This window comes from Streptomyces sp. PsTaAH-124, assembly GCF_000373685.1.
GTDB lineage: Bacteria > Actinomycetota > Actinomycetes > Streptomycetales > Streptomycetaceae > Streptomyces > Streptomyces andamanensis.
Genome location: NZ_KB892191.1, coordinates 343,645 through 424,434 on the forward strand (window position 1 = coordinate 343,645; position 80,790 = coordinate 424,434).

Sequence of the window (80,790 nt, forward strand, 5' to 3'; positions counted from 1 at the left end):
AGGAAGGTGCGCACCCCGTCGGCGCGGGGCCGTCCGTCGACGTACTCGTCGTAGTCGGCGGCCGCGTCGAAGGGCCGCTGGTCACCGCCCCGCTCGCGCAGGAACGCGTCGAACGCCTCCTTCCAGGCGGCCGCGTGCACCACGGCCGTCCTGGTGACGACCCCGTCGAGGTCGAAGAGGCAGGCCAGGATCTCATCGGGCAGTCCGAGCTGTGTCATACAGGCACCCTTCCCCGCGACGCGGTGTCGACGGAGTGTCGCATGCCACATCCGGCGGACTTCATCCCTGCCCCGGGGTCACTTTCCGGCCTTCGGGCGCCCGCCGCCCGCCGGGGAGCGCGTCCGGCCGGGTGACACACTGGCGGATGTGCCGCTCGCCTTCGACGACCTCCTGGCCCGTGCCCGCGCCCTGCCCCGCCCCGGCCACCGCGCGATCCTCGGCATCGCGGGCAGCCCCGGCGCGGGCAAGTCGACCCTGGCCGAGCGGCTGGTACGGGCCCTGAACGGCACGGCCGAGCCCTGGGTGGCGCATGTCCCGATGGACGGCTTCCACCTGGCCGACGCCGAACTCGACCGGCTCGGGCGCCGGGACCGCAAGGGCGCACCGGACACCTTCGACGCGGCGGGGTACGCGGCGCTGCTGCGGCGGCTGCGCGAGGAGTACCCGGGCAGCGTGGCGGGCGGGAGCGAGACGGACGGCGAGACCGTCTACGCGCCCGGATTCGAACGCGTCCTCGAACAGCCGCTCGCGGGCGCGGTCCCGGTGCCGCCGTCCGCCCGGCTGGTCGTGACGGAGGGCAACTACCTGCTGCTGGACTCCGGCCCCTGGAGGCGGGTGCGGGCCCGGCTGGACGAGGTGTGGTTCTGCGAGCTGGACGAGGCCGAGCGGGTGCGGCGCCTGGTGGCCCGGCACGAGCGGTTCGGCAAGGGGCACGCGGAGGCCGTGGCCTGGGTGCGCCGGAGCGACGCGCGCAACGCCGAGCTGGTGGCCGCGACCCGCGTCCGCGCGGATCTCCTCGTCCCGGCGACCGCCCTGCCAGTGTGGCCCTGACCCGTACGGATCCGCCCGCGCGACCACCGGTCATGACGGTGAGTGAGCTATGTTGAAGCGCTGTGGGAGACAAAGGAGGCGCCTCGGTGCCATCGCCGCAGCAGGCCCGCGCCCAGGCGTCCGCGATCACCTCGGGCAAGTCGGTCCCGCGGACGCAGGCCGCACCGGCCTCGCAGCTCAGGGCGCTCTTCGACGGCCCCCAGCTGTCCCCCGGGCAGCGCCGCATCGCCCAGTACCTGATCGAGAACCTCGCCGAGGCGGCCTTCCTGTCGGTCACCGAACTGGCGGACCGGGTGGGGGTCAGCCAGCCCTCGGTGACGCGGTTCGCGGGGGCGGTCGGCTTCAGCGGCTACCCGGCGCTGCGCGAGCGGCTCCAGTCCCTCGCGCTGGCCGGGCTCGCCGGCGGTCCCGGACCGGTCGAGGAGGACCGGGGCAACGAACTCCAGGCGGCCGTCGACGCCGAGATCGAGAACCTGGAGAACCTGCGCCGCGACCTGGCCGACCCCGAGCGGGTGATCAGCGTGGGCCGCGCGCTGTCCCGGTCGGCGCCGCTGACCGTGCTGGGGCTGCGCATCTCGGTCTCGCTCGCCGAGTACTTCGCCTACGCGGCCCGGCGCATCCACCCGGACGTGCGGCTGGTGACCCACGGCGGCAGCGTCGCCTACGACGCGCTGCTCCAGTCCCGGGAGGCCGGCGGGACCTGGGTGCTGGCGTTCTCCATGCCCCGGCACGCCCAGGAGACGCTGACCGCGGTCCGGGTCGCGCGCGGCGCCGGGCTCAAGGTGGCCCTGGTGACGGATCTGGCGCTGGGGCCGGTGGCGGACGAGGCCGACGTGACCTTCGCGACCGGCACCGGTTCCCGGCTGGTCTTCGACTCCTACGCGGCGCCCGGCATCGTCTGCGCCGCCCTGCTCCAGGCCATGACGGACGCCGACCCCGAGCGGACCCAGGCCCGGCTGGAGGAGTACGAGCAGGTCGCCGACCAGCACCAGTTCTTCCTGAAGGACTGACCGGCCCCGGTCCTCGGGCCGGTCCGGCGCCGCGGTGGCCGCAACACAGGCGCGCCGCGGTGGTCGGAACGTACGCGGACCAGCCCCCGTAAACCCGGCATGAATGTTTTCATACGCCTTGCAAAGCGGATGGCATATATAAATACTGCTCACGGATCGCGGCCCGGCTCCCTGCGTCGGCCCCCTCCACGACGCACGCCGCACACCCGGAAGCGATGACCATGCCTGTGACCACCACGCGTGTCAGCCCGGACTGGCCCTGCCAGGTCAAGCCGCCCGGCAGCTACGACTGGGAGCGCTCGGCGGTCAGATGGCTGCGGGACCTGGTCCCCGCCCGCTACGGCAGCTACCCCGCGCTGCTGCGCCATCCCGTACTCCTCGCACGGCATGCGCAGATCCAGGTGCAGCAGGAGGTCAGGGTGGCCCGCACCGCTTTGCAGACCGCGCGCGCCGACCTGCCCCGGCTGGGTCTGCCCGAGTCGGTGATCGAGCACACGATCAAGCTGTACGCCGGGGAGCTGCTCCAGCTCCAGCACATCGCGCGCAGCGTCCGGGCGGTCACCGAGGCCCTGATGCGGCACGGCGGCGCGAGCCGCTGAGGCGCGGCCGCCGGGGCCCGCCGCACCCCCTCTCCCCCGCCGACCTCCGGCCGGAACGCACCTGGAACGCAGCCAGAACTCAGCCGCAACGCACCCGGCAACACAGCCGGAACACAGCCGGAACGCCCGCTCGCACAAGTATCCGATCGGGCCGTGATCGGATCAGGTCATCTGTGCGATGCTCGTCCCGTGACCGGCGAATCCGTGTTCCCCGGGGAGTCCGGCGGCGCGCCCGGCCCGGCCGCGCCGACCGGTACGGCTGCCGTGGTCGAGCGGGCCAAGGGCGCGCTGATGGCGCTCACCGGCTGCTCCCCCGAGGCCGCGCACGAGGATCTTCTGCGGCGGGCCAAGGCCGCGCACCGCACCCTGACCGAGGAGTGCTGGATCGCCCTGGGCACGCTGGTCCCGCCGCTGAGCCATGCCGCCGGGGCCGCGACCGCCGACGAGGAGGCCGAGGGCGCCGTCCTGGCCGGGCTCGGGCGGGCGCTGACCCATGTGGAGACCCCGCCGGACCTCGCCCGGTGCCTGCTGGCCCACCTCGCCGGGCCCGTCGGCGCCGACGCCGTGCTGATCCATCGCCGTCCGCCGTCGGGCGAGCCGGTGCCGATCGGGTACGCGGACATCGACGGGACGCGGGCGCGGCGGTGGCGGGACATGCCGCCACCGGCCGGGACCGGCGGCGCCGGGGACCGCACCGGCCACGCCCCGCGCCGGACGGAGAACGCCGTCTGGCTGCCCGTGGGCGGTACGGACGACGCCGAGGTCGTCATCGGTGTGCTGCGGGAGCGGGCGGACCCGTTCACTCCCCGCGCCCGGGAGCTGCTGCGCCACGTCTCCTGGCTGTGCGCGGGGCGGCTGCGCGACCTCGGCGCGGGACAGAGCCGGCCCGGCTCCTCCGGATCGTCGCGGCCGCCGGTTCCCGCGCCCGCGTCCCTGCCGGTGGACGGCCTGTTCGCGGCGCTGCCCGGCGCGGTCCTGCTGCTCTCCCCGCTGCGCTCGCCCTCGGGTGACGTGGCGGACTACCGCGTGGACGCCGCCACCGCGCAGGGCGCCGACGTGCTCGGTCGCGACGCGGGCGACCTCGTCGGGCGGCGGCTCCTGGAGTGCTGGCCGAACGCCGCCGGGGAACCGCTGTGGCAGAGCTGGCTCGCGGTCCTCGACACCGGGGAACCCCGCGAGGGCGAACCGTTCACCCGGCCGGGGCCGGGCACCGACCGGCGGGAGCCGCCGCGGTACGTGGTGCGGGCGGCCCCGCTGGGCGACGCGCTGGTGGTGAGCTGGCTGCGGCACGACGCCTCGGACCGGCAGGCGCAGCGCCTGGCCGAGCTACAGCGTCTCGGCCGTCTGGGCTGGGCCGTCTGGAACCTGGACACGCACGAGGCGGCCTGGTCGGACCAGGTCCACCTGCTGCTCGACCGCGACCCCGCGCTCGGCCCGGTCCCGGTGGAGCACCTGCCGGACCTCGCCGTGCCGGAGGACGGACCGGCGCTCGGCCGGGCCGTACGGGAGCTGCTGCGCGACGGCACACCCTTCGACGTGCCGTTCCGGGTGCGGACGACGGCGGGGCTGCGGCATCTGCGGGCGGTCGCCGAGACCGTCGTGGACAGCGGGGGCCGGCCGGTGGAGGTGCACGGCTTCGTCCAGGATCTCACCGCGCAGCGCAGCGCGGAGCTGGCCCTGGTGGAGAGTGAGCGGACGATGCTCGCCCAGGACGGGGTCCTGCGGGCCGAGCGGATGCTCGCGGGCCGCCTCCAGCACGCGCTGCTGCCGCTCCCCCGCCACGCGGTGCGCCTGGCCGGGCTGCGGGTCGACGTCACCTATCTGCCCGCCGAGTCCGGGATCCACGTCGGCGGCGACTGGTTCAGCGCGGTCGAACTGCCGGACGGGGACGCGCTGTTCGTGGTCGGCGACGTCGCCGGGCACGGGATCGACGCGGTGGCGACGATGGCACAGCTCCGGTTCACCGCCAAGGGCATGATCTTCACCGGCTCGTCGCTCACCGGGGCGCTGGCCCGCCTCAACACACTGCTGCTGCACTCCCGGGACACCAAGGGCACCGCCACCCTCGTCCTGGCGCGCTACGCACCGCGCGAGCGCCGCCTCGTCTGGGCCCAGGCGGGCCACCTGCCGCCGCTGCTGCTGCGCCGGGGCGAACCGCGGTACCTGGAGCGTCCGTCCGGCGTGCTGCTGGGGGCGACCGAGACACCGGTCTACGCGGAGGCCGAGTGCCGCCTCGAACCCGGGGACCGGCTGCTGTTCTACACGGACGGACTGGTCGAACGGCCCGGCGAGAACATCCAGCGGGGTCTGGAGCGGCTCGCCCGGAACGCGGCCGCCCACCACGCGGACGCGCCCGGCTCCCTGGTGCCGCTCCTGGGGTCGATGCTGGAGGGCGAACGGCGCGACGACGTGTGCGTGCTGGACGTACGCGTACCGGGCGGACCCGCGTAGTCGGCGCGGCCTGCGCACCCGGCGCGAACGGCGTACCCGCGCGACGGGCAGGCCGGGGGTGCACCCGGTGCGTCCCGCATGTCCCGCCCCCGCCCCCGCCCCCGCCCCCGCCCCCGCGAGGTGGTACCCAGTACCTTTACGGGGGGCACTGAGTGCCATACTCTGTCGTGTGCACGGCGGCACCGCGAGCCGCCCCCGCCCGTGCACGGGTTCCCCGGCACGCGGGATTCCGGCCCAGCGCAGGGAGTTGACCAGCGTGTACCACCCCTCTGGAAACGAGACCGGTGCGGCGGCCGGCTCCGCGACCGCTCTGCTCGAACCCGCGGCCGGTGACCGGGAGGCGCTGACCTTCCAGCGCTGTACCTGGTGCGGTACGGCGATGTACCACCGGCTGCTGTGTCCGGTGTGCGGGGGCAGCGAACTGCGCACCGAGCGCAGCGCGGGCACCGGCACGGTCCGGCACGCCGCGATCGTGCACCGCAACACCCCCGCCGCGCGCAATGTGTCGATGGTGGAGATGAGCGAGGGCTTCGTCGTGCGGGGCAGGGTCATGGGGCCGCTCATCTCCATCCACGGCGGCGACCGGGTCCGGCTGACCACCGCCAAGGATCCGGTGCGCGGCGAACCGGTCTTCCAGTTGCTGGACGAGCCCTACCGCGCCTGGAGCTGACGGCGGCCCCGTCCGGCCGGAGCGGTGAGCGCCCTGCGGCGGCGTCGCGGTCGTACTCCGGGGACCCGGCGGGTCCCGTGCGCCGGGCGGCGAGGGCGAGCACGAGGAAGGTCAGCAGCGCGCAGCCCGCGTAGACACATCCGGGCCAGGCCAGCGTCCACGGATACGGGTCGGGCCGGGAGAGCCGGTCCTCGGCGCCGATCAGCCGCGGCACCAGCCGGGCCCCGGTGACGGCCGCCCACAGGACGAGCACGGTCCGGGCCGCCGCCCGGGTGCGGTGCGGGCCGTGTGCCAGCCAGATCATGGCGGGCAGGCACCAGATCCAGTGGTGGCTCCAGGAGACCGGGCACACCAGCAGCCCGTACAGCTCCACCGTGACGAGGACGCCCAGCGGGTCGTCACGGCGCAGGGCGGCGCGCAGGGCACCGGCCGCCGCCAGGGTGACCAGGGCGAGCGCGGCCCACCAGAGCGCGGTGCCGCCCGCGTCGTGGCCGAGGAGCCGGGTGAGCGCGCCGCGCAGCGACTGGTTGCGCACCGACCACACCGGGCCGACGCGCCGTGTGTCCGTCACCAGACCCGACCAGTAGCGTTCCGACTCGCCCGGGGCGATCCACCAGGCGAGCCCCACGGCCGCGCCGCCGGTGGCGACCGCCCAGCCGGCCGCCCGCCACTGCCGTGTGGCCAGCAGATACGCGCCCGCGACGGCCGGGGTCAGTTTCAGCGAGGCGGCGAGTGCGACGGACGTGCCCCGGACGGCCGCGCGGTGGCCGAACGCCAGGCCCCCGACGACGGCCGCGCCCAGCAGCAGGTTGATCTGGCCCTGGTCGAGGGTGTGGCGCACGGGTTCGAGCCAGGGCGCGGCGGCGGCCCAGAGCAGGGCGCGGTCCCGGTCGCCGCCAAACCTGTGCGGCAGCAGCCGGAGCGCGCCCGCCGTGACGACGAGCACCGCGGCCAGGGAGGCGGCCCGCCAGAGCACCACCGCCGCCGTCCAGGGCAGGTGTGCCAGCGGCAGCAGCACCAGCGCGGCGAACGGCGGGTAGGTGAAGGGGAGTTCGGGGATGGGCGGCCCGGTGCGCACCACCTGGTCGTAGAGGCCGCCGGTCAGGACGTGCGGCGCGGCCTCGTGGTAGACACGCAGGTCCAGCGGCTCGGCCGGACTCAGGAGCGCGGTCAGCACGTACAGCGCGAGGGATCCGGCCAGACACCACCCGGCCCGGCGCGTCAGCCACCGGCCCGCGCGCCGCCCGTGGACCGCGATCCTCTTCACCGCACCAGCTCCGTCGCCTCCGCGCCACCGGTCGCCCCGGCCGCCCGCCTCGTCCGTGTCCCGCCCCAGGAACGACCGGTGGCCCACCGGCGTCACCGGTGATACGCCGACGGAGTGTGGTGCGGGTGTACTCCGGGCGGCCCGCGGCCGACGACGGGCCGAGGACGCGAACCGCGCGGCGGCCGCGCCGTGTTGACACTGGCGTGATCATGTCGCTGACGTCGCGCCACTCACGCCTCACAGGCAACCCACAGCCCACCTGCCCCGTCCTCCGGGGCATCAGTGGCCCCCGGTACCGACGGGGCGCCGCGTCCGAGCACCGGAGGAAGTCCGTGTTCCGAGGAGTGTTCCGAGGAGGGGACCGTTGATCCGCGTCCGTCGAATAGGGGTCACCGCCGTGGCGTTGCTCGCCATGGCGGGAGCCGCGCCCGCGTCCGCACAGGCGGCGCGGGCGGCGCAGGACCGACTGCCGTCCGCCGCACGGCAGTCGGCGGCGGCCGGTGACAGCGGCACCGGGCTCCCGCCCGGCTGGCGCGTCACCGGGTCGGGCGACGCCCGGCAGTTGGAGTGGCACACGGGCACCCCGGTGCCCATGGGCGACGCGCGCGTCGAGTTCTACGCGGGCGACCGCCTGCTGGGCCGGCCGCGGCCCGGCGGGGACGGCCGTACGTTCCGGCTGGACCTGGGCGCGGCCCGCACGAAGGGCCTCAAGAAGCTGACGGACCTCCAGGTCCGCGCGTCCGGCCGCAGACTGGACGCCGAGGACACGTCCGGGGCCGCGCAGGCGCCGGGCCGCAGCGGCGCCCTGGCGGCGGTTCAGCCGCCCGCCCCGCTCCCGGCGGGCAAGGTCGATCCGGGCAAGCCGGGCACCTACCGCACCACGACCGGCGAGTACCGGCTGGGGTCGGTCCGGCTGCCCGGCTTCCCGGCCCCGGTGGAGATGCAGGCCGTGGTGGTGACGCCGCAGGGCGCCACCGGCCGCCGCCCGCTCGCGCTGTTCCTGCACGGCCGCCACGCCCCCTGCTACACCCCGCACAGCGACGAGGTGTCCGGCGACTGGCCGTGCCCGGCCGGATCGCTGCCGATCCCCAGTCACCGCGGCTACCTCCAGGACCAGAAACTGCTGGCCTCGCAGGGGTATGTGACCGTGTCCATCGCGGCCAACGGCATCAACGGCCAGGACTGGCAGGCCGAGGACGGCGGCGCCCAGGCGCGTTCCTCGCTCGTCCGGCAGCACCTGGCCCGCTGGGCGGACTGGGCCGCGCACCCGGCCACGGCACCCGCCGCCGTACGCCGGGGCCCGGTGGCCGATCTGTCGCGGGTCCTGCTCGTCGGGCACTCGCGCGGCGGCGAGGGCGTCAACCGCGCGGCCATGGACAGCCTGTACCCGCCCGCCGCCGACCAGGACGGCTATCACGGAAAGACCCGCTGGCACATCAGCGGCACCGTGCTGATCGGTCCGACGGTCTTCGGCCAGAATCCGGTCGCCGACGTCCCGTCCGCCACGCTGCTGCCCGGCTGCGACGGTGACGTCTCCGACCTCCAGGGCGAGGTGTACGTGGACGGCACCCGCGGGGTCAGCCGCGGCACCGCCCTGCACAGCGCCGTGTACGTGGTCGGCGCCGACCACAACTTCTTCAACACCGAGTGGACGCCGGGCAAGGCCGTGGCGCCCGCCGACGACGACTTCTACGAGGACCCGGACCAGCGCGACCCGGTCTGCTCCCCCGGGACCGCCACCCGGCTGACCGCGGACCAGCAGCACCGGGCCGGCGCCACCTACATCGCCGCCGCCGCGCGGCTGTTCGTCGCCGGGGACGACCGGGTGCGTCCGCTGCTGGACGGCTCCGGGGTCCGGGCGCCCTCCGCCGACCCGGCGCGGGTGCTGACCCACGCGGTCGGCGCCGGCCGTACCGGCGGTCTGCTGCCCGACGGCCCGCTCACCGTGACCGGCGGCGGTGCCCGGCTGTGCTCGGCGGTGGACCCCGACGCGTCCGTCGCCTGCCTCGACGAGGACACGCCCGGCCGCTCGCCGCACTTCGCACAGTGGGACACCGACCGGGAGGCGGGCCGCCGCGCGATCGCGCTGCGCTGGTCCGCCGCCGGTTCGGCGGTACGGATCCGGCCCGGCTCCCCGGTGTCCTTGAAGGGCGCCGAACAGCTCGCGCTGCGCGTCTTCGTCCCGCCGAACACCACCGGCACCCGGCTCGACGTGGCCGTCACCGACGCCGCCGGACACCGCGCGGCCCTCGGCACGGTCCGTGCCGACGGCCTGCCGGGCACCGAGCGCACCGCCTCCTACTGGGCGCGCGAGGTACGCGTCCCGCTGGCCGCCGCCACCCGCGCCGGGCTCGATCTGCGGCGGATCGCGTCGCTGGAGCTGACCCCGCGCACGCGTTCCGGGCAGGCCTGGCTCATGGACGCCTGGGGCTGGCGTCCGGGCACCCCGGCGGTGCGGGCCGCCGCACTGCCCCGCGTGGACGTCGGCCGGCTCACGGTCAAGGAGGGCGACTCGGGCGAGCGCACCTACCGGGTGCCCGTGCGGGTGTCCGGGCAGGGCAGCGGCCAGGTCCGGGTGTACGTCATCGATCCGGTGACGAACGAGGCGAAGGGCCGGCTGGTGACGGTGCGGCCCGGCGGGCACTCGATCGACGTGCCGGTCCTGGTGCGGGGCAACACCCGCTACGGCGCGGACGTGGCCACCGACATCGTCGTCAAGGCGGTGCACGGCGCGGTGGTCGGCTCCCACCGGGGCGGGGTGACCGCCCTGAACGACGACCCGGCGCCGACGATCACGGTGACACCCGTCGCCGACCGGGTCACCGAGGGCGAGACGCTGAAGTGGCGGGTGAACCTGTCCGCGGCCGCCGACTCGGACATCGTGGCCATCTTCGTCGTGCAGCCCCTCCCGGACGGCCCGGAGCTGTCCACCAAGGACGTCGACCCGCAGTGGCTGTCGGACACCACCGGTGAGTCGCCCGACCCCGAGCGTCCGCTGTCCTCCCTGGACATGTACCTGTGGGCCGACGTGCCGGCGGGCGAGCTGAGCACCGAGCTGAGCGTCCCCACGGTCCGGGACCAGGCGGCGGAGCAGCCCGAGCGGGTCCGCATCGCGCTGACCGGCGACGACGGGCAGGTGCACGAGGGTCTGCCGGTGGTGACGGGCACCGTGCTCGACGCCTCGTAGGCGGCGCCGCACCCCGGGTGGCTCCCGTGCGCGGATCAGCGCGCGGGGGTCACCCGGATCCCCACGGTGCCCCGCTCGCCCCGGCGCAGCCTGCTGCCGAGCAGGGTGAGGCGGCCGATCAGCCCGTACTTGCGGGCGATGAGGCCCCGGTAGCGCGCGGTGGTGTCCCGGTCGCAGATCTCCGCGGTGGCGGGCAACTGGTCGCCGGTCGGGTGCCCGCGCACATCGCACGGGCCGACCAGCACGTCGGGGCGGGCGCGGATCCGCTTGACCTTCCAGGAGTCGGCGGCCGTCCACACGCCGAGCGCGGCGCCGTCGCGCACGACCCAGACGGGCGTCGCCACGGGTGTGCCGTTCTTGCGGTAGCTGGTGATCAGCACATACTTGCCGGCCCCGAGCCGTGCCACCGGATCCACGTCCATGCCTGGCATCCTAGGCTGGTCCTCGGCGCCGGGTCCCGGAACAGGGAACGGCGGGCGCGGTGGCCTCGGCGGCGGCCGCGCGGCGGGTGCGGGGGTGCTGACAGTGCGCCCCGGCCGGAAGGGCCGGGGCGTGCGGGACGGGGGCTGCGGGAGGAGCGGGGAACCGGTGCCCGGCGGCGGCCAGGGGCACCGACCGGGGCGGCGGCGGGTCAGGCCGCCTGGTCCGAGACCGGAGCGGCCGTGGCCCACTCCATCACGAGGCGCTGGTACACCTCGCGCTGCTCGGTGGTCAGTGTCCCGCCGGACCTGCGCCACAAGGCACGGATCTCCTCGTTGACCTCCGCGGCCGATCGCTCGGAGGCGGCTTCAACAGTGGTGGACATGCTGTGAAGCATATGCCGATCGATGTGAAGGCGGAGTGAGTAAGTGCGCTCGAACCGGACATAACGGACCGTGTTGCTGCTCACGTCGATCCGGGGCGCCCCGCCCCTCCCGCGCCCGGTCCCTCAGGTGCCCGGCTTGCGGCCGTAGACGAAGACGTCGTCGCCCTTCTTCAGCAGCGACCAGTACTTCTTGGCGTCCTTGGTGGTCATGTTGACGCAGCCGTGCGAGCCCGGCGGGTTCCACACGCTCACGCCGACCGAGTGGAAGGCCTGGCCGCCGTCGAAGAACTGGCTGTAGGGCATCTTCACGTGGTACAGCGTCGACACGTGGTCGATGTGCCGCCAGTAGATCTTCTTCAGACCGGTGCGGGTCTCGTACTTGTCGCGCCCGGTGCGCACCGGCACGGGACCGTACACCAGCCGCTTGCCGTCCTGGATCCAGCTGAGCTGGAGCGTGAGGTTCACACAGGCTATGCGGCCCTTGTTGGTCGGGCACCTGCCGTCCTTGTTCGGGTTCTTCCCGACGGCCTTCTGCTTGTTCATGAGATCCATCACGCCCCAGGTGACCGGACCCGCGTACCCGATCGTGGGGGTGATGCCGTGCTTGCTCTGGAAGGCCTTGATCGCCTTGCAGTCGGCGGCCGACTGCCGGCCGTCGGCGGGACGGCCGAGGAACTTCTCGACCTTCTTCTGGTACGGCCCGGTCGACGCCGTGCAGCTCGACGCCGCCTGGGCCGGTGCCGTGCCGAGCGCGAGTGCGAGCGGCGTCACCAGTCCGGTGACGCCCAGCACCACGGCGCCTCGTCTGCCCATCTGCCTCATGCTGGGCTTCCCCCTCGGTTCAGTCGTGTGTCCGCGCTTTCCGGACACTTCCGGACAGCTAGACCGCCTCGGGACCGTGCCGGTTGTGGAACGGTCCGCATCGAGACGGAACGGTGACACTCGGCGCCGCGCGGCGGCCTCACCCGGTGCGGCCGGGTGTCCCCACCGCGGTGTGGAAGCCCGTGTTCACGGCGGTCAGGCCGCCGTCCACGGTCAGGGCGGTGCCGGTGATCCAGGCCGCGTCGCGGGAGGCGAGGAAGGCGACGGCGGCGGCGATGTCGTCGGGCTCGCCGATCCGGCCCAGCGGATACAGGGCGCCGAGCCGGTCGAGCGCGGCCTCGCGCCCCTGCCAGGCCGAGGTGCGGACGGTGCCGGGAAGGACGACGTTGACCCGCACCCCGCGCGCGCCCGCGTGCCCGGCGAGGGTGCGGGCGAGCGAGATCAGGCCCGCCTTCGCCGCGCTGTAGGCGTGGTTGCCGAAGTCCTGGAGGCCGTTGACCGAGCCGATGCCGACGATCGCGCCCCGGCCCGAGGCCGCGAGGTGGGGCAGCGCGGCGCGGAAGCAGCGGCGGGCCCCGTGCAGGGTGATGTCGAGGTCGCGGGCCCACGCCTCGTCCGGGTCGTCCTCGAAGAGCGGGGTGTCCGGGGAGCAGTGCGCCGCGGCGGTGACCAGCACGTCGAGCGAGCCGAAGGCGTCCACCGCGTGTGCCACGGCCGCCTCGACCGCGTCCCGGTCCGCCACGTCGCACGGGCGCGCGCGTGCGTCGAGCCCCTTCTCCCGCAGGCCCGCCGCGGTCTCCTCGGCCGCGTCCCCGTCCGCGTCGGTCACCAGGACCCGCGCCCCCTCCTCGGCGAGCCGGCGCGCGGTGGCCGCGCCGATGCCGCGCGCCCCGCCGGTGACGACAACTCCGTACCCCTCGAACCGCCTTGTGTCCGTCATGCCCCGAACCTAGTGCGGCCGCGCCCCTTCCGGGCAGATACGGTGCAGCACATGTCCGCCTTTCTCCAGCAACTCCCCGCGCTCATCGGTGTGGTGATCGGCGCACTCGGCTCGTACCTGGCGGTGGTGCGCAGCGACCGCGCCCGGTTCGAGCGCGAGCGCGCGACCCGCTGGGAGGAACGGCGCCTCGCGGTGTACGCCGACTACGCGCGGGTGCTGAAGAAGGCCGTCACGCTGTCCTACCGGGTCGCCGCCCACCTCGGCGACGACCCGCACCCGCATCCGCTGCCCCTCGCCGAGGCCGAGCCGCTCCTGGCGGAGGCCGCCCTCGCCCGGGACCCGGCGGGCGAGGCACTGATCATGCTGGGCGCGCCCGAGGTCGTGGAGCGGGCCCGGGTGTGGGTCCTGGTGGCGATGGACATGGAGCGGTTCCTGCGCGAGGAGCGGCACGCCCCCGAGGCTTGGCAGGCCCTGCTGACCCGCCAGCGCGAGGCGCGCCAGGGCTACTACGCCGCCGTACGCACCGACCTCGCCCTCCCGCCGGGCCACCCGGCCCGCTGGCAGGTCCCCGGGCCGACACAGCCGCCGGTACCGGGGGCGCGGTGAGCGAGTGGGCCGACGGCCCGGCGGCCGAGCAGGCCGCTGTTCTGTTCCGTGTGTGTGCGTTCAGCGGTAGCCGGTGGTGTCGGCGGGGAGGTTCCTGTCCTGGACCTCGGCGAGGTAGCGCCAGGCGTCGGGGCGGCTGCCGTCCAGGTCGGTGAAGCCGTACTCGCGGGCGAGGGCGCCGCTGGACAGGGACCGGCCGTTCCAGCGGGTCGCGTCCGGGTCGGCGGCGAGCGCGGCGACGGCGCGGCCCACGTAGCGGGGGGTCTCGGAGATCGCGAAGTGCGGGACCTCCGCCAGGGCGTCGCGCCAGTTGTCCTCGCGCACCCCGAAGTGGTCGAGCATCAGTTCCGAGCGGAGCCAGCCGGGGGTGAGCGCGACGGCGGTGGCGCCGCGCGGCCCGAGTTCGTGGCCGAGGGCGAAGGCCATACGCAGCACGGACGCCTTGGCCAGGTCGTAGAAGAGGCTGACCCGGTAGGTGTCCCGGTTGTACTCGGCGGTGCCGTCGGTCATCTCCACGACCAGGCCGCCGGGCCGGCGCAGCAGCAGCGGCAGCGCGTGGTGGCTGGTGACGAGGTGCGTCTCCACGGCGAGGCGGAGCAGCCGCAGCCCGTTGTCCAGGTCGTGCTCCCACACCGGGGTGTCCCACTCGAAGAGGTGCTCGCCGCCCCAGATGTCGTTGACGAGCACGTCGAGGCGGCCCTGTTCGCGGTCGACGCGGTCGACCAGGGCACGGACCCGGCCGGGCTCCAGGTGGTCGACGGGGACGGCGATGCCGCATCCGCCGGCCGCGGTGACCAGGTCGGCGGTGTCCTCGACGGTCTCGGGGCGGTCGTACTCGGAGCGGCGGGCGCGGGTGCTGCGGCCGGTGACGTACACGGTGGCCCCGGCGGCGCCGAGTTCCACCGCGATCCCGCGGCCCGCCCCGCGGGTCGCGCCCGCGACCAGCGCGACCCTGCCCTCCAGTGGACGTGACATGCCCGGCCTCCCCTGTGCTCGCTGGTGCGTGCGGCGCGCGGTGGGTCCGCGCGGTGTGCACGCCGAGCATCGCGGGGAAGCCGGACATCTCCTGTCAGGTATTTCCGGCGGGGGCGGGCCCCGGCGGCGGCTCAGTGGCCGCGGGCGATCCACTCCTGGAGGTGCGGGGCCTCCACGCCGATGGTGGTGGTGTCGCCGTGCCCGGTGAGCACCTTCGTCCCGGGCGGCAGCGTCAGCAGACGGTCGCGGATCGAGTCGATGATGGTCGGGAAGTGGGAGTAGGACCGGCCGGTGGCGCCGGGGCCGCCCTGGAAGAGGGTGTCGCCGGTGAAGACGACGCCGAGCCCGGGGTCGTACAGGCACACCGCGCCCGGCGCGTGACCGGGGGTGTGCAGGACCGTGAGGTCGGCGCCCGCCGCCTCGATCACCTGGCCGTCGACGAGGTGCTCGTCCGGTTCCCGGTCGGGGTGGGTCGCCCGCCACAGCGGCAGGTCGTCGCGGTGCAGCCAGATCACCGCGCCGGTGAGGTCCGCGAGCGCCGGGGCGGCGTCGATGTGGTCGTTGTGGGCGTGGGTGCAGACGATGGCGGTGAGCCGGCGGTCGCCCACGGCGGCGGCGATGGCCTCGGCGTCATGGGCGGCGTCGATGACGATCGCCTCGTGGTCGTCGCCGACGATCCACACATTGTTCTCGACGTCCCAGGTGCCGCCGTCCAGGGTGAACTGCCCGGCGGTGACGAGGCGTTCGATGCGGGCGGCCATCAGAGGACCACCACCGAGCGCAGCACCTCGCCGCGGTGCATCCGCTCGAACGCCTGCTCCACCTCGTCGAGTCGGATGGTCTCGGACACGAACTTGTCGAGCGGCAGCCGTCCTTGCAGATGCAGGTCGACGAGCATCGGGAAGTCGCGCGAGGGCAGGCAGTCGCCGTACCAGCTCGACTTGAGCGCGCCGCCGCGTCCGAAGACGTCCAGCAGCGGCAGTTCGAGCTTCATCTCGGGGGTGGGCACACCGACCAGGACGACGGTCCCGGCCAGGTCGCGGGCGTAGAACGCCTGCTTGTAGGTCTCGGGGCGGCCGACCGCGTCGATGACGACGTCGGCGCCGAAGCCTCCGGTCAGGTCGCGGATCGCGGCGACCGGGTCGTGGTCCTCGGAGTTGACGGTGTGCGTGGCGCCCATGGTGCGGGCGGTCTCCAGCTTGCGGTCGTCGATGTCGACGGCGATGACCTTCGCCGCGCCCGCCAGATGCGCCCCGGCGATCGCCGCGTCGCCGACACCGCCGCAGCCGATGACGGCGACGCTGTCGCCGCGGCCGACGTTCCCGGTGTTGATGGCGGCGCCGATGCCGGCCATCACCCCGCAGCCCAGCAGTCCGGCCACGGCCGGGGAGACGGCCGGGTCGACCTTGGTGCACTGCCCGGCGGCCACGAGCGTCTTCTCCGCGAAGGCGCCGATGCCCAGCGCCGGGGACAGCTCGGTGCCGTCGGTGAGGGTCATCCGCTGCCGCGCGTTGTGGGTGTCGAAGCAGTACCAGGGCCGTCCGCGCAGACAGGCGCGGCACCTGCCGCACACCGCACGCCAGTTGAGGACGACGAAGTCGCCGGGCGCCACCTCGGTGACGCCGTCGCCGACCGACTCCACGATGCCCGCGGCCTCGTGGCCGAGCAGGAACGGGAACTCGTCGTTGATTCCGCCCTGTTTGTAGTGCAGGTCGGTGTGGCACACGCCGCAGGCCTGGACCCGTACGACGGCCTCGCCGGGCCCGGGGTCCGGCACGACGATGGTCTCGACCCGTACGGGTTCGTTCTTCCCGGGTGCGATCACGCCGCGCACTTCCTGCGCCATGGTGGAGTTCCCTTCCGTCGGCCGTTCGTCCGTCCCCGCGACCCTACGCCGTGACCGGCCGGCGGCGGCGCGAACCCCGCGCCGCCACCGGGTGTCCGGCGGGCCCGCTCCGGCTCAGCTCGGGATGGCGGGGACCAGCCCGAACAGGGGGGAGACAAGACCGGCGACCGCGTTCAGCCGGCTCAGCTCGTTCAGGTCCTGGACGTGCTGGAGCGAGGAGAGCTGGTCGGAGACCGGCGGCACCGCGTCCTGCCGGTCGGCGGGCAGCCCGGTGCGGGCCAGCGAGTCGAGCACGCCCACGGGCAGCGCCCGGCCGACCACCGGCACGGACGAACCGGCGGCGCTCGCGGGGAGTGCGGCGAGCCCGGTGAGCGAGGCAGCGAGGGAGGCGACGGCGACGATACGTCGAGTGGAGATCATGTCCTGAGCAACGGCGCCCGGTCCCGCCCGGTCACGGGCGCGCCCGCCCGCTCACCCGTCAGGACGAGTACACAGCGAGCACGGGACGAGTACGGCACGAGTACGGCACGAGTGGGGGCGGGCGGCACAGGACGGGCGCGGGGCGGGTACCGGCGCGTCGCCCCGGCCGCACTTGCCGGTCCCGGCGCCCCGGAGGACGCTCGAAGGAGAGGCCCCGGAAGCGGCTCCTGCTCCGGGGCGCCGGGGCTCGTAGGAGGCCACCATGGCGACCACGGCAGGTCCCGCCTTCGACACCGGCGCGCTGCGCCGGGGCATCGAGGAACACGCGGCGCCCACGCTGCTGTCGCTGTACGCGGACGACGCGGAGATCCGCATCGTGGACCGCGACAGCAGGCCGAGCCACCCCAGGGTCCTGCGGGGCCGGGCGGAGATCGGCGCGATGCTCGACGACGTCTACGGCCGGGACATGACGCACCGGCTGGAGCGGTGCGTCGTCGAGGGCGACCACGCGGCGTACGTGGAGTCCTGCGCGTATCCGGACGGTGTCCGGGTGCTCGCGGAGTCCATGGTCTCGCTGCGCGACGGCAGGATCACCGACCAGATCATGGTCCAGGCATGGGACGAGTGACGAGGAGGACCGCGGGATTCCAGGTCAGCTCCCGGCTGACCTGGTCCTTTTCGGCCCGCGGTGGACTGGGGCGGGCGCGTTCCCCGCTGGCGCGGCGCTCCGGTCCGGCCCGGACGGCCACGGCGGCGGCCCGGTGCCTGTCCACCGCGCTGCTGCGGTCGGTGCTGCGCGCGGCCCGGCCCGGCGCGCGGCCCGCCGCGGCACGGGCCCGGCGGTCACGGCGGGGCAGGCTCCGGTGAGCGGGCCGCACCCCCGGCGAAGGGCTTGCGCGGTCCTCGCCTAAGCTGGGGGCGGGCCGTGACTGGCGCTGAGGTGGAGCACCACCGGGGAGCGGCCCCAGCCGACGTCACAGCCGCGCGCCTGGGCGATCCGCCGCATGCTCAGGAGTGGACATGTCCCAGGCCCGTCTCATGGACGGCACCGCCCTCGCCCGCCGCATCGTCGAGCGCACCGCGCACCGGGCCGCCGACCTCATCTCCCGCACGGGCGTCCGGCCGTGCCTGGCCACGGTGCTGGTCGGCGAGGATCCGGCCTCGGTCACCTACGTCCGGATGAAGCAGAACCGGTGCCGCACCGCGAACATCGCCTCCCGGCACGTGGAGCTGCCCGCCGCGACCACCACCGCGCGGCTCGTGCAGACGCTGCGGGACCTCTCGGCGGACCCGTCGGTCCACGGCATCCTGCTCCAGCACCCGGTCGGCGACCACATCGACGAGCGAGCCGCGTTCGAGGCGATCGCGCCCGAGAAGGACGTCGACGGCGTCACCTTCGCCTCCTTCGCCACGATGAGCTTCGCCCTGCCCGGGTTCGTCTCCTGCACGCCCGGCGGCATCATGCGGCTGCTGGACGCCTATGACGTCGATCCGGCCGGGAAGCGGGCCGTGGTGGTGGGGCGCAGCGCGATCCTCGGCAAGCCGGTCGGCATGCTGCTGCTGGCCCGGGACGCCACGGTGACGTACTGCCACTCCCGGACCCGGGAGCTGTCGTCCGTGGTCCGCGAGGCGGACATCGTGGTGGCGGCCGCGGGCCGGCCGCGGCTGGTGCGCGGCGAGGACGTCAAGCCGGGCGCGGTCGTGATCGACGCGGGCTACAACGCGGGCAATGTCGGGGACGTGGACTTCGAGACCGCGGTGGAGCGCGCCTCGCTGATCACGCCGGTGCCGGGCGGGGTCGGCCCGATGACCATCGCCACGCTGCTGGAGCAGACGGTGGACGCGGCCACCCGGCAGCTCGGGGTATGATCCCGGCCCCCCGGCCGAACGGCCCGAGCGGGTACGGCGTCCGGACGGGTGCGGCCGTTGCGGGCGCGTGGGGGTGGGCGCGCCGACATGGCCGGGTCGTTCGCCGTCGGCGGGGCCGCGCGCGGCCATACTGGCCGACGTGCGCGTAACGATCATGACGGCGGGTTCCCGGGGTGACGTGGCCCCCTTCACCGGGCTGGGGCACGGTCTGGCCCGCGCGGGCCACGCGGTCACCCTGGTCACCCACGGGTGCTTCGAGCCGCTGGTCGCCGGTTCGGGCCTGGACTTCCACGCTCTGCCGGTGGATCCGCGGGCCGAACTGGAGTCCACCCGCGGCCGGGGGCTGCACCGCAGCGCGACGGACACGGGCAAGATGCTGCGCGCCGTCGGTCTGGTGCGCGCGGCGCTCGCCCGGATGACGGACGACCTGGTCGCGGCGGCCGAGAAGAGCGACGTACTGCTGCTGTCCGGGTCGCTGGGACCGGTCGGGCACGCGATCGCCGAGGCGCTGGGCGTGCCCAGCATCGGCACGCATCTGCAACCCCTCTCCCCCACCCGGGAGTTCGCCCCTCCGCTGCTCGGCGGCGGCCACTGGGGCGCGGCGGCGAACCGGCTCGCGGGCCACGGGGTGAACCTCGCCATGGAGCGGGTCTTCTCGGCGGCCGTGCCCACCGTGCGGGCCCGGCTGGGTCTTCCGGCCGCCCGGCGCGGCACCGCCCGCCGCATCCGGGCGGGGCTGCGGCAGCCGGTGTTCCACGGGTTCAGTCCGCTGGTGGTGCCCCGGCCGCGCGACTGGCGGCCCGGCCTGCGGGTGTGCGGCTACTGGTGGCCGTACGACCGTGAGGACGGGCTGCCCGCGTATGTGCGGCGGTTCCTGGACGCGGGGCCCGCGCCGGTCTTCGTCGGCCTCGGCAGTGCGACGGTGCCCGACCCGGCCCGGCTGAGCGGGACCATCGTGCGCGCGCTGCGGCTGGCCGGGCTGCGCGGAGTGGTGCAGCGCGGGTGGGGCGGGCTCGCGGCGACCGGCGAGGACATGCTGACCATCGACGAGGTGCCGCACGCGGCGCTGTTCCCGCGGATGGCGGCCGTGGTGCACCACGCGGGCGCGGGCACCACCGCGGCCGGGCTGCGCGCCGGGGTGCCCGCCGTGCCGCTGCCGGTCCAGTTCGACGAGGGCTTCTGGGCCGAACGCCTGGTGTCCCTCGGGGTGGCCCCTCACGCCGTCCCGCTGCGCGGGCTCACCGCGAACGGCCTCGCCGCGGCCCTCGCGCGGGCCACCCGCAACCCTCTCCACCGGGAGCGCGCCGAGACCCTGGGCGCCCGCATCCGCGAGGAGGACGGCGTCGCGCCGGTGCTGCGGGCGGTCGACCTGCTGGCACGCTGAGGGACGAGGGACCGGGGGTGCCGGGCGCCCCCGGCCGGCCGGATCCCAGTGGCCGGGCGCCCCTGCGGCCACGCGGCCCTTCGGCGTCCCGCACCACGCCGGACGCCATGCGCGGCACCGGCATCGGCACCGCGCCGGGCCCGGACCCGCCCGGTCCGCCGGTCCGCCCGCCTGGTCGCACCGGGCACCCCCCCCCCGCCGCACGGCCGGGGTCGCCCCCTGACGCCCGGCGGTCACCCGCGCGCGGAGCACCGGCCCCTGGCGACGCCGAAGCACTACCGGCCCTCCCGGGCCGCGGTCCGGCCGCCGGTCCGCCTGCCCGGTCGCGCCGGGCACCCCCCGCCGCACGGCCGGGGCCACCCCCCGGCGCCCGGCAGTCACCCGCGCGCGAAGCACCGGGCCGGGGCGACGCCGAAGCACCACCGGCCGCCCGTCCCGCCCGGCCCCGCCGACGGCACGGGCGGAGGCCCGCGCAGGCCGCCCGCCCCGCCCCCGTCGGCCCCCGCCTGCCCCTCAGTTCTTCAGCCGCCCCGCCGTCTCCACTGCCTCCACCACACGTCCCACCCCGTCCTCCTCCGCGAGGCGCCCGGCGACGGTGGCGGCGGACCGGGTGGGGGCCGGGTCCCGTACCGCGCGGTCGAGAGCGTCCGCCAGGCGCTCGGGGGTCAGGCCCGCGAAGGGGATCGCGGCGGGGGCGGCACCGAGAGAGGTGAGGCGGGCGGCCCAGAACGGCTGGTCGGCGGTGACCGGTACGGGGACGGAGGGCACCCCGGCGCGCAGGACCGCCGCCGAGGTGCCCGCGCCCGCGTGGTGCACGACGGCGGCCATGCGCGGGAACAGCAGGGCGTGCGGCACGTCGCCGACCGTGAGGACGTCGTCCCCCTCGGCGGCGAGCCCGGCGGCGCCGGACTGGAGGACGCCGCGCAGCCCGGCCCGGCGCAGCGCCCGTACGACGGTCCCGCTCAGGCGCTCCCCGTGGCCGCCGGCCATGGAGCCGAACCCGATGAACACCGGCGGGGGTCCGGCGGCGAGGAAGTCCGCCAGGTCCGCGGGCAGCCGGGCGTCCGGGTCGGTGTACGGCCACCAGTTGCCGACGACGTCGAGACCGGGGCGCCAGTCGGGCGGGCGGGGCACCACGTGCTCGCTGAAGCCGTGCAGCACGGGCCAGTGCGCGGCCTCCCGGCGGCGCCGCTCGGCGGCCGGGGTACGCGCGGGCAGGCCCAGCTCGCGGCGGAGGGCGGCGACCGCGTCGCCGTAGAGGCGGTCGGCCGTCCGCAGTCCGAGGCGGCCCGCGGCGCGGTTGCCGAGGCGGCCCAGGGAGCGGATGCCGGTGACGACGGGCGGGAAGGCGCCGGTGGGCGCGGTGGGCTGGAGGTAGGCGCCGACGCTCGGCAGGCCGGTGGCCTCGGCGAGGTGCCAGCCGAGCGGGGCGGTGGTGGTGGACAGCACCAGCAGCTCGGTGCCGTCGCCGACCGCTGCGGCGAAGCCTCCCGCGAGCCGGTTCACGAACGCGGCGGCGCCGCGCATCAGGCCCCGCCGGTCCGGGGTGCCGCCCTGGGCCTCGGGTCGGCCGGGCAGTCCGCGGAACTCCAGTCCGGCCCTGCGGACCAGCGGCGCGAAGGTGTCCGGGGCGGCGAGCACGACCTCGTGTCCGGCCCGGCGCAGCCCGGCGCCGAGGCCGGTGTAGGGGTCGACGTCGCCCCGTGATCCGGCGGCGGCGATCAGGATTCTCATCGGTCCCCCTCGGGGTCGGTGCGGCGGGCCGCGTTGGCGTGCACGGCCCTGCCCAGATAGGCGGCGAGGCCGGGGCGCTGCTGGGAGGGCGGTACGACCAGGGCGAAGGCGCGCGGGTCGGCCACGATGTCGTCCGCGATGCGCCGGTGCATGGCGGGCGGGCAGGAGGTGAACCAGCGGGAGATGTGCAGCCGGTGCTCCTCGGCGAGGTCCATGGCGCGTTCACCGTCGGCGCTCTCGCCGTCGTCGAAGGCGGCGAGCAGTTCGGCGCGCCACGCCGCGGCCTCGCGCATCAGCCGCCGCCAGTCGTCCTTGCTGTGCGCGGCGGCCCGTGCCATGGACTCCCGCTGTCCTTCCGAGCCGGCCCATTTGAGCTGGGCCTCGGTGGCGTAGCTGAGGTCGAAGGCGATCTCGCCGAAGACCTCGAAGCGTTCGGCGGGGGTGAGGGTCACTCCGGTCTGCTGGACCTCGATGGCCCGTTCGGCGACCTCGGCGAGCCGCTGGAGCCGGGTGATCTCCTCGCCGAGCCGCCGCTGCCGGGCCCGCAGGTGTGCGAGCGCGTTGGCCTGCGGGTCCTTGAGGATGTCGGCGATCTCGTCGAGGGAGAAGCCGAGTTCGCGGTAGAAGAGGATCTGCTGGAGGCGTGCCAGGTCGGCGTCGTCGTACAGCCGGTACCCGGCGCGGCTGCGGCCGCCCGGCGACAGCAGCCCCGCCCGGTCGTAGTGGTGCAGCGTGCGCACCGTCACTCCGGCAAACGCCGCCACCTGTCCCACGGAGTAGCTCATCCACCTGCCCTTTCGTCGGCTCCGTCGGCGTACAGCGTGCGGCCTGACGCAAGGGCAGGGTCAAACGCCGGACGGGGGTCTACGCCTCACCCTCCAGGGCGCACACGGCGCTCCGGGCGCGGGTGGTGAACCCGGGCAGCAGGCTGGACGTGCTCTCTTGCCGAGCCGACGCCCCCGGCGGTTCGCACCGCACCGCTCGCCGTGCCACAGACCCGGTCATAGAGTGACGTACGTCACGCTGGTCGCTGACATCCCTCGCGTACGCCCGTTCGGCCCCTGGAGGGCACATGACGCACATCTCGGTCACGGTGGACGGCACCGCGTACGAGGACGAGGTGGAGCCCCGGCTGCTGCTGGTGCACTATCTGCGGCTCCTGCATCCCGGGCATGCTCATGGCCGCGCGTGACCTGCTGCGGGAGAACCCGCGGCCGGACGCGGCCGAGGTGCGCCGGGCCCTGGAGGGCAACCTGTGCCGGTGCACCTGGACCCGCGAGGGGAGGCTGCTCGGCCTCCGGGTCCGGCTGCTCGCCGACATGGGCGCCTGTCTGATGCTGGTCACACCGGGCATCTCGATCCTGGGCGCGTTCATGTACCCGGCGATCTGCACGATGGACTCCTACGCGTTCAACTGCACCGGGGTGTTCACCACCCGCACCCCGACGGACGCCTACCGGGGCGCGGGGCGTCGCCTCGCTCGCCGGTTCGGCGGAGGTGCTGCGCAAACGCGACGTGGCCGGGCTCGACCCCGCCGAACGCGCCCAGGTGCGCGGGCTGCCGGCCGCGTTCGCGCGGCGGCGCCCGGTCCGGCGCCGGGACATCGACGCGCGCCGCACCGCAAGGGAGCTGCTACGGCACGGCGGCGAACCTGCGCCGCCCCGGCTCCACGCGCGCACGGAGCGGCCCCGGCGGGTGGTGCTGCTCGTCCTGTCCGACGGGTGGGAGCGCGGCGATCCCCGGTTGTCGGACGGCCAGATGCGCCGGCTGCACCGGGTGGCCCACCGGGTGGTCCGGGCCGACCCGCGCAAGGCGCGCCCGGGTTACGCGCCCCTGGCGGCCGGGATGGCCGCCGCCCTGCCGAGCGTGGACGCCTTCGTCGAGGACCACAGCCTGGCCGCGCCGGAGCGGCTGGCCGCGGTGGTCCGGGGCGCGGACGGCGGCGCCGGGACGGGCGCGGGTGCCGGGGTCGAGGTAGAGGGTGGGGCCGGGGCCGGGGCCGGGGCCGGTGCCGGTGGTGCGAAGGGACGAGAGCGTGCGTGACATCCTTCCGGTGCTCGGGCGCTGGTACGCGGCGCGGCAGCCGTTCGGTCTCGCCACGGTCGTCACGGTCAGCCGCAGCGCGCCGCGCGACCCCGGCGCGGCGATGGCGGTGGGCCCGGACGACGAGGTGGTGGGCAGTGTCTCCGGCGGCTGTGTGGAGGGCGCGGTCTTCGAGCTGGCCAAGGAGGTGGTGGCGGACGGCGAGGCCCGGCTCGCCGTCTTCGGGTACAGCGACGAGGACGCGTTCGCGGTCGGGCTCACCTGCGGGGGCGAGATCGGGGTGCTGGTCAGGCCGGTGACCCCGGAGTCGGACCCGGCCTTCGGCGCGGTCGCCGCGTCGGTCGCCGCCGGGGCGCCGGTGACCCTGGCGACCGTGGCCGACGGTCCCGCGCCGCGCGGGGCGACGCTCGCCGTGTGGCCGGACTCGGTGGCGGGGACGCTGGGCACCCCCGGCCTGGACGCGGCGGTCACCGCGGACGCCCGCGGCGGACTCGCGCTCGGGGCGACGGGGACACGGCACTACGGGGCACACGGCGAGCGGCGCGAGGACGCCGTCTCGGTGTTCCTGCACTCCTTCGCGCCGCCGCCGCGGATGCTGGTGTTCGGCGCCATCGACTACGCCGCCGCGGTGGCCCGGATCGGCGCCTTCCTCGGCTACCGGGTGACGGTGTGCGACGCGCGCCCGGTCTTCGCCACCCCCCGGCGCTTCCCGGACGCGGTAGAGGTGGTCGTGGACTGGCCGCACCGCTATCTGCGCACCACGGACACCGACGAGCGCACGGTGATCTGCGTCCTCACGCACGACCCGAAGTTCGATGTGCCGCTGCTGGAGGAGGCGCTGCGCAGGCCCGCCGCGTACATCGGCGCGATGGGCAGCCGCCGCACCCACCACGACCGGGTGGAACGGCTGCTGGAGGCCGGTGTGACCCCGGCCGAGCTGTCCCGGCTGCGCTCCCCGGTCGGCCTGGACCTCGGTGCCCGTACGCCCGAGGAGGTCGCGGTGTCGGTCGCCGCCGAGATCGTCTCGCTGCGCTGGGGCGGCAGTGGGACGCCCCTGACCGCGACCGCGGGCGCCATCCACGCGCACGGTCCCGCCCGCGCCCGGCCCTGAGCAGGAGGACGGACGAAGCCATGGAACTGCACCACACGTTCACCGTGCCCGTACCCGCCGACGACGCCTGGCGGGCGCTGCTGGACATCGAGGGCGTCGCGCCGTGCCTGCCGGGTGCCGTCCTGGAGTCGTACGACGGCCGGACCGTCACCGGTTCGGTCAAGGTGCGGCTGGGGCCGGTCACCGTGGCGTACAAGGGGACGGGGGTCTTCGAGGAGCAGGACGCGCGAGCCCGGCGGATGGTGCTGGCCGGGGCCGCCGCGGCGGAGGCACCGGCAGGGAGTGCGGCGGAGGCCACGGCGGGAAGCGTGGCGGGCGGCCGGGAGGCCGAGCCGCTGGATCTGCTGCGGGAGGCCGGTGTGCCCCTCGCCCGGCGGGCAGCGGCGGCGGCCGGGGCCGTGGTGGCGGCGGTGCTGCTCTTGGCGGGGGTACGGCGGCTGCGGTCCGCCGGGCGGGGGGCGGGCGCGTGTCGCCGGTGCCGGTGGGGCCGGTGAGTGGGGAGCGCGCTCCTGGGGCGCGCGCACTCCGTCGACGGAGGAAATGAGCCCTTATTCCTGTTCTGAGATGGTTCGGCTTCCCCGGAAGGGGTAGGCGGCAGACAGCGGATGAGGCATGCATCGCCTCCGCGGCACATGTGCGGCACACCTCTCCGGAAGGAGGTCCGTGACAGCGCATACTCACAGCCACCGGGCCGCTTCCGCGCACGGATCGGCCCGGATCTCGCCGAGAATTCGGAAACGAGAAAGGGAAGTGTGACCTCGGGGCGGCCCCTTTCGCCGGGCCGCCCTCTTCTGTGCCCTCTGTGCCCTCTGTGCTCTCTGTGCCTTCTGCGCCCGCGCGCCTCACGTCCCTGTCTCTGTGCCCGCGCACGTCACGTCGTCAGCGGGTCCCGCGCGGCGGCAGCCGGTGGAGTTCGACCTCGGTGAGGGCGCCGCCGGTGACGGTGGCGGTCAGGTAGATGCAGTGGGGCTGGCGGCGGCGGTCGGTGGGGGAACCTGGGTTGAGCAGGCGCAGCCCGGAGGGGGCGGTGGTGTCCCAGGGGATGTGGCTGTGGCCGAAGACCAGCACGTCCAGGTCCGGGAAGCGGGCGGCGCAGCGGGCCTCGCGGCCCTGCGCGGCCCCGGTCTCGTGCACGACGCCGAAGCGCAGCCCGCCCAGTTCCGCGCGGGCCACCTCGGGGAGCCGGGCGCGCAGCTCGGGGCCGTCGTTGTTGCCGTACACCGCGAGGAGCCGGCGGCTGCGCGCCCGGAGCAGGTCGAGGGTCGCGGTGTCGACCCAGTCCCCCGCGTGGACGACGACGTCGGCGCGCGGCAGTTCGGCGAGCAGCGGGGCGGGCAGCTCCCGGGCGCGGCGCGGGAGGTGGGTGTCCGACATGAGGAGCAGACGCACCTGGTCAGCGTACTGCGGACCGGGCCCGGAGACGGGCGGGTGGCGATCGGCAGGCTGATGGACAGATCAGCTGGTGGACAGATCAATGGACAGGTAAATAAACAGCCAAGACTGAACAGTCTTGGCTGGACAGTCTTGGCTGGACAGTTCCGCCTGGCAGATCTACGGTGCTGCCATGGACCACCAGCCCACCGAGGTGCCCGAGGGCATCTCCGCCTCCGCAGCGCGGGCCGCGCGCGATCTGCGCGTGGTGTTCAGCCGGTTGCGGCGCCGGATACGGGAGGTCGCCCGGGACGAGGACCTCACCCCGTCCCAGGTGTCGGCGCTCACCCTGGTCGGCAAGCACGGCGCCGCCACCGCCAGTGCCCTCGCCTCCGCCGAGGGAGTCCGGCCGCAGTCGATGGCCGCCACGCTCGCCGTCCTGGAGCAGCGCGGGCTCATCCGGCGCAGCCCCGACCCCGACGACGGCCGGCGCCAGCTGGTGACCCTGACGGACGGCGGACACGAGCGCATCGAGGGCGACCGGCAGACCCGTGCGGAGTGGCTGACCCGGGCCCTGCACGAGCGGTACACCGAGGACGAACGGCGGACCATCATCGAGGCGTTCGCCCTGCTGGAACGGCTGAGCAGGCCGTGAGGCCCCGGCTCGCCCGGCGGCCGGGCGGCGAGGACGCCGCCGTGCGCCCGGCGCCGGACGCCTTCGACCGCAGGCTGATCGCGCCGATGGTCCTGGGTTCGGTGCTGAACCCGATCAACTCGTCGATGATCGCGGTGGCCCTGGTCCCGATCGGCGCCGCGTTCGGGGCTCCCCCGGCGCAGACCGTCTGGCTGGTCTCGGCGCTCTATCTGGCGACCGCCGTCGGACAGCCCGTCATCGGCCGGCTGACGGACATGTTCGGGCCCCGGCGGCTCTATCTCACGGGGACGGCCCTGGTCGGGGCCGCGGGTCTGCTCGGGGCGCTCGCCCCCTCGCTGGGCGTGCTCATCGGCGCGCGGGTGCTGCTCGGGTTCGGGACCTCCGCCGCGTATCCGGCGGCCATGCAGCTCACCCGGCGCGAGGCCGAGCGGACGGGACAGGACAGTCCGGCGGGCGTCCTCACCGCGCTCGCCGTCGCCAACCAGACGGTGGCCGTGATCGGCCCCGCGCTCGGCGGGCTGCTGATCGGGGTGGGCGGCTGGCGCGCCGTGTTCACGGTGAACGTGCCGCTGTCCGCCGCCTGCCTGGTCCTGGGCGCGCTGCGGCTGCCCCGGGAGCCGCGGCGGGACGCCGGGCACGGGCTGCGCGACGTCGACGTGCCGGGGATGGTGCTGTTCGCCGGGACGCTGGTGTCGCTGATGCTGTTCCTGATGGCGCCGCGCGCCGACCGCTGGTACCTGCCGGTGCTCGCCGCCGCGGTGGGCGCCGCCTTCGCGGTGCGCGAGCTGCGGGTCGCGCAGCCCTTCGTGGACCTGCGGGTGCTCGGCGGCAACGGGCCGCTGATCGGCACCTATGTGCGCCAGTTGCTCGGCGCCCTCACCTCCTACGCCTTCATGTACGGCTACACGCAGTGGCTGGAGGAGGGACGCGGACTCAGCGCGTCCACGGCCGGGCTGACGCTGCTGCCCCTGTCGGGTGCCGCGCTCGTCGTCTCCACGCTGACCGGGCGCCGCGAGGCCGTGCGGGCGAAGCTCGTGGTGGGCGCCGCCACCCAGGTCGCCGCCTGTGCCGTGCTGCTGCTGATCGGCGCCACGAGTCCGCTGCCGCTGCTGCTCGCCGCCGGTCTGGTGATGGGCGTACCCCAGGGGCTGCTCACCCTCGCCAACCAGAACGCGCTGTACCGGCAGGCCGATCCCGCGCGGATCGCCTCGGCCGCCGGGCTGCTGCGCACCTTCATGTACCTCGGCGCGCTGGGCGCCTCGGCGGCCACCGCCGGGTACTTCCCGCACCGCGCCGACACGGGCGGCCTGCACGGCCTGGCCCTGTTCATGACCGCCGGGTCGGTGCTGCTCCTGGTGAGCAGCCTGACCGACCGGTCACTCGTCCGTCTCACCCCCCGCAAGCCCGGAAAGGCCTGACCCCTCATGGCACTCACTGCCCTCGACCCCCGTACCGCCCTCGTGGTGATCGACCTCCAGGCGGGCATCGCCGCCGCGCCGGTCGTGCCCCACTCCGGTGCCGAGGTCGTCGCCCGTTCCGTGCGGCTCGCCGAGGCGTTCCGCGCCCGTGACCTGCCCGTCGTCCTGGTCCGGGTGTCCTTCGCCGACGACCAGGGCGACGTGGTGCCCGGCCGTACGGAGGCGACGCGCGGGGGCGGCGGCGCCCGGCCCGACGGCTGGGACGTGATCGTGCCCGAACTGGCCGGGCACGCAGGCGACATCACCGTCACCAAGCACAACTGGGGCGCCTTCCACGGCACCGACCTCGATGTGCAGCTGCGCCGCCGCGGGGTGACGCAGATCGTGCTGACCGGCATCGCCACCAGCATCGGCGTGGAGTCCACCGCGCGCGCCGCCCACGAGCACGGCTACCACGTCACGCTGGCCACGGACGCGATGGCCGACATGGACGCCGAGGCCCATGAGGGCAGCCTGCGGCGGATCTTCCCGCGCCTCGGCGAGACGGGCACCACCGACGAGGTCCTGGAACTGCTGGCCAAGACCCACGGCTGAACGCGCCCAGAGGGTGGGCCCGGCGCGGTACACGGCGCCGGGCCCACCCTCGGACCTTCTCGGGCCCTCCCGGCCCTTCCCGGACTTTCTCGGACTTTCTCGGACCTCTTGTCCCCTGCCCGTCCCCTGTCTCAGTCCTCGCCGCGGACGATGTTGGCCTCCGCGTCCCCGGCGCGCTCCCGCGCCCGGCCGCGGTCCTCGACGGCGACCGCCGGCAGGCAGGTGCGTACGGTGTCGCGCCTGAGCCGACGGGATCTGGCCCAGCCCGTCTCGGCGGGCTGGGCGGCCGGTTTCTCGGTCATGTGCGCGGCCACGGCTTCTCGACTTCCTTCCGCATGAGCGTGAGGTGTGCGGGAACGGCGCCCCGGGCCGTGCCCGGACCCGCTCGTCCCAGGCCGTCCGGGTCCCCGGGCGCGTCGCGGGCAAACCCGCGGACCGGCAGGTCAGGTGCCGCCCGGCCCGCCGCTGCCGAAGGAACCGCCGGTGCCGCCGGTGCCGCTGTCCCAGCGCGGGCGGGACTGGTCCTCGCTGCGGCGGCTGCCGGGCGAGCCGAGTTCGTGCGGGGTGAGCCGGCGGCCGGTCTCCTCGGCGCGCGGCACCTCGTCGGGTTCACGCCGCTGCCGGGTCTCGTGCACCGGCCCGGAGTCCGGCAGCGTCGGATGCTCGCCGCTCCTGGGCGTGCGCGGCTCGTGCTGTTTGACCCTGATGCCGAACCGGACGGCCCAGATGAGGGCGCCGACGACGACGAGGGCGCCGACGACGATCACGACGGTGCCGAAGACGGAACCGGCGCTCGCGGCTGCTTGCAGGCGGAAGGTGTCCATGGCGCGCGGGTACCCGCACGCGGCCCGCGGATCCGTGCCGTCCGCGCGGATTCAGACGCCGTCCGTCCCGGACACCCCGCCGTCGGCCGGGCCCGAGCGGGCCGCCCGCTCCACCTCGGCCTCGATCTCGGGACGGGGCCTCCCCTCCTCGCTCGCGTACTCGCTCAGCGCGCTCCGGAGATCGCGGGCGAGGTCGCGCCAGGCGCGCAGGGCCGTCTCGTAGGTCCCGCTCTGCGTCCCGGTCCACCGCTCCTGCGCGGGCGGCCCGTAGGTCTCCCGGAGCTGTTCGACCCGGGTGTGCGCCTCGTGGGCGGCGCGCTGTTTCGCCACAAGCTCTTCGAAGGTGTGTGACACAGCCCAGGACCCTAAGCACGGCGGCCCGGTCCGCGGCTGAGACCTGCCGTGCCGGGGGCGCGGCGCACCCGTGTGGCGGGTCGGCGGCCCGGCGGGCGGGTCCGGCGGAACCGTCAGCGGGTCAGGGACAGTCCGCTCCGGACCTGGCCCCGGTGTGCATGGCCCCGGTGTGCACCAGCGCGTCGGTGGTGCCGGCCGGACCACTTCGGAGACGACGAGGAGGGCGGCGCCGGTCTCCTCGCCCACGCCCCGGGGCGCAGTGTGCGCCGGGTGGAGCGGCGGGCGTGCCGGACCGCCTCCGGCACCCGCCGCACCGTCCGGCTCTCCCGCAGCGGACGTACGGCCGTGCCGTCATGGCGGCTCAGCGGCGGCGGGCCGCCGGGGGACCGGCGGCGGGCGTGCCGAGGGCGAGTCCGGCGCGCAGCGTCCTCGATCCGCGTGCCGCGGCCGCCCCGTCACCGGCCACGGCGGCCACGCCTGCGCGTCCGGCCCGGTTGCGCGGGCCCGGTGCCGGTTCCGCCGTGCCCCGGGGCGGGCGGGACCGCGGGCCCGGCGCTGTTCGAACTGTTCTTTACGAACGGGTCTTGACGCGTGCGTTCCGCACGGTGGTCTCGTGACAGACGTGACTGTCGGCGGGCCCCGCCCGGCTGGAAGGCTCGGTGCCGACCAGGGAGGGGACGGACATGGACCAGCGCTACGAGGTGTACGCGCTCGCCGATCCGCACTTCTACGACACGCCCGACCGGCTGTCCGAGGAGGGGCGGGTCGCCGCGCCGCTGTACGAGACGGCCCGGCGCGCGGTGCCGCAGGGGTGGGACGCGACCCGCGTCGGCGACTGGCTGACGCTGACCCCGCTCGGCGACGACGGCCGCGCCGCGCCCGGCCCGGCGCAGGGCTGGAAGATCCACGCCTCGGCCACCCGCGACAACGCCGAGCGGATCGCGGCGATCGTCTGGGACTACTGCGTGCCGCGCCGGATCCCCTTCAAGTTCGTGCCGGGCGCGCATCTGCTGCACCTGCGGAACACCAAGTACGCGGCCCGCGACACGAGCGGCAAGTTCGTCACCGTCTACCCGGACGGCGAGGAGCAATTGCACCAGGTGCTCACCGAGCTGGGCGCCCTCCTCGAAGGCTTCGAGGGGCCGTACATCCTGACCGATCTGCGCTGGGGCGAGGGGCCGCTGTACGTCCGCTACGGCGCCTTCGCGCGGGCCTTCGTCGTCGACGAGCGCGGCTCGCTGGTCCCGGCGGTGCGCGACGGCGAGGGGCGGCTGGTCCCGGACCGGCGCAGCCCGTCGTTCCAGGTGCCGGAGTGGGTGACGCTGCCCTCGTTCCTGGAGCCGCACCTGGCGGCGCGCAACACCACGACGGTCGGCGAACTGCCGTACCGCATCGAGAAGGCGCTGCACTTCTCCAACGGCGGCGGGGTCTACGCGGGCACCGACTCCCGCGACGGCCGGCGGGTCGTCCTGAAGGAGGGCCGGCCGCACGCCGGGCTCGCCGCCGACGGCGCCGACGCCGTGACCCGTCTTGAGCGGGAGAGGGCCGCCCTGGAACAGGTCGCCGGGACCGGGGTCGTGCCGGAGGTGCGGGACTGGTTCACGCTCGGCGACCACCGCTTCCTGGTCATGGACTTCGTCGAGGGCCGGACCCTCAACTCCTACTTCGGCGACCGGCATCCGCTGCTCACCCCCGACCCCGACCCCGAGGCCGTCGCCGCGTACACGGCGTGGGCGCTGCGGGTGCACCGGGCCGTCGAGCGGGCCGTGGCGGCGGTGCACGGACGCGGGATCGTCTTCAACGACCTGCATGTGTTCAACATCGTCGTGGGGCCCGACGACGAGTCGGTGTCCCTGCTGGACTTCGAGGCCGCCGCACCGGCCGAGGAGAACGGCCGCCAGGTCGTGGCCCACCCGGGCTTCTTCGCCCCGCCGGACCGCACCGGACCCGATGTGGACCGCTACGCGCTGGCGTGTCTGCGGCTCGCCCTGTTCCTGCCGGTGACCACGCTGTTCGTGATCGACCGGGGCAAGGCGGCGCATCTGGCCGAGGTGATCGCCGAGCAGTTCCCGGACGTGCCGCGGGAGTTCCTCGACGAGGCCGTCGCGGAGATCACCCGGGACGTCCGCCCGGCGGAGGGTCCCGCGGGCACCGCCGCGCCGGTGTCCGGCGCCACCGCCTACCCCGACCCGGCCGACTGGCCGGCCGCCCGCGACTCGATGGCCAAGGCGCTGCTCGCCTCGGCCACCCCGGAGCGCGAGGACCGGCTCTATCCCGGCGACATCGCGCAGTTCTCCGACGGCGGCGGGCTCGGTCTGGCGCACGGCGCCGCCGGTGTCCTGTACGCGCTGGCCGAGTCGGGCGCCGGGCGCCACGAGGAGGGCGAGCGCTGGCTGCTGGAACGGACCGCGTCCGCGCCGCCGGGCACACCGTTCGGCCTGTACGACGGGCTCGCGGGCGTCGCCCATGTCCTGGACCGGCTCGGCCACCGGCAGCGCGCCCTCGACCTGGCCGAGAGGATCCTCGCCGAACGCTGGCAGAAGCTCTCCTCCGATCTGCGCGGCGGGCTCGCCGGGCTCGGCCTGGTGCTCGGCTCCCTGGCCCGCACGACGGGCGAGGCGGAACTGGGCGAGCGGGCCGCCGAGGCGGCGCGTCTGCTCGCCGCCCGGCTCGCCGAGCCGCTGCCCGACACGCCCCGGCGCCGCGCCGGGCTGCTGCGGGGCGCCAGCGGGCCCGCGCTGTTCCTGCTGCGGCAGTACGAGTGGACCGGCGAGCGCGCCCTGCTGGACGCCGCCGCCACCGCGCTCCGCCGCGACCTGGAGCAGTGCGTCGTCCAGCCCAGCGGCGGCGGCCTGGAGGTCGACGAGGGCTGGCGGACCCTGCCGTACCTCGGCGACGGCAGCGCGGGCATCGGCATGGTCCTGGACGAGTATCTGGCGCACGCGCCCGACGAGGAGTTCTCCCGGGCCCGCGACGCCGTGCTCACCGCCGCCACCTCCCGCTTCTACGCCCAGCCCGGCCTGTTCCAGGGCCGCGCCGGGATGATCCTGCACCTCAGCCGCAGCACGGCGCCCGGGGCGACGCCACAGCGGCTGGCCGAGCAGGTCGGCACGCTCGGCTGGTACGCGATGGCCTACCAGGGCCAACTGGCCTTCCCCGGCCACCAGATGATGCGGCTGTCCATGGACCTCGCCACCGGCACGGCCGGGTGCCTGCTCGCGCTCGCGGCGGCCCTCGACACCGGGACCGGGGCCCAGCTGCCCTTCCTGCCGCCGCCCGCGCGGCCCTCACAGACGCGGCTCCGCGACTGACGGAGTCGTGATTCAACCCCCGTCCCCGATGGGGTATCGACCGGGACCCCGGCACCGCCGGGGCCGACGAAAGGACACGACATGGCCCTGCTCGACCTGCAGACGATGGAGTCCGACGAGAACCACGGCGGTGGCGGCGGCGCCAGCACCGCGAGCCTGCTCTCCTGTGTGAGCGCGGTCAGCGTCCTGCTCTGCCTCTGACGCACACCGTACGACCCATGGCTCCGGGCGGCCCGCTCCCCACACGGGGGCGGGCCCTCCGGAGCCCGTCGCGCGCGAGGAGGCCAGGAGGATGCCGCGGATGCCCGGCAGCAGCCGTACGACGACGCCCGCCCCGGCGGCGGACCCCGCCGACCGCGCCGCGGTCGCGCCCGAGGCGACGCCCGGCGCGGTGCTGCGCGGCGCCGTGCGGCACGGCGCGGTGCGCTGCGCCGCCCTGGTCCTGGTGAGCACGGCGGCGACCGGCGCCGGGCTGCTGCTGCCCGCGGTGCTGGGCCGCACCCTCGATCTGCTGCTGACCCGCGCCCCCGCCGGGCGCTGGGTCGGATACTCCACCGGCCTGCTGGCGCTGCTCACCGCCCTCGACATGGCCGAGACCGTGCTCGACGGCACCACCTCCGCCCGCGCCACCGCGTGGCTGCGGCTGCGGCTGAACCGGCACGTCCTGGCGCTCGGCCCGCGGGCCGGTGCCCGCTTCGGCTCCGGGGAACTCACCGCCCGGCTGGTGGGCAGCGCCGCCCAGGCCGGTACCGCGCCCGCCTCGCTGGCCGCGACGGTCGCGGCGGTGGCCGGACCGGTCGGCGCCGTCGTCGCCCTCGGTCTGCTCGACGTGTGGCTCGCGGTCGCCTTCCTCGCCGGGGCGCCGCTGCTCGCGCTGCTGCTGCGGGCCTTCGCCCGGGACGCGTCGGCGTGCGTGGCCCGCTACCAGGAGATCCAGGGGCGGCTGGCGGGGGCGCTGGCCGAGGCCGTCGGCGGCGCCCGCACCATCCGGGCGGCCGGTACCGCCGACCGGGAGACGGCACGGATCCTGCGCCCGCTGCCCGAACTGTCGCGGGCCGGGCACGCCATGTGGCACGCGCAGGGCCGGGCCGCCGCGCGGGCGGTCGCCGTGGCCCCGCTGCTGCACCTGGGCGTGGTCGCCGTGGCCGGCTGGCTGCTCGCCCGGCACCGGCTGTCCGTGGGCGATGTGCTGGCCGCCTCGCGGTACGCGGTCCTGGCCGGCGGCATCGGTGTGCTGGTCGGACAGCTCTCGGCGCTGGTACGGGCGCGGGCGGCGGCCGGGCGCCTGGCCGAGGTGCTGGCCGAGCCCGCCCCGGCCCACGGCCACCGCGCGCTGCCCGACGGGCCCGGACACCTGGAGCTGCGCGGGGTCACCGCGCGGCGCGGCGGCCGTACCGTCCTGGACGGCGTGGACCTCACGGTGCCCGGCGGCACGACCCTCGCCGTGGTCGGCCGGTCCGGCTCCGGCAAGTCCCTGCTCGCCGCGGTCGCCGGACGCCTGTGCGACCCGGACGCCGGGGACGTGCTGCTGGACGGGGTGCCGCTGCGCGCACTGCGCCACGCCGAGCTGCGCGGCGCCATCGGGCACGCCTTCGAACGGCCCGTGCTGATCGGGACGACCGTCGAGGACGCGATCGGACTCGGTCCCGCCGCGCCCGCCCCCGGCCGGGTCCGGCGGGCGGCCCGCACCGCCTGCGCGGACGACTTCGTGCGCCGCCTGCCCGAGGGATACGCGACCCGGCTCGCCGACGCGCCCCGTTCGGGCGGCGAGTCGCAGCGGCTCGGGCTGGCCCGCGCCTTCGCGCACGGGGGGCGGCTGCTCGTCCTCGACGACGCCCTGTCCAGCCTCGACACCGTCACCGAGCACCGCATCGCCCACGCCCTCACCCGGGGCGGCACCTCCACCACCCGCCTCGTCGTCGCCCACCGCGCCGCGACGGCGGCCCGCGCGGACGCCGTCGCCTGGCTGGACGGCGGCCGCGTACGCGCCGTGGGCCCGCACGCGGAGCTGTGGCGGCACGCGGGCTACCGGCAGGTCTTCGGCGGGGACGGCGCCCCGGACGAGGGGCTTGAGGTGGCCAAGGGGCTTGAGGTGGCCGAAAACGAACGGTCCGTGGCGGAGGCCGGGAGTCCAGCCGGGGAACCCGGGAGTCCGGCCGACGGTGCCGTCGGCACGGCCGGAGGGCGCCGGTCGTGAGCGGCAAGCGCTTCCACGGAGCCGCGTTCCGGCGCGGCGCGCCGGACGGCGCGGACCCCGGCACCGCCGACACGCCGTACGAGCGCCGGGGTGGCCCGGCGGACACGCCCGGCGCGCCGGTACGCGCCGACGCGCCCGTGAAGGCCGCCGCGCGCGTGGGTCTCCGGGCACGGGCCCGGCGGGGGCTCGGGCTGCTGCGCGGGCGGTGGGGGGCGCTGGCCCGGCTGGGCGCGTGGTCGGTGCTGGAGACGGGGCAGACGTTCCTGCTCGGCTTCGCGCTGGCGCGCGCCCTGGACTCGGGGTTCCTGGCCGGCCGGGCCGGGACCGGGCTCGGCTGGCTGGCGGTCGCCGGGGCCGGGGCCGTCCTCGGCGCGTACGGCACCGGGCGGGTCTACCGGTCGGTCGCCGCGCTGGTGGAGCCGCTGCGGGACCACCTGGTGGAGCGGGTCGTCGCCCGCGGGGTGCGCGAGGCGGACGACGGGGCGCTGTCCGGGCTGACCCAGCAGGTGGAGATCGCGCGGGACACCTTCGCCGGTCTTGTGCTGGTCTCCCGGTCGTTCGTGGTCGCCGCCGCCGGTGCGCTCATCGGCCTGTGCTCGCTGGCGCCGCTGCTCGCGCTGGTGGTCGCCCCGCCGCTGGTCGCCGCGATCATGCTGTTCGCGGCGACCCTGCGCCCGCTCGCCCGGCGCCAGGAGGCGTATCTGAAGGCGGACGAGGCCCTGGCGGAGCGGCTGGGCGCGGTGTGCCCGGGGCTGCGCGACGTGACGGCCTTCGGTGCCGAGGCGCCGGTCGCGGCGGCGCTCGCGGAACGCGTCGACGCCGAGCGGCGGGCGGCGGGCGCGCTCGCCCGGTGGGGGGTCGTGCGGGTGGCGGCGCTCGCGGTGGGCGGCCATCTGCCGCTCGTCCTGCTCCTGGTCACCGCCCCCTGGCTGCTGTCCCACGACGTCTCGCCGGGCGCGCTGGTGGGCGCCCTCGCCTATGTCACCCAGTCCTTGCTGCCCGCCCTCCAGAACCTCATCCACGGCCTGGGCGCGGGCGGCGCCCGGCTGACGGTGGTGCTGCGCCGCCTCACCCCGGCCGACGGCACCCGGTGCGGCCCGGACCGCACGGCACACCCCCCGGCGCACGCCCCCGTCCCCGTCCCTCCCGCCGGGGCGCGGCCCGCGCCCGCCCTCGCCCTGGCCGGGGTGACCTTCGCCTACGGCCCGCACAGCGAGCCCGTGGTCCGCGACCTCGACCTCGTCGTCCCGCCAGGCGGTCATCTGGCGGTCGTCGGACCCAGCGGGATCGGCAAGTCGACCCTCACCTCGCTGGTGGCCGGGCTGCTGGCACCGGCCGCCGGGGAGATCAGCGTGTGCGGGCGGCCGGTCGGGCGGCCCGGCGCCGCGGAGTGCCGGGTGCTGATCCCGCAGGAGGCGTACGTGCACAGCGGCACCCTCGCGGAGAACCTCTGCCAGCTGCGCCCCGACCCGGTGCCGGAGGAGGAGCTGCTGGCCGCGGCGGAAGCGGTGGGCCTCGCTCCGCTCCTGCGCCGCCTCGGCGGCCCCGGCGCCCAGGTCGACCCGGCGGCGCTGTCGGCCGGGGAGCGCCAGCTGATCGCGCTGACCCGGGCGTATCTGTCGGCCGCCCCGCTCGCCCTGCTCGACGAGGCGACCTGCCACCTGGACCCGGACGCCGAGGCCCGCGCGGAGCGGGCCTTCGCCGTCCGGGCGGGCGGCACCCTGGTGGTGGTGGCGCACCGGCTCAGCTCGGCGCGCCGCGCGGACCGGGTCCTGGTGATGGACGGCCGGGACACGGCGTACGGGACGCACGAGGAGCTGCTGCGCGGCTCCCGGCTCTACCGCGAACTCACCGGCGGCTGGGCCGTGCCCGCTTCACAGCCAGCCCTCCCCCTGGGAGATGCGGATGGCGTCGATCCGGTTGCGCGCCCCGGTCTTGCGGGTGATGGCCGCCATGTAGTTGCGCACGGTCCCGTGGGACAGGTGCAGGCTGCCGGCGATCTCGGCGACGGAGGCGCCCTCGGCGGCCAGTGACAGCACGCTCAGTTCGCGCTGGGTCAGCGGCATCTCGGCGGCCTTGAGGAAGCCCAGGCCCAGCGACTCGTCGACGAAACGTTCCCCCGCGGCGACCCGCCGGATGCCTCTCACCAGGCGCTCCGGTGAGCCCTTCGTGTCGACGTAGCCGAGCGCGCCCGCCTCGATGGCCTGCCGCAGCAGTCCGGGACGGTCCGCCGTGGTCAGCACCAGTAAGCGGGGCGGGCGGTGGCCCGGCTCGCGCGGACAGAGCTCGCCCAGGGGCACGGGTTCGCGGGCCCTGGTGTGGTCGAGGTCGGCGGCGCACACGTCCGGCCGCACCGACCGCACCAGTCCTGGCGCGCCGCGCCACGGCGTGTCGTACACCCCCAGGCCGGGCTCCCGGCGCAGCCACTCCGCCATGACCGATCGCACCAGACACGCGTCGTGCACCAGAAGTATCCGTATCACTGCCGCCCCCTCGGTTCGCTTTGCGCGGGTTCTGTGATGGTGGTGTGCGCGTGCCCAATTGTTGGGCGGACGGACAGGGCGGAGGTACGGAGAATCGGCCAACGGGAGGCGCGGGGGCGCACGCACGGCGGTCGTCCGCCGCAACGCGCCCGAGCGGGGGTGCATGGACAGCGCCCCATCGGGGTAAGCGCGGCCGCCTCCGCCGCCCGGCCGGGGCCCGCGACCGGTGCCCCGCCGACAGCCGTCCCCCCGTCCCGTGGCGCCCCGCGCCCGCCGACCGCCCCTCCCACCCGGCGACGGCCCGCGCCGCGACCGCGTCCGTCCCGGTGCCGCCTCACCAGCCGCTCCGTTCCGCTCGCCGTGCGGGCCGGGCCGTCAGGAGAGAGTCTGGGGGCCGGAGCCATGGCACGGCCCGCGAGGAGGTGGTCGCCGTGTCGGACGGGCGGACGTCCGGACAGCGCCCGGCCGCCACCGGGCCGCTCGGCCGTCCGCTGCTGTCCCTCGCGCTCGCCGCCCTGCTGGACGAGGTGCACGCGCACTCGGGTGCCGTGTATCTGCTGGCGCCCGACCAGCCGGTGCTGGAGATGGCCGTCATGGCGGGCATGCCCCGGGCCTTCGCCGCGCCCTGGGAGCGGGTCGGGCTGAGCGCGCCGATCCCGGTGGCCCAGGCGGTGCGCGAGCGGCGGCTGATCTGGGTCGGCGGCGAGGAGGAGATGGCCCGCCGCTATCCGCGGATCGCCGTGGTCCTGCCCTACCCCTTCGCGCTGGCCGCGATGCCGCTGGCCGCAGGCGCCACCGCGTACGGGGCCGTCTTCGTGACCTGGCCGGACGCGCATCCGCCGGTGCTGTCCGACTGGGAGCGCGACCATCTGACGGCGGCCTGCGACCGGCTGGCGCTGCGGCTGCAACGGGCGGCGGCGGAACACCGGCCGGTCCTGCCGGAACCCGATCTGCTGGCCGCGCCGCCGACCGGGGGCGTGGCCGGGACGCTCGGCTCGGCGGAGGCGGTCCGTATGGCGGCCCGGCTGCCGTACGGGCTGGTCTCGCTCGATCTGCACGGCCGGCTCTCCTTCGCCAACACGGCCGCGGCCGACCTGCTCGGCCTGCCCGCGGGCGAACTGCTGGGCACCCGGCTGTGGGCGTCGGTGCCGTGGCTGAACGACCCGATGTACGAGGACCGCTACCGGGCCGCCCTGCTCAGCCAGCATGTGACGTCGTTCGTGGCGCTGCGCCCGCCGGGCGACTGGCTGTCGTTCCGGATGTATCCGAGCACCACCGGGCTGACCGTGCGGATCAGCCGGGCCCGGCCGGTCGCGGAGCCGGGCCGCGGCACGCCCCGGCCCGGCGTGGGCGTGCCCGCGGCCGGTCTGGTGACCATCTCCCGGGTGCTGGGCCTGGCCGGGGCGCTGACCGAGGCGGTGGGCGTGGCGGACGTGGTCCGGCTGGTCGCGGACGAGGTCGTGCCGGCCGTGGGCAGCAGGGCGCTGATGATCCTCGGCTCCCAGGCGGGGCGGTTGCATGTGCTCGGACACCGCGGCTACGACAACCTCCGCGCCGTCGAGGACTTCCACGGCACCCCGCTCACCGCGCCGACCCCGAGCGCCCGGGTGCTGTCCACCGGCGCTCCGGCCTTCTTCGAGTCCCGGCAGCAGCTCGAACGGCTGTACCCGGTGCGCCAGGCGGTCCGCGACGGCTTCGCGGCCTGGGCGTATCTGCCGCTGATCGCGTCCGGCCGCCCGGTGGGCACCTGTGTGCTCGCCTACGCCGAACCGCACCCCTTCCCTGCGGACGAGCGGGCCGTCCTGACGAGCCTGGGCAGCCTGATCGCGCAGGCGCTGGAACGGGCCCGGCTGTACGACGCCAAGCACCGGCTGGCGCACGGACTCCAGCAGGCGCTGCTGCCGCACACGCTGCCGCGGCTGCCCGGCTTCGACGCCGCCGCCCGCTATCTGCCGGCCACCCAGGGGATGGAGATCGGCGGCGACTTCTACGACCTGGTGCCCACCCGGCCGGGGGCCGCGGCCGTGATCGGGGACGTGCAGGGGCACAACGTGACCGCCGCCGGGCTGATGGGGCAGTTGCGCACGGCGGTGCGGGCGTACACGACGGTCGGCCAGGACCCGCAGGACGTCATGGCGAGCACCAACCGGCTGCTGATGGACCTCGGCGTCGAACTGTTCGCCAGTTGCCTGTATCTGCGGCTCGACCCGGCCGAACGCTGTGCCGTGATGTCCCGGGCCGGGCATCCCCCGCCGCTGCTGCGCAGGCCGGACGGGCGGGTGCGGGTGCTGGACCTGGCCGGGGGCCCGCTGCTGGGGATCGACCCGGCGGCGGCGTACCCGACGACCCGGGTGGAGCTGCCGCCCGGTTCGGTGCTCGTCCTCTACACCGACGGACTGGTCGAATCGCCCGGCACCGACATCGAGGACGCGCTCGCCGAGCTGGGCCGACGGCTCGGCGAGGCGGGTGACGCGCCGCTGGGCGACCTGGCCGATCTGCTGCTGCGGCACAGCGCGGCGGCGCGGGAACGGGTCGACGACGTGGCGGTGCTCCTGCTGCGCGCCCGCCCGGACGACTGAGCCGCAGCGAAACGTTGCCGTTTCGCTCGCGGTCGTCTAGGCTCGATGTGTACGAAACCGTTTCGTTTACGTTTCCTTTATCCGGTCGGGCGCTGCGACGCCCCGCCCGACCTCACCGGAAATGGGTTCCCGACATGCCCGACAAGACCCTGACCGACGGCACCCCGGCGACCGCCGTCGGCGCCGCGCCCGACACCGTGCCCGGCGCCTCGCCCCGGCGGTGGTGGATCCTCGCCGTCGTCGCCGTCGCCCAGCTGATGGTGGTGCTGGACGCCACCATCGTGAACATCGCCCTGCCCTCCGCCCAGCGTGACCTCGGCTTCTCCGACGGGAACCGGCAGTGGATCGTGACGGCGTACGCGCTCGCCTTCGCCTCCCTGCTGCTGCTCGGCGGGCGCATAGCCGACCTGTTCGGCCGCAGGACCGCCTTCCTCGTGGGCGTCGTCGGCTTCGCCGCGGCCTCCGCGCTGGGCGGCGCCGCGGGCGGCTTCGGCATGCTGGTCACCGCGCGCGCCCTCCAGGGCGTCTTCGGCGCGCTGCTCGCCCCCGCGGCCCTCTCCCTGCTCAACACCACCTTCACCGACCTGCGCGAACGCGCCCGCGCCTTCAGCGTCTACGGCGCCATCGCCGGAGCCGGCGGCGCGGTCGGCCTGCTCCTGGGCGGTCTGCTCACCGACGCCCTGGACTGGCGCTGGACGCTGTACGTCAACGTGGTGATCGCGGTCGTGGCCTTCGCGGGCGGCTGGATCCTGCTCGGCAACCACCGCGACGCCGCCGGCTCCAAGCTCGACGTACCGGGCACCGTCCTGGTCGCCTCCGGTCTTTTCACCCTGGTCTACGGCTTCTCCAACGCCGAGACCCATGCCTGGGGCTCCCCGCTGACCTGGGGCTTCCTGCTGGCGGGCGGGGTGCTGCTGGCGGCGTTCGCCTGGTGGCAGACCCGGGCGGCGCACCCGCTGATGCCGCTGCGCATCCTGCTCGACCGCGACCGCGCCGCCTCGTTCGTCACCGTGCTGATCACCGGCGCCGGCATGTTCGGCGTGTTCCTCTTCCTCACCTACTACCTCCAGCTGAACCTGGGCTTCAGCCCGACCAGGACCGGTGCGGCGTTCCTGCCGATGGTCGGCGCGCTGATGGTGACCGCGCAGCTCGGCACCACCGTCCTGGTGCCCCGGCTCGGCCCGAAGACCGTGCTGCCGCTCGGCTTCGCCGTCGCCACCGCGGGCATGGCCTGGCTGACCGGCATCGGCACCGGTTCGCACTACGTGAGCGCGGTGCTGCCGCAGCTCGTGGTGATCGGAGTCGGCCTCGGTCTGGTCATGCCGCCCGCCATGCAGCTCGCCACCGGCAACGTGGCCGCCGAGGACGCCGGTGTCGCCTCCGCGACGGTCAACGCCATGCAGCAGGTGGGCGGTTCGATCGGTACGGCGCTGCTGAACACGCTGGCCGCGAGCGCCGCCACGGACTATCTCACCGGGCGCGACGCGACCAGCCCGGCCGTCCGGGCCCAGGCCACGATCGAGAGCTACACCACCGCCTTCTGGTGGTCGGCCGGTCTCTTCGCGGCCGGGGCGGTGATCGCCTTCCTGCTCTTCCGTCCCGGCGTGCCGCGCCAGGACACGCACGCGGAGCCGGTCGTGCACATGTGACCCGCCGGAGCCGCGCCCGTGCGCGACCGCGAACCGGGGCCGCCGTCCACGAGACGGCGGCCCTTCGCTTCACCAGGACTCAACCCGGACGAAACCGGCCGTTCTCCCGGTGTTCGTCCGCCGTTCACTCCGGTGGCAGGCGTGGGCGATCACCGGGCTGGGTAGCCACGGGGCCATGCGAATCAGCGTGATGGACGTGGGGTCGAACACCGTCCGGCTGGTGGTCGCGGACGCCGTGGGCGGAGCACCGTTGCCGGTGCACACCGCCAAGTGGCGGCTGCGGCTCTCCGAGCAGGTGCGGCCCGGGGAGGACATCCCGCAGGAGGCGGTGGAACGCCTGGTGAGGGCGGTCGCGGAGGCAGGGCGCACGGCGGCCCGGTGGGGCGCGCCCGGCCCGCCCGCCTTCGCGACCGCCGTGGTGCGCGCCGCGCCCAACCGGCTCCAGGTGCTGCGCGCCGTCCGGTCCCGCACCGGCGTCGCGCTGTGCACCCTGCCCGGTGAGGTCGAGGCCGAGCTGACCTTTCTCGGCGCCCGGCGCTGGATGGGCTGGCGGTGCGGGCCGCTGGCCCTGCTCGACATCGGCGGGGGCGGCTTCGAGGTGGCCTTCGGGCGTGGGCGGCTGCCCGACTTCGCGGCCTCGCTGCCGCTGGGCGCGGGGCTGCTGACCCATGAGTTCCTGGCGGACGCGGACCCGCCGTCCCCGGAGCGGCTCAAGGAGCTGCGGCGCCATGTGCGGCACCAGCTGCGGGACGTGGCCGCCCGGATCCGCTGGGAGGGACCGCGCACCGCCGTGGGCACCTCGCGCACCTTCCAGCAACTGGGCCGGCTGTGCGGGGCCGCGCCCGGACGGCACGGTCCGTTCGTGGAACGGCGGCTGGAGCGGGCGGCGCTGCGCCGCGCGGTCGGCCGGCTGGCCGCCCTGCCCGCCGCCGAACGCTCCGCGCTGCCCGGCATCTCGGCGCCGCGCGCCGCGCAGAGCCTGGCCGGCGCCGTGGTGGGGCACACCGCGATGAAGCTGATGGGCCTGAAGTCGCTCACCCTCTGCCCCTGGGCCATCCGCGAGGGGGTGCTGCTGCGCCAGATCGAGGAGGGCGCGGCCGGGGCGACCTGGTGGGAGCGGGTGTCCCGGCTCGGCGAGGAGTCCGCCGCGCCCCTGGACCCCGTACCCCTGCGGCTGGCCGCGGCGACCGCCACCCGGGCACCGGCGACCACCAGGGGCTGATGTCACCAAAGAGACGAGGGAGAGGCGGGAAGTCCGGGGAAGACGGAGCGGGACGGAAGAGAGAAGAGAGAGCGGGAGCGGAAGGAGCGACGGTCATGCCGGACAAGAACGGCGGACAGCGGCCCGAGACGGCGCTCGGCGAAGTGCTGCGCGAGTTCGAGAAGGCCGAGACGGATGTGGGCGAGCGCCGCGACCGGCGCCACCGGGGCGAGGCCGGGGAGGCGGTCACCCCCAGCACCCGGGCGCAGGAGGAGGCCGCGGACGACGACGGCGCCGGGACGGACTGAGCCAGGACGGCCGGGGAACCGGCCGGGCCGGGGTGGCGGGGCGGTTGCCGGGTACCCGTGCGCCATGGACGACGATCACCGAGGACCCGAGCTGCCGTCCGCCCGCGGCCCGCTGAGCGCGGGCGTGCGGGAGTATCTGCGCGGCACCGGCCCGCTCCCCCGCGCCGAGGACGCCGCCGCCGCGTCGCCGTACGGCGACGATCTGCACCTGGCCCTCTACCTCTGCTACGAGCTGCACTACCGCTCGTTCGCCGGTGTCGCCGCCGAACGTGAGTGGGACCCGGCCCTCCTCACCGTGCGGGCCGCGCTGGAGCGGCGCTTCCTCACCGCGCTGCGCGCCGACGCGACCCGCCACGCCGGTGTCGACGACGCGCTCGACGACCTCCTGGTCGAACCGGTGCACGGCACCGGCGTCTCCCACTATCTGCGGGACGAGGGCGAGCTGTGGCAGCTGCGCGAGTACGCCGCCCTGCGCTCCCTGTACCACCTGAAGGAGGCCGACCCGCACGCCTGGGTGCTGCCCCGGCTGTGGGGCCGGGCCAAGGCGGCGATGGCGGCGGTGGAGTTCGACGAGTACGGGGGCGGCCGGGCCGAACGCGTGCACGCCCGGCTCTTCGCCGGCCTGATGCGGGACCTGGACCTCGACACCTCGTACGGCCGCTATCTGGAAGCGGGCACGGCACAGGTGCTGGCCACGGTGAACCTGATGTCGCTGTTCGGACTGCACCGCGCGCTGCGCGGTGCGCTGGTGGGGCATTTCGCCGCGGTCGAGATCACCTCCTCGCCCGGCTCCCGGCGGCTCGCCGAAGCGCTGCGGCGCACCGGCGCCGGACCCGCCGCCGTCTTCTTCTACGACGAGCACGTCGAGGCGGACGCGGTGCACGAGCAGGTGGTGCGCCACGAGGTGATCGCCGGGCTGCTGGCGGAGGAACCGCACCTGGCGGCCGACGTCGCCTTCGGCATCGACGCCACCGGCCATCTGGAGGACCGGCTCGGCGACCGGCTCCTCACCGACTGGCGCGCGGGCCGCTCGGCGCTGCGCGTCCCGCTCGGCGCGCCCGCACCGGCCCTCGCGGGCGGGCGGCACTGAACGCGGGACGCGGGGTACTCGCGGGGCGTGAGCAGATTCGTGTTTCCGGGTGTGTACGCCCCGCAGGAGGACACCGCGCTGCTGGCCGAGGCCCTGTCCGACGAGACCCTCGGGCCGGGGACGCGGGTCCTGGACGTGGGCACGGGCAGCGGTGAGCTGGCGCTGACGGCCGCCCGGCGCGGTGCCCGGGTGACCGCGGTCGACGTGTCGCGCCGGGCGGTGTGGACCACCCGGCTCAACGCCCGGCTGAACCGGCTGCCGGTGCGCGCCCACCGCGGCAACCTGTTCGGGCCGGTGCGCGGGCGGTCCTTCGGCCTCGTCCTCGCCAATCCGCCCTACGTCCCCGCTCCCCCGGCCCGGCACGCCCCGCGGGGCAGGTCACGCGCCTGGGACGGCGGGCACGACGGGCGGCTCGTCCTGGACCGGATCTGCCGGGACGGCCCCGCACTGCTGCGCCCCGCGGGCGTGCTGCTGCTGGTCCACTCGGCGCTGAGCGATCCGGACCGCACCCTGGACCTGCTGCGGGCGGGCGGCTGCAAGGCGGCCGTGGTGCGCAGGCGCTGGATCGGATTCGGGCCGGTGCTGCGGATGCGGCGGGAGTGGCTGCGGGCCAGCGGGCTGCTGGACGCGGCCGAGGAACAGGAGGAGCTGGTGGTCATCCGTGCCGAACGACCCCTGTGACAGCGCCGGGCCCGCGCCGCGGCCGGAGGCTCCGCCGTGCCGGGTGACCGTGCGGCGGCAGGGCCCGATCCTGCTCGACGGCCCGGTGGAGGTGGAACTGGAGGACGGCACCACCGTCTCCTCCGACCGGTTCCGGGTGGCGCTGTGCACCTGCCACCGCAGCCGCCGCTATCCGTGGTGCGACACGAGTCACCGCAGGCGCGCCCCGGGCCCGTCCGGCGGGCCGGTCGGAGGCCGTGACCGTACCGTGCCGGACGCGCCCGGGTGACACGCCGCGATGCCAGGGGCCGGCGGGAGGCCCCACTCCGCCCGCCGGCCCCTGGGGCGGGATCGCCGCCGGTCCCCGCGCCGGGGCCCGCACTCCCCAGTCACGGGACCCTCAGTGCTGCGCGGGGACCGCGCGATCCCGGTCTCAGAAGGCGAAGACGCTCGTCAGGGCGGCGTTCTTCGCGCACGCGTTGGCATAGGTGTGCAGGAAGGAGACCCGTCGGCCCTGCCAGACGCCGTCGGCGGTGACCGTCACGGGGGCGTACTCCCGGGTGCACAGCACCTCGGTGTCCGTGCCGGCGGCCAGCGCCGCCAGGTCGCCGTCGGCGGCGCGCAGTTCGGCGCACGCGTCGGCCGGGGCCGGGTGTGTGCCGGAGGCGGTGGGGGCGCAGCTCAGGGTGACGGCGCGTTCCGGGGCCGCGGTGGCGGCGCTGTCGCCGTGGCCCACGGTGAGCACCAGGGCCGAGGGGGCGTAGAGCGAGGCGGGGGCGCCGGACGGAGCGGCCAGGGCGGCTCCGGTGAGAGGTCCGCAGACGGCGGTGGCCGTCAGAGCGAGGGTGGCTGCCCAGCGCGCGGTGTTCCGCATTGTGTGCTTCCTTCCGCAAGGTGTCGTCGGGTCGCGGGTCCGGCACGGTCGGTACCGGCCCGGCGAGCGGGAGTCTGCCGAGTCCGCGGCGGAAACTCACATCGGACCCACTGCTTTCGGTAACCTTGCGTGTTGAATCAGTGGCGTGAAGTCACGGAATCTTCACGCGCCGGGCCCCCATCCATGGGCCCGACGATCACGGAATCCGGCCGGATGGCCTGATCTGCGCGTTCGGCAATCGGCCTGAAACATTCCGGTTGGTCCGGACCGGTTCCGCCTCCGGTTCACCTCCCGGCCACCCGCGCGCCCCGCCTCCGTATCCCGATCCCGCCGTCCGGCGCGTGCGCCCCGGTGCGCGGCCCCGGACCATGGACTCCCCCGCGCCTGCCCGCCAGTATGGGCGGCGGCCGGCAGGCGGCGGACGACGAGAGGCGGCGTACGGATGGCGGGGCACCGGGCGGACTTCCAGTACGAGATCTATCTGCGCGGCATGACGGGCGAGGTGCCCCGGCTGCCCACCGACATGAGCCGCCTGGAGGAACTGACCGAGCGGCGGCTCGGCCCGGGTCCGGTCGGCTATGTGGCGGGCAGCGCGGGCAACGGCAGTACCGCGCGGGCCAACCGGGCGGCCCTGGACCGGCGGCGGATCGTGCCGCGCGTGCTGCGCGACGTGCACGAGCGGGACCTGTCGGCCGAGGTGCTGGGGCGCACCCTGTCCGCGCCGCTGGCCCTGGCGCCGGTCGGGGTGCTGTCGATCATGCATCCGGAGGCGGAGACGGCGGCGGCGCTGGCCGCCGCCGCGCAGGGTGTGCCGTTCGTGCTGTCGTCGGCCTCCAGCACGCCCATGGAGCAGGTGGCGGAGGCGATGGGGGACGCCGAACGCTGGTTCCAGCTGTACTGGGCCAAGGACCGCGAGGTGACCCGGAGCTTCCTGGAGCGGGCCCGCGCGTGCGGCTTCGGCGTCCTCGTGGTCACCCTGGACACCCCGCTGCTGGCCTGGCGCCCCCGCGACCTCGACCAGGCGTACCTGCCGTTCCTGCGCGGGGTGGGCACCGCGAACTACTTCACCGACCCGGCCTTCCTGTCCGGCCTGGCCAGGCCGGTGCACGAAGATCTGGACGCGGCGGTGCTGCGCTTCGTCGACCTGTTCGCCGACCCCGGCAAGACCTGGCCGGACCTGGCGTTCCTGCGGGAGCACTGGGACGGTCCGATCGTCCTGAAGGGCGTCCTGCACCCGGACGACGCCCGAGCGGCTGCCGACGCCGGGATGGACGGGGTGGTGGTGTCCAACCACGGCGGCCGCCAGGTGGCCGGTGCGATCGCCGCCGCCGACGCGCTGCCCGGGGTGGCGGCGGCGGTCGGCGACCGGCTCTGTGTGCTGTTCGACAGCGGCGTGCGCACCGGCGACGACGTCTTCAAGGCGCTCGCGCTCGGCGCGCGGGCGGTGCTGCTGGGCAGGCCCTACGTCTACGGGCTCGGTCTGGACGGCCGGGCGGGCGTGGAGCATGTGATCCGCTGCGTGCTGGCGGAGTTCGACCTCACGCTCGCCCTGTCGGGCCACGCCGCATCGGCCACCGTGAGCGCCGCCGACCTGGTGGAGGACGCCCGGTGAGCGGCGGGCGGGCCCGGGGCGCCGCCGCTCAGATCTCCCAGGAGCGCAGCCGGTCGGCGGCGCCGTAGACATCGGTCTTGCCGGACATCAGATCGCGGGCGAGGTCGACGAGCGCGCCGTAGGGCGGGTCGATGCCGACGCCGCTGACGTACATGTAGGCGACGGCCGTGGCGCAGGCGAAGCGGGCGTTGGCCGAGGGCAGGGGCTTGAGCAGGGCGAGGGTGTGCAGCAGGGCGGCGGCCCGCCAGGCCGGGTCGGAGTCGACGCCCAGGCGGGGCGGGTCCACGCGATGCCGGGCGACGGCGGCCACCAGGGCGGAGAAGTCGTTGACCGTGGGCTGGTCCGGGAGTACTTCCTCATGGCGCTGGAGGAGCCAGGGCACGTCGATGTGCAGGACGGGGGTCATCGCTCAGGCGGCCCGTCCCTCGCCCCTGCCGGTCGGCTCGTCCTCGGGGAAGGCCGCGGCGAACTCGTCGGCGTGCCCCGCGAAGAACCGGCGGAACGCCTCGGCGCCCTCCTGGAGGGCACGGTGCCGGGCTATGTCGGCGGCCGCCGCCTCGCGTACGAGCGCCTTCATCGACGTACCGCGTTCCTTGGCGATCTGCCGCAGGTCCTCTAGCTCGCGGTCGCTGAACTCCACATTGAGCGCTGGCATGGGCCATACGGTACCGCTCGGGTACTGACGCGTAAATAGCCGCTGGTCAGGAAGGTTTACGGCGGTACCACGGGGCGGACGGCGGCGGCCGGGGCCGGACGGGTGCGCCGCCCGCGCCACTCCGGCGGGGGGCGGCCGACCGCGCCGGGCCGCTACGCACTAGGCTGGAACGCGAGTGACACACCTGATGACTGTGAGTGTGCGCGATGGAGTGGCGAGGATGAGTCCGGTCTATCCGTTCGACGATGCCGCCACGGCGCGGGCCGTCGTCGACGAGCGCGGCATCCTCGTCGAGTGGAACGAGGGCGCGCGCCGCCTGCTGGGCTGGGCGCCCGACGACGTACTGGCCGCGCCCGCCGCCGGCCTGCTGGCCGACAGCTCCGGGGCCGCCCCGCCCGACGGCGGCCGCTGGTCGGGCATGCTCACGCTGCGTCACCGCGACGGGCACACCGTCTCCGTCTGGGTGCTGGCGCACCGGCGGCGCCCGCAGGAGGGCGGCGGCTGGCTCGCGGTCACCCCGCTGGAGGACGCGGTCCCCGGGGACCCGGACGACGATCCGCTGACGGAAGCCGGGCTCGTCCAGTCGCCGTGCGCCGTCGCGCTCTACGACGACCGGCTGCGGCTGCGGGCCGTCAACGACGCGATGGCCGAGGTGCTCGGCGTCTCCGGGGACCGGCTGCGGGGCCTGCGCCACTCCGAGATCGGCGCCGGACCGCAGAGCGCCGACATCGAGCGGCGCATGCTCCAGGTGCTGGACACCGGCCGCCCCCACGACGTGCGCGCGTACGTGCCGGTCGGCGGCGACGGCCGGACGAGCGCGTGGATGGCCCGGCTGTCCCCGATCACCGACGGCGCCGGCCGGGTGCGCGGGGTGTGCGTCGCCGCCCACGACTTCACCGAGCAGTACCGGGCCCGCGAACGGCTGCAACTGGTGAACGAGGCCAGCGTGCGCATCGGCACCACCCTCGACGTCACCCGCACCGCGCAGGAGCTCGCCGACGTCTGCGTGCCCGCCCTCGCCGACTTCGTCAGCGTCGACCTGGTGGACCCGCCCGAGCACGGCGGCGAGCTGCCCATCGGCACCCTGAGCGTGCCCGTCGAGCTGCGGCGCGCCGCCCACCGGTCGGTGACGCCCGGCGACCCCGAGGCGGTGACCCCGCCCGGCGGGACCGAGGTGTACCCGGCGGCCTCGCCGCAGGGCGCCTCCCTGCTGTCGGGGCACGCGATCGTGGTCTCGGAGAACTCGGGCGACCTGGCGAAGTGGCTCGCCTGGAGCCCGGCGCGCAGCCTGCGGGTGGGGCGGCTCGGCGTCCACTCCACGATGTCGGTGCCGATCAGGGCGCGCGGGATGACGCTCGGGGTCGCCGTCTTCACCCGGTTCGCCCAGCCCGCCCGGTTCCTGCCCGACGACGTGCTGCTGGCCGAGGAGGTCACGGCCCGCGCCGCCGTCTGCATCGACAACGCCCGCCGCTACTCGCGCGAGCGCGAGACCGCCCTCGCGCTCCAGCGCAGCCTGCTGCCGCGCACCCTGGCGCGCACCGCCGCCGTCGCGGCGGCCTCCCGCTATCTCCCGGCCGCCCGTGCGGGCGTGGGCGGCGACTGGTTCGACGTGATCCCGCTGTCCGGGATGCGGGTCGCCCTGGTCGTCGGGGACGTCATCGGGCACGGGGTGGGCGCCTCGGCCACCATGGGGCGGCTGCGCACGGCGGTGCGCACCCTCGCGGACATCGACCTCGCGCCCGACGAACTGCTCACCCACCTCGACGACGTGGTGGCACGGATGTCCGCCGAGGCCGGCGACGAGGCGGACGGCCGCCCCGGCGAGGTCGGCGCGACCTGTCTGTACGCGGTGTACGACCCGGTGTCGCGGCGCTGCACGCTGGCCCGTGCGGGGCATCCCGCGCCGGTGCTGGTCCCGCCGGACGGGCCGCCCCGCCGGATCGATCTGCCGCCCGGCCCGCCGCTCGGCCTGGGCGGACTGCCGTTCGAGTCGGCCGAGCTGGACCTCGACGAGGGCAGTGTGCTGGCGTTCTACACGGACGGGCTGGTCGACAGCCGCGAGCGGAACGTGGAGGCGGGCCAGCTGCTGCTGCGCGAGACGCTGGCCGAGGGGGGCGAGTCCCTGGAGGAGTCCTGCGACCGCGTCCTGCACGCGCTGCTCCCGGCGGGCAGCCCGGCCGACGACGTGGCGCTGCTGCTGGCCCGCACCCGCGGCCTGCCGCCCTCCCAGGTGGCCACCTGGGACATCCCGGCGGACCCGTCGCTGGTCGCGCCGGTCCGCAAGCAGGTCGTCGACCAGCTCGGCACCTGGGGCCTGGACCTGGTGGCGTTCACCGCCGAACTGGTGGTGAGCGAGCTGGTCACCAACGCCATCCGGTACGGCACCCCGCCGATCAGGCTGCGTCTGATCCACGACGACACCCATCTGATCTGCGAGGTCTCCGACACCAGCAACACCGCCCCGCATCTGCGCCGGGCCAAGACCTGGGACGAGGGCGGCCGCGGGCTGCTGCTGGTCGCCCAGCTCACCCAGCGCTGGGGCAGCAGGCACACCACCGAGGGCAAGACCATCTGGGCGGAGCTGAACCTGCTCGGCGAGGAGTGACGCCGCCGGGGGCCCGGCCCGGCGTCAGGACGCGTCGGTCAGCCAGGGCCTGACCTGGCGGCGCGCCTCGTGCAGCCGCGACTTCAGGGTGCCGAGCGGAATCCCGGCCCGCTCGGCGGCCTCCGCGTACTCCAGCTGGCAGATGTCCCGGTAGACCAGCGGCGCCACCAGATGCGGATGCTCCCGCTCCAGCCGCTCCAGCGCCTCCAGGAGGTCCACCCGGGAGCCCGCGATGACGCTGGTGGTACGCGGGTCGACGTGCTGGGCCGGTTCCAGGGCGGTGGGCTGTTCGGCGGCGCGCCGCTTGAGTTCGCGGTACTTCTGCCGGCAGCAGTTGGCGACCACCGTGTACAGCCAGGTGCTGAAGCGGCTGCGGCCCTCGAACGTGGTGATACGCCGGGCGACCTGGAGCAGCACGTCCTGCGCCGCTTCCTCCGCGTCCTCGCGGCAGGGCAGGAAGCGCGCGCAGCGCCGCAGCACCTCGGGGCGGATCTCCTGGAGCAGCTCCTCCAGCGCGGCCGGGTCGCCCGTGGCGGCGCGCCGGGCGTGTTCTTCGGTCGGCGCCGCATCCGGCACGACGGGCCTCCTCGGAGTCGATCTCGCAGCAGGCATGATAGTGCCATGCACTCCGTCGGACGGATCGGCCGCTACCGGCTCGAACGGCGCCTGGGAACCGGCGCCTTCGGCACGGTGTGGCTGGCCCACGACGACGAGCTGGACGCGCCGGTGGCCGTCAAGGTCCTCGCCGAGAACTGGGCGCACCGCCTGGATGTGCGCGAGCGGTTCCTGTCCGAGGCGCGGCTGCTGCGCAAGGCGGGCTCGCCGCGGGTGGTGCAGGTCCACGACATCGGGGAGCTGCCCGACGGCAGGCCGTACTTCGTCATGGAGTACGCCGACGCCGGCACCCTCGACGACCTGGCCGGAGCGGGGCCGCTGCCCGTGCCCGAGGCGCTGCGGCTGACCGCGCTGGCGGCGCGGGGCGCGCACGCGCTGCACGAGGCGGGCATCGTGCACCGGGACGTCAAGCCGAGCAATGTGCTGCTGCGCACGGCCCGCGACGGCACCCGGCGGGTGCTGATCGCCGATCTGGGCCTGGCCAAGACACTGGCCGAGGCGTCGGGCCTGACCCTGGCCGCGGGCTCCGCCGGTTACCGGCCGCCCGAGCAGGCCGAACCGGGCGCGGGCATCGACGCGCGGGCCGACGTGTACAGCCTGGGCGCGGTCGGCTACCGCCTGCTGACGGGCACCGTACCGGCCGCCCCGGGCCGCGTCGTGCCGCCCGAGCGCCTGCGCCCCGGGCTGGATCCCGCCGTCGGTCACATCCTCCTCCGCGCCCTCGCCCCGGACCGGGAGCAGCGCTGGCCCAGCGCCGAGGCGCTCGCCCGGGAACTGGAGCGGACGGCGGAGGCGGACGGCGCCGCCGCGGACGCCGAGGAGCCGCGACACGCCCGGCCGGGCGCGGGCGGGCCGACGGCTGCGGCGGAGCCGTGGACCGTGCTGGACCCGGTGGGCGCGGCGGGCCCGGCGGGAGCGGCGGCCTCGGGCGGGCCGGGCCCCGCTGCGGCGGAGGCGCCCAGCACGTCGGGTCCGGCGGGCACGGGCGGTGCGGGCGGCACAGGCGGTGCGCCGGGCGCGGTCCGTACCGGCTCGACGGCCGGTACGGACGACGCGGGCACGGCGGGCGGCGCGGCGGGCGCGGGCGGCGTTGGCGACTCAGCCGCCGCGGGCCGCCCGGTCCGGCGGCGGCGCAGGGCGGTGGCGCTCACGGCGGCCATGGTGCTGGCGGCGGTCGCCGGGGCGGGCGTGGCGCTGGCGCTGACGTTGCGGGCCGACGGGCCCTTTGAGGTGCGGGTGGCGGACGCGACCGGGCGGGTGGAGGTGCGGGTGCCGAGGAGCTGGGGGCGGCAGCTGCGGGACTCCGGCTGGGACCCGGCGTCGCTGGGGCTGCCCGCCGGGCACGAGCCGGGGCTCGCGGTCGCCGGTGACCTGGCGGACTGGCAGGACCTGGACACCGAGGTGAGCGGCGTGTTCGTCGGGCTGAGCGAGCAGGGCGACGTGAGTGCCCGGGTGGCGGCCGCGGACCATCCCGGCTGCCGCTACGAGGGCGGCCGGGCCTACTCCGACGAGCGGTGGCGGGGCCGGGTGCGCACCTGGGACGGCTGCCCCGGCGCGGGCGCCCTCACCGAGGCCGCGCTGGTCCCGGCCGGTGGCGCCGGACGGCCGCAGGTGTACGTGCAGATCCGCGGGCGCGAGGGCGACGGCACGACGGACCGCATACTTCGCTCGCTGCGGGTCACCTGATCCCGTACGGGTGGACGTCGTGCGGGCCGGCGGCGGGAAGAACCCTCCGGGAGGAATCCGCGGGAACCGCGAACTTTCCGGCCGGTCCGCGCATCGGACCCTCATGTCGGCGCACGAGGCGCCGGACGCACGCCCCGAGCGCGTGCGACGAATTCCAGGAGTGTGGAACATGGCGCACACGACCCCTTCCCGTCGCCGGGCCCTGTTCGCGGGTTCGGTGGCCGTCCTCGGCCTGCTGACCGCCTGCGGCAACGCCGACGGCTCCTCGGCCGGACCGCAGAAGGTGCCGGGCCCCGCCGCACCCGCCACCGGCGGCACCACGACCGGCACCGCGCCCACCACGAGCGCCCCGCCGCCCGGTGACAGCACCGCCGCGCCCGGCCAGGGCACCACGCGGCCCGCCGCCCCGGCGACCACCGGCACCGCCGCGGCCGGCCGCAGCAGCGGCGGGACGGACACGGCGGCGCGCAGCACCCGCTGCCACACCTCCGAGCTGAGGGCGACGGTGGGCCGCAACGACCCGGGCGCCGGGCAGGAGAACTTCCCGGTGGTCCTGACCAACAGCTCCGGCCGCACCTGCACGGTGCACGGCTTCCCGGGCGCCGCCTTCGTGGACTCCTCCGGGCGGCAGCTCGGCCCGGACCCCAGGCGCAACGGCGGCTCCGCCACGACGGTGACGCTGCGGCCGGGCCAGAGCGCCTGGGCGGGCCTGACGTTCTCCAACCCGGAGGTGAGCGGCGCGAAGACCGCGGCGCCCGCCTCGCTGATCGTCACCCCGCCCGACGAGCGCGACCACCTCACCGTGCGGTGGACGGCGGGCCCGGTCCCGGTGGGCGGCAACTCCTCCTCGGTGTTCCTGACCGTGCTCAGCCCCGGCACCGCGCCCTGACACGTCCGGCGGCTCGCACGTGCGCGCGGCACGGCCACGGCTGTTTGCTTTGATGTGCGAGCACCGTTGACCGCGTCCGGAGGAGCGAGTCCTGAACACCCCGCTGGCGGAGACCCTGTCCGTCGTCCTGCTCGTCGCCGTCCTGGCCTGCGCCGTCGTACGGCCCTTCGGCTGGCCCGAGGCGGCCGTGGCGGTCCCTGCCGCCGGGGTGGCCGTCGCCACCGGGGTGATCCCGCTCGACCACGCCCGCGCCGAGGTCGAGCGGCTGGGGCCGGTCGTCGGGTTCCTGGCCGCGGTGCTGGTCCTCGCCCACTTCTGCGACGTCGAGGGCCTGTTCCGGGCGTGCGGGGCGTGGATGGCCCGCCGGGCGGGCGGCCGCCCGGTGCGGCTGCTGACGGCGGTGTTCGCGCTGGCCTCGGTGATCACGGCCGTGCTCAGCCTGGACGCCACGATCGTGCTGCTGACCCCGGTCGTCTTCGCCACCGCCGCGCGTACGGGGATGCGGCCCAAGCCGCATGTCTACGCCTGCACGCACCTGTCCAACACGGCGTCGCTGCTGCTGCCGGTGTCCAATCTGACGAATCTGCTGGCGTTCGCGGCGAGCGGGCTGAGCTTCACCCGGTTCGCCGCGCTGATGGCGCTGCCCTGGCTGGTGGCCATCGGCGCCGAGTACGTCGTCTTCCGCCGGTTCTTCGCCCGTGACCTGGCGGCGTCGGCGCCCGCCCCGGACCCGGGCGAGGCGCCCGCTTTCCCGGTGTTCGCGCTGGTCACGGTGGCCTGCACGCTGGCCGGTTTCGTGGTGACGTCCGCGTTCGGCGTCGCCCCGGCGTGGGCGGCGCTGGCGGGCGCGCTGGTGCTGGCCGGGCGCGCGCTGGCGCGGCGCGAGGCGACCGCGGTGAGTGTGGTGCGGGCCGCCGCCCCGGCGTTCCTGGCGTTCGTGCTGGCCCTCGGCGTGGTGGTCCGCGCGGTGGTCGACAACGGGCTCGCCGACGCGCTGGGGCACCTGCTGCCCGGCGGCACGGGGCTGCTCGCGCTGCTCGGCACCGCCGCGCTCGCCGCCGTCCTGGCGAACCTGATCAACAACCTCCCGGCGGTGCTGGTCCTGCTGCCGCTGACCGCCCCGGCCGGTCCCGGCGCCGTCCTCGCGGTGCTGCTCGGCGTCAACATCGGCCCCAACCTGACGTACGCCGGTTCGCTGGCGACCCTGCTGTGGCGGCGGATCGTGCACCAGCACGACCACGGGGTGAACCTGAGGGAGTTCACCCGGCTCGGGACGCTGGCCGTGCCCGCGGCGCTGGTGCCCGCGGTGGTGGCACTGTGGGGGGCGCTGCTGGTGCTGTGAGACCTGGGAACGGGAACGGCTGAGGGAGATCGGCGTATGCGAGTGGTCGCCTGGCTGGTGGAGGGCACCTGGCCCGCCTGTGTGGACGCCGTACGGGCCCATGCGCCCGACACGGCGGAGGTGGTGCTGCTGCATGTGAGCGGGGCCGATGTGCCCGGTGTGGCGCACGGGGCGTTCGCCGGACTGCTCGGCCGGGGCCACCGCGAGCGGGACCCGGGCGACCGGCTGGCGCGGCTCGGCGACGCGTCGGCGGCCGGACTGCTCGACGCGGCGGCGGCCCGGCTGGGGCGGCCGTGCACCCGGACCGAGCGCGCCGGGCGGGTGGAGCGCGAGGTGGTGGCCGCCGCCGGGGACGCCGATCTGCTGGTGCTGGCCCGCGACGGGGACCGCGGCCGGCTCGGCCCGCACAGCCTGGGTCCGGCGGTGCGGTTCGCCGTCGACCACGCCCCGTGCCCGGTGCTGCTGGTGTGGCCGGAGGCGGCCCCGGACCTCACGACCCTGCCGCCTCCGCCACCGCCGCACCACCCGGGGCCGCCGCCCGAGGCCCCGCCCCCGCCGGACCCGCCGCACCCGCCACGGCCGTAGGAGCCGTAGAAGCCGCCGGAGCCCCGGGAGTTGCCGGGGGTCAGTGGCCGCTGACCTCGTGCGGGGTGTAGGGCCGCGTCAGCTCCTCGGTCTCCTTGTCGCTCAGTTCGAGACCGACGGCGGCCACCGCGTCCTCCAGGTGCCCCGGCCGGGACGCGCCGACGATCGGCGCCGTCACCGTGTCCTGGTGCAGCAGCCAGGCGAGGGCCACCTGGGCGCGCGGCACCCCGCGCTCCTGCGCGATGCGGGTGACCGCCTCGACGACGGCCCGGTCGCCCTCCTGGTAGAGGGTGCTGCCGAAGGCGTCGGTGGCGCTGCGCCCGGTGCCGGTGCCCCAGTCCCGGGTGAGACGGCCCCGGGCGAGCGGGCTCCAGGGCAGGACGCCGACGCCCTGGTCCGCGCAGAGCGGCAGCATCTCGCGCTCCTCCTCCCGGTACAGGAGGTTGTAGTGGTTCTGCATGGAGACGAAGCGGGTCCAGCCGTGCGCCTGCGCGGTGTACTGGGCCTTGGAGAACTGCCAGGCGTACATCGAGCTCGCCCCGATGTAGCGCACCTTGCCCGCCTTGACCAGGTCGTGCAGCGCCTCCATCGTCTCCTCGACGGGCGTGTGCGGGTCCCAGCGGTGGATCTGGTAGAGGTCGACGTAGTCGGTGCCGAGGCGGCGCAGGCTGTGGTCGATCTCGGTCATGATCGCCTTGCGGGACAGTCCGGCGCCGTTGGGCCCCGGCCGCATCCTGCCGTGCACCTTGGTGGCGAGCACGATGTCCTCGCGGCGCGCGAAGTCCTTGAGCGCCCGGCCGACGATCTCCTCGCTGGTGCCGTCGGAGTAGACGTTGGCCGTGTCGAAGAAGGTGATCCCGGCCTCCAGCGCCTGCCGGATCAGCGGGCGCGACGCCTCCTCGCCGAGGGTCCACTCGTGGGTGCCGCGCTCGGGATCGCCGTAGGTCATGCAGCCCAGACAGATCCGCGACACGTCCAGACCCGTCGAACCGAGCTTCACGTACTGCATCGTTGCTGCTCCCGTCATCGGGGTGGTTGCCGGAGAGAGCGTAGGCCGTGAAGGATCTCCGCGGCCGCGGGGACCGGATGCCGGACCGGTGCCGGTGCGGATCACCGGCCGGACGCGGCCGGACGCGGCCGGACGCGGCCGCATGCGGTCGGACGGGGCGTACGGGGCTGTACGCGGTCAGGCGGCCGGTTCTCCGGCGGGTTCGAGCAGGTCGAGTACCCGCTCCCAGGCGAAGTCGGCACGGGTGCCGTCCGCGCCGGGCATGCCGCTGTACGGATCCCCGAAGCGGACGCCCATCGCGCGCAGGCGCGCCAGGCTCTCCCGGTAGGCGGGGTGGACGGCCAGCGCGTCGGCCACGCAGGGCAGCGCGGCGACCGGGACGCCCAGGCCGTACGCCTCGCACAGGGTGGCCACGGCGAGGGTGTCGGCGATCCCGGCGGCCCACTTGTTGACCGTGTTGAACGTGGCGGGCGCGACGGCCACGGCGTCCGGCGGCGGGAAGGGACGCGGGTCGTCCGGGGTGCGCCAGCGGGAGCGGACCGGGCGGCCGGTGCGCTCCCGCATGTCGTCGGTGTCGAAGAAGCCGCTCATGGCGACCGGTGTCGCGATGACGCCGACCTCCCAGCCGCGGGTCTGCGCGGCGGCCACCAGGGCACCCACACCAGAGGCGACACCGGCGGCGCAGACGACGACGTAGAGGAAGGGTCTGCCCGGTGCTGCTCCGGCCTGTTCGGTCACGGACGGCACTCTACCGCCGCGCCGCGGGCCGGAGCGGGCCGTGCGTCCTGCCGCCGGCCGTCCCCGCCGCCGCTGCTCCCGCCGCTCGCGTCACTCGGTGGCGCGCGCCGCCCCGTCCTTCTCGGTCACCGTGATCGCCGAGACGGGGCAGGCGCGGGCGGCCTCCTTGACCATGGGGTCGCCCCCGCCGTCCTCCCGGCCGGGGAGCAGGGCGCTGAAGCCCTCGTCGTCCTGGGTGAACACGCCCGGGGCGGCCAGGGCGCACTGCCCGGCGCCGATGCAGCGGTCCTTGTCGATGTCGATGCGCATGAGAGCAGCCTCTTACCAGGTCACGGGGAGTTCCAGCATTCCTTGGATCGTGTCGCCGGGTTTGAAGGGGATCTCCTCGGGCGGCGCGGCCAGCCGGAGGCCGGGCAGCCGGGTCAGGAGCGAACCGAGCGCGATCTCCAGCTCGGCGCGGGCGAGGTTCTGGCCGAGGCACTGGTGGATGCCGAAGCCGAACGCGACGTGATGGCGGGTGGTCCGGTGGAAGTCGAGGTCGTCGGGGCCCTCGAAGTGGGTGTCGTCGCGGTTGATGACGGAGGTGGAGAAGACCACGCCCTCACCGGCCCGGATGGTCTCCCCCGCGATCTCGATGTCCTCCTGGGCCTGGCGCAGCAGCCCGTCCGCGATGGACAGCATCCGCATCAGCTCCTCGACGGCGGCCGGCAGCAGCGCGGGGTCGGCGCGCAGTTCGGCCAGCCGCTCGGGGTGCTGGAGGAGGGTGTAGGTGCCCAGGGAGATCATGTTGGCGGTGGTCTCGTGGCCCGCGATGAGCAGGATGATGGCCAGCGAGACGAGGTCGGCGCGGTCCAGTTCGCCCTCGCCCAGCCGCTGGTGGACCAGCTCGTCCAGGACGCCGTCGCCCGGTTCCTTCTGCTTGCGGTCGACCAGATCGCCGAGGTACGCCTCCAGCCGGTCGCGCGCCTCGATCACATCGGCCATGTCCGGGCCGCGCAGCAGCCGTCGGGACTGCTCCTCGAAGAACTCGTGGTCGGCGTAGGGGACGCCGAGCAGTTCGCAGATCACCATGGAGGGCACCGGGAGGGCGAAGTCCCGCACCAGCTCGGCGGGCGGGCCCAGGGTGGTCATCCGGTCGAGCAGCCCGTCCACGATGCCCTGGATGCGGGGGCGCATCGCGGTGGCGCGCTTGAGGGTGAAGCTGGGGATCAGCATGCGCCGCTGGACGCGGTGCTCGGGGTCGTCGACGCCCAGCAGGGCGGTCTTGCGCTCGCGCGCCACTTCCAGCCGGGGCGCGGTGAGCGGGAATCCGTCACGGGCGCGGTCGCTGGACAGGCGCGGGTCGGCCAGCAGTTCACGGGCGACGGCGTGCCCGGTGACGGCCCAGGCCGCGCTGCCGTCGTAGAGGGTGACGCGGGCGAGCGGCGCGGACTCGCGCAGCGGCTCGTAACCCGTGGGCGGCTGGTAGGGACAGGTGCGGTCCTGCGGGAACGCCACGGAGTGGGGGGTTTCGATGGTCGGATCCGGCATGGAAGACCTCGCAGACGAAGGATGCGTCGTGCCGATCTTCATTAGATGCCTGAGGCATCTATGGTGCGACGCGAAGTTCGGCCACATCGGCGAAAGCCCGTATCTGGCCGGGAAGCACCTCTTCCGCCCGGTGCCGCGCTGACGTGATTCCATTGTCCTCCTCCGGGCCGGGCGGGCACGATCCGGGCATGTCCGCGCTCGACGCGCTCGCGCCGCTGCGCCGGACGCCGGCCGTGGTGCTCGCCGCGTCGGCCGTACGGGGCGCGGTCGCCGCGCTGCGCCGGTGCCGCGGGTCCGGTACGCCCGTCCGGGCGGCGCCGCCCGCCCCGGGACCCGCGCGGGCCATCCCCCTCGGGCTGCTCGGCCTCACCCTGCTCGATCCGGCCACGGTCGTCTGCTTCGCCGCCCCGGTCCTCGGCGGCGCGGGTGCCGGGGGCGGCGCGCCGCTCGGCAGGGCGCTGACGGGCCGGTGGGGGCGGCCGGTGGCGGCGCGGGTGTGCGGCGCGGTGATCACGGCGTCGGCGGTGCGCACGGCGTGGCCGTCCTGAGCGCGCCCCGGTCCGCCCGACGGCGGGTCGGGGCCGCGCCGGGCCGCAGACGGGCGCACCGCGGGCCGCGCCCGTACCCGTGGGGACCGCCGCCCCGGGCCGTTCCGCGCCGTGACCTGCGGCGCGGACCTGGCGCGATCCGGACGTCCGGCCGTCGCCGCCGTCCGCCGGATCACGCCGGGGGGCCACGGCGCCCGCCCCCGTCTGCGAGGATCCGTCCGACCGGGGTGTCCGCGCCCCGGAACGCGGTAGGGATGATGCGCACGGCGGCCGTCGCGGCGGTGCCGTGCGGGCGAGAGAACCGACCGAGCGAGGAGAGGACCGACGCCATGCCTCTTGAGGGCGAGTACGAGCCCAGCCCGACCCAGTGGGTGCGGGAGCAGGTGGAGTTGTACGAGAGTTCCGGCGGCACCGAGGGAACCACGCTCCGGGACACGGGGCTGCCGGTCATTCTGCTGACCACGCGGGGCGCGCGCAGCGGAAAGCTCCGCAAGACACCGCTGATGCGGGTGGAGCACGACGGGCGCTACGCCGTGGTGGCCTCCCAGGGCGGCGCTCCCCAGCACCCGTTCTGGTACTTCAACCTGCTGGCCGATCCGCGGGTCGCGCTGCGGGACGGACCGGTGGAGCGGGACATGACGGCCCGTGAGGTCACCGGCGCGGAGAAGGCCGAGTGGTGGGAGCGGGCCGTCGCCGCGTTCCCGCCCTACGCCGAGTACCAGGAGAAGACCTCACGGGAGATCCCGGTCTTCGTGCTGGAGCCGGCCGACGGCCACTGAACCGGGCGGCCGGGCACGCCCAGGGGCCGGCAGTCCCTCCGTGCGTCCGTTCCGGGCGGATCCCGGTCCCGGAGGCATGGAGGGGTCCCGCGGGGGGCACCCGTCCCTCAGGCCCCGCCGCGTTCCCCCGTCGCGGCGGGGCTCTGCCGTGCCTCGGCCGCGGGGCTCTGCTCCGCCTCGGCGGCGGGCCGGTCGGTCACGTCGAGGAAGATCTGGTCCGCCTCGGGGACGGTGTGCGCGACGGACCGCTTGATGCGCACCGCGACCTCCTCGACCCGCTCGCTGTCCATGCCGGGCACCAGATCCACCCGGGCGGCCACCAGCACGGAGTCGAGTCCCAGTTTCATGGTGAGCAGCCCCTCCACGCTGTCGATCTCCGGCTGCGCACGCAGCAGGCTGCGGATGCGCCCGGCGAGTTCCGGGTCGGCGGCCTCGCCGATCAACTGGTCGCGTGCGTCGCGGCCCAGGCGGTAGGCGACGTAGACGAGCAGCGCGCCGATCGCGAGCGAGGCGGACGCCTCCCAGACGACCTGGCCGGTGACCATGTGCAGGGCCATGCCGACGATGGCGAGCGTGACCCCCAGCACGGCGGTGCCGTCCTCGGCGACGACCGTGCGCAGCGCGGGGTCGCGCAGCCCGGCGGCGCCGCCCTGCTCGCGCACCTGGAGCAGCGCCCGCAGCAGGGAGGTGCCCTCGGCCAGGAGCGCGACGCCGAGCACGACCAGCCCGACCACATAGCCGGAGAACGTCTCGTGGGCGCCGTTGCGCAGGGCCTCTACGCCCTGGAAGAAGGAGAAGCAGCCGCCCATGACGAAGATGCCGACGGCCGCCAGCAGCGACCAGAAGAACCGCTCCTTGCCGTAGCCGAAGGGGTGGCGCCGGTCGGCGGGGCGGCGGCTGCGGCGCAGCGCGGCCAGCAGGAAGATCTCGTTGAGGCTGTCGGCGACGGAGTGCGCCGCCTCCGAGAGCAGGGCCGGTGAGTGCGCGATCAGGCCGCCCACGGCCTTGGCGACCGCGATGACCAGGTTCGCCGCGAGCGCCACCAGCACGGTGACGCGGGTCCTGCGGTCGGCGGCCGGTCCCGGCCCGCTCCCGGCCGCACGGCTCGCTTCCGCCTCCGCCTCGGCTCCCTTCTGCTCCGTACCCGTCCCGGCCGCGTTCTCGGATGTCCCGCTCACGTTCGCCGGATGCCCCGGTCGGCGGGTGTCACACCGTGCCGTCGGCGGATTTCGGGGAACGTGGTCACCAGCGCGTCCCGACGGCAGGGAGGACCGGGCATGAGCGACGGCGGCGACGACGGCAACCGTTCCTACGGCCACAAGAAGTTCAAGCGTTCGAAAAGTCATTTCGCCGACCGGATCACCGCGGACGGCCGGGACGGCTGGCCGGTGGCCGCCGGGCGGTACCGGCTGGTGGTCAGCCGGGCGTGCCCCTGGGCGAGCCGGGCGCTGGTGTCGCGGCGGCTGCTCGGTCTGGAGGACGCCCTGTCCCTGGCCGTCGTCGACCCGATCCAGGACGACCGCAGCTGGCGGTTCACGCTCGACCCCGGCGGCCGGGACCCGGTCCTCGGCATCCGCTTCCTCGGCGAGGCGTACGAGCGGCGCGAGGCCGGGTACCCCGGCGGGGTGAGTGTGCCCGCGGTGGTCGACGTGCCCAGCGGCGAGCTGGTCACCAACGACTACCAGCGGATCACCCTGGATCTGGCCACCGAGTGGACGGCCCTGCACCGGCCCGGCGCGCCCGACCTGTACCCGCGGGCCCTGCGCGACGAGATCGACACGGTGATGGGCGAGGTGTACGAGGACGTCAACAACGGCGTGTACCGCGCGGGTTTCGCCACCGGCCAGGAGGAGTACGAGAGGGCGTACGAGGGAGTGTTCCGGCGTCTCGATCTGCTGGCGCGGCGGCTGGCCGGGCAGCGCTATCTCGTGGGCGACACGATCACCGAGGCGGACATCCGGCTGTTCACGACGCTGGTCCGCTTCGACGCCGTCTACCACGGGCACTTCAAGTGCAACCGCTGGAAGCTGGCGGAGAACCCGGTGCTGTGGGCGTACGCCCGCGATCTCCACCAGACGCCCGGTTTCGGAGACACGGTCGACTTCGACCACATCAAGCGGCACTACTACCAGGTGCACACGGGCATCAACCCGACCGGCATCGTGCCGCTCGGGCCCGACCTGTCCGGCTGGCTCACGCCGCACCGGCGCAAGGAGCTCGGCGGGCGCCCCTTCGGCGACGGCACCCCGCCGGGTCCGGTGCCGGAGGCGGAGCGGGTGCCGCCGCGCGGCCGGCCCTGACCCGGAGATCCCAGAGGTCGTAGAGGTCGTAGGAGTTTCAGAAGTTCCAGAAGCCGTAGAAGCCGTAGAAGCCGTAGAAGTCCGAGAAGGAGGACGAAGGTGGCCAAGAAGAAGAACAAGCTCCCGCTCGCCTATCAGCCCGTGGGGTTCGTGCTGGGCTGGGTCGGCGGCGCCGTGGCCGGGAAGGTGTTCCGCACCGCGTGGAAGGCGTTCCGGCATGAGGACGACGCCCCCGACGCGCTCGACGAGAACCGGCACTGGGGCGAGATCCTGCTGGCCGCCGCGGTGCAGGGCGCCCTGTTCGCGGTGGTGCGCAGCACCGTGGACCGCGCGGGCGCCCAGGCCATCGCGCGCTCGACCGGGGTGTGGCCCGCCAAGGGCGGCGAGGGCCGGGAGTGAGCCGCCCCGGGCCGGGTGCGCCGCTGCCCGGACCGGCGCCCGGCCCTCACCGCCGGCCGCGGGCCCACGACTCCCACAGCCGGGCGTAGGCGCCGCCGGCGGCCCGCAGTTCGTCGGGCCGCCCCCGCTCGGTGACGCGGCCGTCCTCCATCACCAGCACGGTGTCGGCGGTGGCGGCCTGGGAGAGCCGGTGGGCGACGACGACCGCGGTGCGGCCCTCGGTGACCGCGAGGGCCGCGCGGTCGAGGCCGCGGGCCGTGTCGCTGCCCGCCTCGGCCGTCGCCTCGTCCAGCACCACCACCTCCGGGTCGAGCAGCAGGACCCGGGCGAGGGCGAGTTGCTGGGTCTGGCGGGCGGTGAGCCGGATGCCGCCGCCCCGGCCCACGACGGTGTCGAGGCCGTCGGGCAGGGCGGCGGCCCAGTCCGCGGCGCCCACGGCGGCCAGCGCGGCTTCCAGTGCGCTGTCCGGGGCGCCGCGGGACGCGAGGCGGAGGTTGTCGGCGAGGGTGCCCGGGAAGAGGTGGTGCTCCTGGGTGACCAGGGCGATCCGCCGGTCGCCGTCCGCTCCGGGGCGGGCGAGGTCGCCGGTGGGTACGCCGTCGAGCGTGACGCTGCCCGCGGACGGCGGACGCGTCCCGGCGATCAGTGCCGCCAGCGTCGACTTGCCCGAGCCGGTCGCGCCGACCACGGCCAGCCGCCGGCCGGGGCGCAGGTCGAGGTCGATGCCGTGCAGGACGTCGGGCCCGTCGCCGTAGCGGTGGCGGACCCCGCGCACCACGACCCCGGTGCCCGGCCGTGTTCCCGGCCCGGACGGGCGTGTGCCGCGGGCGGGGTCAGGGGCGTGCAGGGTGACGCCGACGATCCGGGCCAGCGCGGCGGTCGCCCGCTGCACGCTGTCGAAGGTGCCGAGCAGGATGTTCACGGGGTCGAACAGCCCGGCGAAGAACAGGGCGGCGGTGGTCGCGGCGCCGATGTCGGCGCGGCCGGTGCGCACCAGCCACCAGGCCGCGAGGAGGATCGCGCTCAGCCCGGTGAACTCGGCGAGGTTGAGCCGGCCGTAGAAGCGGGTCGCCGCCCGCGCCGCCCGGAACTCGTACGCCATCGCGTCCCGCGAGGCCGCCGCCACCCGGGCGTGCCGCCCCGGCCCCAGGCGCAGGGCGCGCAGGGTGGGCAGCGCGGTGAAGGCGCCGAGCAGGGCGGAGGCGCGCCCGCCCTCGGCGGTCCGCCCGGCGGCGTACAGCGGCCGGGAGGTGCGCAGGTACCAGCGCAGCGTGTACGCCTGGAGGGGCACGGCGAGCAGTCCGGCGACGGCGAACCGCCAGTCCAGCGCGGCCAGTCCGGCGAGGGCGGCGAGGATGGTCAGCGCCGCCGCCGCGAAGTCGCCCAGGGCGCCGGAGGCGGCCTCGGAGACCCGGTCCGTGTCGCCGGAGACCCGCGCCACGAGGTCGCCGGTGCCGCCCGTCTCCACGGTGTCCACGGGCAGGACCAGCGCGGCGGCGACCGCGTCCTCGCGCAGCCGTCCCGTCACCGTCAGCACGACCCGTGCGAGCAGGACGGTCGCGGCCCATCCGGTCAGCGCCCCCGCCACGGCGGCGCCCGCCAGCAGCCCGACCGGCCACACCAGCGCACCCGACCCCCGGTGGTCCGTCACGGCCTGGGTGATCCGTCCGATCGCGACCGGCCCGGCCAGACTCAGGCAACTGTCGAGCACCAGTGCGGCGAGCGCCGCCCACAGCGCCCCCCGGCGCCCCCGCAGTGCCACCCGCAACCGCGCCCGCGTCTGCCGCCCGGTGGCCACCGGCAGCAGCGAGGGCGTGCCGTCCGGGTCGGCGGGCGAGGGCTCGGGCGAGTGCTCGGGCAAGGGCTCGGGCGGAGATACAGCCCGGGGTGCGGCCGGGGCGCCGCCGGGGGCAGCGGTGGGAGCCCCGGCCCGGCCGCCGCAGGGGGTGTCGGCCGGGGTGCCGCAGGAGGCGTCGGCCGGGGTGCTGTCCGGGGCTTCAGCGGAAGGGTCCTGGCGAGGGGCGACCGGGGTCTCGGCCCGGAGGCGGTCCGGGGCCCTGGTCGGGCCGTCGGCCGGGCCGTCGCGCGAGACGTCGGCCGGTGCCCCGGCCGACGAGTCCGCCGGGGCATCGGCCAGGGCGTCGCCTGACGCGTCGGCCGAAGCCGCGGCCGGAACACCGGCCGGGGCCTGGGCCGAGACGTCGGCCGGGGCGTCACCCGGCGCGTGGGCCGGGACGTGGGCCGGTGTGGCGTCCGGGGTGGCGTCCGGGGTCGTCATGAGGTCGCCGTCCGCTCGGGTGTGGGGAGGTGGACGACCTGGTCGCAGCGGGCGAGCCAGGACGGGCTGTCGGTGATGACGAGGGTGGTGCGGCCGGAGCGTGCGCGGTGTACGCGGTCGGCGATGACGTCCTCCGTCGCCGCGTCCACCGCGGTGGTCGGATCGTGCAGGACCAGCACCGGTGAGCGGGCGGCGAGCGCGCGGGCCAGGGCGACGCGCTGGCGCTGGCCGCCCGAGAGGGTCTCGCCGCGGTCTCCGACCCGGGTGCGGGCACCGTGGGCCACGGCGCCGAGGACCTGGTCGGCGCGGGCGGCACGGGCCGCCTCGGTGACAGCGGCGGTGTCCTCGGTGAGGGCGGCCAGGTTGTCGGCGACGGTGCCGGGCAGCAGCACCGGCTCGTGGTGGCAGACCAGGAGGGCGGTCCTGAGCGTGTCCAGGGCGAACCGGTCCAGTGCCGTGCCGTCGAGCAGGATCCGCCCCTCCTCGGGGTCCTGTTCGCGGGCGAGCAGCAGGGCGACGGCGTCGGCGTCGGCGGGGTCGGCGCAGACAAGGCCCGTCATCCGGCCCGCCTCGGCGGTCCACCGGGCGCGGGTCCCGCCCGGCAGCGCCACGTCGTGGAAGGCGACGGCGGGCGCTTCGGCCACGGTGTCAGCCACGGCGTCGGTCGCGGCACCGGCCGCAGCGCCCGCCGAGGTCCGCTCCGGCACGGCCGGAGGAGCGGTGAGCACCTCGTGGACGCGGGCGGAGGAGGCGAGGGCGCGGACGTAGCGGGCGTGGGCGGTGGCGACGACGCGCATCGGGCCGCTGACGAACCGGGCGAGGCCGAGGGCGGCGATCAGCGGGCCGAGACCGATCCGGCCGTCCAGGGCGAGGGCGCCGCCGAGCGCGGCGACGGCCGCCAGATAGAGCCCGGTGAGCAGGACGCCCACCGACACGAGCGCGCCCTCGGCGGACACCGCCCGCCGGGCCGCGCCCACGGCGTCCCGGCTGACCCGGGCGTAGTCGGCGGCGACGGCGCGCTCGGCGCCGATGCCCCGGAGCACCCGCAGCCCCCGCACGAGGTCCTCGGCGAGCGCGGTGGCCCGCGCCTGGAGGGCCTGCTCGGTGCCGCTGGTGCGGTGCAGGACGTGGGAGAGGCGGTTCTGCGCGAGCAGGACGGCCGCGGTCCCAGCCACGACCAGCGCGCCGAGCCCGGGGTGGATGCGCAGCAGCAGCACCGTGGAGCCGAGCAGGACGACCACCGCGGCCACCGTGCCGGCGAGGGTGCCCGCGAAGGCGCCGACCCGTTCGGCGTCGCCGGACGCCCGGCTGAGCAGGTCGCCCGGCACCAGCCGTACCCCGCCGGCCGGGCGCAGCACCCGTTCCGTGAGGGCCATGCGCAGCCGGTGCTCGGTGTGCTGCCGCACCCGTACGGCGGCCCGCGCGCCGAAGCGGTAGGACAGGGACAGCATCAGGAAGTCCGCCGCCAGCAGGCCGAGCCAGCAGGCCGTCGAGGCGGGGGTGCCGGACCGTACGGCCCGGCCGACCGTGGCGCCGACGAGCACCGGTACCAGCGCCTCGCCCAGTTGGTGCGTGCTCAGCAGCACCGCCGCCAGGGCCAGGTCGGCGCGGCGCTCGCCCACGGCCCACCGCAGCAGCGCCCGGGGCGAGGCGCAGGCCGCGGGGGACGGGCCCGCGGGCTCCGGCGGGCGGGCGGACGGACGGCTGGGCGGAGCGGGGGCGGCTACGGTCACCCGGCTACGTTAGGGTCGCCTTACTTTTGTCGTAAACGCAGCAGGGCGCCACCGTATGTCGCGCATCGGCCACGGCCGGCGGCGGGGCGCGCACCGGGCAGGGACAGGGACACCGGCATGGCAGACGAGAAGACCATCGGTCTCGAACGGTTCGAGATGGCCCGGGGGCAGTCCTTCCGCCATCACGTGCACGGCGAGCACCAGTTGGCCTGGGCGAGCACGGGTGTGGTCACGGTCGACATCCAGGACCGCTGCTGGGTGCTGCCGCCGCATCTGGCGCTGTGGATCCCGGGAGGTGTCCGGCACGCCACCGCGGCCCTGCGGGAGTCGGTGCTCCAGGGCGTCTATCTCGATCCGGTCTCCTGTCCGCTGGCCTGGCCCCGGCCCACGGTGCTCGCCGTCTCCCCGCTGGCCCGGCATCTGATCGGCTATCTGGCCGGTGAGCTGGCGCCGGGGGTGCGTACACACGCCGAGGCCGTCCTGCTGGAGGTGCTGCGCCCGGCGGACGGCGCGGTGTTCGAGCTGCCGCTGCCGGCCGATCCGCGGGCGCGGGAGGCCGCGGCGCTGCTGCTGGAGGACCCCGCGGACCAGCGGGGGCTGGCCGAACTGGCGTACGCGGTCGGTTCCAGCGCCCGCACGCTGCTGCGGCTGTTCCTGGCCGATACGGGCCTGACGTTCACCCAGTGGCGGACCCATGCCCGGCTCCAGGCGGCGCTCGCGCACCTCGCCGAGGGCGAGCCGGTGGGGCGGGTGGCCGAGCGGGTGGGCTATGCGACGCCCAGCGCCTTCGTCGCCGCGTTCCGCCGGGTGACGGGGTGCACGCCCGCCGCGTACTTCGCCCGTTCCCGGGAGCGGGCGGACCGAGCGGCCTGACCGGGTTGGCGGATCGGCGACACGAGGTGGCGTCCGACCGCCTTGTCGCGCCTGCGACGGCGCCGCTAGCGTGCTTAGGCAAGGCTAAGCTAAGTCCTCGTCGGCCCTCCTGGTCGGCGGGTACGTCGCCGAGGAGCACGATGGGCACCACCACTCTGAGCACCACCACCGTGGTGCCGGAAACAGCGTCGGAGGACACCGGCCGAAGACGGCGCCGGACCGCTGCCGCCGCCCGGCTGCTCGGCCTGCTCCTCGCCTGCGCGCTGCTGGCCCTGGCCGTCGTGGCGAGCGTCGCCGTCGGCGCCAAGGCCATCCCGCCCGGTGAGGTGCTGCACGCGCTGCTGCACGGCCGCACCTCGGTGGACGGCTCGGTCGTCTGGGACCTGCGGCTGCCCCGGACGCTGCTCGGCGTCGCCGTCGGCGCCGCGCTCGGCCTCGCGGGCGTCCTGATGCAGGCGCTGACCCGCAATCCGCTCGCCGACCCCGGCATCCTCGGCGTCAACATGGGCGCCTCGGCGGCCGTGGTCGTGGCGATCGCCCTGTGGCGCAGCACCGATCCGTCGTTCTGCGTCTGGTTCGCGTTCGCCGGTGCCGGGCTGGCCGCCGTGGTGGTCCAGGTGCTCGGCTCGCGCGGCCGGTCGGGGCCCGCGCCGGTGCGGCTCGCGCTCGCGGGCACCGCCGTCAGCGCCGTGCTCGGCGCGCTGATCTCCGTCGTCACCCTGCTGCGGCCGGACGTGTTCGACCAGTTCCGGTTCTGGGGCGTGGGTTCGCTGGCCGGGCAGCCGATGTCGGTCGTCACGGAGGTGGCGCCGTTCCTCGGCGCGGGCGCCCTGCTCGCCCTCGGGCTGTCCGGCGCGCTCAACTCGCTGGCCCTCGGCGACGACACGGCCCGTGCGCTCGGCACCCGGGTGCGCCGCACCCGCGCCCTGGGGATGCTCGCCGTCACCCTGCTGTGCGGGGCGGCGACGGCCGCCGTCGGACCGATCGCCTTCGTCGGCCTGGCCGTCCCGCATCTGGCCAGGGCGCTCACCGGGCCCGACCACCGCTGGCTGCTGCCGTACTCCATGGTGTCCGGGGCCGTGCTGCTCCTCGGTTCGGACCTGCTCGGCCGGGTGCTCGCCCGGCCCGGTGAGATCCAGGCCGGGATCGTGACGGCCTTCGCCGGGGCGCCCGTCTTCATCGCTCTCGTCCGCCGCCGCAGGATCGCCGAACTGTGACCACCGCCCCCGCCTCCCCGCCGCGCTCCCCGCGCGTGCCCGCCCGCGCCACCGTGCTGCCCGGCCGCGTCGTCCGCCTGTACGGCGGCCGGATGTCGCTGCGCTGGCGGCCCCGCACCGTCGCGGTCTGCGTCCTGCTGGCCGCCGCCTGCCTGGTGGTCGGCGCCCTCGGCCTCACCACCGGCACCTACCGCCTGCCGCTGTCGCGGGTCCTGGCCACGCTGCTGGGCCGGGGCACCGGGGCCGAGTCGTTCATCGTGCTCAGCCTGCGGCTGCCGCGGCTGCTGTGCGCGCTGCTGGCCGGCGGCGCGCTGGGCATGAGCGGCGCGGTGTTCCAGAGCATGTCCCGCAATCCGCTGGGCAGTCCGGACATCATCGGCTTCACCAGCGGCGCGGCGACCGGTGCCGTGACCCAGATCGTGCTCTTCCACGGCGGCCCGTACGCCACCGCCGTCGCGGCGGTCGGCGGCGGGCTGGTCACGGCGCTGCTCGTGGGCCTGCTCGCGGCCGGGCGCGGGCCGGCCGTGGGCCACCGGGTCGTGCTGGTGGGGATCGGGGTCAGCGCGATGCTCACCTCGCTGACGGCCTATCTGCTGACCCGGGCCAGTCTCTACGAGGCGCAGGACGCGCAGATCTGGCTGATCGGCAGCCTCAACTCGGTGAACTGGCCGGTCGTCGCGCCGCTGGCCGCCGCCCTGGCCGTGCTGGTCCCGGTGACCGTGGCCGGTTCCCGGAACCTGGACTGGCTGGAGCTGGGCGAGGACACCGCCCGGGGGCTCGGGGTGCCGGTGGGGCGGGCCCGGATCCTGCCCGCCGTCGCCGCCACCGCCCTGGCCGCGGCGACGACGGCCGCGGTCGGCCCCATCACCTTCGTCGCCCTGGCCGCACCGCACCTGTGCCGCCGACTGGTCCGCTCCCCAGGCGCCCTGGTGGTGCCCGCCGGATTCATGGGGGCGCTGCTGCTGGCGGCGAGCGACTACACGGCCCAGCGGGTGCTGCCCGGCACGGAGCTGCCGGTCGGCGCGGTGACCGGGGTGCTCGGCGGCCTGTATCTGTGCCGACTGCTGCTCGCCCGGCGCAGGGCGGGCCGCTCATGACCCTGAACCGGACCCGCCGCCCACGGCGGCAGCGGGCGGCCTCGCGGCCGACGCGCCCGCACCCGCGCCCGCGCCCGCGGGTGCCCGTACGCGCGACGCGCGACCTGTTACCCGGCGCGGGCCGGTGAGCCCGGCCCCGGCCACCGCTCTCCCCCTTCTCCCTCCCCTCCCCCCCTTCACTTCTCTTCCCTCCCCTCCGCCTCAAGGACATCCCCATGCCCAGCGCCACCCTCCGGCGTCCCCGCGACGTCCGGTCCCCGCTCCCGCCCCGGTCCGGTACGCGCCCCTCCCGGCGCGGGCTGCTCGCCGGCGGCCTGGGGACGGCCGCCCTCCTCGGCCTGTCCGCGTGCGGCACCGGTGACTCCTCGGCGGCCGGTGCCTCCGACGACGCCGCGTGGTCCTTCACCGACGACCGGGGTCATGCCGTACGGCTGTCCCGGCGGCCGAAGCGGATCGCCTTCCTCACCGACACCGCGGGCGCCGCGCTGTGGGCGGCCGGACTGCACCCGGTGGCCGCCGCCGACTCCGGGCAGGGCATCGTCGGTGCGGTGCGCCCGGACTGGTCCGGCGTCACCCGGATCTACTCGGCGGACAAGGGCGTACGGATCGAGGCGCTCGCCCAGGCCCGGCCCGACCTGCTGATCGACGCCGTGGAGCCCGACGGCACCCTCCAGGTGGCCTCCCAGCTCCCGGCGGTCGGCAAGCTCGCCCCGGTGGTCGGCCTGAGCACGTACCAGCCGATCGAGAAGATCGCGGGGACCGCCGACCGGCTGACCCGTTCGCTGGGTGCCGAGCCGAACGACGCCGGGGCCAAGGCCCGTTACGAGGAGGCGAGCGCACGGCTGCGCAGGGCGGTCGCCGCCAACCGGGAGCTGCGGGTCGGCTTCGTCTTCGGCATCGACAAGAGCACCATCGGCGTGATGAACCCGCGGACCTGGGCCGTGCTCAAGACGGTGAGCGCCCTCGGGATGCGGCTCGTGCCGGTGCCCGACGGCGCCGACAACGCCTACAGCCAGGCCGTCAGCTGGGAGAACGTCCCCTCGCTCCCGGCCGACCTGCTGGTGTGGGCGGTGTCCGATCCGCTGCCCGGCAATCCGCTGTGGCAGCGCACGCCCGCGGTCCGCGCCGGACAGGTGTGGAAGCCGCCGCTGGCCTCCTGGTACGCGTACAGCTGGGCGAACTTCACCGTCCTGCTCGACGGCCTGGCCACCCGCGTCCAGTCCGCCCGCGCGGGCGTCGGACCGCACTCGGCGTCCTGACCCCCGCCCCCTCTCGCCATTACCTCCTCGAAGTCTCCGCATCCCGGACCGTACGGTCCGGCCCTTCACCCCTGGATCACCATGACCGCCCTGTCCTCCCCCGCCGCGTCCCCTCTCCGGCGCCGTGCCCGCCTGCTGCGCCCAGCCCTCGCCTGCGCCGCCGCCCTCGCGCTGGCCCTCACCGCCACCGCCTGCGACGACTCCTCCTCCCCCGGCGGCACTGCCGGGTCCGCCGCGACCCGGGCGGTCGACACGGCGCACGGCAAGGTGACCGTGCCCGCGCACCCGCTGCGGATCGTCTCCGTGCACTCCTGGTCCACCGAGTCGCTGTACGACCTGGGCCTTCAGCCGGTCGGCGTGGAGAACAGCGGCGCCAACTACGTCCCGCCGCGCTACCTGGCGCGCTGGAAGTCCGCGGCGAAGGTGACGACCGGCGCCGACCTCGACTACGAGAAGATCGCCTCGCTCAAGCCGGACCTGATCGTCGGCGTCGACGTGCCCTACCTCAGCAAGGCGTACAAGCGGCTGTCGGCCATCGCGCCGACCGCGTTCGCGTCCTTCAAGGAGACCGCCGCCTGGTCCGCCTACCCGGACGCCACGGCCCGCTTCGTGAACCGAACGACGCAGCTCGACCGGCTCAAGCAGAAGTACGCCGACCGGATCGCCGCGGTGCGCAAGGCCGAGGGCGCGAAGCTGTCCGGGAACCGCTGGGCCGTGATCCAGGGCGGCTTCGACTCCGGCAACTACTGGATCTACAGCCCCGCCTCGCCGGTCGGGGACATCCTGGCCAAGCTGGGCGTGCGGTTCGCCCCGGCCACCGCCTCGGTCGCCGCGGGCTCGACCCGGTCGGTGTCGTACGAGCGGGCGGACCTGCTGAAGGACGCCGACTACGTCGTCTACTACACCAACAACGACGGCTCCCCCGCCAACAACATCCAGAAGCTGTTCGACCTGCGCTCGTTCAAGGAGCTGCCGGCGGCGAAGAACCACCGGGTGGTGGGCACCGCCGACTTCCTGCCCGGTTCCTACAGCGACGCCCTGGGCGTGGTCGACACCATCGCGGACGCGCTGGCGAAGCAGTCCGGCTGAGGGCCGGGGCGGGCGCCGCTACGCGCCCCGGGGCGCGTCGAACAGCGCGCTGACGGACTCCCCGTTGTGGATGCGGCGCACCGCCTCGGCGAGCGCGGGCGCGATCGACAGGACGCGCAGCTTGTCCCCGTGGACGCGGTGCTCCTCGTGGTCGTCGACGGGCACCGGCACCGTGTTGGTGCACACGATCTCCAGTACGTCCTCCTGCGCGCTGAGCCGTTCGAGGGCGCCGGACGCGAACAGGCCGTGCGTACAGGCGATCCGGATCGAGCGCGGGCCCGACTCGCGCAGCCGGTCCAGGAGTTCCAGGACGGTGCTGCCCTTGGCGATCTCGTCGTCCAGCACGATGACGTCCCGCCCGGCCACGTCGCCGATGACCGAGTTGATGGTGACCCGGTCGTCGGCGTAGCGCTGCTTGGCGCCCGCGGCCACCCGGGCGCCGAGCATCCGGGCGAACGCGGCGGCCTCCTTGGCGTTGCCCAGGTCGGGCGAGACGACGGTGGTGCGGGTCAGGTCGTACTGCTCGAAGTGCGCGGCCAGTTCGCGCAGGGCGTGCAGGTGGTCGACGGGCACCGAGAAGAAGCCGTGCACCTGCGGCGCGTGCAGGGTCATCGCCAGGACCCGGCTCGCGCCCGCCGCGACCAGCAGATCGGCGACCAGGCGTCCGCCGAGCGAGATGCGCGGGGCGTCCTTCTTGTCGGAGCGGGCGTAGGAGTAGTGCGGCATGACGACGGTGATGCGCCCGGCGGAGGCGCCGCGGGCCGCGTCGCACATCAGCAGCAGCTCCACGAGGTGCTCCTGCACCGGCTTGACCAGCGGCTGGATCAGGAACACGTCCCGCTCGCGGCAGTTGGCCTGGAGCTGCACCTCCAGGCAGTCGTTGGCGAACCGGCTGACCCGGGTGGGGCTGAGCGGCACGCCCAGGTGTGCGCAGACCTCCGCCGCCAGTTCGGGATGGGCACTGCCGCTGAACACCGCGATGTCTCGCACGATCCGCTCCTCGCATGATCATTCCGGACTGCCGCGGTCATCGTACTGACCGGGCGCGGGTCATCGGCCCAGCACGCCCGGCAGCGCCAGCGCCCCCAGCAGCGCGGACCCCACCACCAGCCACGCCACGTAGTCGCCGACGTGCCCGGACTGCAAGCGGCGCAGCGGCAGCGCCCAGCCGGGTGCGGCCAGCAGCCCGGGGCGGGCGACGGCCACACCCGCGACGGCGACCGCCAGCAGCGCCGAGAGCAGGTCCAGCAGGACCCCGGTCACGGTCCAGTGCGCGGTGGAGAACACGCCCCTGGTCCCGGCCTCGTCGACGGCGTCGCCCACCGCGGCGGCGAAGCCGGGGACCGCGCCCGCGGCGAGCGCGGCCAGGAGCAGCACCACCGGGACGGTCCGCATGGTCAGGGGGACCTTGTCGAGCCGCCGCCCGGTCTCGGGTTCCTCGGCGGAGCCGGACGTCGTCTCCTCGTCGCGTTCCCCGCCCTCGCCCTCCCGTTCCCGGGGCCGGGGCCCGAGGCCGAGGAAGACCCGGGCGGCGACGCGCAGCACGGCGGCCCCGGTGAGGGCGGAGGCGGCGACGTAGACCACGGTGAGCGGACCGCCGACGGCCTCCTCGCTCAGCGCCTTGCCGAGGCCCGTGCCGAAGGGCGGCAGTCCGGCCAGGGCCAGCGCGCCCACCGCGAAGACGGCGCCGGTGCCGCGCAGCCGCCGGGCCCGGCCGTGCAGGGTGAACTCGTCGACGCTGCCGTAGCGGTCCAGGAGGATGCCGGCGCAGGCGAACAGGGCGGCCTTCACGCCCGCGTGGGCCAGGATGTACAGCGCGGTCCCCTCGTCCGCCGCGGCCTTCAGGGTGCCGACGCCGATCAGGAAGAGGCCGGTGTGGGCGATGGTGGAGAAGGCGAGCAGGCGTTTGATGTGCCGCTGGTACCAGCACATCACCGAGCCGACGGCGGCGGTGAGCACACCGAGCACCACCAGCGCCCGGCTCGCGTCGGCCGCGGGGATGCCGCCCGGCCCGGAGAAGACGGTGCCGTACACGCGCCAGACGCCGTAGACGCCGAGTTCGACCATGACGCCCGACAGCAGCATGCACACGGGTGTGGGGGCGACGGCGTGCGCGTCCGGCAGCCAGAACTGGAAGGGCACGGCGGCGGCCTTCACCAGCAGCCCGGTCAGGAACAGCACGAATCCGGCGAGGACGAGCGCGTCGGGGCCGTGCCCGGCGGCGGCCGCGTCGAGTCCCTGGCCGATCTTCGCCATGGCGAGCTGTCCGGTGCGGGCGTAGAGCAGGGCGATGCCCATCAGCATGAAGTACGCGCCCAGCGAGTTGACCAGGGCGAAGCCCAGCGCGCCCTGGACGGCCTTGGCCTCGTCGATGCGGTATCCGGTCAGCGCGTAGGCGACGACGCTCATCAGCTCGAAGAACACGAACGCGTCGAAGAGGTCCCCGGCGATCGCGAAGCCGCACATGCCGCCCTGGAAGAGCAGGATCAGCGCGGGGAAGGCGCCCGCGTGGCCGTGCGGCGGTTCGTCGAAGTAGCGCCAGGAGTAGGCCAGCGCGGCGAGGGTGAGCAGGGAGACGAGCGCCGCCATGCCGAGGCCCGCTCCGTCGCCGGTCAGGACGATGCCGACGCTCTCGCCGCCGACCGGGAACCAGCCGCCGACCCACTCCGTCAGCGGCGGCGAGGAGCGCAGGAGCAGCACGATGGCCAGGACGGCGGTCGCGGCGGCGGCCAGCGAGCCGAACACCTCGGCGGCGAGCCGTGGCAGGCGGCGCCCGGCCGCCACGAGCAGGGCCGCGCCCAGCAGCGGGACGGCGGGCAGCAGCGGCAGCAGCCGGGAGGGCGTCAACCGCGCAGCTCCCTCAGCTCGTCGGGGTCGACGGTGCCGTGCCGCTTGGAGATCTGCACGGTCAGCGCGAGCAGCAGCGCGGTCACGGTGGCGCCGACGACGACATCGGTGAGGGTGAGCGCCTGCACGAGCGGGTCGACCACCGGCCGTGAGCCGGGCGCGAGGTCGGAGAAGACGGGCGCGGTGCCGCCGTCGCGGTATCCGACGGCCAGCAGCAGCACGTACGTCGCCGACTGGCACACGGCGAGGCAGCCCACGGCGTGGATCAGATTGCGGCTGGTGGCCAGGCCGTAGCAGCCGATCAGGAGCACATAGGCGGCCACCAGGTACGGCAGGACGTGCAGGACGTCGCTCACGGCGCTCTCACTTCCCGTTCTCCTCCTCGATCTCGACGGCCTGGTCCAGGAAGCGGGCGAGCAGGACGACGACCGCGCAGGCCACCTCCATGCCGATGGCCGCGTTCAGCAGCGGCACGGTGCCCCCGGAGGACAGGGTGTCGAACGTGCCGTACGGCAGCAGGGTGTTGGCGAGGAAGGAGCCGCCCGCGAGCAGTCCGGCCAGGCCCAGGACGAGATAGGCGGAGGCGGCGAGCGCGTCGCCGGTCTCGTGGGCGTCGACGGGCCGGACGCGTTCCAGCGCGGCGTAGTCGGCGCCCAGGTACAGCAGATGCAGCGCGGTCGCGGCGACGACACCGCCCTGGAAGCCGCCGCCGGGGCTGAGCTGGCCGTGGGCGATGACATAGAGGCCGGTGACCAGGGCGACGGGCAGCACAGTGAGGGCGTAGCGGCGCACCGGGGCGGCGACACGGGCGGGCCGCGGCGGGTCGCGGTGCTCGTCGCGGGCCTGCCGCAGCAGGACGGCGCAGCCGAGGACGGCCGCGAAGAGGATCGACATCTCGCCCATGGTGTCGAAGGCGCGCTGGTCGAAGTTGACGGAGGCGATGGCGTTGGCGGTGTGCCGGGCGAGCGCGGCGCGCACCGCGCGGTCGCCGTAGGGGTGGCGGGCGCCGCCGAAGGCGGGCAGCCGCAGACAGGCCGCGACGAGCAGCGCGGCGAGCGCGCCGCCGCCGAGGAGCACCAGCCACAGCCGGGCGCGCGGGGTCACCGGCGGCCGCCGTCCGCGCCGCCGCCCTCGCTGCCCACGCCTCCGCTGCCCCCGGCTCCGCTGCCCACGCCTCCGCCGTCGCCGCCGGTTCCGGCGCGGGCGGAGCGGCGCCGGACCTTGCGCACCGAGAGCATGATCAGCAGCGGGGTGAGCGCGGAGCCCACGGCGAGCTGGGACAGCCCGACGTCCGGTGCCTGCAACACGGTGAACAGCACGGCGAGCGTGGTCCCGAGGACGGACAGGACAAGGGCCTGGTGCGTCGGGTCGCGGTTGAGGACGGCGGCGGTCGCGCAGCCGGCGACCAGGAGCAGCGCCAGGACGACGACGGCGTCAGCCACGGTCCACCTCCGGGAAGCCGCCGGACAGCGCCCGCGAGGCCAGCAGGTTCCCGCCCACCAGCAGCACCCCGACGACCAGCAGCTTGGCCATGGCCCGGCCTGGTCCGGCGACGGCGCACAGCACCAGGACGACGGTCGCGCCGAGCCCGGCGCAGGCCCAGGTCAGCCCGCGGGCCCGCGGCGGGTCCCCGGTGAGTTCGGCGGCGAGCAGCCGGGCGAAGACGAGGGTGCCGACCGGGCCCAGCAGGGCCAGCAGCAGCGCCAGGTCGACGTAGGAGGTGCGGCCGTAGCCCTGGGCGAGGAGCAGCAGAGCGGGGCAGACCACGGCGGTGGACAGGTTCTGCGCGACCACGCGGCGCGACAGCGGTCCGGTGGCCACGCCCCACAGGGCGGTGCCGAGTCCGGCCGCCAGGACGGCCGTCGCCGCCGCGATCCAGCCGTTCACCCGCGGCTCACCGCCCGCCGGCCGGCCCGCGCGACGAGGGCGCCCACGCCCGCGGCGCCCGCGCCGACCGCCCACTCCAGGGGAGAGACGGTGCTGATGAGCACCAGCCACAGCGCGACGAGCGCGGCCCACCAGGCCAGCACCTCGCCCACGGCGAGGAGGGTCGTCCGCGGCTTCACCCGGCACCTCCTCGGGTTCGGTCCCCCGCGCTGATGTGCGGCGGGGTCCGGTCCCTCGCGCTGATCTGCGGCGGGGTCCGGTCCGCCGCTTCCCGGCATCCAAGCACCGCCGCCACCGGGGGGTGTGCGGCGGCGCGCGGGTGTGCGACCCGGTTGCCCCGACAGCAGCAACGGAAACCGGGAACACGGCCCGCGCGCCGTCGGCGGCGGCCGGAATCACGGTGCGGTTCGGGGGTAACCGGCTTGCGGGAAAGACGAGTTGGTGCCGGGATGCTCGGGAGGCCGGGATGGCAAGGATGACGCTCCGTCCGCTCACGGCGTTCCGGGCGCGCGTGCCGGGGCGGCGCCGGACCGGGCCCGGTGCGCCCGAGCCCCGTACGGAACCCGCCGCGAAGCCCGCCGCGGAGCCCGTCACCGAGCCGACCGCGAGGCCCGTCACGGAACCCGTCACCGAGCCCGCCGTGGAGCGTGCCGTCGAGGTGCGGCGCCCCGCGCCCTGGCCGCTGCGGCTGCTGGCGATGGCGTGCGCGTTCGTGTGCATGGTGGCCTTCGCCGTCGTCCTGGCCCGGCTGACGCTCCAGCCGTCGCCCGCCTCGGTGCCGTTCGTGCACACGAACCTGCACCCGGGACGTTCGCTGCGGGAGTACGCGGACCAGCCGGGGCTGCGCGACGCCGTCCAGCAGATCGGCGGGAACCTGCTGCTCGGGGTGCCGTTCGGGATCCTGGTGCCCGTCCTCGCGCCCCGGTCGCGCCGGCTGCCGCGCGTCCTGCTGCTCACCGCGCTCGTGATGCTGGCGGTGGAGTTCGCCCAGGGGGCACTGATCACCGGGCGGGCGTTCGACATCGACGATGTCATCCTCAACACGACCGGGGCGCTCGCCGGTCATCTGCTGCTGGGGCGGCGGCTGGGCCGGGCGGTGCACGCGCGCCGCCGTCGGCGCGGGTGAGCACGCCCCTCGGGGGCCGGTCCGTACCGCGTGGGGAATGGTCCGTACCGGAGTATTGACGGCTTCTTAATTCATCTCTTGAATCAAGTGCCGAACCACTCTCTCGTTCCCCCCACGACTGTCGGCGCGCCCGCCCACCGGGCCGCCGTACGGAAGGGAGTGCCATGGCCTCTCGACGCCCGCTCCGCAGATGTCTGCTCGCCGCCCTGTCCGCCGTGCTCGCCGGGGCGGCGGCCGTCGGCCCCGCCCAGGCGAGCCCGTCCCCCGCCTCCGCCGCCCCCACCGCGGCCGCCGCCGCCACGTTCTCCGACACCTTCGACGGGCCCGCGGGCGCGGCCGTCGACTCCGCCAAGTGGCAGACGGAGACCGGCGACAACGTCAACAACCACGAACGGCAGTACTACACGCCCGGCACCCGCAACGCGGCCCTGGACGGCCAGGGCCACCTGGTCATCACCGCCCGGCGGGAGAACCCGGGCGGCTACCAGTGCTGGTACGGCACCTGCCAGTACACCTCGGCCCGGCTGAACACCTCGGGGAAGTTCAACGCGCAGTACGGCCATGTCGAGGCGCGGATGAAGATCCCGCGCGGACAGGGCATGTGGCCGGCGTTCTGGATGCTGGGCACGCCGGTGAACTGGCCGGACTCCGGCGAGATCGACATCATGGAGAACGTGGGCTTCGAGCCCTCGACCGTGCACGGCACCATCCACGGCCCCGGCTACTCCGGCTCGGGCGGCATCGGCGCCGCGTACTCCCTGCCGAACGGCCAGGCGTTCGCCGACGCCTTCCACACCTTCGCCGTGGACTGGGCGCCCGGCTCGATCACCTGGTCGGTCGACGGCACCGTCTACCAGCGCCGGACGCCCGCGGACCTCGGCGGCCGCACATGGGTGTTCGACAAGCCGTTCTTCCTGATCCTCAATCTGGCGGTGGGCGGCTACTGGCCCGGCGACCCGGACGGCTCGACGTCCTTGCCGCAGCAACTGGTGGTGGACTCCGTCTCGGTCACCACCTCCGACAGCCCCGCCGGGGCGCTGCCCATCAGGGGAACGGCCGGCAAGTGCGTGGACGTGGCCGGGGCGAACCCCGCCAACGGCACCCCGGTCCAGCTCTACGACTGCAACGGCACCGCCGCCCAGCAGTGGACGGCCGGCTCCGACGGCACCCTGCGCGCCCTCGGCAAGTGCCTCGACGTCAAGGACAACGCCACCGCGGACGGTTCCCAGGTCCAACTGTGGGACTGCACCGGCGGCCCCAACCAGAAGTGGGCGCTCCCGGCCGCCCGCGACATCGTCAATCCGCAGGCCGACAAGTGCCTGGACGCCACCGGCGGCAGCTCCGCCAACGGCACCCGGCTCCAGATCTGGACCTGCACGGGAGCCGCCCACCAGAAGTGGACGGTGGGCTGAGGCCCGCGCCGGGGGCCGTGGCTAGGGCCTGTCCGGCCGATCATGGTGGAGGGAGGCAACAGTGCCTTGTGGGCACGGGTGAGCGGGGTGGGGTGCGTGCAGCCGCAAGGCGGAGGAGGGCGTCGACGCGGAGCGTCGGCAACCGACGACAACGCGGCGGATGTGCGTGCCCCACCCCGCGTCTTCGCCATGATCGGCCGGACAGGCCCTAGTGCCAGGTGAACTTGTCACCGCCCACCCAGCGCACGGTGTCCGGGTCGTCCAGGTCGTGGACCGTGATCCCGAACGCCGCGGCGGCCTGGAGCACATCGGTGACGGTCTTC

At 75.5% G+C, this 80,790-nt stretch carries 77 protein-coding genes and 4 pseudogenes (1 of these 81 only partly in view); 46 read left to right on the forward strand and 35 right to left on the reverse strand.

Annotated features, from left to right (window positions below; all coding sequences use genetic code 11):
* Positions 1–218, reverse strand: partial view of an HAD family hydrolase gene (locus B086_RS0129035; RefSeq protein WP_018569955.1) — the beginning only. Its footprint begins 559 nt before the window's first position; only the first 218 of its 777 coding nucleotides appear in the window; the start codon lies at positions 216–218; the stop codon falls past the left edge of the window.
* A 148-nt stretch (positions 219–366) separates the two neighbouring features.
* Between B086_RS0129035 and B086_RS0129040 the strand changes: the two genes are divergently transcribed.
* From B086_RS0129040 to B086_RS0129060, 5 genes are all read left to right on the forward strand, one after another.
* Positions 367–1,050 (forward strand): nucleoside/nucleotide kinase family protein, encoded by a 684-nt coding sequence (locus B086_RS0129040; protein ID WP_018569956.1) that lies wholly within the window; start codon positions 367–369, stop codon positions 1,048–1,050.
* Positions 1,051–1,136: 86 nt separating this feature from the next.
* Positions 1,137–2,060, forward strand: a complete 924-nt coding sequence (locus B086_RS0129045) for a MurR/RpiR family transcriptional regulator (RefSeq protein WP_018569957.1) — start codon at positions 1,137–1,139, stop codon at positions 2,058–2,060.
* Positions 2,061–2,275: 215 nt separating this feature from the next.
* Entirely contained in the window at positions 2,276–2,659 is a 384-nt protein-coding gene (locus B086_RS0129050) for a hypothetical protein (RefSeq protein ID WP_018569958.1), read from the forward strand.
* Between the two features lie 189 nt (positions 2,660–2,848).
* Positions 2,849–5,110 (forward strand): SpoIIE family protein phosphatase, encoded by a 2,262-nt coding sequence (locus B086_RS41095; RefSeq protein WP_018569959.1) that lies wholly within the window; start codon positions 2,849–2,851, stop codon positions 5,108–5,110.
* Positions 5,111–5,366: 256 nt separating this feature from the next.
* Entirely contained in the window at positions 5,367–5,780 is a 414-nt protein-coding gene (locus B086_RS0129060) for a Zn-ribbon domain-containing OB-fold protein (protein ID WP_018569960.1), read from the forward strand.
* Here B086_RS0129060 and B086_RS41100 read toward each other — a convergent pair.
* Positions 5,671–7,047, reverse strand: a complete 1,377-nt coding sequence (locus tag B086_RS41100) for a glycosyltransferase 87 family protein (protein WP_018569961.1) — start codon at positions 7,045–7,047, stop codon at positions 5,671–5,673. The genes B086_RS0129060 and B086_RS41100 overlap by 110 nt on opposite strands.
* A 364-nt stretch (positions 7,048–7,411) precedes the next feature.
* Here B086_RS41100 and B086_RS0129070 point away from each other — a divergent pair, with 364 nt between their 5' ends.
* Positions 7,412–10,234 (forward strand): alpha/beta hydrolase family protein, encoded by a 2,823-nt coding sequence (locus tag B086_RS0129070; protein WP_026252876.1) that lies wholly within the window; start codon positions 7,412–7,414, stop codon positions 10,232–10,234.
* 35 nt (positions 10,235–10,269) lie between these two features.
* On the opposite strand, the gene B086_RS0129075 is transcribed toward B086_RS0129070, so the two are convergent.
* The 4 genes from B086_RS0129075 to B086_RS0129090 form a co-directional block, all read right to left on the reverse strand.
* On the reverse strand, positions 10,270–10,656 hold the full coding sequence (locus B086_RS0129075; protein ID WP_018569963.1) for a PPOX class F420-dependent oxidoreductase: 387 nt from the start codon (positions 10,654–10,656) through the stop codon (positions 10,270–10,272).
* Between the two features lie 209 nt (positions 10,657–10,865).
* Complete coding sequence (locus B086_RS0129080; protein WP_026252877.1) at positions 10,866–11,051, reverse strand: hypothetical protein; 186 nt, start codon at positions 11,049–11,051, stop codon at positions 10,866–10,868.
* Positions 11,052–11,162: 111 nt separating this feature from the next.
* Entirely contained in the window at positions 11,163–11,861 is a 699-nt protein-coding gene (locus B086_RS0129085) for a L,D-transpeptidase family protein (RefSeq protein WP_026252878.1), read from the reverse strand.
* 139 nt (positions 11,862–12,000) lie between these two features.
* Positions 12,001–12,801 (reverse strand): SDR family NAD(P)-dependent oxidoreductase, encoded by an 801-nt coding sequence (locus tag B086_RS0129090; RefSeq protein WP_018569966.1) that lies wholly within the window; start codon positions 12,799–12,801, stop codon positions 12,001–12,003.
* Between the two features lie 51 nt (positions 12,802–12,852).
* On the opposite strand from B086_RS0129090, the gene B086_RS0129095 reads away from it, so the two are divergent.
* On the forward strand, positions 12,853–13,407 hold the full coding sequence (locus tag B086_RS0129095; protein WP_018569967.1) for a hypothetical protein: 555 nt from the start codon (positions 12,853–12,855) through the stop codon (positions 13,405–13,407).
* 60 nt (positions 13,408–13,467) lie between these two features.
* On the opposite strand, the gene B086_RS0129100 is transcribed toward B086_RS0129095, so the two are convergent.
* The 4 genes from B086_RS0129100 to B086_RS0129115 form a co-directional block, all read right to left on the reverse strand.
* Complete coding sequence (locus B086_RS0129100) at positions 13,468–14,382, reverse strand: SDR family oxidoreductase (RefSeq protein ID WP_018569968.1); 915 nt, start codon at positions 14,380–14,382, stop codon at positions 13,468–13,470.
* Positions 14,383–14,513: 131 nt separating this feature from the next.
* Positions 14,514–15,143 carry an MBL fold metallo-hydrolase gene (locus B086_RS0129105; protein WP_018569969.1) on the reverse strand — a complete coding sequence of 210 codons (630 nt, stop codon included), beginning with the start codon at positions 15,141–15,143 and terminating at the stop codon, positions 14,514–14,516.
* Entirely contained in the window at positions 15,143–16,228 is a 1,086-nt protein-coding gene (locus tag B086_RS0129110) for an S-(hydroxymethyl)mycothiol dehydrogenase (RefSeq protein ID WP_018569970.1), read from the reverse strand. The genes B086_RS0129105 and B086_RS0129110 overlap by 1 nt, the downstream gene beginning before the upstream one ends.
* Before the next feature lie 114 nt (positions 16,229–16,342).
* A complete protein-coding gene (locus B086_RS0129115) occupies positions 16,343–16,648 on the reverse strand; it encodes a hypothetical protein (protein WP_018569971.1) in 306 nt (101 codons plus the stop codon).
* A gap of 262 nt (positions 16,649–16,910) precedes the next feature.
* Between B086_RS0129115 and B086_RS0129120 the strand changes: the two genes are divergently transcribed.
* From B086_RS0129120 to B086_RS0129130, 3 genes are all read left to right on the forward strand, one after another.
* Positions 16,911–17,276 carry a nuclear transport factor 2 family protein gene (locus tag B086_RS0129120; RefSeq protein ID WP_018569972.1) on the forward strand — a complete coding sequence of 122 codons (366 nt, stop codon included), beginning with the start codon at positions 16,911–16,913 and terminating at the stop codon, positions 17,274–17,276.
* Between the two features lie 392 nt (positions 17,277–17,668).
* Positions 17,669–18,517: a bifunctional 5,10-methylenetetrahydrofolate dehydrogenase/5,10-methenyltetrahydrofolate cyclohydrolase gene (locus tag B086_RS0129125; protein ID WP_018569973.1), complete on the forward strand. Its 849-nt coding sequence runs from the start codon at positions 17,669–17,671 to the stop codon at positions 18,515–18,517.
* A gap of 154 nt (positions 18,518–18,671) precedes the next feature.
* Complete coding sequence (locus B086_RS0129130; protein WP_026252879.1) at positions 18,672–19,901, forward strand: glycosyltransferase; 1,230 nt, start codon at positions 18,672–18,674, stop codon at positions 19,899–19,901.
* A 513-nt stretch (positions 19,902–20,414) separates the two neighbouring features.
* Here the strand turns inward: B086_RS0129130 and B086_RS0129135 are convergent.
* Positions 20,415–21,635, reverse strand: coding sequence for a glycosyltransferase (locus B086_RS0129135; RefSeq protein WP_018569975.1), 1,221 nt, complete (start codon positions 21,633–21,635; stop codon positions 20,415–20,417).
* Positions 21,632–22,420 (reverse strand): MerR family transcriptional regulator, encoded by a 789-nt coding sequence (locus B086_RS0129140; RefSeq protein ID WP_026252880.1) that lies wholly within the window; start codon positions 22,418–22,420, stop codon positions 21,632–21,634. Before B086_RS0129140 ends, B086_RS0129135 begins: the two co-directional genes overlap by 4 nt.
* A 287-nt stretch (positions 22,421–22,707) precedes the next feature.
* Here B086_RS0129140 and B086_RS44780 point away from each other — a divergent pair.
* From B086_RS44780 to B086_RS45990, 5 genes and pseudogenes are all read left to right on the forward strand, one after another.
* Positions 22,708–22,903, forward strand: a pseudogene (locus tag B086_RS44780) (2Fe-2S iron-sulfur cluster-binding protein); the annotation flags it as partial.
* Positions 22,904–22,906: 3 nt separating this feature from the next.
* Positions 22,907–23,107, forward strand: a pseudogene (locus B086_RS45135) (molybdopterin cofactor-binding domain-containing protein); the annotation flags it as partial.
* Positions 23,108–23,132: 25 nt separating this feature from the next.
* The gene (locus tag B086_RS43310; RefSeq protein WP_018569978.1) at positions 23,133–23,678 is read left to right on the forward strand and encodes a VWA domain-containing protein; all 546 of its coding nucleotides are present in this window, start codon (positions 23,133–23,135) and stop codon (positions 23,676–23,678) included.
* Positions 23,671–24,789 carry an XdhC family protein gene (locus tag B086_RS0129155; RefSeq protein WP_018569979.1) on the forward strand — a complete coding sequence of 373 codons (1,119 nt, stop codon included), beginning with the start codon at positions 23,671–23,673 and terminating at the stop codon, positions 24,787–24,789. Before B086_RS43310 ends, B086_RS0129155 begins: the two co-directional genes overlap by 8 nt.
* A gap of 20 nt (positions 24,790–24,809) precedes the next feature.
* A complete protein-coding gene (locus B086_RS45990) occupies positions 24,810–25,283 on the forward strand; it encodes an SRPBCC domain-containing protein (RefSeq protein ID WP_051115940.1) in 474 nt (157 codons plus the stop codon).
* 385 nt (positions 25,284–25,668) lie between these two features.
* Here the strand turns inward: B086_RS45990 and B086_RS0129165 are convergent, their stop codons facing one another.
* The gene (locus tag B086_RS0129165) at positions 25,669–26,178 is read right to left on the reverse strand and encodes a metallophosphoesterase family protein (RefSeq protein WP_026252881.1); all 510 of its coding nucleotides are present in this window, start codon (positions 26,176–26,178) and stop codon (positions 25,669–25,671) included.
* 175 nt (positions 26,179–26,353) lie between these two features.
* Here B086_RS0129165 and B086_RS0129170 point away from each other — a divergent pair, with 175 nt between their 5' ends.
* From B086_RS0129170 to B086_RS0129180, 3 genes are read left to right on the forward strand one after another with little or no spacing between them, the layout of a single operon-like run.
* Complete coding sequence (locus B086_RS0129170; protein WP_018569981.1) at positions 26,354–26,815, forward strand: MarR family winged helix-turn-helix transcriptional regulator; 462 nt, start codon at positions 26,354–26,356, stop codon at positions 26,813–26,815.
* Positions 26,812–28,233, forward strand: a complete 1,422-nt coding sequence (locus B086_RS0129175) for an MFS transporter (RefSeq protein WP_018569982.1) — start codon at positions 26,812–26,814, stop codon at positions 28,231–28,233. The genes B086_RS0129170 and B086_RS0129175 overlap by 4 nt, the downstream gene beginning before the upstream one ends.
* A 6-nt stretch (positions 28,234–28,239) precedes the next feature.
* Positions 28,240–28,827, forward strand: coding sequence for a hydrolase (locus B086_RS0129180; protein ID WP_018569983.1), 588 nt, complete (start codon positions 28,240–28,242; stop codon positions 28,825–28,827).
* A 131-nt stretch (positions 28,828–28,958) separates the two neighbouring features.
* Here B086_RS0129180 and B086_RS0129185 read toward each other — a convergent pair whose 3' ends face one another.
* The 3 genes from B086_RS0129185 to B086_RS0129195 form a co-directional block, all read right to left on the reverse strand.
* Positions 28,959–29,141, reverse strand: coding sequence for a hypothetical protein (locus B086_RS0129185; protein ID WP_018569984.1), 183 nt, complete (start codon positions 29,139–29,141; stop codon positions 28,959–28,961).
* Between the two features lie 129 nt (positions 29,142–29,270).
* Positions 29,271–29,651, reverse strand: a complete 381-nt coding sequence (locus tag B086_RS0129190) for a DUF6479 family protein (protein WP_018569985.1) — start codon at positions 29,649–29,651, stop codon at positions 29,271–29,273.
* Between the two features lie 51 nt (positions 29,652–29,702).
* Positions 29,703–30,005: a hypothetical protein gene (locus B086_RS0129195; protein WP_018569986.1), complete on the reverse strand. Its 303-nt coding sequence runs from the start codon at positions 30,003–30,005 to the stop codon at positions 29,703–29,705.
* Between the two features lie 683 nt (positions 30,006–30,688).
* On the opposite strand from B086_RS0129195, the gene lanKC reads away from it, so the two are divergent.
* From lanKC to B086_RS46290, 4 genes are all read left to right on the forward strand, one after another.
* Complete coding sequence (gene lanKC, locus B086_RS0129205) at positions 30,689–33,316, forward strand: class III lanthionine synthetase LanKC (protein ID WP_018569988.1); 2,628 nt, start codon at positions 30,689–30,691, stop codon at positions 33,314–33,316.
* Positions 33,317–33,397: 81 nt separating this feature from the next.
* On the forward strand, positions 33,398–33,517 hold the full coding sequence (locus tag B086_RS0129210; protein WP_018569989.1) for a SapB/AmfS family lanthipeptide: 120 nt from the start codon (positions 33,398–33,400) through the stop codon (positions 33,515–33,517).
* A 100-nt stretch (positions 33,518–33,617) separates the two neighbouring features.
* Positions 33,618–35,513 carry an ATP-binding cassette domain-containing protein gene (locus B086_RS0129215; protein ID WP_018569990.1) on the forward strand — a complete coding sequence of 632 codons (1,896 nt, stop codon included), beginning with the start codon at positions 33,618–33,620 and terminating at the stop codon, positions 35,511–35,513.
* A gap of 155 nt (positions 35,514–35,668) precedes the next feature.
* A complete protein-coding gene (locus B086_RS46290) occupies positions 35,669–37,546 on the forward strand; it encodes an ATP-binding cassette domain-containing protein (RefSeq protein ID WP_420712585.1) in 1,878 nt (625 codons plus the stop codon).
* On the opposite strand, the pseudogene B086_RS44285 reads toward B086_RS46290, so the two are convergent.
* A pseudogene (locus B086_RS44285) lies at positions 37,472–38,161 on the reverse strand (LuxR C-terminal-related transcriptional regulator); the annotation flags it as partial. The gene B086_RS46290 and the pseudogene B086_RS44285 sit on opposite strands and share 75 nt — an antisense overlap.
* A 257-nt stretch (positions 38,162–38,418) precedes the next feature.
* Between B086_RS44285 and B086_RS0129225 the strand changes: the two are divergent.
* From B086_RS0129225 to B086_RS41115, 7 genes are all read left to right on the forward strand, one after another.
* The gene (locus tag B086_RS0129225) at positions 38,419–40,575 is read left to right on the forward strand and encodes a SpoIIE family protein phosphatase (RefSeq protein WP_018569992.1); all 2,157 of its coding nucleotides are present in this window, start codon (positions 38,419–38,421) and stop codon (positions 40,573–40,575) included.
* Between the two features lie 134 nt (positions 40,576–40,709).
* The gene (locus tag B086_RS0129230) at positions 40,710–42,224 is read left to right on the forward strand and encodes an MFS transporter (RefSeq protein WP_018569993.1); all 1,515 of its coding nucleotides are present in this window, start codon (positions 40,710–40,712) and stop codon (positions 42,222–42,224) included.
* Positions 42,225–42,399: 175 nt separating this feature from the next.
* The gene (locus B086_RS0129235) at positions 42,400–43,446 is read left to right on the forward strand and encodes a hypothetical protein (protein WP_026252883.1); all 1,047 of its coding nucleotides are present in this window, start codon (positions 42,400–42,402) and stop codon (positions 43,444–43,446) included.
* Between the two features lie 95 nt (positions 43,447–43,541).
* Entirely contained in the window at positions 43,542–43,733 is a 192-nt protein-coding gene (locus B086_RS0129240) for a hypothetical protein (protein WP_018569995.1), read from the forward strand.
* Between the two features lie 64 nt (positions 43,734–43,797).
* The gene (locus tag B086_RS0129245) at positions 43,798–44,823 is read left to right on the forward strand and encodes an iron-containing redox enzyme family protein (protein ID WP_018569996.1); all 1,026 of its coding nucleotides are present in this window, start codon (positions 43,798–43,800) and stop codon (positions 44,821–44,823) included.
* Positions 44,824–44,874: 51 nt separating this feature from the next.
* Positions 44,875–45,504 carry a HemK2/MTQ2 family protein methyltransferase gene (locus tag B086_RS0129250; protein ID WP_018569997.1) on the forward strand — a complete coding sequence of 210 codons (630 nt, stop codon included), beginning with the start codon at positions 44,875–44,877 and terminating at the stop codon, positions 45,502–45,504.
* Entirely contained in the window at positions 45,485–45,772 is a 288-nt protein-coding gene (locus B086_RS41115; RefSeq protein ID WP_051115941.1) for a CDGSH iron-sulfur domain-containing protein, read from the forward strand. The genes B086_RS0129250 and B086_RS41115 overlap by 20 nt, the downstream gene beginning before the upstream one ends.
* 144 nt (positions 45,773–45,916) lie before the next feature.
* Here the strand turns inward: B086_RS41115 and B086_RS0129260 are convergent, their stop codons facing one another.
* A complete protein-coding gene (locus tag B086_RS0129260; RefSeq protein WP_018569999.1) occupies positions 45,917–46,357 on the reverse strand; it encodes a subtilase-type protease inhibitor in 441 nt (146 codons plus the stop codon).
* 442 nt (positions 46,358–46,799) lie between these two features.
* Between B086_RS0129260 and B086_RS0129265 the strand changes: the two genes are divergently transcribed.
* Entirely contained in the window at positions 46,800–47,969 is a 1,170-nt protein-coding gene (locus B086_RS0129265) for an alpha-hydroxy-acid oxidizing protein (protein WP_018570000.1), read from the forward strand.
* Between the two features lie 28 nt (positions 47,970–47,997).
* On the opposite strand, the gene B086_RS0129270 is transcribed toward B086_RS0129265, so the two are convergent.
* Both B086_RS0129270 and B086_RS0129275 read right to left on the reverse strand, forming a co-directional pair.
* A complete protein-coding gene (locus tag B086_RS0129270; RefSeq protein ID WP_018570001.1) occupies positions 47,998–48,375 on the reverse strand; it encodes a hypothetical protein in 378 nt (125 codons plus the stop codon).
* Positions 48,376–48,378: 3 nt separating this feature from the next.
* A complete protein-coding gene (locus tag B086_RS0129275) occupies positions 48,379–48,624 on the reverse strand; it encodes a hypothetical protein (protein ID WP_026252884.1) in 246 nt (81 codons plus the stop codon).
* A gap of 220 nt (positions 48,625–48,844) precedes the next feature.
* Here B086_RS0129275 and B086_RS0129280 point away from each other — a divergent pair, with 220 nt between their 5' ends.
* Complete coding sequence (locus tag B086_RS0129280) at positions 48,845–51,229, forward strand: SpoIIE family protein phosphatase (RefSeq protein WP_018570003.1); 2,385 nt, start codon at positions 48,845–48,847, stop codon at positions 51,227–51,229.
* A 24-nt stretch (positions 51,230–51,253) separates the two neighbouring features.
* Here the strand turns inward: B086_RS0129280 and B086_RS0129285 are convergent, their stop codons facing one another.
* The gene (locus B086_RS0129285; protein ID WP_018570004.1) at positions 51,254–51,805 is read right to left on the reverse strand and encodes an RNA polymerase sigma factor; all 552 of its coding nucleotides are present in this window, start codon (positions 51,803–51,805) and stop codon (positions 51,254–51,256) included.
* A gap of 45 nt (positions 51,806–51,850) precedes the next feature.
* Between B086_RS0129285 and B086_RS45725 the strand changes: the two genes are divergently transcribed.
* The 4 genes from B086_RS45725 (at position 51,851) to B086_RS0129305 (ending at position 56,346) form a co-directional block, all read left to right on the forward strand.
* Positions 51,851–53,530 carry a serine/threonine-protein kinase gene (locus B086_RS45725; protein ID WP_018570005.1) on the forward strand — a complete coding sequence of 560 codons (1,680 nt, stop codon included), beginning with the start codon at positions 51,851–51,853 and terminating at the stop codon, positions 53,528–53,530.
* A gap of 169 nt (positions 53,531–53,699) precedes the next feature.
* The gene (locus B086_RS0129295; protein ID WP_018570006.1) at positions 53,700–54,419 is read left to right on the forward strand and encodes a DUF4232 domain-containing protein; all 720 of its coding nucleotides are present in this window, start codon (positions 53,700–53,702) and stop codon (positions 54,417–54,419) included.
* 91 nt (positions 54,420–54,510) lie between these two features.
* A complete protein-coding gene (locus B086_RS0129300) occupies positions 54,511–55,761 on the forward strand; it encodes an SLC13 family permease (protein WP_086024292.1) in 1,251 nt (416 codons plus the stop codon).
* 36 nt (positions 55,762–55,797) lie between these two features.
* Positions 55,798–56,346, forward strand: a complete 549-nt coding sequence (locus B086_RS0129305) for a universal stress protein (RefSeq protein WP_026252885.1) — start codon at positions 55,798–55,800, stop codon at positions 56,344–56,346.
* A 40-nt stretch (positions 56,347–56,386) separates the two neighbouring features.
* Here B086_RS0129305 and B086_RS0129310 read toward each other — a convergent pair whose 3' ends face one another.
* The 4 genes from B086_RS0129310 to B086_RS0129325 form a co-directional block, all read right to left on the reverse strand.
* The gene (locus tag B086_RS0129310) at positions 56,387–57,355 is read right to left on the reverse strand and encodes an aldo/keto reductase (RefSeq protein WP_018570009.1); all 969 of its coding nucleotides are present in this window, start codon (positions 57,353–57,355) and stop codon (positions 56,387–56,389) included.
* 177 nt (positions 57,356–57,532) lie between these two features.
* On the reverse strand, positions 57,533–58,093 hold the full coding sequence (locus B086_RS0129315) for a flavoprotein (protein WP_018570010.1): 561 nt from the start codon (positions 58,091–58,093) through the stop codon (positions 57,533–57,535).
* A 90-nt stretch (positions 58,094–58,183) separates the two neighbouring features.
* Positions 58,184–58,402 (reverse strand): ferredoxin, encoded by a 219-nt coding sequence (locus tag B086_RS0129320; protein WP_018570011.1) that lies wholly within the window; start codon positions 58,400–58,402, stop codon positions 58,184–58,186.
* A 12-nt stretch (positions 58,403–58,414) separates the two neighbouring features.
* Positions 58,415–59,623, reverse strand: coding sequence for a cytochrome P450 (locus tag B086_RS0129325; RefSeq protein WP_018570012.1), 1,209 nt, complete (start codon positions 59,621–59,623; stop codon positions 58,415–58,417).
* A 188-nt stretch (positions 59,624–59,811) separates the two neighbouring features.
* Between B086_RS0129325 and B086_RS45140 the strand changes: the two genes are divergently transcribed.
* On the forward strand, positions 59,812–60,171 hold the full coding sequence (locus tag B086_RS45140; protein WP_018570013.1) for a hypothetical protein: 360 nt from the start codon (positions 59,812–59,814) through the stop codon (positions 60,169–60,171).
* A 329-nt stretch (positions 60,172–60,500) separates the two neighbouring features.
* Positions 60,501–60,950, forward strand: coding sequence for a nitroreductase family deazaflavin-dependent oxidoreductase (locus B086_RS0129335; protein ID WP_026252886.1), 450 nt, complete (start codon positions 60,501–60,503; stop codon positions 60,948–60,950).
* A gap of 107 nt (positions 60,951–61,057) precedes the next feature.
* Here the strand turns inward: B086_RS0129335 and B086_RS0129340 are convergent, their stop codons facing one another.
* Complete coding sequence (locus B086_RS0129340; protein ID WP_018570015.1) at positions 61,058–62,128, reverse strand: cation diffusion facilitator family transporter; 1,071 nt, start codon at positions 62,126–62,128, stop codon at positions 61,058–61,060.
* A gap of 99 nt (positions 62,129–62,227) precedes the next feature.
* Here B086_RS0129340 and B086_RS0129345 point away from each other — a divergent pair, with 99 nt between their 5' ends.
* Positions 62,228–63,250, forward strand: a complete 1,023-nt coding sequence (locus tag B086_RS0129345) for a glutathione S-transferase family protein (protein ID WP_018570016.1) — start codon at positions 62,228–62,230, stop codon at positions 63,248–63,250.
* A gap of 99 nt (positions 63,251–63,349) precedes the next feature.
* Positions 63,350–63,649, forward strand: a complete 300-nt coding sequence (locus B086_RS0129350; RefSeq protein ID WP_018570017.1) for a DUF4235 domain-containing protein — start codon at positions 63,350–63,352, stop codon at positions 63,647–63,649.
* Between the two features lie 46 nt (positions 63,650–63,695).
* On the opposite strand, the gene B086_RS0129355 is transcribed toward B086_RS0129350, so the two are convergent.
* Both B086_RS0129355 and B086_RS41130 read right to left on the reverse strand, forming a co-directional pair.
* Positions 63,696–65,927 (reverse strand): ABC transporter ATP-binding protein, encoded by a 2,232-nt coding sequence (locus B086_RS0129355; protein ID WP_018570018.1) that lies wholly within the window; start codon positions 65,925–65,927, stop codon positions 63,696–63,698.
* A complete protein-coding gene (locus B086_RS41130) occupies positions 65,924–67,660 on the reverse strand; it encodes an ATP-binding cassette domain-containing protein (protein ID WP_078531232.1) in 1,737 nt (578 codons plus the stop codon). Before B086_RS41130 ends, B086_RS0129355 begins: the two co-directional genes overlap by 4 nt.
* A 117-nt stretch (positions 67,661–67,777) precedes the next feature.
* On the opposite strand from B086_RS41130, the gene B086_RS0129365 reads away from it, so the two are divergent.
* The 5 genes from B086_RS0129365 (at position 67,778) to B086_RS41135 (ending at position 73,195) form a co-directional block, all read left to right on the forward strand.
* The gene (locus tag B086_RS0129365) at positions 67,778–68,533 is read left to right on the forward strand and encodes a helix-turn-helix domain-containing protein (RefSeq protein ID WP_018570020.1); all 756 of its coding nucleotides are present in this window, start codon (positions 67,778–67,780) and stop codon (positions 68,531–68,533) included.
* Positions 68,534–68,673: 140 nt separating this feature from the next.
* Positions 68,674–69,750: a FecCD family ABC transporter permease gene (locus tag B086_RS0129370; protein ID WP_018570021.1), complete on the forward strand. Its 1,077-nt coding sequence runs from the start codon at positions 68,674–68,676 to the stop codon at positions 69,748–69,750.
* Positions 69,747–70,847: a FecCD family ABC transporter permease gene (locus B086_RS0129375; RefSeq protein ID WP_018570022.1), complete on the forward strand. Its 1,101-nt coding sequence runs from the start codon at positions 69,747–69,749 to the stop codon at positions 70,845–70,847. Before B086_RS0129370 ends, B086_RS0129375 begins: the two co-directional genes overlap by 4 nt.
* Before the next feature lie 215 nt (positions 70,848–71,062).
* Positions 71,063–72,106, forward strand: coding sequence for an ABC transporter substrate-binding protein (locus B086_RS0129380; RefSeq protein WP_018570023.1), 1,044 nt, complete (start codon positions 71,063–71,065; stop codon positions 72,104–72,106).
* 81 nt (positions 72,107–72,187) lie between these two features.
* Positions 72,188–73,195, forward strand: coding sequence for an ABC transporter substrate-binding protein (locus B086_RS41135; protein ID WP_018570024.1), 1,008 nt, complete (start codon positions 72,188–72,190; stop codon positions 73,193–73,195).
* An 18-nt stretch (positions 73,196–73,213) separates the two neighbouring features.
* Here B086_RS41135 and B086_RS0129390 read toward each other — a convergent pair whose 3' ends face one another.
* From B086_RS0129390 to B086_RS0129420, 7 genes and pseudogenes are all read right to left on the reverse strand, one after another.
* Positions 73,214–74,185, reverse strand: a complete 972-nt coding sequence (locus B086_RS0129390; protein WP_018570025.1) for a ribose-phosphate diphosphokinase — start codon at positions 74,183–74,185, stop codon at positions 73,214–73,216.
* 60 nt (positions 74,186–74,245) lie between these two features.
* Positions 74,246–76,042 carry a complex I subunit 5 family protein gene (locus tag B086_RS0129395; protein WP_018570026.1) on the reverse strand — a complete coding sequence of 599 codons (1,797 nt, stop codon included), beginning with the start codon at positions 76,040–76,042 and terminating at the stop codon, positions 74,246–74,248.
* Positions 76,039–76,386 carry a sodium:proton antiporter gene (locus tag B086_RS0129400; protein ID WP_026252890.1) on the reverse strand — a complete coding sequence of 116 codons (348 nt, stop codon included), beginning with the start codon at positions 76,384–76,386 and terminating at the stop codon, positions 76,039–76,041. Before B086_RS0129400 ends, B086_RS0129395 begins: the two co-directional genes overlap by 4 nt.
* Positions 76,387–76,405: 19 nt before the next feature.
* Positions 76,406–77,146 (reverse strand): MnhB domain-containing protein, encoded by a 741-nt coding sequence (locus B086_RS0129405; RefSeq protein ID WP_018570028.1) that lies wholly within the window; start codon positions 77,144–77,146, stop codon positions 76,406–76,408.
* 86 nt (positions 77,147–77,232) lie between these two features.
* Positions 77,233–77,484, reverse strand: a pseudogene (locus B086_RS0129410) (Na(+)/H(+) antiporter subunit B); the annotation flags it as partial.
* Complete coding sequence (locus B086_RS0129415) at positions 77,477–77,929, reverse strand: MrpF/PhaF family protein (protein ID WP_018570030.1); 453 nt, start codon at positions 77,927–77,929, stop codon at positions 77,477–77,479. The pseudogene B086_RS0129410 and the gene B086_RS0129415, both read right to left, overlap by 8 nt.
* Positions 77,926–78,108, reverse strand: coding sequence for a hypothetical protein (locus B086_RS0129420; protein ID WP_018570031.1), 183 nt, complete (start codon positions 78,106–78,108; stop codon positions 77,926–77,928). The genes B086_RS0129415 and B086_RS0129420 overlap by 4 nt, the downstream gene beginning before the upstream one ends.
* A gap of 296 nt (positions 78,109–78,404) precedes the next feature.
* On the opposite strand from B086_RS0129420, the gene B086_RS0129425 reads away from it, so the two are divergent.
* Together B086_RS0129425 and B086_RS0129430 are read left to right on the forward strand one after the other, a co-directional pair.
* Positions 78,405–79,055: a VanZ family protein gene (locus tag B086_RS0129425; protein WP_018570032.1), complete on the forward strand. Its 651-nt coding sequence runs from the start codon at positions 78,405–78,407 to the stop codon at positions 79,053–79,055.
* Between the two features lie 164 nt (positions 79,056–79,219).
* On the forward strand, positions 79,220–80,467 hold the full coding sequence (locus tag B086_RS0129430) for a ricin-type beta-trefoil lectin domain protein (protein ID WP_018570033.1): 1,248 nt from the start codon (positions 79,220–79,222) through the stop codon (positions 80,465–80,467).
* Positions 80,468–80,790 lie beyond the last annotated feature (323 nt).

Excerpts from the sequence above, each read along its gene's own strand:
- B086_RS0129190 (WP_018569985.1), bottom strand. The coding sequence starts at position 29,651 with ATGGACACCTTCCGCCTGCAAGCAGCCGCGAGCGCCGGTTCCGTCTTC.
- B086_RS0129280 (WP_018570003.1), top strand. The coding sequence starts at position 48,845 with ATGAGTCCGGTCTATCCGTTCGACGATGCCGCCACGGCGCGGGCCGTC.
- B086_RS0129260 (WP_018569999.1), bottom strand. The coding sequence starts at position 46,357 with ATGCGGAACACCGCGCGCTGGGCAGCCACCCTCGCTCTGACGGCCACC.
- B086_RS45725 (WP_018570005.1), top strand. The coding sequence starts at position 51,851 with ATGCACTCCGTCGGACGGATCGGCCGCTACCGGCTCGAACGGCGCCTG.
- B086_RS0129320 (WP_018570011.1), bottom strand. The coding sequence starts at position 58,402 with ATGCGCATCGACATCGACAAGGACCGCTGCATCGGCGCCGGGCAGTGC.
- B086_RS0129090 (WP_018569966.1), bottom strand. The coding sequence starts at position 12,801 with ATGACGGACACAAGGCGGTTCGAGGGGTACGGAGTTGTCGTCACCGGC.
- B086_RS0129095 (WP_018569967.1), top strand. The coding sequence starts at position 12,853 with ATGTCCGCCTTTCTCCAGCAACTCCCCGCGCTCATCGGTGTGGTGATC.
- B086_RS0129275 (WP_026252884.1), bottom strand. The coding sequence starts at position 48,624 with ATGCCAGCGCTCAATGTGGAGTTCAGCGACCGCGAGCTAGAGGACCTG.
- B086_RS0129270 (WP_018570001.1), bottom strand. The coding sequence starts at position 48,375 with ATGACCCCCGTCCTGCACATCGACGTGCCCTGGCTCCTCCAGCGCCAT.
- B086_RS0129355 (WP_018570018.1), bottom strand. The coding sequence starts at position 65,927 with ATGACGACCCCGGACGCCACCCCGGACGCCACACCGGCCCACGTCCCG.
- B086_RS0129135 (WP_018569975.1), bottom strand. The coding sequence starts at position 21,635 with ATGAGAATCCTGATCGCCGCCGCCGGATCACGGGGCGACGTCGACCCC.
- B086_RS0129115 (WP_018569971.1), bottom strand. The coding sequence starts at position 16,648 with ATGATCTCCACTCGACGTATCGTCGCCGTCGCCTCCCTCGCTGCCTCG.
- B086_RS0129120 (WP_018569972.1), top strand. The coding sequence starts at position 16,911 with ATGGCGACCACGGCAGGTCCCGCCTTCGACACCGGCGCGCTGCGCCGG.
- lanKC (WP_018569988.1), top strand. The coding sequence starts at position 30,689 with ATGGACCAGCGCTACGAGGTGTACGCGCTCGCCGATCCGCACTTCTAC.
- B086_RS0129050 (WP_018569958.1), top strand. The coding sequence starts at position 2,276 with ATGACCATGCCTGTGACCACCACGCGTGTCAGCCCGGACTGGCCCTGC.
- B086_RS0129125 (WP_018569973.1), top strand. The coding sequence starts at position 17,669 with ATGTCCCAGGCCCGTCTCATGGACGGCACCGCCCTCGCCCGCCGCATC.
- B086_RS0129085 (WP_026252878.1), bottom strand. The coding sequence starts at position 11,861 with ATGAGGCAGATGGGCAGACGAGGCGCCGTGGTGCTGGGCGTCACCGGA.
- B086_RS0129295 (WP_018570006.1), top strand. The coding sequence starts at position 53,700 with ATGGCGCACACGACCCCTTCCCGTCGCCGGGCCCTGTTCGCGGGTTCG.
- B086_RS0129365 (WP_018570020.1), top strand. The coding sequence starts at position 67,778 with ATGGCAGACGAGAAGACCATCGGTCTCGAACGGTTCGAGATGGCCCGG.
- B086_RS0129305 (WP_026252885.1), top strand. The coding sequence starts at position 55,798 with ATGCGAGTGGTCGCCTGGCTGGTGGAGGGCACCTGGCCCGCCTGTGTG.
- B086_RS0129370 (WP_018570021.1), top strand. The coding sequence starts at position 68,674 with ATGGGCACCACCACTCTGAGCACCACCACCGTGGTGCCGGAAACAGCG.
- B086_RS45140 (WP_018570013.1), top strand. The coding sequence starts at position 59,812 with ATGTCCGCGCTCGACGCGCTCGCGCCGCTGCGCCGGACGCCGGCCGTG.
- B086_RS0129335 (WP_026252886.1), top strand. The coding sequence starts at position 60,501 with ATGCCTCTTGAGGGCGAGTACGAGCCCAGCCCGACCCAGTGGGTGCGG.
- B086_RS0129380 (WP_018570023.1), top strand. The coding sequence starts at position 71,063 with ATGCCCAGCGCCACCCTCCGGCGTCCCCGCGACGTCCGGTCCCCGCTC.
- B086_RS41135 (WP_018570024.1), top strand. The coding sequence starts at position 72,188 with ATGACCGCCCTGTCCTCCCCCGCCGCGTCCCCTCTCCGGCGCCGTGCC.
- B086_RS0129170 (WP_018569981.1), top strand. The coding sequence starts at position 26,354 with ATGGACCACCAGCCCACCGAGGTGCCCGAGGGCATCTCCGCCTCCGCA.
- B086_RS0129265 (WP_018570000.1), top strand. The coding sequence starts at position 46,800 with ATGGCGGGGCACCGGGCGGACTTCCAGTACGAGATCTATCTGCGCGGC.
- B086_RS0129425 (WP_018570032.1), top strand. The coding sequence starts at position 78,405 with ATGACGCTCCGTCCGCTCACGGCGTTCCGGGCGCGCGTGCCGGGGCGG.
- B086_RS0129110 (WP_018569970.1), bottom strand. The coding sequence starts at position 16,228 with ATGGCGCAGGAAGTGCGCGGCGTGATCGCACCCGGGAAGAACGAACCC.
- B086_RS0129430 (WP_018570033.1), top strand. The coding sequence starts at position 79,220 with ATGGCCTCTCGACGCCCGCTCCGCAGATGTCTGCTCGCCGCCCTGTCC.
- B086_RS0129345 (WP_018570016.1), top strand. The coding sequence starts at position 62,228 with ATGAGCGACGGCGGCGACGACGGCAACCGTTCCTACGGCCACAAGAAG.
- B086_RS0129105 (WP_018569969.1), bottom strand. The coding sequence starts at position 15,143 with ATGGCCGCCCGCATCGAACGCCTCGTCACCGCCGGGCAGTTCACCCTG.
- B086_RS0129100 (WP_018569968.1), bottom strand. The coding sequence starts at position 14,382 with ATGTCACGTCCACTGGAGGGCAGGGTCGCGCTGGTCGCGGGCGCGACC.
- B086_RS0129240 (WP_018569995.1), top strand. The coding sequence starts at position 43,542 with ATGCCGGACAAGAACGGCGGACAGCGGCCCGAGACGGCGCTCGGCGAA.
- B086_RS0129180 (WP_018569983.1), top strand. The coding sequence starts at position 28,240 with ATGGCACTCACTGCCCTCGACCCCCGTACCGCCCTCGTGGTGATCGAC.
- B086_RS0129080 (WP_026252877.1), bottom strand. The coding sequence starts at position 11,051 with ATGCTTCACAGCATGTCCACCACTGTTGAAGCCGCCTCCGAGCGATCG.
- B086_RS0129215 (WP_018569990.1), top strand. The coding sequence starts at position 33,618 with ATGCCCGGCAGCAGCCGTACGACGACGCCCGCCCCGGCGGCGGACCCC.
- B086_RS0129310 (WP_018570009.1), bottom strand. The coding sequence starts at position 57,355 with ATGCAGTACGTGAAGCTCGGTTCGACGGGTCTGGACGTGTCGCGGATC.
- B086_RS0129245 (WP_018569996.1), top strand. The coding sequence starts at position 43,798 with ATGGACGACGATCACCGAGGACCCGAGCTGCCGTCCGCCCGCGGCCCG.
- B086_RS0129210 (WP_018569989.1), top strand. The coding sequence starts at position 33,398 with ATGGCCCTGCTCGACCTGCAGACGATGGAGTCCGACGAGAACCACGGC.
- B086_RS0129130 (WP_026252879.1), top strand. The coding sequence starts at position 18,672 with ATGACGGCGGGTTCCCGGGGTGACGTGGCCCCCTTCACCGGGCTGGGG.
- B086_RS0129235 (WP_026252883.1), top strand. The coding sequence starts at position 42,400 with ATGCGAATCAGCGTGATGGACGTGGGGTCGAACACCGTCCGGCTGGTG.
- B086_RS0129325 (WP_018570012.1), bottom strand. The coding sequence starts at position 59,623 with ATGCCGGATCCGACCATCGAAACCCCCCACTCCGTGGCGTTCCCGCAG.
- B086_RS45990 (WP_051115940.1), top strand. The coding sequence starts at position 24,810 with ATGGAACTGCACCACACGTTCACCGTGCCCGTACCCGCCGACGACGCC.
- B086_RS0129075 (WP_018569963.1), bottom strand. The coding sequence starts at position 10,656 with ATGGACGTGGATCCGGTGGCACGGCTCGGGGCCGGCAAGTATGTGCTG.
- B086_RS0129140 (WP_026252880.1), bottom strand. The coding sequence starts at position 22,420 with ATGAGCTACTCCGTGGGACAGGTGGCGGCGTTTGCCGGAGTGACGGTG.
- B086_RS0129230 (WP_018569993.1), top strand. The coding sequence starts at position 40,710 with ATGCCCGACAAGACCCTGACCGACGGCACCCCGGCGACCGCCGTCGGC.